Genomic DNA, 111987 nt, shown 5'->3' on the forward strand with positions numbered 1-111987 from the left:
CAACCCCAACCAAAAGGCCAGAATCAAGTCACGGTGACGGGGCAAAACAAACTAATTCGTCGACTATGACACACTGTTGAGTTCTCAAACATCAGAGTCACCCAAGCGCCTCCGGCTGAGCCGGACTTGTCTTGGAGACAACCTGCAAAAACTTACCCGTCTTGGTCCTGCCCGTCAAACTGGGCTGAACCGATCAGGTGTCGGACGCGGCTGTAGCCAACTTGTTTGGCCTCTCGGCCCGAAGTTCGGCGTTCGCTTGCGGCGACAGGTGAAACATTAGACCCAAGGTGGCGAGCGTGCCAACTCGGGGTGGCCAGTTCACTGTTTGCGCAGGTCAGCGGCCTGCGCGTGGTTTGCGCACGACCGCCGGCCGGTAGAGCGACACCGACCGCTCCCCCGCCAACCAGAACCGCCAGGGGACATTTGCGGCTTCTCGCAGGCCCACACGGGGTCCGCGAGAAATGTTTGCGAGATCGGGCGTGTCCCCCAGCTCGAGCCGGATCCGGCCCGTTGCGAGGTCGCTTCCGTAGTCGGCCAGGTCGATGGCCAGCGCCCGGCACAGGCGGGCCGGCCCCCGGGCGAGGTCGCGGTCGGCAGCTCCGGGGCGCCGTACACGTGCGGTCTCGATGCCCTCGACGACCTCGCCCGCGCGCAGCAGCACCCCCGACGGGGTGCCTTCGGGGCCGACGACCACGTTGGCGCAGTGGTGCATGCCGTAGGTGAAGTAGACGTACAGGTGGCCGGGCGGGCCGAACATCGCCGCGTTGCGCGGGGTCCGGCCGCGGAAGGAGTGCGAGCCCGGGTCGTCGGGGCCGGCATAGCCCTCGACCTCCGTGATCCGTACGGCGACGTCGTCGCTGCGCAGGATCGAGCCCAGCAGGGCCGGTGCCACCTCGAGCACCGGCCCCGCCAGGCGGGACGTCAGGTCAGCGGAGGCGCTCACGACGCGCGGTGACCACGGTCTTCAGCTCGGCGAGCTGCTCGCGCACCCGCTCGGGGGCCGTGCCCCCACGGCCGTTGCGGGACTCCACGGAGCCCTGAGCAGTGAGCACCAGCCGGAGGTGGGAGGTGAGGGCGGGCGAGATCGCCGCGAACTCCTCGTCGGTGAGCCCGTCGAGGTCGGTGCCCTTGGCCTCGGCCGCACGCACACAGGCGCCGGCGACCTCATGGGCGATCCGGAAGGGTGTCCCCTCCCGCACCAGCCACTCGGCGATGTCGGTGGCGAGCGAGAACCCCTGTGGGGCGAGCTCGGCCATCCGCTCGGTGTTGTAGACCAGCGTGGCCACCTGACCGGTGAAGGCGGGCAGCAGCACCTCGAGGGTGTCCAGGGAGTCGAAAACCGGCTCCTTGTCCTCCTGGAGGTCACGGTTGTAGGCGAGCGGCAGGGCCTTGAGCGTCGTGAGCAGGCCCGTCAGGTTGCCGACCAGGCGCCCCGACTTGCCGCGCGCGAGCTCGGCGATGTCGGGGTTCTTCTTCTGCGGCATGATGCTCGACCCGGTCGACCAGGAGTCGTGCAGCGTCACGAAGTCGAACTCCCGGGTCGCCCACAAGATGATCTCCTCGGCGAGCCGGGAGACGTCGATGCCGATCTGCGCACACACGAAGGCGAACTCCGAGACGAAGTCGCGCGAGGCGGTGCCGTCGATCGAGTTGGCCGTCGAGCCGGTGAAGCCCAGCTCGCTGGCGACCAGCTCCGGGTCGAGGCCCAGGCTCTGGCCGGCGAGCGCCCCCGAGCCGTACGGCGAGTCCGACCGCACCCGGTCCTGCCAGTCCCCCAGCCGGTCGACGTCGCGGAGCAGCGCCCAGGCGTGCGCCAGCAGGTGGTGCGAGAGCAGCACCGGCTGGGCGTGCTGGAGGTGCGTGCGCCCCGGCATGATCGCGCCGAGGTGGGTCTCGGCCTGGGCGGCCAGCGCCTCGACGAGCCCGAGGACGAGGTCGGCCACCACCCGGCCGTGGTCGAGCAGGTAGCACCGGAACAGGGTGGCGATCTGGTCGTTGCGCGAGCGCCCGGCGCGCAGCTTGCCGCCCACCTCGGGCCCGACCTCCTCGATCAGTAGCCGCTCGAGGGCGCCATGGACGTCCTCGTCGGAGGGCGACGGCTGCAGCCGGCCGGAGGTGAACGCCTCGGTGAGGACGTCGAGCCCGCGGTGCAGCTCGTTCTCCTCGTCGGCCGTCAGCAGCCCGGCCGCACCGAGCGCCTTGGCGTGGGCGTGCGAGCCGGCGATGTCGTAGAGCGCGAGCCGCCAGTCGAAGTGCGTCGACCTCGAGAGCGCCTCCAGCTCGGGCGACGGACCGCCCTCGAAGCGACCGCCCCAGAGCTTGCCCTCGTTGGTCGTGCTGAGCTCCCCCATCAGTCGGTCCCGAGCTCCATGGCGGCGCTGTCGAGGGCCTCGTCGTCGAGCTCGTCGCTGCCGTCTGCACGGGCGATGCGGTCGGCTCCCCCGGGCTCGATCTCGCCGAATAGGTTGCCGTTCTCGACGAGCACGTGGCCCTGGTCCTGCGGCTGGCTGGCGTAGAGCTCGAGTTTGGCGCGCGAGTCGGCGATGTCGAGGTTGCGCATCGTCAGCTGCCCGATGCGGTCGGTCGGACCGAAGACTGCGTTGTCGGTGCGTTCCATCGACAGCTTGTCGGGGTGGTACGAGAACGCCGGACCGTCGGTGGCGAGCACCGTGTAGTCCTCGCCGCGACGCAGCCGGATCGTCACCACGCCCGTGACGAGGGAGGCCACCCAGCGCTGGATCGCCTCGCGCATCATCAGCGCCTGCGGGTCGAGCCAGCGGCCCTCGTAGAGCAGGCGACCCAGGCGGCGGCCCTCGTAGTGGTAGTTGGCGATCGTGTCCTCGTTGTGCACGGCGTTGAGCAACCGCTCGTAGGCGATCCAGAGCAGGGCCATGCCCGGCGCCTCGTAGATGCCACGTGACTTGGCCTCGATGATCCGGTTCTCGATCTGGTCGGACATGCCGAGCCCGTGGCGGCCACCGATCTCGTTCGCCTTCAGGACCAGCTGCACGGCATCGGCGTACGACTGACCGTTGATCTCGACGGGGCGGCCCTGGTCGAAGCGGATCGTCACGTCCTCGGTCTCGATCGCGACGGAGGGGTCCCAGAACTTCACGCCCATGATCGGCTCGACGGTCTCCAGGGAGACGTCGAGGTGCTCGAGGGTCTTGGCCTCGTGGGTGGCGCCCCAGATGTTGGCGTCGGTGGAGTAGGCCTTCTCCTTGCTGTCGCGGTAGGGCAGGTCGCGCTCGGTGAGCCACTGGCTCATCTCGGTGCGACCGCCCAGCTCGTGCACGAAGTCGGCGTCGAGCCACGGCTTGTAGATGCGCAGCTCGGGGTTGGCCAGGAGCCCGTAGCGGTAGAAGCGCTCGATGTCGTTGCCCTTGAAGGTCGAGCCGTCGCCCCAGATGTCGACGCCGTCGTCGTGCATCGCACGCACCAGCATCATGCCGGTGACGGCCCGTCCGAGCGGGGTGGTGTTGAAGTAGGCGCGGCCACCCGAGCGGATGTGGAAGGCGCCGCACGCGAGGGCGGCCAGCCCCTCCTCGACGAGCGAGGCGCGGCAGTCGACGGCGCGAGCGATCTCGGCGCCGTACTGCTTGGCACGGCCGGGCACACCGGAGATGTCGGGCTCGTCGGCCTGGCCGATGTCGGCGGTGTAGGTGCACGGGACGGCACCCTTCTCGCGCATCCAGGCGACGGCCACGGAGGTGTCGAGGCCGCCCGAGAAGGCGATGCCGACGCGCTCGCCGAGGGGAAGGGAGGTGAGGACCTTGCTCACTTAGTGGTCATCCTTTGCAGTGTGGTGATTGGCGAATTCGAGGAACCGGCGCGCGAGGGCTTCGCCGCCGGATGGATCGCGACCGATGACCAGGACAGTGTCGTCCCCCGCGATCGTGCCGAGCACGTCGCCGAGGTCGGCCTTGTCGAAGGCACTGGCCAGGAACTGGGCCGCGCCGGGCGGCGTGCGCAGCACGACGAGGTTGGCGCTCGCGTCGGCGCTGACGAGCAGCTCCGCGCACAGGCGCGCGAGCCGCTCGCGGGCACCGGACGACTCGCGGCCGCCGGTCGGGCTGCGGTCGCCGCCCTCGGCGGGTACGGCGTAGACGAGCGCCCCCTCGGGACTGCGCACCTTGACCGCGTCGAGCTCGACCAGGTCACGACTGAGCGTGGCCTGGGTGACGTGCACGTCGTGCTGGGCGAGCAGCTCGGCCAGCTCGGTCTGGGAGCGCACGGCGTGGTTGGTGACCAGGTCGATGATTCGCTGGTGACGCGCGTTCTTGGTCATGGGGCTGACGGCGGAGGAGCTCATCGGTCGTCCTCCCCCTGCGCGAGCAGCCACGCGAGCACTGCCTTCTGCGCGTGCCGGCGGTTCTCGGCCTCATCCCACACGGCGCTCTGCGGGCCGTCGATCACCTCGGCGCTGATCTCCTTGCCGCGGTAGGCCGGCAGGCAGTGCAGCACCATGGCGTCGGGCTCGGCCTTCGCCAGCAGCTCGCTCGTGACGGCGTACGGCGCGAAGAGCCGCGCACGATCGGCGGCCTCCTCCTCGCGACCCATCGACACCCAGGTGTCGGTGACGACGACCTGCGCGCCGGCCACGGCAGCCACGGGGTCGTGGCTGATCTCGACGCTGCCACCTGTGTCGGCGGCGATCTTGCGGGCCCGCTCGACGACGTCGGCGGCCGGCTCGAAGCCGGCGGGCGAGGCGACGGTGACGTGAAGGCCGGCCGTGGCACCGGCGAGCACCCAGGAGTTGCCCATGTTGCAGGCGCCGTCGCCGACGAAGGCGACGCGGGTGCCGGCCAGGGTGCCGAGGCGCTCCTGCACGGTCATCAGGTCGGCGAGCAGCTGGCAGGGGTGGAAGTCGTCGGTCAGCGCGTTGACGACCGGGACCCGGCCGTAGGTGGCCATCGTCGCGAGGTCGGACTGGTGGGCGGTGCGCCAGACGATGGCGGACGCCTGGCGACCGAGCACGCGCGCGACGTCCTCGACCGACTCCCGCGAGCCCATCGCCGCGAGCCCGCCGTCGACCGTCATCGGGTTGCCGCCGAGCTCGGCGATGCCGGCCGTGAACGAGACCTGGGTGCGCAGCGTCGGACGGTCGAACACGAGCGCGACCGTCTTCGGGCCGGCCAACGGCTTGGGCCCGTAGGGGTCCTTCTTCATCTCGGCGGCGAGGGCGAGCACCTCGGCCTGCTCGGCCGGGGTCAGGTCGTCGTCGGCCAGGAGGTGGCGGGTCACGCGGACACCTCGCTCGCGTCGAGGATCGCCGCCCAGGCGTCGATCAGGCTGTGAGCGTCGTCGTCGGTCAGCACCAACGGCGGCACCAGTCGGATCGACGACGGCGTCGTCGCGTTGAGGATGAAACCGGCGGTCTGCGCGGACGCGACGACCGATGGCGCGTCCACGGTCAGCTCGAGGCCGATCATCAGGCCCTCACCGCGGATCTCGGAGACGCGTGGTTCCACGAGGCCGTCGCGCAGGGTCTTGCCGAGCGCGTTGACGTGGTCGAGGAGGCCGTCCTTCTCGATCGTGTCGAGGACGGCGAGCGCGGCCGCGCACGCGACCGGGTTTCCGCCGAACGTGGTGCCGTGGTTGCCGGGCTCGAGCAGCGCACCGGCACGGCCGAGGCCGATGGTCGCGCCGATCGGGATGCCGCCGCCGAGGCCCTTGGCCAGGGTGACGATGTCGGGGGTCACGCCCTGCGCGTCCGGCAGCTGGTGGGCGAACCACGCGCCGGTGCGGCCGACGCCGGTCTGGATCTCGTCGAGCCACAGCAGCGCGCCGTGCTCGTCGCAGGCCTGCCGGGCGGCTGCGAGGTAGCCGGCCGGCGGCACGCGCACGCCCGCCTCGCCCTGGATGGGTTCGAGCACAACGGCGGCCGTCTCGTCGGTCACGGCCGCTGCGAGGGCCGCTGCGTCGCCGTACGGGACGAAGGTGACGTCGCCGGGCAACGGCTCGAAGGGCTCGCGGTAGGCGGCCTTGGAGGTGAGCGCGAGCGCGCCCATCGTGCGCCCGTGGAACGCCCCCTCGGTGGCGACGATGTGGGTGCGGCCGGTGCGGCGGGTCAGCTTGAACGCCGCTTCGTTGGCCTCGGTGCCGGAGTTGGAGAAGAAGACGTGTCCCTGGGCGCCGAGCAGCGAGAGCAGGCGCTCCGCGAGGGCGAGCTGCGGCTCGGAGGCGAAGAAGTTGGACACGTGGCCCAGCGTCCCGAGCTGCGTGGTGACGGCCTCGACGACGGCGGGGTGGGCGTGGCCGAGGGAGTTGACGGCGATGCCGCCGAGGAAGTCGACGTACTCCCGACCGTCGGCGTCCCAGACGTGCGCGCCCTCGCCTCGGGTGAGCAGCAGCTTGGGCGTGCCGAAGGTGTTCATCAGCGCGGAGCGGTAGCGCTCCTGCCACGTCATGACGGGTCTCCTTGGGCTGACAGGGCCTTGCGCAGCTTGGTCGCGACACCGGGCAGCACCTGGGTGCCGACGCCCTCGTCGGTGAAGATCTCGAGGAGTACGGCGTGGGGCTCGCGCCCGTCGATGACGGTGGCGCGCGGCACGCCGTTGGTGACGGCCTGGTGGCAAGCGGTCATCTTCGGCACCATGCCGGCGTCGAGGGAGGGCAGCATCTCCCCCAGCGCCTCGGGGCTGATCTCCTGGATGACGTCGTCGGAGTTGCCGTAGTCGAGGTAGAGCCCCTCCACGTCGGTGAGGACGAGGAGCTTCTCGGCACCCAGCGCGATGGCGAGGGCCGCCGCGGCGGTGTCGGCGTTGACGTTGTGGACCAGGCCGTCGATGTCGGGAGCGACGCTGGAGATCACCGGGATCCGGCCGGCCGCGACGAGGTCCTCGACGGCCTCGGGACGAACGTGGGCGACCTCGCCCACGAGCCCGAGGTCGACCTCCTCGCCGTCGACGATGGTGTTGGTCGCGGTGGCTGTGAACAGACCGGCGTCCTCGCCGGACAGGCCGACGGCGAGGGGGCCGTGCTGGTTGATCAGGCCGACGAGCTCGCGCTGCACCTGCCCGACCAGCACCATGCGGACGACGTCCATCGCCTCGGGCGTGGTGACCCGCAGGCCGCCGCGGAACTCCGAGGTGATGTCGAGGCGCTTGAGCATGGCGGAGATCTGGGGGCCGCCGCCGTGCACGACGACGGGCTTGAAGCCGGCGAAGCGCAGGAACGCGATGTCCTCGGCGAACGCCTTCTTCAGCACGTCGTTGGTCATGGCGTTGCCGCCGTACTTCACCACGATCGTCTTGCCGTGGTACTGCTTCAGCCACGGCAGCGCCGCGGCCAGGGTCTTGGCGTCGGTCTTCATGAGCACTTCCCCGTCATGAGCTGTAGGCGCTGTTCTCGTGGACGTAGGCATGGGTCAGGTCGTTGGTCCACACCGTCGCCCGGGCGTCGCCGGCCTTCAGGTCGATGGTGACGGTGACCTCGCGCCCGGTCAGGTCGACGCCTGCGGGGTCCTCGGCCGGGGTCGATTTCCGGCAGACCCAGACGCCGTTCATCGCGACGTCGAGGTCGGCGGGGTCGAAGGCAGCCTGGGTGGTGCCGATGCTGGCGAGCACCCGGCCCCAGTTGGCGTCGTTGCCGAAGACGGCGGCCTTGAACAGGTTGCTGCGGGCGACGCTGCGACCCACCTCGACGGCGTCGTCCTCGGACGCGGCGTTGAGGGTGGTGATCGCGATCTCGTGGTCAGCGCCCTCGGCGTCCTTGAGCAGCTGCATCGCGAGGTCGGTGCAGACCTGGGTCAGGGCGGCGGTGAAGTCCTCCGGCGTCGGGGTGATGCCGCTGGCACCACTGGCGAGCACGGTCACCGTGTCGTTGGTCGACATGCAGCCGTCGGAGTCGAGGCGGTCGAAGCTGACCCGGGTCGCCGCGCGCAGGGCGGCGTCGAGGTCGGCCGCCGGCACCACGGCGTCGGTGGTGATCACCACGAGCATCGTGGCGAGCGCCGGGGCGAGCATGCCCGCGCCCTTCGCCATGCCGCCGATGGACCAGCCTGCGCCCTCGACGACGACGTTCTTGGCCACGGAGTCGGTGGTCATGATCGCCTCGGCGGCGGACGCTCCGCCGTCGGCCGACAGGGCGGCGTACGCACTCTCGACGCCGGCGAGGAGGTCGTCGCGGTCGTTGGCGAGACCGATCAGGCCGGTCGAGCAGACGACGACGTCGACGGCACCGATGCCGACGAGGTCGGCGACCTTCTCGGCGACCGCGTGGGTGGTCTGGAAGCCGTCGGCGCCGGTGTAGCAGTTGGCGCCGCCGGAGTTCAGGACCACGGCCTTGACCGTGCCGTCCTTGACGACCTCTTGGCTCCACAGGATCGGGTTGGCCTTGCAGCGGTTGGCGGTGAAGACGCTCGCGGAGTCGAAGGTGGGGCCGTGGTTGACGACGAGGGCGAGATCCTTCGCGCCGGTCGACTTGAGGCCGGCGGCGACGCCGGCGGCGGTGAATCCGGCGGGGTGGGTGATGGTCATTTCTTGGTCTTCGTCTTTCCCTGGGAACGAGGAGCCCTGGTGGGCTTGGCGGGGACGGCGGCGATCACGGTGTGACCTCGTCGTCGCCAGGCCTCGGTCGCCTTCTCCCCGTCGACGAGCCGGACCATGATCCAGTCGGTGTCGAAGGTGGACAGCGTGTAGACGGGGACCTCCGCCTCTGCGAGCGGGACGAGCAGGCCCGCCAGGATGCCGACCGCGTCGGGGTCGAGCGTTCCCTGCACCTGGAAGGCGGTCAGGGGGCCGATGTGCGGCGTCTTGGTCGGGATCGTCCGGGTCGCGCAGATGACGCTCGTCTCGGTGGCCGTGGCGGTCATCGAGAAGAGGCTCGCGCTCTCGGCCCACTTGGGCATCTCCGCGCCGGGGCCGAGCCGCACGATCGCGAGCTTCTCGGGGAACTGGAGCAGCGTCAGGGTGGGACCGCTGGTCTCGGGTGTGGTCTGCTCAGTCATGGTGCGAGTCCGATCGTGGAAAGGCCGGTGGTCTCGTCGAGGCCGAGGGCGAGGTTCATGCATTGCACAGCGGCACCGGCGGTGCCCTTGGTGAGATTGTCGATGGCGGCCACGGCGACCAGCCGACCGGCCGTCTCGTCGACAGCGACCTGGACGTGCACCGCGTTGGAGCCGACGACCGCCTTCGTCTGCGGCCACTGGCCCTCGGGCAGCAGGTGGATGAAGGGCTCGTGGTCGTACGCCGCGGCGTAGGCCGCCCGCGCCTGCTCCTGCGTCACGTCGCCGGCCAGCGGCGCGGAGACGGTCGCCAGGATGCCGCGCGACATCGGCACCAGCATCGGGGTGAAGCTGACCCGGACCTGCCCGTCGTGGACGAGCGAGAGGTTCTGCGTGATCTCGGGCGTGTGCCGGTGGACGCCGCCGACGCCGTAGGCGCTGGCGTTGCCCATCGACTCGCTGCCGAGCAGGTGGGGCTTGAGCGACTTGCCCGCTCCGCTCAGCCCGCTGGCGGCGACAACGGCCACGTCGGGCTCGACGAGACCGGCGCCGAGCGCGGGGGCGATCGCGAGCGTCGAGACGGTGGGATAGCACCCGGGCACGGCGATGCGGCGAGCGCCGGCGAGCCGGGTGCGCTGGTCGGCGAGCTCGGGCAGGCCGTAGGGCCACGACCCGGCGTGCTGGCCGCCGTAGAACTTCTCCCACTGCGCGGCGTCGGTCAGGCGGAAGTCGGCTCCGCAGTCGATGACCACGGTGTCGTCACCGAGCGCGGCGGCGATCTCGGCCGACTGGCCGTGCGGCAGGCCGAGGAAGACCACGTCGTGTCCCGACAGGGTCTCCAGCGTGGTGGGCTCGAGGACGCGGTCGGCCAGCGGCAGCAGGTGGGGCTGCAGGCTCCCCAGTCGTTGGCCGGCGTTGCTCCCGGCGCTCAGCGTGCCGATCCGAGCGTGGGGATGGCCGAGCAGCAGGCGCAGCACCTCGCCCCCGGCGTAGCCACTGGCGCCGGCGACGGCGATCGAGAAGGAATCAGGCATGTGCATGACTATACAACACCTCGTATGTTCATCCGCTACTAGGGTTCGGCCGTGCTCTCCTTCGCCCAGTATCTCGACTTGATCGCCCACGACACCATGCGCGTCGTCGGCGCCATGAGACGAACCGATCCGTCGGCGCCGGTCCCCGGCTGCCCCGACTGGCGGGCCGGGGAGCTCCTCACCCACCTGATCGAGATGAACGACATCTGGGGCTGGCTGGTCAGCCACCGTCCCCACGACTTCGGCGAGGGCTTCGAGGGCGTCTCGGTCCCGGCCGCCCACGCGGACCGCCTCGACCTCCTGGACGTCACGAACCACCAGCTGGTCGAGGCCCTGCGACAGGCCGGACCTGACGAGCCCGTCTGCTACTTCGGCGAGCAGGCGCCGGCCGTCCGGGTGGCCAGGCTGATGGCGCTCGAGACCGTCATGCACTCGCGTGACGCGGAAGAGTCCGCCGGGATGGCCGTGACGCCGATCCCCGCGGACGCCGCGGCCGACGGCATCGCCCAGCAGCTCGCCCACCTGGACGACGGCGACCAGGCGGCATGGCTGCCCAGCGGCGTGTCCTTGACCAGCACCGACACCGGGGACTCCTGGACGGTGCTCGTCGCCGAGTCCGACCTCGACGGCACGCTGCGCCTCACCGACCAGGCTCCGGTGGGAGCGCAGGTCTCGGCCCCAGCGTCGACCTTGCTGCCCTGGCTCTTCGCCCGGACCCACGACCCCTCGCTGGTCACCGAGTCCGGCGACCCGTCGCTCCTGCGGACGCTGCGACTCGCCCTCGGCCACGAGGTGGCACCGCTCGGCCGGCGGCGGTGGTGGGGGCGCTGAGGAGTGTCGCGGTGTCTCACGCCCTAGGTTGAAGTCATGACTCTCCTGAGCCCCGAGACCTACCTCGAACACATCCGCGTCGAGTCCGCCCGCTTCCGTTCGGTGCTCGCCGACTGCGACCCGGACGTGCGGGTGCCCACCTGCCCCGACTGGTCGGCGGCGGACCTGCTGTGGCACCTCACGACCGTCCAGTGGTTCTGGAGCACGGTCGTGGTGGATCGGCCCGCCGAGGTCGACGAGGCCCTCGAGCCCGAGCGGCCGGCGGCGTACGGCGATCTGCTGGCCGCCTTCGACCGCTGGAGCACCGCCCTGGCGGACGCGCTCGAGGGCGTGTCACCGAAGGACGAGGCGTGGACGTGGTCGGAGGACCACACCGTCGGCTTCATCCTGAGGAGGCAGGCCCACGAGGCGCTCATCCACCGCCTCGACGCCGAGCTCGCGGCCGGCACGACGTCCGAGCTGCCCGCCGAGCTGGCTGCCGACGGCGTGCACGAGGTGCTGTCGGAGATGTACGGCGGGTGCCCGCCCTGGGGATCGTGGGAGCCCCTCCCCCACTACGCACGCGTCGACTGCACCGACACCGGTGACGAGGTCTGGGTGCAGCTCGGGCTGTTTTCCGGCACCGCTCCCGACAGCGGGGACGAGATCGTCGACGAGGAGGACTTCCACGTCGTCGAGCCGCCCGAGGAGATCGAGCCTGACGTCGTCATCGACGGCCCGGCGGGCGCCCTCGACGCCTGGCTGTGGCACCGCGGCGACGAGAGCGAGCTGTCGGTCGTCGGTGACGCGGATGTCCGCCAGCGGTTCCTGTCGGTGGTCGAGCACCCCATCAACTGACTGCCGCCCGCATCCGTCATCCGAAGTCGCACCCATGGGTGCGGATCGGTATGACGGATCGCGGGCGGCAGTGGGTCAGCGCTGGACCGCGCCGGTCCGCTCCGCGGCGAGCGCGACGGCGGCGTCGCGGGCGGCGGATGCCTCGCCCTCCTTGAGGGTCCGGTCGGCGGCACGGAAGCGCAGGGCGTAGGCCAGCGACTTCTTGCCCTCGCCGACCTGGTCGCCGGTGAAGACGTCGAAGAGCCGGATCGACTCCAGCAGCTCGCCGGCTCCCTCACGCAGGGCCGCCTCGACCGCTGCGGACGGGACGGAGGCGTCGACGACCAGCGCCACGTCCTCCTTCGCGACCGGGTAGGACGAGAACCGCGGGCCCGACACGACGGTGGTCGCGTGCTCCAGCAGGGCGTCGAGGTCGATCTCCGCCACGGCCGAGCGGGCCGGGACGCCGTACGCCTTGCACACCTTCGGGTGCAGCTCGCCCGCGTGCCCGATGACGCGCTCGCCGATCCGCAGCTCCGCGCACCGGCCGGGGTGCCAGGGCTCGCGGGTGGTGGAGGCGACCTCGAGCTCGACGCCGAGCTCCGTGGCCAGGGTGCGGATGGTGCCGATGGCGTCGGACCAGGACGCGCTGCGGCCCTCGCCCCACCAGCCCGCCTCCTCGGCGTGGCCGGTCAGCGCGATCGCCAGGTGCATCGGCTGCCGGGGCACGGCCTTCTCGATGCTGGCCCACTCCTCGTCCGTCGGACGCCGGTCGACACCGAGGATCGGGGCCCGCTCGTCGCCGGTCGGTGCGAACACCAGGCTGGTCTCGAACAGCGCCACGTCGGTGTTGCCCCGCCCGACGTTGCGGGCCAGGGCCTTGAGCAGCCCCGGCAGCAGCGTCGTGGCGAGCAGCGGCTCCTCGTTGTTGAGCGGGTTGACGACGCGCAGTGCGGTACGGCGGTCGTCGTCCGCCGGCAGGTCGAGCCGGTCCCAGTCGGCCTCGCCGACGAAGGGATAGCTGATGGTCTCGACCAGTCCCTCCCCGGCGAGCGTGAGCCCGACCCGGCGGCGCAACCGCTGGGACTCGCTGCGACCGCGCCCGGCCGGGGCCGGCGGCAGCACGGAGGGGACCTGGTCGTAGCCGACGATCCGCACGACCTCCTCGACAAGGTCGTAGGGGTCGGTCACGTCGGGGCGCCACGAGGGCGCCACCGCGGTGAGCGTCTCGCCGTCGAGCGAGACGTCGCAGCCGACGGCGGCGAGGTGGGCGAGCGTGGTCTCGGCCGCGATGTCGATGCCGCTGATCCGGGCCGGCAGGTCGACCGGGATGGTGATCGAGACCGGCGCCGGAGCCGTGCCGACCACCGTCGTGCCCGCGTCGGCCGTGGCGCCACCGAGCTCGACGAGCAGCTCGACGACGCGGTCGGCAGCCGCCTGCGGCAGCAACGGGTCGACGCCGCGCTCGAAGCGCTTCGACGCCTCCGAGTGGAGCTTGTGGCGCTTGCCCGCACGGAAGACCGTGACCGGGTCGAAGTGGGCCGCCTCGACGACGATGTCGGTCGTGGTCTCGGAGAGCTCGGTGCTCTCCCCGCCCATCAGGCCGGCGATGCCGATCGCCCCGTTGTCGTCCGCGATCAGCAGGTCGGCCTCGGAGAGCTGGCGCACGACGCTGTCGAGCGTGGTGAGCTTCTCACCCGCCGTCGCGCGCCGAACTCGGATCGGGCCCGCCAGCCTGGCCTTGTCGTAGCAGTGGTTGGGCTGGCCGAGCTCGAGCATGACGTAGTTGGAGATGTCGACACCCAGGCTGATCGGACGCATGCCGCTCTGCTCGAGCCGGGTAGCCATCCACGCCGGTGTCAGGGCCGTCGGGTCGAAGCCGCTGACCGTGCGCGCCACGAAGACCGGGCAGCCCTCGGAGTCCTCGACCACGACGGGGTGGCCGGCGTCGTCCGCGGCGGGAGTCGAGCGCGCAGCCGGGTCGGTGAACGGCAGCTCGAAGCCGAGCGCGGCCTCGCGCGCGATCCCCCGCAGGGACAAGGCGTAGGCCCGGTCCGGGTTGATCTCGAACTCGATGACCGGGTCGTCCATGCCGAGCACGCCGAACGCGTCGTCCCCGGGGGCACCGGCGTCGGCCGGCAGCACGATGATGCCGTCGTGGTCCCCACCGAGACCGAGCTCGGCGGCCGAGCAGATCATCCCGGCGGAGAGGTGGCCGTAGGTCTTGCGCTCGCTGATCACGAAGTCACCGGGCAGCACAGCGCCGGGCAGGCAGACCACGACGAGGTCGCCCTCGACGAAGTTGTGCGCGCCGCAGATGATCCCTTGGGGCTCCCCCGTGCCGTTGGCGTCGCCCACGTCGACGCTGCACCAGTTGATGACCTTGCCGTTCTTCTGCGGCTCCTTCTCGATGGTGAGCACGCGGCCCACCACCAGCGGGCCGGTGATCGCATCGGCCGGGTTGGTGACGGCCTCGAGCTTGAGCCCGAGCATCGTCAGCCGCTCGGTTAGCTTGTCCAGCGTGACGTCGGCCGGCAGGTCGACGTACTCGCGAATCCAGGAAAGTGACGCCTTCATCTCAGATCTCCGTCCCGAACGCACTGGCGAAGCGGACGTCACCTTCGAAGACGTCGCGCAGGTCTGTCACGTTGTGGCGGAACATCAGCATCCGGTCGATGCCGAAGCCGAACGCGACGCCGGAGTAGACCTCCGGGTCGATGCCGCAGGCGGTCAGCACGCGCGGGTTGACCACGCCGCAGCCGCCGAGCTCGATCCAGCCCTCGCCGCGGCACGTGCGACAGGCATCGGAGTCGACCCCGCGGCACACGAAGCAGACCATGTCCATCTCGGCCGACGGCTCGGTGAAGGGGAAGTAGGACGGCCGGAAGCGGGTGGTGATGCCCTCGCCGAACAGCGCGGTCGTCATGTGGTCGAGCGTGCCCTTGAGGTGGGCCATGGTGATGCCCTTGTCGACGACGAGGCCCTCGATCTGGTGGAAGACCGGCGAGTGCGTCGCGTCGACCTCGTCGGTGCGGTAGACCCGGCCCGGGCACACGACGTAGATCGGCGGCTCCTGGGTCAGCATCGTGCGCGCCTGGACCGGCGAGGTGTGGGTGCGCAGCACCAGCGCGGCCTCGGCGGGCTCGAGCCAGAAGGTGTCTTGCATCGTGCGGGCGGGGTGGTCGGCACCCATGTTGAGGGCGTCGAAGTTGAGCCACTCGGCCTCGACCCAGGGCCCCTCGGCGACGTCCCAGCCCATGGCCAGGAAGATGTCGGCGAGCCGCTCCGAGAAGGTCGTGATCGGGTGTCGGGCACCACGGCTGCGACGGTCGGTGGGCAGCGTGACGTCGACGCTCTCCTCGACCAGCATCCGCGCCTCGTGCTCCTCCTCGAGCACAGCGCTGCGCTCGCCGAGCGCCTTGTTGATCGCGCCCCGGGCCTGGCCGACGCGGGCACCGGCCTCCTTGCGCGCCTGCGGGGGCAGCGCGCCGATCTCACGGTTGGCCAGCGCGATCGGCGAGCGGTCGCCGGCGTGGTCGAGCCGGACCTGCTTGAGCTCGTCGAGGTCGGCGGCAGCGGCGATGGCGACCAGCGCCTCGTCGCGCATCCGCTCGACCTCCTCGGCCTTGAGCGGGGTGACCTCGACAGGGTCGTAGTCAGTGTTGGGGCCGGACATGGCTCCCTTTCCTTGCGCCTCGGGTGGACGGCGCGATTCTAGAAGTGGGTCGGACGGGGTTTCTCCCCGGACCCGGCGACGTTCAGGAGCACTGCGAGACGCAGGTGTCGATCAGGCGGATCGACGGGCCCCCGGACACCGTGCGGGTCCGGGGCGCAGAAATCGCTGGCTGTGGTTCACGGCGCCAACTCTACCCCGCTGGGTCCGCGGTGTAGGCGTCCATGATCGGTCCGCAGGGGTCCCCCGCGGCGTCCGGTCGGGTCGCGTCGAGGTCCAGGCCGGCGAGCGCATCCTCGGCGCGCGCTCGCCCGAGGTTCCAGCCGAGGGCGTCGTCGTTCTCCGCGCTGCGCTGGTTGCCGGGCAGGTCTCGGAGCACGCAGGCCGCGACGTCGGCAGGCAGTCCCTCGGCGATGACCGGCGCCGCGTCGGCCGAGAGCCCCTGCAGGTAGACGAGGTCCACCTGACCCGTCGCCTCGTAGCGGTCGAGGTTGCGCCCGGCCACCCAGGCGTCCGGGTTGACTGCGGCGAGCCCGAGCACGGCCACGGCACCGGTGACGAGCGCGATCCGCGGTAGCCAGCGGCCGTGCCCCAGACCGCCGACGACCATGACGAGCAACACCACGACCCCGAGCCAGCCCTCGAACACGTCGACCGTCAGTCGCAGCGTGGTGAAGCCGTACGCCTCCTGGTAGAGGCTCATCCGGTGCAGCGCCGACCCGACGACGACGAGCGTCAGCACGCAGAGCAGCCCGAGGGAGGCCCGCATCCAGCGCCGGTCGGTCGGCGCGTCCCTCACCTTGCGCGCGGCCGCCCACACGACGAACAGCGTGAGCACGGTCGCGATGGTCAGCTGTCCGAAGCCCTGGTGCACGTAGTCGGCGTACGTCAGGCCGGTCGTCCGCTCGACGTAGTCGTGCCCGCCGAAGACGGCGGTGGCCTGGGCGACCAGGAACAGCACGAAGACGGCGTCGACCAGCAGCACCGGGACCAGCCACTCGAAGCGGTTGCCGAGGGCCTCGACGACACGGCGCGGGGGCTCGACGCGGGACGGGTTCAGCGCGAGGTAGGCCGCGGCGAGCGTGACGGCGAAGACCAGGCAGCCGACGAAGACGCGGGTGACGAGGTCGTTGAAGCTCAGGGTCGGCACCAACGCGTCGATCCAGGTCGCGAACAGCGCGTCGGCCGAGGCGAAGAGGGCGCCGAAGACGCCCAGCGCGAGCAGGGAGACCACGACCGTGCGCACGATCGCGGGTGTGCGGCCGCCGGTGCCGACGACGCGCAGTGCCCGACCGAACCACGGCAGTCCGCGCAAGGACGACAGCGGCCAGGAGATCCCGGAGAGCAGGAAACCGGCCGGGGTCCGCGCGTCCGTGACCCCGATGAGGAACACCCCGGCGGCGGCGAAGACGCCCAGCAGCGCGATCCCCTCGGCGTCGCGCAGCATCAGCGGCAGCACGAGCAGCGAGGCGAGCACCGTGCAGCCGATCGTGAACGCGTTGCGGCGGTGCCGTGCCGTGACGTACGTCGCCGTGCCGGCCGCCAACAGCACCAGCACCCACGAGAGGCCGGGCGCGGTGAAGGTCATCGTGGCACCCGCCAGGACCCCGACCAGGACGGACGCCACCACCACGCGCAGGCCGGCGAGACCGGGCCGCTCGGGCCAGAACGCCCCGAAGAAGGAGTCCATCCCGGGCGGCGGGGTCGGTGCCTCGACCGGCAGCGGCGTGTAGGTCGGCGGCACGGAGGGTGCCGGTGGTGTGGTCGGAGCAGTCATGGTCGCCTCCTCGGGCGGGCTCGACAGGTCGGGCAGCTCGAGCCGGAGCAACGCCCCGGACCGGCCCGGGGCAGGATCGGTGAATCGGAGGGTGCCGCCGTGCAGCTGCGCCACCCAGCGGGCGACCGCGAGGCCGAGCCCCGTGCCGCCACCGCTGGGGTCGGTGCCGAAGCGCTGGAACACCCGCTCCCGGTCGGACGGGTCGACCCCGGGGCCACGGTCGGCGACCGTGAGCCACCAGCCGGTCGGCGTACGACCGGCGTCGATCCGGACCGGGGAACCGTTGGGCGCGTGCCGCGCGGCGTTGTCGAGGACGTTGACGAGCAGCTGGCGCAGCCGCGCCTCGTCGGCACGCACGACCAGCTCCTCGGGTACGGCGACGTCGAACTCACCCGTGCGGCCGGCGGCGCTGACCTCACCGAGGCAGTCGGTCACGAGCGGGCGGACGGCGACGTCGGTGTCCTGCAACCGGGTCACGCCCGCCTCGAGCCGCGACAGCTCCAGCAGGTCGGCGACCAGGCGGCGCAGGCGCTCGGCCTGGGCGAGCGCGCCGTCGAGGTGGGCGGCATCGGCCGGGACCACACCGTCGGCGAGGTTCTCCAGGACGGCGATCATCGCGGCCAGCGGCGTGCGTAGCTCGTGGGAGACCGTGGCGATCAGGTCGCGCCGCTCGGCCTCGACCAGGGCGAGGTCGCCCGCCATCTGGTTGAAGACGGCGGCCAGCCGGCCGACCTCGTCGGTGGACGTCGTGTGGACGCGACCGGTGTAGTCACCGCGAGCCATCCGCTGCGCGACCTCGGTCATCGAGCGCAACGGCGCAACCATGCCGGCCGCGAGCAGCTGGGTCACCCCGAGCGTCAGCAGCACCGCGACCGGCAGCGTCAGCCACACGGGCACGCCCGCCGACGACCCGAGGGTGGCCAGCAGCGCAACCACGACAACCGAGACCGCCACCAGCGCACCGAGCTTGACCTTGATGCTGGTGACCGCGTCGAGCAGTGCCTTCACGCCGGCACCTCGAGGGCGTAGCCCACGCCGTGCACCGTGCGGATCCAGCCGGCGCCGAGCTTCTGCCGCAGCGCCTTGACGTGGCTGTCCACGGTGCGTGTCGCCACGCCGTTGAGCGTGGCCTCGCCCCAGTCCCAGACGTCGGCGAGCAGCCGTTCGCGGGTCAGCACCTGGCCGGGGCTGCTGACCAGGCAGACGAGCAGGTCGAACTCCGTCGGGGTGAGGTGCACCTCGGCGTCGCCGATGGTCGTACGTCGCGTGCCCGGGTCGACGCTGAGCGCGCCCTGGACCAGCGGCGAACGGTGAGCGGTGGTCGCCGCCAGCTCGGCCGCGCGCTCGACCCGGCGCAGCAGGGCCGCGACCCGGGCCACGACCTCGCGCATCCGGAACGGCTTGGTGAGGTAGTCGTCGGCGCCGACACCGAGCCCGACGAGGATGTCCGCCTCGTCGTCGCGGGCCGTCAGCATCAGCACCGGGACCGGGCGCTCGGCCTGGATCCGCCGGCACACCTCGTGTCCGTCGAACCCCGGCAGCATCACGTCGAGCAGCACCACGGCCGGCTCGGTCCCGGCTGCGAGCTCCACAGCGGACGGGCCGTCGAAGGCCTGGGTCACGAGGTAGCCCTCGGCGCGAAGCCGCTCGGTCACCTGGTCGTTGATGACCCGGTCGTCCTCGACCACCAGCACCCGTTGTCCGCTCATGTCCTGACCTTAGGAGTGCAGCTGCGCAGGAGACGGGGACGACTCGTGAAGGTTGTGTGCAGATACGGCCCCGGAATCGGATTCTCGTACGGCGCCCGCGGCCCTACCCTTGGCTGGTGCCCACCACCAGCCAGCTGCTCGCCTTCGCGCTCGCCTCGATCCTGTTCATCCAGGTGCCGGGGCCGAGCCTGCTGTTCACGATCGGGCGCGCCCTCACGGTGGGTCGTCGTGCGGCCCTCCTGTCGGTGCTCGGCAACGCGCTGGGGCTGCTCGCCCAGGTCGTCGCCGTGGCGCTCGGGCTCGGTGCCGTCGTGGCGGCCAGCGCAGCGGCGTACACCGTGCTCAAGGTCGTCGGCGCGGGCTGGGTCGTGTGGCTCGGCATCCAGGCCATCCGGCACCGCGGCGACGCCCGGCTGGCTCTCGAGCTCGGCGAGCGGCTGCCGGAGCGGACGAGCGCGGCGCTGCGCACCGGCTTCGTCGTGGGCGCCACCAACCCCAAGACCATCGTCTTCTTCGTGGCGTTCCTGCCGCAGTTCACCAACGCCGCGGCAGGTCACGTCGGTGCGCAGATCGCCTTCCTCGGCGCCCTGTTCGCGGTGATGGCCGTCGCCTCCGACTCGGTCTGGGCCCTGGCCGCGAGCCGGGCACGCGAGTGGTTCGCCCGCAAGCCTCAGCGGCTGGACGCGATGGGCACCGCCGGCGGCGTGATGATGATCGGCCTCGGGGCCACGCTCGCCACGACTGAGTGACCTCAGCCCGGACGCAGGTCCTCCGACGGCCAGTCGACCACCACGCGGGCGCCGACCCTGGGGGCCTCGGTCACGAAGACCGATCCGCCGTGGGCGCGGGTGAGCCCGCCGACGATGTACATCCCCAACCCGGACCCGCCGCTGGCGCCGTGCTTCCAGAACTTCGTGAAGATGCGGTTGCGCATCTCCTTGGCGATCCCCTCGCCCTCGTCGTCCACGCAGATGCGCACCCCCGTGAAGGGCGCGTCGGCGGGCAGGGCCGACAGCGACACCAGCACCAGCCCCTGGCCGTGGCGGACCGCGTTCTCCACCAGGTTGGTCACCACCTGGGTGAACTTGTCGGGGTCGGCGAAGATCTCCGGCAGTCCGTCGACCGCTGACAGCTCGATGGCCCGGCTGGTGCCGGCGCCGACCGAGTCGACGACCCGCTGGGCGAGCGCGACCGCGTCGGAACCGCGGGGATAGAGCGGCAGCCGGCCGGTGTCGATGCGAGCGACGTCGAGCAGCTCGGCGATCAGGCGCACGAGGCGGTCGGCATCGGCGTTGACGGTCTCCAGCATCAGCTTGCGCTGGTCGTCGTTGAGCTTGTCCCAGCGGTTGAGCAGTGCCTGCACGAAGCCCTTCACACCGGTCAGCGGCGAGCGGAGCTCGTGTGCCACGGTCGCGACGAGGTCGGAGCGCTCGCGGTCCAGACGGGCCCGACCGCGACCACTGCGGATGCCGATGGCGATGCCCACCACCGGCTCGCGCGGGGCTTCACGGACGAGCCGGGCGGTGGTCAGGACCTCTTCGCCGTCGGTGTTCAGCCACGACTGCTCGGGGATGGCCGTGCGTGTGGACAGGCTCCGCTCGGGCTGGTTGACCTGCCACCAGTTGCGGCCGTCCTGGTCCTGCAGCCTCAGCACGGCGTCGACGTGGGCGCCGGTCGCAGCGTCCACGTCGATCCCGAGCAGGCGGGCGGCGTGGTCGTTGATGAGGGTGATCTCCCCGTCGACGGTCGCTCCGACGATGCCGTCGGGATACAGGTCGACCAGCGACCGCAGCCGCGTGGGCCTCGAGTCGATGCGGGACACCGGCTCAGACTAGTCGGACACCGCGGCCTTGGGCCGCCGCAACCCGGCTCGGCGCAACCGCACCACGAGCTCGCGGGAGCTCACCGGCACTGCCCCGGCCGCCAGCACTGCGGCGTACGACTCGGACGGGACGTCGTAGTGATCGCGATCGAAGCCGCGGGCGGGGATGCCGATGGCGAGTGCGAAGGCGTGCAGCTCCTGGTAGGACTCGTCGCTCGCGAGGTGGGACCAGGTGCGGCCCCAGCGCTCGACGGCGGGCGGGTCGATCAGGATCATCGCTCGACCGTGGGGTGCTGCGCCCGGGCGCTGGCGTAGAGGCACACGGCCGCCGCGGTCGACAGGTTGAGGCTCTCGGCGCGGCCATGGATCGGGATCGAGACCCGGTGGTCGGCCAGGGCCGCCAGCTCGTCGGGGAGTCCCCACGCCTCGTTGCCGAACAGCCAGGCGGTGGGCCCGGTCAGGTCGGCCCCGAACAGGTCCACGTCACCGGCTCCGTCGGCGGCCAGGACGGTGAAGCCGGCCGCGCGCGCGGTCGCGACCGCCGCCGCCGCGTCGGGCTCGAGGGCGATCGGCAGGTGGAAGACGCTGCCCACGCTGGCGCGGACCGTCTTGGGGTTGTAGAGGTCGACCGAGTGACCGGCCAGCACGACGCCCGTCGCGCCCGCTGCGTCGGCGGTGCGGATGACCGTGCCGGCATTGCCGGGATCACGGACGTCCGCGCAGATGACGAGGAGCCTTGGTTTCGACTCGCTCGCTGGCGCTCGCTGCTCAAGCAGCGGCGAGCTGTCGCCGAGCACGGTGGAGACGGGTACGTCGAGGTGGCGGCACAGCGCCACGACGCCGGCCGGGCTGACGGCGTCGGACAACGACGCGAGCGCCCGGTCGTCGACCAGGGTCACCAGGCGTGCGGGCGCCAGCAGGTCGGCGTACGTCTCGGACGCCGCAGGCGTGGCGAAGACCTCGACCACGCAGTCGGGCACGGCGAGCGCACCCTCGACGGCCTTCGGGCCGTCAGCAAGGAAGAGCCGCCGCTCGGTTCGCACCGAGCGGCGGCTCAACTTGCGAGCCTCCTTGACGCGGGCGTTGCCCACCGTCAGGGGAATGCTCATGTTCAGGCGGAGACCTTGGGCGCGTTGACGTCCTCGGGCAGCGCAGCCTTGGCAGCCTCGACGAGCGCGGCGAAGGCCGGGGCGTCGTTGACGGCGAGCTCGGCGAGGATCTTGCGGTCCACCTCGATGCCGGCCAGGTTGAGGCCCTGGATGAAGCGGTTGTAGGTCAGACCCTGCTGGCGGGCAGCGGCGTTGATGCGCTGGATCCACAGCTTGCGGAAGTTGCCCTTGTTCTTGCGGCGGTCGTTGTAGCTGTAGACCAGCGAGTGGGTGACCTGCTCCTTGGCCTTGCGGTACAGGCGCGAACGCTGACCGCGGTAACCGGAGGCGCGCTCGAGGACAACCCGGCGCTTCTTCTGGGCGTTTACCGCCCGCTTGACGCGTGCCATTTCATAACTCCTAGATCAAAAACTTGTGGGGTGCGAGTGGGGAGAGTCGGGAGACTCAGAGACCCAGCATCTTCTTGGCACGCGGGACGTCGGCCTTGGCGACCTCGACGGTGCCCGACAGACGACGGGTGACCTTCGAGGGCTTCTTCTCGAGGTTGTGGCGCTTGCCAGCCTTCTCGCGAAGGATCTTGCCCGAGCCGGTCACGCGGAAGCGCTTCTTGGCACCGGAATGCGTCTTGTTCTTCGGCATCTCTGTCTCCTCTGATCTGTGATGTCTTGGTGCCGACGTGCGACGTGCGTGAGCCGTGACTCAGGCTTCGACGTCGTCGTCGAGGTTCTCGGAGCGACCGCGCTCCTTCTTGGCGGCCACCGGGCCGGCAGCGTGGGCTGCTTCGCGCTCGGCGTCCTCGGCGGCCACGAGCGCTGCGCGCTCGGCCATCTTCTCTTCCTTGGCAGCGGCGGCGTCGATCTTGGCGTCGGCCTTCTTCTTGTGCGGACCGAGCACCATGATCATGTTGCGGCCGTCCTGCTTGGGCGAGGACTCGATGAAGCCCAGCTCCTGGACGTCCTCGGCCAGCTTCTGCAGCAACCGGAACCCGAGCTCGGGACGGTGCTGCTCGCGACCGCGGAACATGATCGTGATCTTGACCTTGTCGCCGGCCTTCAGGAAGCGGACGACGTGGCCCTTCTTGGTCTCGTAGTCGTGCGCGTCGATCTTGGGACGAAGCTTCATCTCCTTGATGATGACGTTCGTCTGGTTCCGACGGGCCTCGCGAGCCTTCTGGGCGTTCTCGTACTTGAACTTGCCGTAGTCCATGAGCTTGCAGACAGGCGGCCGGCCCTGTGGCGCGATCTCGACCAGGTCGAGGTCTGCCTCTTGGGCAAGCTTCAACGCCTGATCGGTCGGCACGATGCCGACGGTCTCGCCATTGGGTCCGACAAGCCGGACCTCGGGAACGCGGATCCGCTCGTTGATTCGCAGCTCGGTGCTGATGTGTCCTCCAGTGATTTTGGGTGGTTGTACGACCCCCCGGGAGGCACTGCCCGCCTCGGACGTGGTCCGAAATGAAGAATGGCTCCCGCTTTGTCCAAGCGGAAGCCAGCGTCAGGTGCAGAAAATTCGGGTGGAATGATTCTGCGCCTGATCCGGACCGGAACCCGACGACCAGTGGTCGATGCGGGTGGGAGACGAACGTGCTGTCTCCGCTTGGAGGATCGGCCCCGCAAGCGGGACTGATCGGTCAACACCGAAGATTAGCCGATCATTCCGGTGCTGGGCCAATCCACGCCGCCTGCTCCCCCACCATCGCCAGCCGCCACCCCGCGGCGAGGGCGATCAGGTCGTCTCCCTCGACCACCACGGTGGTCGGCCCGGCGATGTCGAGCACCATCGCGGCCGCCTCCTCCTGCACCGCCGACTGCGCGGCCAGCTTCGCGACCACGGGCACCGGCCGGGCCTCGGGGTTCCAGCGGGCGAGCGCGTCGGTGGAGGTGAAGGCCAGCAGCGCCAACCGGCCGTCGCCCCCCTGCATCAGCACTGCTGCCATGTCACTGGTCTTGTCGTGGGCGAGCCCGCGCTCGTCGTACTCCACCTCCCCCAGCATCGCCACCACCGGAACAAGCAGGCGGGCGTCCTGGACTGCCAGCAGCACCTCGCCGTGGCTGGCGGTGCCACGCGCGTGTGCGGCCAGTGCGGCGGCCAGGGTCGCGTCGGCCGCGCCGGTGTCGCCCGCGAATCCGGGGTCAGGGATGAGTCGCTCCACGGGACCCATTGTCCACTGTGCCAGTCTGGACTCGTGGACGAGGCAACCTGGGCGGCGCTCGCCGCGACGCTGACCGTGCTGGGACTGGTGTGGACGTGGGTGTCCTACCGGCGCCGCGGGATCGCCGGCGGCATGCGAGCCCTCGGCTTCACGATGCTGCCCGTCGCCGCGTGGCTGACCGGCACGCTGGAGATGTTCACCGAGATCGCCGGCTCGGTCACCGACTGGGCGACCGGGCTGGTGCTCAACCCGATCACCTGGACCGGCATCGGCCTGGCCGGCTCGGGCATCGTCCTGATCGTCCTCGCCGGCTATCTCCGCGACCGCCAGCTCGCCCGCGGGCAGCAGGCGACGAGCACCCCCCGGACCGGCAGGACCCTGCCCGAGGCCACCTCGACGCGTGAGCCCGGCGGGTCGGTGGTGGACGACGACCTGGCCGACATCGAGGCCCTCTTGAAGCGGCGCGGGATCCAGTGACCGACTTCGTCGGGCGCAACCGCCTCTGGGCGCGCCTCAACACCGCGGTCGCCCACCACGCCGACCACCTCGCCACCCCCATCGCGGTCGTCGACCTCGATGCCTTCGACGCCAACGCGGCCGACCTGGCGCGCCGCGCGGCCGGCAAGCCGGTCCGGGTGGCGTCGAAGTCGCTGCGCGTCCCCGCCCTGATCGAGCGTGCCCTGGCCCACCCGGGCTTCGCCGGCGTCCTGGCCTACACCCTGCGCGAGGCGCTGGTGCTGCACGAACGCGGTGTCAGCGACGACATCGTGGTCGCCTACCCGACCGTGGATCGTGGCGCCCTGGTCGATCTCGTGCAGTCGCCCGCCGCGGCAGCCGCGGTGACCCTGATGGTCGACGACGTGGCACACCTCGACGTCGTCGACTCGGTGCGCTCGTCCAAGGCGGTGCAGGTCCGCATCGCCCTGGACGTCGACGCCGGGCTCCGCCTCGGCAACCAGCACGTCGGGCCGAAGCGCTCCCCCCTCTACGACGCCTCCGCCGTGGCCGAGCTCGCCCGGACGGTCGTGGCCCGCGACGGCTTCCGCCTGGTGGGGGTCATGACCTACGAGGGCCAGGTCGCCGGCGTACCCGACGACGTGCCGACGCAACGCGCCAGGTCACTGGTCGTGCGCCGGCTCAAGCAGGCCTCGGTCGCGCAGCTGGACGTACGCCGCCGCGCGATCGTCGAGGCGCTGCGGCCGGTCGCCGACCTGGAGTTCTTCAACGCCGGCGGCTCCGGATCGGTGGAGTCCACGGTCGCCGACCCGTCGGTCACCGAGGTGGCCGCCGGTTCGGGCCTGCTGGTCCCCGGCCTCTTCGACCACTACCAGTCGTTCGCACCCCGCCCGGCCGCCTTCTTCGGGCTGCGGGTGAGCCGCAAGCCGTCGCCGACGCTGGCCACCGTCCACGGTGGCGGGTTCGTCGCCTCGGGTGCGGCCGGCGACGACCGCCTGCCGCTGCCCTGGGCACCGCCCGGGCTGCACCTCACGGGGCTGGAGGGCGCGGGCGAGGTGCAGACCCCGCTCACCGGCCACCCGGCGGCGATGCTCGCCGTCGGCGACCTAGTCTGGTTCCGGCACGCGAAGTCCGGCGAGCTCTTCGAGCACGTCAACCGCGTCCACCTCGTCTCCGGCGAGGAGATCGTCGAGACCGTGCCGAGCTATCGCGGCCTCGGGCATGCCCACTGACCGGGCCGCCGAGGTCCTGGCCCATGCCCTCGACGCCGCACCCACGCTGGGCGCAGGCCGGCTGATCTGCATCGACGGCCCCGCCGGCGCGGGCAAGACGACGTTGGCGGCCTCGTTGGTCGGGCTGACCGGGGCGCAGGTCCTGCACGCCGACGAGCTGCTCGAGGGCTGGGGCGGGCTCCCCCGCCTGGGCGCGACGATCGAAGCGGTCCTCCGCCCGCTCGCTGCCGGTCAGCCGTCGCAGTGGCGGCGCTGGGACTGGCACGCCGACGGCTGGGCCGAGACGCACCCGATCACGCCCGCCCCCGTGCTGGTGATCGACGGTGTCGGGTCCGGCGCAGCGGCGTACGACGAGCTGATCACGACGCTGGTCTGGGTCGAGGCGCCCCTCGAGGTGCGGCGCGCCCGCGCACTCGCGCGCGACGGCGACGACTTCGCCCCGCACTGGGAGCAGTGGGCAGCCGACGAGGCCGCGCTGCACGCCCGCGAGCGCACCCGCGAGCGTGCGGACCTGGTCTACTCCACCAACGCGTAGCTGTCCTGGCGGTAGCGCACGGCGTAGCCCGCTCGCTCGTAGATGCCCAGGGCGCCGGTCGGGTTGGCCGTGTCGACGTCCAGGCTCGAGGTGTCGAAGCCCGCGGCCTTGCAGGCGTGCAACGTGTGGGCGAGCAGGTTGGTGGCGAGGCCCCGTCCGCGGTAGTCGGGCAGGGTGCCGACGTAGGCGACGTAGGCCTCGCGACCCTGCTCCCCCGACGGCGCGATGGCGTACTCGTGGGCGAAGACGTAGGCCGCCACCGCGTTGTCCCGCGCCGGGTCGCGCAGCACGAAGGACTGGTCGTTGCGCACGTGGGCGGGTGTGACCATGAAGTTGGCCCAGTTGATCGCATCGGTCTCGGTGTGGCCCGGGTAGCCGGCGAAGGCGCGGTTGTGGGCGGTCCGCAGCTCCTCCGCGTCGGCGGGATCGACGGTGCTCAGCACCAGCTCGTCCGGCAGCACCGCGGCGGGCAGCTCGTCCAGCGCCGAGAACATCAAGAAGTTGTGGCGGTCGAGCGTGAAGCCCTGGGAGCGCAGGAGGTCGGCCTGGTCGGCTCGCCCCTCGAGCGCGCGCGTGTTCACCCGCATGGACTCCTCGGGCGCGTCCCGCACATGGATCTCGCGCGCCGCGGCGACCGCGCGACCGAGCATGAGGGTGCCGATGCCGCGTCCCAGGTGGGCAGGGTCGACGTCGCCGAAGAACAGGAAGGGGTGCACCCCCTCGCTCGAGGTCCTCGGCAGGATGGTCGTGAAGGCGACGACCTCGTCGTCGAGCCAGCACCCCTCGAACACCAGGCCCGGATAGTCGCCGAGGATCTCGACGACCTCGCTGGCGGCGAGCTCGAAGCCGGTCGGGTGGTCGGCGGCGATCCGTCTCATCAACGCCGCCACGGCGTCGGCGTCCTCGGGAGTGACCGGTCGCGGCTGCAGCGTCATGCGCTGGATCCTAGGGTGGGCGCCATGGTGTTTCCCTCTGGCGAGCAGTTCGAGATCGCGGCGGGCGGCTATCGCGCCGTGGTCACCGAGAGCGGCGCCGCGCTGCGCACGTTGTCGTACGCCGATCGCCCCCTCGTCGACGGCTTCGCGGCCGACGAGATGTCACCGGGAGGGCGCGGCCAGCTGTTGATGCCCTGGCCCAACCGGGTCCGCGACGGCAAGTTCTCCTTCGGCGGGCGCGACCTCCAGCTGGCGCTCACCGAGCCGAAGCGCTCGAACGCCTCCCACGGGCTCGCGCGCTGGGCGGCGTGGACGCTGGAGGAGCACACCCCCAACTCGGTGTCGCTCGTGCTCCGGGTCATGGCCCAGACCGGCTATCCGTGGGCCGTGGACCTGCACGTGCTCTACGACCTGTCCGCCGACGGGCTGACCGTGACGCAGACCGCCACCAACCTCAGTGGCGAGGCGGCGCCGTACGCCTGCGGAGCGCACCCCTACCTGAGCGTCGGCGCTGCGAGGAACGGCGCGATCGACGACCTCGAGCTGACGTTGCCCGCCGGCACCCGCGTCCTCACCGACGACCGGCTGATCCCGACCGAGACCGTCCCGGTCGACGAGGAGCACGACTTCCGGACGGGCCGCGCGATCGGTGCGGTGCAGCTCAACGAGGCCTACGGCGACCTGGTGCGCGTCGACGGCATCGCGACCACCACCCTGCGCGATCCGCGCGACGGGCACGGGGTGGCGCTGTGGGTCGACGACAAGATCCCGTGGCTGCTGCTCTACAGCGCCGACGACGTGCCGGGCAAGGAGCGCCGCTCGCTCGCAGTCGAGCCGATGACCGCCCCGGCCGACGCGTTCAACTCCGGCGTGGACCTGGTCACGCTCGCGCCCGCCGGCTCCCCCGGCGACGAGCTGTCCGTCACCTGGGGGATCCGGGCGCTCCCCGCCGAGTGGCTCAGCGTCCCGGCAGCAGCCGGCGGTCCACCTTCAGCGGCTCGGCCAGGGTGATCTCGACGTACTCGTTCTGGTCGGGCTCCGTGCTGGACCGGCCCCCGACCGCCGGGAAGTTGTTGTCGTTCATCACCGCGATGGTGCGCGCGTCGAGGATCTCGACGTCCTCGATGGTGAAGAACGGGAAGGTGAACGGGTCGCCGTACGGCGAGAGGCCAGCCGGGTTCGCGACGTCCATCAGGTCGACGAGCAGCCACTTCTCGACGTAGCCGTCCTCGTCGGTGTCGCGCAGGTCGACCAGGTAGATCCGCTTGAACACGGCCTTCGCACCCGCGCCGTTGTCGCGCTCGATGACCAGCGCCTCGTGGTTGTTGACCTGGATGAAGTCGCCGAGCGCGTGGGCGGGGCTCTCCATCTCGTAGCGCAGGAACTCGTCAGAGTAGGCGCCGTTGCGGACGGTGTAGATCCGCAGGTCATGGTCGAGTCCCGCCGCCTTGTCCTCGGCCGTGGCCCCTTCGAGCATCGGCCGCAGGGTGGTGCCGTTGGGGCTGATTGCCAGTCCCTCGAAGCCCTTGGAGCTCGCGAGATTGGGCACCGCGTCCCCGAGGGTCGGGTGGGAGGGACTCATGACGCCCGGGGTCGGGATCGGCGGCTCGATCAGCTCGCCGGTGGCGTCGAGGTGGAGCAGGAAGGGCCCGAACTCCTCGCCGACCCAGAAGGTGCCGTCGTCGGCGACCTGGAGCGACTCCGGGTCGAAGTCCCAGCCCGTCAGCACCCGGTCGGCGTCCGTGCAGGCGTAGCCAGCCGGCAGGTCCTCGGCGTCCGCGCAGGCTCCGTCGCGCCAGATCGGCCACGGGATGTGGTGGTGCGGGTCGCTGAAGGTGAAGAGCGTCTCGTCGTACGTCGTCTCGCCGTCACCGTCCGCCGCGTCGGTCTCGGGGGTGATCCGGTGCAGCGAGAGCAGGAAGTCGGCGCTGTTGGCCTTGGCACCGAAGCCGTTGTCGCTGAGCACCAGGAAGGAGCCGTCGCCCGGCGCGTGGGTGCCGGAGAAGCCCTGGACCGGCTGAGCGGCGTACGGCGCGGGGACGCCGGCGTTGCCCGACGTCCAGTGGCCGCTCGGCTCACTGTCCGCGACGTACGTCGCCGCGGGCAGCACCGACCAGGCCGACAGCGTGGCCTCGTCCGGTGCGACCGGCGAGCCCTCGGGGGCAGCGTGCGCCGGCAGGGCCGCGGCGGCGAGGGCGAGCGAGGAGAGCGCGAGGGCGCGAAGTCCGAGTGTCATGCGCGCACACCATCACCTCACGGTGACGCGGCGGTGACGGCGACGCGAAGTTCAGCGATCGATCAGCGCACGCAGTGTGCGGACCGCAGATCGCGCCCGGTCGCCGTCGGAGCCCTGGATCGCGAGCAGGGACGTCGTGCTGCCGTCGGCGAGGTCGATCGTCGCCCAGGGTGCGCCGACGGGCAGGTGGATCGAGATGATCTCGGCCCACTCGTAGTCGCGCCGCTTGTAGCCGTTGACCACCACCACGCCCGCCTCGGACGCCACGACCCGCGACCGGGCCAGGGCATAGCCGGCAACGGCGTAGAGCAGGCCGATGAACACGATCGTCGAGCGCTGGAACAGCGTGAACTTCGCCCGGATCTCCGGGTCGAAGCCGATCCACGCGAAGACGCACATCAGCACCAGCATCGCGCCGAAGAAGATCACCGCGATGCGCGCGCCGAAGGGGCGCCACGTGTGCGGCAGTGAGAGGGCGTCGGGCGCGGTCATGTGGGCGACGACGTCAGAGCCGGCAGGCGTGGATGTCGGTCAGCAGGATGGCGCGGGCGCCGAGGCCGTAGAGCTCGTCCATCAGCCGCTGAGAGCCGGCGCGCGGCACCATGACCCGCACGGCGACCCAGCCGGCCTTGCCGAGCGGCGAGATCGTCGGGCCCTCGAGCCCGGGCGCCAGTGCCGCGGCGCGGTCGAGGTTGGACTGCTCGATGTCGTAGTCCATCATCACGTAGCTGCGGGCGACCATGACGCCCTCGACCCGGCGTCGGAAGATCTCGAACTCAGCGTTCTGGGCGCCCTGGCGCGCGATCAGGACGGCCTCCGACTCGAGGATGATCTCCCCGAAGGTGGCCAGGCCGGCGGCCCGCAGCGTCGAGCCGGTCTCCACGACGTCGGCGATGACGTCGGCGACACCGAGCTGGATGCTGGTCTCGACGGCGCCGTCGAGCCGGGTCACCGTGGCGTCGATGCCGCGCTCGGCGAGGAACGCCTCGACCACGCCGACGTAGGACGTGGCGATGCGCTTGCCGGCGAGCTGGTCGAGCGAGTCGTAGTGCCCGGCCGGACCGGCGAAGTGGAACTTCGAGCGACCGAAGCCGAGCGCCATCGACTCGGTGGCGTGGGCGCCCGAGTCGAGCAGCAGGTCGCGGCCGGTGATGCCGACGTCGAGCGTGCCCTCACCGACGTACAACGCGATGTCGCGGGGACGGAGGTAGAAGAACTCGACACCGTTGTCGGCGTCGATGAGCGCGAGCTCCTTGGAGTCGGTGCGCTGGCGGTAGCCGGCTTCACGCAGGATCTCGCTGGCGGCCTGGGACAGGGCGCCCTTGTTGGGTACGGCGATGCGGAGAGTCATCTCGGGAGGTACCGGCTTCTCAGAGGTGGGCGTAGACGTCGTCGAGGGTGAGTCCGCTGGCAAGCATCAGCACCTGTGCGTGGTAGAGCAACTGGCTGATCTCGAGCGCCGTGGCGTCCTTGCCCTCGTGCTCGGCGGCCATCCAGGACTCGGCGGCCTCCTCGATCAGCTTCTTGCCGATCGCATGGATGCCGGCATCGAGCTGCTGGACGGTGCCCGAACCCTCGGGTCGGGTCGCGGCCTTCTCACTCAGCTCGGCCCAGAGCTCCTCGAACGTCTTCACGAGCAGCAAGCCTAGGCGCACACGCGCCCGCGCCCTGCCCCGGTCCGAGGACCGGCACCGCTCACCCCACGGGTTCGGGCTGGGTGCGCGCGTCGAGTGCGCCCAGCGCAGGATCCTTGCGGTTGCTCCACAAGAAGACGAGGAACCACGCGAAGAAGGCGAGCGCGAGCAGGACGACCACCGCTGCGGCCACCTGCGCGCCGTCTGCGGTGACCATGATCGAGCGACCCAGGGCAGACGACAGCAGGGCGGTCAGCGTCACCGCCAGGCCGATCCACCGCAGCAGGTTGGCGGTGCGCTGCACGTCCGACCGGTCCACGACCGCGCTGATGCCGGTGCACGTGCCGAATACGAGGACCCCGATGACCAGGCTCTCCGCCGCGACGAGCCCCCGTCCCGCCTCGACGACGAGCAGGGGGATGCCCAGCACGACCCCGAACGACGCGGCGACCGCCGCCGCGGTGAACCCGGGACTACGCCCGGCCAGCTTGGCGAGGCCGCCCAGCACGATGCCCCACCCGATCAGGTCCGGGATGAGGTCGAGCCCGTTGAACCGGAAGTCGTTGACGACCAGCAGCAAGCCCGCCACGACCATCCCGAGGGGCGTCATGCGCGTAGGTCCGCCAGGATCCGGGCTGTCTCGAGCACCGCGGACGTCGCCTCCCAGCCCTTGTCTTCCTTCGAGCCCTCCAGGCCGGCTCGATCCAGCGCCTGCTGGTCGTCGTCGCACGTGAGCACGCCGAAGCCGATCGGCACCCCGGTGTCGAGTGCGACCCGGTTGAGCCCGTCGGTGGCGGCGGTGCAGACGTAGTCGAAGTGGGGGGTGCCGCCGCGGATCACGACGCCGAGCGCGACGACAGCGTCGTAGCCCTGCTTCGCGAGGGCGAGCGCCACGACGGGCAGCTCGAACGTGCCGGGCACCCGCACGATCGTCGCGTCGGCGACCTGGTGGGCGGCGAGGGCACGCTCGGTGCCGGCCAGCAGGCCGTCCATCACCTCGGTGTGCCAGCTCGCGGCGACGACGGCGACCTTCAGGCCGGACGCGTCGAACACTGTCTCCTTGGGGGCTCCATGTCCACTCACTGGTGCAGCTCCTCAGTCATGACTTCCGGCAGGTCGGGCAGCAGGTGGCCCATCCGGTCGCGCTTGGTGCGCAGGTAGTCGATGTTGTCGTGGGTCGGGTGGATCGCCAGCGGCACGGTCTCGGGGACCTTGATCCCGAACTCCTCGAGGCTGGTGGTCTTGTCCGGGTTGTTGGTGAGCAGTCGCACCGACTCGATGCCGAGGTCGCGCAGGACCTGCGTGGCGGTGCCGTAGTGCCGGCCGTCCGCGGGCAGCCCGAGGTCGAGGTTGGCGTCGACGGTGTCGCGCCCGGCGTCCTGCAGCGCATAGGCCTGGAGCTTGGCGACGAGGCCGATGCCACGGCCCTCGTGGCCACGGAGGTAGACCACCACTCCCCTGCCCTCGGCGACGATCTGCTTCATCGCCTCGTTGAGCTGCGGGCCGCAGTCGCACCGGTGGCTGCCGAAGACGTCGCCGGTGAGGCACTCGGAGTGCACGCGGGTCAGGACGGGCTCGGGGCCCGAGACGTCGCCGTACACCAGCGCGACGTGCTCGCTGTCGTCGATGGTGATGCGGTAGCCGTAGGCCGTGAACTCACCGTGGGCAGTGGGCAGGCGGGTCTCGGCGACACGCAGGACGTGCAGCTCATGGCGGCGGCGGTAGCGGACGAGGCCCTCGATCGAGATCATCGCGAGCCCGTGCTCGTCGGCGAAGGCCCGCAGCTCCGGGGCGCGCTTCATCGTGCCGTCGTCGTTGACGACCTCGACCAGGACGCCGGCAGGCGTCAGGCCGGCCAGCTTGGCCAGGTCGACGGCTGCCTCGGTGTGCCCGCGGCGTACGAGGACCCCACCCTCGCGGTAGCGCAGGGGGAAGACGTGGCCGGGACGGGTGAGCTCCCACGGCTCGGTGGCCGAGTCGGCCAGCACCTTCGCGGTGTGGGCGCGGTCCGCGGCGCTGATGCCGGTGCTGACGCCGTCGCGGGCGTCGACCGAGATCGTGTAGGCGGTGCGCAGCTTGTCCTTGTTGTGCGGCGTCATCAGCGGGATCTCGAGGCGCTCGAGCATGTCGCCGGGCATCGGCACGCAGATCACGCCGCTGGAGTGGCGGATGGTGAAGGCCATCAGCTCCGGGGTCGCCTTGGCCGCGGCGAAGATGATGTCGCCCTCGTTCTCGCGGTCCTCGTCGTCGACGACGATGACGGCCTTGCCGGCGGCGATGTCCGCGATGGCGCGCTCGACGCTGTCGAGCCGGATGGGTCCTGGGGTGGGTTCGGCGTTCATGCCTGGTCCTTCTCGTGGTTCGTGCTGAATCGGTCGAGGTAACCGCCGACGAGGAGCTTCTCGACGTGCTTGGCGATCACGTCGAACTCGAGGTTGACGCGGTCACCGGGCTGGCGGGTGCCGAGGGTGGTGCGGGCGAGGGTCTCGGGGATCAGGCTCACGGTGAAGCTCGCGTCCTTCGCCTCGACGACGGTGAGGCTCACGCCGTCGACGGTGACCGAGCCCTTGTCGACGAGGTAGCGGCCGAAGTCGCCGGGGATCGAGATCTCCACGACCTCCCAGTGCTCGCTGGGTGTACGTCGCAGCACCTCCCCGACGCCGTCGACGTGGCCTTGCACGATGTGGCCGCCGAGGCGCCTCTCCACCGTCACGGCGCGCTCGAGGTTGACCGGGTCGCCCACCGTGACGCCGTGCAGGCTGGTCTTGTCGAGGGTCTCCTGCATGACGTCGGCGGTCCAGGTGCCGGCGTCGCTGGTCACGACGGTGAGGCAGCAGCCGTTGACGGCGATCGAGTCGCCCAGGCCGGTGCCCTCGAGGACGGTGGCGGCCCGGACGGTCAGGCGGATCGCGTCGCCCTGCTCCTCGACGGCCTCGATGGTGCCGAGCTCTTCGACGATGCCGGTGAACATCAGATCCCTTCCTTCGACGGGTGGAGGGTGAGGCGGACAGTCGCGTCGGCGCCCGTGCCGATGACGGACGCTCGCTTGAGGTGCCAGCGGAGCTGGTCGGTGACGGTGGTGATGCCGAGGTCGCCGACGGCGTTGAGGCCGGCCCCGAGGAAGGTCGGCGCGACATAGGCGTAGATCTCGTCGACGAGCCCGGCCTTGAGGAAGGCCGCGGCCAGCGTGGGGCCGCCTTCGAGCCACACGTGGACCCGGCCCTGGTCGCGGAGCTGGCGCAGCGCGTTCGCCGGGTCGCGGGTGACGAGGTGCTTGGCCTCGCCCGGGGCGTCAAAGATCCGGCTGTCGGCGGGGACGTCGCGCTCGCCCATGACGACGCGCAGCGGCTGGTGCTCGACGGGCTCGTCGACCTCGTCACGGACAGTGAGCTGCGGGTCGTCGATGAGGACCGTGCCGGTGCCGACGAGGAGGACGTCGCACTCCGCACGCAGGGTGTGGGTGTCGCGGCGGGCGTCGGCACCGCTGATCCAGCGGCTGGTGCCGTCGGCGGCGGCGCTGCGGCCGTCGAGGGTGGTCGCGAACTTCCAGGTCACGAACGGGCGCTCGTTCTCCACGGCGAAGGTCCAGGCGCGGTTGATCCCACGGGCGACCGGCTCCATCACCCCGGCCTCGACCTCGATGCCGGCCGCGGTGAGCGCCGCTGCTCCCCCGGCGGCCTCCGGGTTGGGGTCGCGCTGGGCGAAGACGACGCGGCGCACGCCCGCCGCGATCAGCGCCTCGACGCAGGGACCGGTGCGGCCGGTGTGGTTGCAGGGCTCGAGCGTGACGACGGCCGTCGCCCCGCGGGCCGCCTCGCCGGCCTCGGTCAACGCTGCGACCTCGGCGTGCGGCGTACCGGCACCGCGGTGGAAGCCCTCCGCGATCTCCACACCCTCGGCGTCGAGCAGCACGCAGCCGACCCGGGGGTTGGGCCCGAGCGGCACGCCCGGCGTCGCCGCGAGCGTCAGCGCGCGGCGCATCGCAGCCTGCTCGGCTGGTGTCGTGGTCATCGCTACCCCTCATGTCCGAAAAATGGACTCCGGGGTGCGGGCGCGAGCGTCGTGACGACGTCCACGCTGCGTGATCTTCTCATCCGGACTTTGACCGTCGGTCCAGGAATTGCACCTGGTCAACCGGCCACTGGCTGTGGCCGGGTCGCGGACTTTCACCGCCGGTGCGGATTTTCACCGCCCCCAGAGCACGCTCTTGCTGGGTCGAACTCTGCCACAACGCCCGACATTCCCGCGCGGGTGTCCGGGTGTGACGTCGGCGACGCCGGTGACCGGGGGTGAGAACCCCGGCTGATCTGCCAACTGAAGGCAGTTCGCCGGCGCCACCACCGAGGTGAGCGTGGACCCGGCGCTGGCCGAGGCCAACTGCATGCGTTACGAGCTGTCCAGGTCGTGCTCGCGCAGCCAGGTCTGCCCACGCCGGGCGGAAGCCTGGGCCAGCCACGCGTCCTGGACGAGCTCGACGATCTCGTCGCGGGACACCTCGCCGACCCGGGAGGCCCGGAGCAGGACGGACGGGTGGCCGTCGAAGTGCGGGGTCGTGAAGAAGGGCGTCGTCTCGTCCTGCACGAGGGCGAGCTTGTCCCCCTCGGACCCGACCCAGAAGACGATCACGTCGCCGTAGCGCTCCCCCGTCGCCGGGTCGAATGCGTCGGGCCGCGGGGTCCGGAAGAACACGAACGACTTGGAGCCCACTTGGTAGACGGGCCGTGGGCCCGGCTTGGCGACGGTGACGTGCGGCATCCCCAGCGCTGTGGCGTGGATGTCGTCGACCGTGGCCCGTTTGCTCACGTCAGCGCGGCCTCGGCCTTCGCCTTCAGCTCGCGCACCATCGCGTCGGGGTCGGCGGCGGAGTAGACGGCGCTGCCCGCCACGAACACGTCGGCGCCTGCCTCAGCACAGCGCTCGATCGTCTCCAGGCTGACGCCGCCGTCGACCTGGAGCCAGGTCTCGACGCCGTGCTTGCGCATCAGCGCCCGCGCCGTACGGATCTTGGGCAGGCACAGGTCGAGGAACTTCTGGCCGCCGAAACCGGGCTCCACGGTCATGATCAGCACCATGTCGAGCTCGGGCAGCAGGGCTTCGTAGGGCTCGATCGGCGTGGCGGGCTTGAGGGCCATGCTCGCGCGTGCGCCCTGGTTGCGGAGCTCGCGGGCCAGCCGGATCGGGGCCTTCGTCGACTCGACGTGGAAGGTGACACTGCTGGCCCCGGCCTCGGCGTAGAGCGGCGCCTGGGTGTCGCAGTCCTCGATCATCAGGTGCGCGTCGAGCGGGATGTCGGTGGACCTGCTGAGCGCCTCGATCATCGACGGCCCGAAGGTCAGGTTGGGCACGAAGTGGTTGTCCATGATGTCGACGTGCACCCAGTCGGCACTGCCGATCCTGCCGATCTCCTCCCCCAGCTTGGCGAAGTCGGCGTTGAGGATGGACGGCGTGATCTGGATTCCCACGGGCGTCAGCCTAGGGGCCGGCGGTTTCGGGGTCGGCGGGCGGCTCGGCACCCGCGGCCTCGTCCCGCTCGGCCCACTCCAGCAGCGGTGCGATGTCGAAGACCTCGTTGTCGATCCCGCCGTGCAGGTCGCCGATCTCGGCGAAGCGGGCGGGCATGGTGAAGATCGTGAAGTCGTCGGGCTCGCAGGCGTCGATCTCGTCCCACCGCACCGGCGCGGAGACGCGGGCGTTGGCGACGCCACGGACGGAGTAGGCGGCGGCGATCGTGTGGTCGCGGGCGTTCTGGTTGTAGTCCACGAACAGCTGGTCGGGCGAGCGGTCCTTGCGCCACCAGGCGGTGGTCACCTCCCCGCCGGCGCGGCGCTCGACCTCGCGGGCGAAGGCGAGGGCGCCGCGGCGTACGTCCTGGAAGCCGTGGTCGGGCTTGATCCGGACGTAGACGTGCAGCCCGGAGCCGCCGCTGGTCTTCGGGAAGCCGACGGCACCGAGGTCGTCGAGGACCTCGTGGGAGATGTGCGCGACCCGCTGGACGGTCTCCCAGTCGCACTCGGGTCCCGGGTCGAGGTCGATGCGCCACTCGTCCGGCGACTCGGTGTCGGCGCGGCGGCTGTTCCAGGGGTGGAACTCGACCGTCGACATCTGCACCGCCCAGATGACGCTGGCCAGCTCGGTGACGCAGAGCTCGTCGGCGGTGCGGTTCCAGCGCGGGAAGTGCAGGCGGACGGTCTCCACCCACGGCGGCGCGCCGGCGGGGATCCGCTTCTGGTGCACCTTGTCGCCGGCGAGCCCCTTCGGGAACCGGTGCAGCATGCAGGGCCGGTCGCGCAGCGCGTTGACGATCCCGTCGCCGACGGCGAGGTAGTAGTCCACCAGGTCGAGCTTGGTGGCGCCGGACTCCGGGAAGTAGACGCGGTCGGGGTTGCTCACCCGGACTACGCGGTCGTCAACCTCGATCTCGGTGCTGGGTGAGGTCGCCATGACCGAACCCTAGCCAGCGGTGGCGGCCGTCGGGCTCTGCTCGGGGGCGGGGGTGGGTGCCTGCGACGGCGGCTCGCTCGGAGCAGGCGTGACGGTCACCAGCACGACGTCGCTGGTGCCCGCGTCGGCGTACTCGCTCTCGGGACGCAGCCAGCGGAGCTCCTGCGTCTCGGTCACGGTGACGGTGGCGCGCGACGAGCCGTCGGGGCCCATGTAGGTCAGTGGCGACACGTCGGTCCACTCGGCTGCCCCGGGCGCGCGCGCCTGGAGGACCAGCGGGTCACCGGTGACCCGGCCGCTGCCGTCGGTCACCGAGCCGGCCACGGTGAGCTGCTCCCCGGCCGCCAGTCCCGGCGCGGACGTGGTGATCGAGGTCGCGAGCGTGAGCCCCTCGAAGTCCCACACGCGGCCGTTGCCGCGGATCGCGTCGACGTTGAAGCTGTTGCCGTCGCAGCCGAAGCCGGTCACGACATAGCCGGCGCCGTCGCCGTGCCGTGCCACGAACTCGGCGGGCGTGGCGCTCTCCACGGCCGTGGCCATGCCTGTCGTGAGGTCGACCAGGTGCCACTCGTGGGTCAGGCTCGCGGTGTCGACGTGCTGCCAGGTCGCGGGCGGGACCGCCAGCGGGGCCCGGCCACGCCAGGCGTGCCCGGCCGGCGCGTCGAGGGACGTGACCCAGATGTAGGAGGCGCCCGTGGTGCCGCTCTCGGAGCGGACGTCGACGGCCGCGCCGAGGGCCGCCATCGAGAGGAACGAGATCGTCGGACCGGCAGCGGTGCCGGGTCCCGCCGGCACGAGACCGAAGCTGCGGCGCCCGAGCGGCGCCGCGTCGGGGCCGCGGTTGATCCGCGTCGAAGGCGCGGTGGCCGGGCCACCGATGGCGTCGCAGCCGACGTAGGTGAGGTGCATCCCGTCGAGCGGTGAGCCTGGTCCCGTCAGGGTCTGGACGGCGGAGTCGTCTGCGTGTGCAGGCGTGACGGCCAGTGCTGAGAGCAGGGCCGCAGCGATGACTGCGACTCGTCGACGATGTTGCACCGATTGACTCGATCCCCTATGTGCCGATCACCTCGATCGGTCCCCCGCAGCCCATCATCCACACGAATCGCCCGGGAGGGAACAGGTGACCCCTCAATGTAGGTACGGAGAACACTCAGAGGCGGGTTCAGAGGCGGCGGATGGTGGCGATGAACATCGCATCGGTGCCGTCGCGGTGCGGCCACAGCTGCCGCGTGCTCTCGAGCTGCGCGTCGCTGCGCCCGGTCAGGACGGCTTGCACCACACCTGTCGTCTCGGCGAGCACCGGCGAGCAGGTCGCGTAGACGACCACGCCGCCCGGGCGTGCGGAGGCGATCGCGTTCGCCAGCAGCGCTCGCTGCAGGGGCACGAGCACGTCCAGGTCCTGGGGGGTACGGCGCCATCGCGACTCCGGCCTCCGGCGCAGCGCGCCCAGCCCGGAGCACGGAGCGTCCACCAGCACCCGGTCGAAGGTGTCCGCGCGCCACGGCGGGCGGGTGCCGTCACCGGTGACGACGCCGCTCAGCCCGACCGACGCCGCGCGGGTGCCCCGGGCGACCAGGCGTGCGCGGTGCTGCTGGAGCTCGTTGGCGAGCACGCGGGCCCCGCGTTGTCCGGCGAGCGCGGCGAGCAGGGCGGCCTTGCCACCCGGCCCGGAGCACACGTCCAGCCAGCGCTCGTCGCGTCCCTCGAGCCCGGCATCGGCCAGTGCCAGCGCCACCAGCTGGGAGCCCTCGTCCTGCACGCCCGCGCGACCCTCGGCCACCGCGGGGACGGCCGACGGGTCGCCGCCGGCCAGCTCGACGGCGTACGGCGACAAGGTGCCGCGCACCCCGCCAGCCGCGACCAGCTCGTCGACGGTCGAGAGACCCGGACGGGCCACGAGCATCACCTTCGGGGCGGCGTTGTCGGCCGCCAGCAGGGCGGGCAGCTCGTCGGCCGAGCCCAGCGCCTCGCCCAGCGCCTCGACGACCCAGCGCGGGTGGGAGTGTGCGATGGAGGCAAAGCCGACCGGGTCCCGTGCAGGGTCGGGCGCCACCTGCTGGATCCAGGCCTCGAGGTCGTGGGCGCTCACCTTGCGGAGCACCGCATTGGTGAAGCCGGCCGGCCCGACGCCGATCCGGGCGCGGACCAGGTCGACGCTGGTGCTGATCGCGGCATGGTCCGGCACGCGCATCGAGAGGAGCTGGTGCACCCCGAGACGCAACGCGTCGCGCACCTTGGCCTCGAGCTTCGGCTTGGTCAGGCAGGCGTCGATGATCGCGTCGTAGGTCCCCTGCCAGCGGATCGTGCCGGACACCAGCTCGGTCGTGAAGGCGGCGTCACGCCCGACCAGCTTGTGCTCGGCCAGCACCTGCGGGAGCGCGAGGTTGGCGTAGGCGTCGTCGAGTCGCACGGCCTTGAGCACGTCGTAGGCGGCGAGTCGTGAGGGATCAACCCGGTTGTCCTTAGCCATCGGCGAGGAACTCCTTGACCAGTCGTCGGGGTGCGACCGCCAGCCACGCCTCGTGGATCACCTCGGTGAGCTCGTCGAGGGTCAGCTCCCCGAGGCGCGACTGCTGGACGAGCACCGCTGAGGTGTTGCGGAAGTGGTCGATGGTGAAGAACGGCGTCGAGCCGTCCTCCACGAGGGCCGCCTTGTCGGCCGGGCCGGCCGTACGGATGACCAGCAGGTCGTCGTACAGCTCCCCTGTGGATGGATCGACGGCGCTCTTGTGGGGGTGGCGGTAGAGCACGAACCCCCGGCCCTTCTCACCGCGCGGGACCTTCCACGTGGGCACGTCACCCCACGTGGTGCCGAGCTCCGTGCCCGGCAGCGCGGCACAGATCGCGTCCACGTCGTCGGGTCGGGCGGGCCTGGTCACGAGACGCGAGCCTAGACCCGGCTCGGCGGCGGCTTCAGCAGGCCTTGTTGTAGACGCCTGGGCGGGTGGGCGGCGCGTCGACGGGCTGCAGGTTGGGGGCCTCGAGGCTCCAGTGCCGCACCCAGTCCATCTGCATGCGGCTGATGTTCATGGTGCGCTCGCCCTTGGCCTGCATCGTGAACCGCACCGTCAGCGGGACACCGGAGAGCAGGTCGTCACGTCGCTCGGTGAAGACCACGTGCGCGTCGATGAACCAGGAGATCCGCTCGCGCGTCACCTCGACGGCGTAGGTGTGCCACCGGTCGCGGCCGAGGTCCATGGGGTGGCTGCCCTTGTAGGCGACGTTGGGCAGGGTGCGGGCGTAGACGTGGGCCGCCTTGCCGTGGGGGGTGTAGCTCGTGAGCGCGATGTTGCGGCCGCCGCAGTTCTCCTCGGCGCCCCCGGCCGGGACGAGCTCGGCGAGCACGCGGTAGCGGGCGTCGCCACGGCCGTACTGCCGGCTCCGCAGCCGCGTCTCCCAGCGACCCACCTCCGCGCCGGCGCCGGCCAGCGTCGCGCGGACGGTGCCCTTGCTGGTGGCGTTGAGCGTCAGCATGCCGTTCTGGTGCCACACCTGGCCGGGGCCGTCGGCGACCCACTGCGGGCCCATCTGACCGGTGTACGGCGCCTCGAACTCCTCGCGCCACACGATGCCGCGGTTCCACCAGCCGAAGGTGCTGGCGGCGTTGATCGGGCCCGGCTCGGCACCGGCGTGGTCGGCCTGGGCGGGCGCACCCGTCAGCACGGGGCTGAGCAGGGAGGCGAGCACGGCGCCGGCCAGGGCAGCAGCAGCGCGACGGGGTCGGACACGTGACAGCGGGGAGGTCATGGGCACCGACCGTACGCGGTGGGGCCGGGCTCGACGCAAGTTCACGCAACCAGCTTCAGCGCTGTGGTGAGGGTCTGGAAGACGCCGTACGCCAACAAGATGCCGACCACGGACCAGGCCAGCACCAGGCGGACCGTGCTGGCGTCGGTCGACAACGTCGCATCGGCGGCCTCGCTCGCGGCCTCGTCGGCCTCCCGGGCGGGAGCGTGGCGCGTCATGTCCTCGTGGAACTTCGCCGCCACCGGGCGGACCAGCAGGTTGGCGACGAAGCCGACCGTCAGCACGCCGACCATCGTGAACAACGCGGGCCGGTAGGCGTCGGCGTCGAGTGTCCCGGCGCCGCCGGCACTGTCGAGGAACCGGTTGATGATGAGCGGCCCGGCCACGCCGGCGGCCGACCAGGCGGTGAGGAGCCGGCCGTGGATGGCACCGACCTGGAAGACCCCGAACAGGTCGCGGAGGTAGGCCGGCACCGTGGAGAACCCGCCGCCGTAGAAGGAGATGATCATCGCCGCCAGGAGCACGAACACGGCCGTCGAGGACGAGCCGGTGAGGGCGAGCAGGACGTAGAGCACGATGCCGAGGCCGAGGTAGAGCATGTAGATGGGCTTGCGACCGATCACGTCGGAGGTGCTGGACCACACGAAGCGACCTGCCATGTTGAACAGCGACAGCACGCCGACGAACCCGCCGGCCGCGGCGACGCTGACGCTGGAGGTCTCGCCGTCGCGGAAGAAGTCCTGGATCATCGGGCTGGCCTGCTCGAGGATGCCGATGCCGGCGGTCACGTTGCAGAACAGCACGGTCCACAGCAGCCAGAACTGCGGTGTGCGGATCGCGTTGGCGGCCGAGACGTCCTCGGTGGTGACGAGCGCCTTCGTCTTCACCGTCGACGGGTCGAACCCGGCCGGCTTCCAGCCCGGTGCCGGCACCCGGATGTTGGCGACGCCGATCATCATGATGGCGAAGTAGGCCAGGCCCAGCGTCACGAAGAGCAGGGTGAGCGCGTGCCCGCCGGCCAGCGAGGCAGGGTCGGCCGCGTCATAGGACGGGTCGTAGAACGAGAGCAGCTGGCGCGAGGCCGGAGATGCGACCATCGCGCCGCCGCCGAAGCCCATGATCGCCATCCCCGTGGCCAGCCCGGGACGGTCGGGGAACCACTTGATCAGCGTGGAGACGGGCGAGATGTAGCCGATGCCCAGGCCGATGCCGCCGATCACGCCGTATCCGAGGTAGAGCAGCCACAGCTGCGAGGTGGCGATGCCGGCGGCGCCCACCAGGAAGCCGGTGGCCCAGCAGCAGGCGGCGGTGAACATCGCCATCCGCGGACCCACCCGGTCGACCCAGGTGCCGAAGAGCGCGGCGCTCAGGCCGAGCATCACGATCGCGATCGAGAGGACGATGCCGATCGCGGTCTGCGAGGCATCGAAGTGCTCGATCAGCGAGTTCTTGTAGACGCTGGTGGCGTAGGCCTGGCCGATGCACAGGTGCACGGCGAGAGCGGCCGGCGGGATGAGCCAGCGGTTGTAGGAATGGGATGCCACGGTGTGGCGCCTGTCCAGGATTTCGAGCGTTGCCACCTGAGACCTCCGAGATCGTGGGCGTCCGGGGAGGTTAACGCGCAGGTGGTTGAAGCGTGACGCAGTTCACCCCAGGGGGTGAGGGGTCAACCGTGCTCCCGGCGGCACCGTGACGCCGCGCGCCCAGTCGGCGGCCCGCATCTGCTTCTTGCCGAAGGCCTTGACCTCGCCCAGCTCGACGGGATGCGTGGCGGTGCCGACGAAGACGGCGTTCTTGGTGACGTCGAGGACACCGGGGTCGAGGCGCTCGCGGTCGGACGCGACGCTGACGGCGCCGATCTTGAAGCGCTCGCCCTCCCACGTGCTCCAGGCACCGGGGCCGGGCGTGCAGGCGCGGACCTGGCGGTCGATGCGCTCGGCGGTGTCGGTCCAGTCGATCTCGGCGTGCTCGACCAGGATCTTCGGCGCGAAGGTGACGCCCTCGGCGGGCTGGTCGCGGGCCTCGAGCGACCCGTCGGCGATGCCGTCGAGGGTGCGGACGAGCAGCTCGGCGCCGCCCTCGGCCAGTCGGCCGAGCAGGTCTCCGGCGGTGTCGGTCGGGCGGATCCGCTCGGTCATCACGCCGAACGTCGGACCCGCGTCGAGCTCCTTCACGATCCGGAACGTCGTCGCGCCGGTCAGGTCGTCACCGGCCCAGATCGAGTGCTGCACGGGCGCGGCACCACGCCAGGCCGGCAGGATCGAGAAGTGCAGGTTGATCCAGCCGTGCTCGGGGATGTCCAAGGCGGACTGCGGCAACAGGGCGCCGTACGCCACGACCGGGCAGACGTCGGGCTGGAGCTCCTTGAGCGCTGCCTGGAACTCGGGGTCGCGCGGGTGCACCGGCTTGAGCACGGGCACGCCGAGCTCCTCGCCGCGCAGCCCCACGGGACTCGCGACCAGCTTGCGGCCGCGACCCGACGGGGCGTCGGGACGGGTGACCACGCCGACGACCTCGTGGCCGGAGGCGACCAGGGCGTCCAGGGCGGGTACGGCGACGTCGGGCGTGCCTGCGAAGACGACGCGCATCACAGGCCGAACCCGAGGGTGCTGTGCGGGCTGACCTTGACGGTCGGTCGCTCGAGGCCGAACCAGTCGGACTCGCGGATCTCCTTCATGGCGGCCTTGCGGGCGGCCGTGTCGAGCTTGTCGATGAACAGGATCCCGTCGAGGTGGTCGGTCTCGTGCTGGATCGCGCGGGCGAGCAGGTCGGATCCCTCGATGCGGAGCGGTTCGCCGTACATGTCGAAGCCGGAGGCGACGACCGACAGCGCGCGCAGGCACTCGTAGGTGAGCTCGGGCAGGCTCAGGCAGCCCTCGGCGCCTTCCTGCGTCTCGTCGCTCAGCGAGAGCTCCGGGTTGATGAGGTGGCCGAGCTGGCCCTCGACGTTCCAGGTGAACACACGCAGGCCGACACCGATCTGCGGCGCCGCGAGGCCCGCACCGGGAGCCGCGAGCATCGTGTCGGTCAGGTCCTGCACGAGCGTGCGGATCTCCTTGTCGAACGCGTCGACCTCGATCGCGCGCTTGCGCAGGATCGGGTCGCCGAACAATCGGATGGGCTGGACGGCCACGTGGTGCTTCTCCTCGGTCGGAAGGCACCAATGCTAGAGGCGCCCACCCATCGCTCGCGCATCAGCGGCCCACTCGATCACGCGCGCTCAGATCACCAGCGGGTCGACCTGGATCCGGACGGCGTCGAGCTTGCGGGCGCTGCGCACGCGCTGGAGCTCCCCCAGCGCAGCCGTCAACGCGGGTCCGGAGGCGAGCGGCACCCGGATCACGGCGCGCTGCTCGCCCTTGGCGTTGCCCACCGGCACCGGTCCCAGCAGGTCGGCCACCTCCGGCAGGTCGAGCAGAGTCAGCGCATCGTCGAGCGAACCCGGCTCCCCCGTGATCGTCGCAAGCCGGGCAGCAGGCGGCAGGTGGGTCTGGGACCGGTCGGCCAGCTCGCGCTCGGCGAAGCCTGCGGGGTCCCAGCGCACCAGGGCCTGCAGGACCGGCAGGGCCGGGTCGCCGACGACGACCACCCGTCCCCCGGGCCGGACCAGGCCGGCAGCGCCGAGCCAGCGGCGCAGGGCCTCCTCGTTGGCACGCAGGTCCTCGCGGGCCACGGTCAGCCAGGTGTCGAGGATGACGACGGCGGCGTAGCCACCGTCGGCGGGCGGCTCGGCCCCCACCGTCGCGACGACGATGTCGGGGCGGCTCGAGACGCCGGCGAGCACCCGGTCGCTGCTCGAGCTGCGGATCGTGGTGCCGGCGAAGGAGCGGCCCAGCTCCTCGGCCGTGCGCGCCTCACCCCGCACCGGAGCCCGGAGCCCGCGGTGCCGGCACTCACGGCACGCCCACGCCGGGTCGGCCGTCCCGCACCACCGACAGGTCGGAGGTGTGGTCGGCCCGGCCAGCACGAGCGGCCCGGCACAGGCCGCGCAGCGGGCGGGGGTGCGGCAGCGCTCGCACGCGAGCGAGGGGGCATAGCCGGCCCGCGGGGTCTGCACCAGGACGGGCCCGCTCGTCAGGCCATCACGGATGACCTCGTAGGCCGCCCGTGGCACCCGCGAGCCGACCGCCCGGTCCTCGGCCGGCACCACGTCGACCCGGGCCCGCGCACGGACGACGGCCCGGTCGGATGCGAGCTCGTGGGCCCAGCCGCTGCGGAGCAGCAGCAGGCTCTCACAGGTGCGGGCGAACCCCGCGACGAGCATCGCTGTCCCCTGCTGGGCAGCGCGCATCGCGAGCACCTCCCGGACGTGGGGGTACGGCGCCCGCGGCTCTGCGTGCAGGTCGTCCCCGTCGTCCCAGATCACCACCAGGCCCAGGTCGTGCACCGGCGCGAGCGCCGCCGAGCGGGTCCCGACCACGACCCTGCGTGCGCCCCTCGAGACCGCCAGGAACTCCCGGTAGCGCTTCGCAGGACCTGCCTCGGCGGTCAGCACGACGTGCTGGTCGGGGCCGAGGACCGCGTCGAGCGCCGACGAGACCCGCTCGGCGTCACGCTGGTCGGGAACGCAGATCAGCGACCCCCGGTCGCTGGCGAGCGTGGCGGCGACGGCGTGCGCCAGCATCGCCGGCCAGTCCTCGCCGGGAGCGGCGTTCCACACCGCGCGGGGCACTCCCCCCGCGCCGAGGTGGGCGAGGAACGTCGCTCCGTGCACGACGTGCTGCCACGTCTGCGGGTCGGGCGTGGCGGTCGTGGTCGGGCTCGGCGGCGTCGGCTCCTTCTCCGTGGCGGCGTGACGCGGTGGCACGGCCAGCCGCAGGACGTCGGCTCGCGCACCGGCGTACCGCTCCGCGATGCCGGCCGTCAGCGCAGCCACCTCGGGATGCAGGACCGGCTCCGCGCTGACGACGCGTCGCAGGGGCTGAAGGCGAGCGTGGTGGTCGCTGGTGGCCGCGCGCTCGAGCACGAACCCGTCCACGTCCTGACCGGCGAAGCGCACCTTGACCCGTGCTCCGGGCACGGCCGTGGCTGCGTCCTTGGCGGGCACGGCATAGTCGAACGGACGGTCGAGGTGGGCGAGCGGGACGTCGACCAGCACCCGCGCCACGGGATCGAACTCGGCGGGCTCGAACTCCGCGGCCTTGCGCGCCCGCGTCGCCGCGGCCTTGGCCTTCGCGTCGGTCACGGACGCACGCAGGCCGGGCAGCATGTCCGCTGTCCCGGCCTCGTGGTTGGTCATGGGGCGCATTCAATCAGCGGCCACCGACAATGCCCGGAGCGGCCAACTGGTTGGCCAACTCTTGCGCCTCTTGGCCGTTGCAACGGCCTGTCTGTGCGGGAGTCCCCGCCTAAGCGGGGACTCCTGCATCAAAGAACCTCTCAGGCGCCGGCGGCAGCCTTGAGCTTCTCGGCGCGGTCGGTGGTCTCCCACGTGAACTCGGGCAGCTCGCGACCGAAGTGTCCGTACGCCGCGGTCTTGGCGTAGATCGGGCGGAGCAGGTCGAGGTCGCGGATGATCGCGGCGGGTCGCAGGTCGAAGACCTCGAGGACGGCCTGCTGGATGGCCTCGTCGGGGACGATGCCGGTGCCGAAGGTCTCGATGAAGACACCCACGGGGGCGGCCTTGCCGATGGCGTAGGCGACCTGGGCCTCGCAGCGACGGGCGAGCCCGGCGGCCACGACGTTCTTGGCGACCCAGCGCATGGCGTAGGCGGCCGAGCGGTCGACCTTCGAGGGGTCCTTGCCGGAGAACGCGCCGCCACCGTGGCGAGCCATGCCGCCGTAGGTGTCGACGATGATCTTGCGACCGGTCAGGCCGGCGTCACCCATCGGGCCACCGACGACGAACTTGCCGGTCGGGTTGACGAGCATGCGGTAGCCCTCGGAGGGGATGTCGAACGTCGCGAGCACGGGGTCGATCACGTGCTTCTTGATGTCGGCCTCGAGGGTGGCGTGCTCGACGTCCTCGGCGTGCTGGGTCGAGAGCACGACGGTGTCGATGCGGACGGGACGGTCGTCCTCGTCGTAGGCGATCGTCACCTGGGTCTTGCCGTCGGGACGGAGGTAGGCGAGCGTGCCGTTCTTGCGGACCTCGGTCAGCGTCTGGGCGAGGCGCTGGGCGATCATGATCGGCAGCGGCATCAGCTCGGGGGTGTCGTCGCAGGCGTAGCCGAACATCAGGCCCTGGTCGCCGGCACCGCGCTTGTCGAGGTCGTCCTCGGACGAGCCGACGCGCGCCTCGTGGCCCTGGTCGACGCCGGCGGCGATGTCGGCCGACTGGGCGCCGATGGCGACCTGGACGCCACAGGTGGTGCCGTCGAAGCCCTTGTCGGAGGAGTCGTAGCCGATCTCGAGGATCTTCTTGCGGACCAGGTCGGCGACCGGGGCGTAGGCGTTGGTGCGCACCTCGCCCGCCACGACGACGAGGCCGGTGGTCAGGAGGGTCTCGACCGCGACGCGCAGGTTTTCCTTGTCGGCGTCGTTCTCCATCAGGTAGTCCAGGACGGTGTCGCTGATCTGGTCAGCGATCTTGTCCGGGTGACCCTCGGTCACAGACTCCGAGGTGAAGAGGCGTCCAGCCACAGCGGTGCTCCTGTCAGGGTTATTCAGGGTTTCTCAAGGGTGCGGTGCGACCGACGCGGTTGGCGCGCAGGCATGGGTCCACGATAGCGATCGCCCACTATGCGGGACGGCCGTCTCAGGGGTCGAATCGACGCGCGACCTCGTCCCAGATGACCTGGGCGAGCGCACGCTTGGTGCCGTGGGGGACCTCGACGGTGCCGCCGTCGGCACCCAGGATGACGGCCTCGTTGTCCGGGCTGCCGAAGACCGCTCCCCCGCTGACGTCGTTGACCACGAGCAGGTCGCAGCCCTTGCGGGCCAGCTTGGCGCGGCCGAGCTCGAGCACCGTCCCGGTGGCGTCACCGGTCTCGGCGGCGAACCCGACGATCACCGAGCCCTCGCGGAGACGGTGCTGCGAGATCTCCTTGAGGATGTCGGGGTTCTGCTCGAGCTCGATCGTCGGCGAGGAACCATCCTCGGCCTTCTTGATCTTGTCCTCGCTGACCGACGTCGGCCGGAAGTCGGCCGGTGCCGCGGCCATCACGACCGCGTCCGCGGAGGAGGCTGCGGAGACGACGGCGTCGTGGAGCTGCGCGGTCGTCTCGACCGGCACGACCTTGACCCCGGCGGGGTCGGGCAGCGCGACGTTGGCCGCGACGAGGGTGACCTCGGCTCCCCGGGCGGCCGCGGCGCGGGCGAGGGCATAGCCCTGCAGGCCGGACGAGCGGTTGCCGAGGAAGCGCACCGGGTCGAGGTACTCGCGGGTGCCTCCGGCGCTCACGACGACGTGGCGACCGGCCAGGTCGGGCTCCACGACTCCGCGATCGAGCACGTCGAGGGCGATGTCGAAGATCTCGAGCGGGTCGGGCAGCCGGCCCTTGCCGGTGTCCTTGCCGGTGAGGCGGCCCTCGGCGGGCTCGATCACGATCGCACCGCGGGCGCGCAGCGTGGAGACGTTGGCCACCGTGGCGGGGTGCTCCCACATCTCGGTGTGCATCGCGGGCGCGAACACGAGCGGGCAGCGGGCGGTGAGCAGGGTGTTGGTGAGCAGGTCGTCGGCCAGGCCGTGCGCGGCCTTCGCCATCAGGTCTGCGGTTGCCGGCGCCACCACGACGAGGTCGGCGCCCTGGCCGATGTGGACGTGGGGCACGGCGTGGACGTCGGTCCAGACCTCGCTCGAGACGGGCTTGCCGGACAGCGCGGCCCAGGTCGGCGCGCCGACGAACTCCAGGGCGGCCGCCGTGGGCACCACGGTCACGTCGTGCCCGGACTCGGTGAAGCGGCGCAGCAGCTCGCAGGCCTTGTAGGCGGCGATGCCTCCGCTGACCCCGAGGACGACCCGAGCAGAACGAGCGCGAGGCCGCGCCCCCTCAGGGGACACGGCCTCGTCAGACTCAGTGGTCACACGTCACTCGGCAGCGTTGAACTGCGCCTGCGCCTCGGCGCGGGCAGCCGCAGCAGCGGCCTCCTCGGCGGCGAGCTCGGCGGGGTCGACGTCCTCGCAGGTGAGCAGGTCGTCGTTGATCTCGCGCAGCGCGATCGACAACGGCTTCTCCTGAACGTGGGTGTCCACGAGCGGGCCGACGTACTCGAGCAGGCCCTCGCCCAGCTGGGAGTAGTAGGCGTTGATCTGACGAGCACGCTTGGCGCTGTAGAGGACCAGCTTGTACTTGCTGTCGGTCTTGGTGAGCAGGTCGTCGATCGAGGGGTTGGTCACGCCCTCGGCGGCGATGTTGGGGGCTGACACAGCTAGAGCCTCACAGAGTCGAAGAGATGGTCGGTCGAGGCTCAAGAATGATCAGAGGACTGATCCGGAGCGTCGACCCTCATCAAGGCTACCAACTCCTCGGCAGCAGCGTGAACTTCGTGGTTCACCACGGTGACGTCGAACTCGCTCTCGGCGGCCAGCTCGACCCTCGCGGTCTCGAGGCGGCGCTCGCGCTCGGCCGCCGTCTCGGTGCCGCGGCCGACCAGTCGACGCTCGAGCTCCTCCCACGACGGGGGCGCCAGGAAGACGAACAGCGCCTCCGGCATCGTCGTGCGGACCTGACGGGCGCCCTGCAGGTCGATCTCCAGCATCGCGGGGTGACCGCTGGCGAGCGCGAGCTCGACCGGCCCCCGCGGCGTGCCGTAGCGGTGCATGCCGTGCACGACCGCCCACTCGAGCAGGTCACCGCGCTCGGCCATGGCGTCGAAGTCCTCGTCGGAGACGAACCAGTAGTGGACGCCGTTCTCCTCGCCCGGTCGCGGCGTGCGCGTGGTGGCGGAGACCGAGATCCAGACCTCGGGGTGGTGGCGGCGGACCTCCGCGGCCACGGTGCCCTTGCCGACGGCGGTCGGGCCGGCGAGCACGATCAGGCGCGAGGGCTGGGATGCGGGATGGGTGGTCAAGACGGCTCTTGCGGGCCGAACTCGCGCTCCAGCGCAGCGACCTGCTTGATGCCGAGGCCCCGGACCCGCCTGCTCTCGGCGATGCTGAGGCGCTCCATGACCTGCTTGGCGCGGACCTTGCCGAGGCCTGGCATCGACTGCAGCAGCTCGACGACACGCATCTTGCCGATGACCTCGTTCTCCCGGCCTTCACGCAGGACGTCGACGATCGACGCTCCGGAGTTCTTGAGGCGGTTCTTCACCTCGGCACGCTCCCGGCGAGAGGCCGCGGCCTTGTCGAGGGCGGCCTGGCGTTGCGCGGGCGTGAGTGGGGGCAAGGCCACGAATCGGTTCCTCTGTCGGGCGGGCTGGGCGTCGGCGTCAATCTAGTCAGAGTGCGACTCGGCAAGCAATCGGCCGCGGGTCCGTCTCACGGGCCCCGACGGGCTACTGGCTCAGCGGCGCCTTGCACACATCGAGGGCCTGCTGCTCGATTCCGGCCATCGCCGCGACCACCCGCTCGTCGCCCAGATCCCGCGCCGCGCCTTGGATTGCGGAGCGTTCCTCGGCCGGCAACGACTTCAGCGTGGTCTTCGGGTCGTACGTCGACGGGTCGACGCCGGCAGCGTCGAGAGCGGCCTCCAAGGCCTCGAGACGGCCGATCACCTGGCTCCATTCGTCGCGAAGATCACGTGGCGAGGCGTCGCGCAGGTCCCGATATGCGTCGAGGACCCCGAAGATCGCGCCGGGTTCGGTGCTGGCCGCGATGTCGCTGAGTTCGACCTGGTGCTCCTTGACGGTCTCGCAGTAGTCACTCGTGGCGTCGCCGCCGCAGCCGCTCAGCAGGGCAGCGGCCACGACCAGCGCGAGCGGGCTCCTCATGCGTCGCCCAGGGCCGCGACGGCGTCGTTGCCGCGCAGGGCGGCGTCGCGCAGGGCGGTCCGGTCGGGGCCGGCCGAGAGCACCTCGCGCGAGGAGCTCGGCAGCACGTTGCGGGCGTTGGCCCCGAAGATCCGCTGCAGGTCGGCGACGGTTCCGCCCTGGGCGCCGAAGCCGGGTGCGAGCACCGGGCCGTTGAAGTCGAGCCGCTCGTCGGTGCTGCCGATGGTGGCGCCGATGACGGCACCGAAGTCGCCCAGCGGCGTCGCGTCGGCGTTGAGGTGGGCCAGGTGGGCGAGCACCGTGCCGGCGACGGTGGCGTCCCCGCTGCGAGCATGCTGGACCTCCGGGCCCTCCTTGTTGGAGGTCAGGGCCAGCACGAAGACGCCGGCGTCGTGCCGGCGAGCGGTCTCGATCATCGGGTCGATCGAGCCGACGCCGAGGAAGGGGCTCGCGGTGATCGCGTCGCTGGCCAGTGGTGAGGCGGGGTCGAGGTAGGCGTCTGCGTAGGCCTGGCTGGTCGACCCGATGTCGCCGCGCTTGACGTCGAGCAGGACCAGCGCACCGGCGGCGCGGGACTCGGCGATCACGCGCTCCAGCACGGCGACCCCGCGCGAGCCGAACCGCTCGTAGAACGCGCTCTGCGGCTTCACGACGCTCACGTGCGGCGCCACCGCCTCGACCACGGTGAGGGCGAACCGCTCCAGGCCGGCGACGTCGTCGTCGAGGCCCCACTCGTGCAGCAGCGAGGAGTGGGGGTCGATGCCGACGCACAGCCTCCCGCGGGTGGTCATGGCGTGGTGCAGGCGGGCGCCGAACCTCATGGAGCGTCCTCTTCTCGGGTCAGGGCGGCGCGGACCCGCGCCACCGTTGTCGGATCATGCAACAGGGCGGTGCCGATCTGCACGGCACGCGCCCCGAGGTCGAGGAAGCGGCGGGCGTCGTCGACGCTGCTGATGCCGCCACCGCCGATCACCGCCACGTCGGGGAGCTCCGCCGTCACCGCGGCCACGCAGCGCAGCGCGATCGGGCCGATGGCGGGCCCGCTGAGTCCCCCCGGCCGCCCGTCGGGCATGGCCGCGGGCACCGCGTTGCCGATGACGACGGCGGTGGCACCGGCGTCGGTCACCCCACGGGCCCCCTCGACGATCCGCGACAGGTCCGGGCGCAGCTTGGCCAGCACCGGCAGGTCGCCCGGGAACTCCCGCCGGACGGCGGCCACGACGCTGGCTGCGTGGTAGGGCTCGCGCACGTCGAACAGGTCCTCGCCGACCTGGTCGGGGGCGCCGATGTTGATCTCGAGTCCCGCGACGCCGGGCGCGCGGCTGAGGCGACGAGCCAGGTCGGCGTACTCCCCCATCGACGAGCCCGCGATCGAGACGAAGACGCGCACGCCCGCACGCACCAGCCAGGGCAGCTCGGTGGCCAGGAAGTGCTCCAGCCCGGGGTTCTGCAGGCCGATCGCGTTGACGAGCCCGCTGGGCGTCTCGACGATGCGGGGCGACGGCCCGCCGGAACGGGGGTCGAGGGTGATCGAACGGGTCACGAGGTCGAGGCCGACGAGATCGGCGTAGGCGGCCAGCTCGCGACCGGTGCCTCCGCACCCGCTCGCGACCATCACGGGGCCGGGAAACGTGCTCATCCGAGTGCCTCCCAGTCGAGCCGGTCGCCGCGGAAGACGGGACCGTCGACGCAGCCGCGGACCATCCGGGACGCACCGTCCTCGGCGATCACGGGGACCGGGCAGCCCTGGCACAGTCCGGTGCCGCACGGCATCGGTGTCTCCAGCGCCACCTGGCTCCAGGCACCGCGGGCCTCCGCCGCGCCCGCGACGGCACGCAGCACGTCCCGGGGCCCGACGGCATAGACGACGTCGGCGTCCGCGCGCTCGAGGATCTCCGCGATCTGGGAGGGTACGGCGCCGCGCACACCGACGGAGCCGTCGCCGGTGATCACGGTGACGGCCCGGGCCGAACGCCGCGCCTCCAGCGCCGAGAGGAGGTGGGCCTCGTCCGGCGCAGCGACGACGAGGTTGACCGCACAGCCACGCTCGCGCAGCCGCTCGGCCAGTGGGAACAGCGGAGCAGCGCCGTGGGCGACGCCGACCAGCACGCAGGCGACCGGCTCGCGCGGCAGGGCGAAGGGACGACCGAGCGGTCCGGTGATCGCGAGCCTGGCGCCCACCGGGCGGTCCGCCAGCCACGTCGTCCCGGGGCCGGTGGCGTCGACGACCACGTCGAGGGTCGGGCCGAACGCGCCGGACTCCTTGACGCGGTGGATCCACAGCGCCCGCCGGGCGAGGCGGCCCTCGCCGGCGTCCACGGCCACGAAGTTGCCGGCCCGGAACCGCTGCGGGATCCCGGGAGCCGTGATCGTGAGGTGCCGGTAGGCACCCGCCTTCTTCGTCGCCAGCACCTCGCCGGTGACGTGAAGGGGGCCCTGCCCGGGCCGGGGCGCCTCAGCCAAGGGCGCTCACGATGGTCCGCGGCCACCAGGGACCCTCGTAGATGAAGGCGGTGTAGCCCTGCAGCAGCGTGGCACCGGCCGCGAGTCGTTCCCGGGCGTCGTCGGGCGTGGTGATGCCACCGACGCCGATCAGGGTCAGGTCGTCGCCCACGCGCGCCCGCAGGGCGCGCATCACGTCGTTGGCGCGTGCGGTCAGCGGTCGGCCGGACAGCCCGCCGGCACCGATCGCGGCGACGGCGTCGGGGTCGCTCCTCAGCCCGTCGCGGCTGATCGTGGTGTTGGTGGCGATGACCCCGTCGAGCCCGAGGGCGACGGCGAGGTCGGCAACGGCGAGCACGTCGTCGTCACTGAGGTCGGGTGCGATCTTGACCAGCAGCGGCACCCGGTCGGCCGTGTGGCGATCGGCCTCCTCCCGCACCGCGATCAGCAGGGGCTCGAGCTTCTCCACGGCCTGCAGGTCGCGCAGTCCCGGCGTGTTGGGCGAGCTGACGTTGACGACGAGGTAGTCGGCGTGCGGCGCGAGCAGGCGGGTGCTCTTCTCGTAGTCGGCGACCGCGTCCTCCTCGGGCACGACCTTGGTCTTGCCGATGTTCACCCCGAGGACCGGACCGGGTCGCCGCCCGCGCGCCTCGAGGCGCGCGGCCACGACCTCGGCGCCGTCGTTGTTGAAGCCCATCCGGTTGATGACCGCACCGTCGGCGGGCAGCCGGAACAGCCGCTTGGGCGGGTTGCCGGACTGCGGCTCCCCCGTGACGGTGCCGATCTCGACGTGGCCGAAGCCGAGGCCGCCGAGCGCGTCGATGCCCACGGCGTTCTTGTCGAAGCCGGCGGCCAGCCCCAGCGGGTGGGCGAACCCAAGCCCCATCGCCGTGACCGGTCGGTTGCTGCGCTGCGGCAGCCGTGTCGTCACCGGCGCAGCCGCCCGGATCGCCGCGAACGCGGCGTGATGGGCGCGCTCCGGATCGGTCCGGGTCAGCACATGGTCGAACAGCAGTCGGTAGGGCCGGCCCATCAGCGCCGTCACGCCTCGATCTTTCCGGCCTTGTTCCAGTCCTGGAGGCTGCGTACGCCGATCTCGCCGGCCGCGAGCGCCTCGATGCCCTGCACCGCGGCGCCCAGGCCCTGGATCGTCGTGATGCACGGGATGTTGGCGCCCACCGCGGCCGTGCGGATCTCGTAGCCGTCGAGGCGGGCCGAGCCGCCGGTGGAGTAGGGCGTGTTGATGACGAGGTCGATGTCGCCGTCGCGGATCAGCTGGACGGTCGTCTTCTCCCCATGGGGGCCCTCGCCCTCGTGGTACTTGCGGACGGTGGTGACCTTGACGCCGTTGCGACGCAGCACCCCGGCGGTGCCGGCGGTGGCGAGGATCTCGAAGCCGCGCTCGGCCAGCACCTTGATCGGGAAGATCATGTTGCGCTTGTCGCGGTTGGCGACCGAGACGAAGACCCGGCCACTGGTGGGCAGCGAGCCGTAGGAGGCCGTCTGGGCCTTGGCGAAGGCGGTGCCGAAGTCGGCGTCGAAGCCCATCACCTCGCCGGTCGACTTCATCTCCGGGCCGAGCACGGTGTCGACGTTGCGGCCGTCGGGGGTCTTGAACCGGTTGAACGGCATCACGGCCTCCTTCACCGCGATCGGCGCACCTTCGGGGAGGTCGCCGCCGTCGCGCTCGGGCAGCAGGCCCACGGCGCGCAGGTCGGCGATCGACTCACCGAGCATCACCCGCGCCGCCGCCTTGGCCAGCGGGGTGCCGGTGGCCTTGGAGACGAACGGAACGGTCCGCGACGCCCGCGGGTTGGCCTCGAGGACGTAGAGCACGTCGGAGCCGAGCGCGAACTGGATGTTGAGCAGACCCCGGACCCCGACGCCCCGGGCGATCGCCTCGGTCGCCTGGCGGATCCGCTGGATCTCGGAGGAGCCCAAGGTGATCGGCGGCAGCGCGCACGACGAGTCGCCGGAGTGGATGCCGGCCTCCTCGATGTGCTCCATCACGCCGCCGAGGAAGAGCTCCTCGCCGTCGAAGATCGCGTCGACGTCGATCTCGATCGCGTCGTCGATGAACCGGTCGACGAGGACCGGCCGCTCGGGGCTGATCTCGGTGGCGCTGTCGATGTAGGAGCGCAGGCGGTCGTCGTCGTAGACGATCTCCATGCCGCGTCCACCCAGGACGTAGGATGGGCGGACCAGCACGGGGTAGCCGATGCTGTCGGTGATGCGCTTCGCGTCGGCGTACGACGTCGCCATGCCGTGCTTGGGGGCGGGCAGCCCGGCCTCGACGAGCACGCGGCCGAAGGCACCGCGCTCCTCCGCGAGGTCGATCGCCTCGGGCTGGGTGCCGACGATCTTGACGCCGGCGTCAGCCAGGCCCTGCGCCAGCCCCAGCGGGGTCTGGCCACCGAGCTGGCAGATGACGCCCGCGATCGGGCCGGCCTGCTGCTCGGCGTGGACGATCTCGAGCACGTCCTCCAGGGTGAGCGGCTCGAAGTAGAGCCGGTCGGAGGTGTCGTAGTCGGTCGAGACGGTCTCGGGGTTGCAGTTGACCATGATCGTCTCGTAGCCGGCCTCGCTCAGCGCCATGCTGGCGTGGACGCAGGAGTAGTCGAACTCGATCCCCTGGCCGATCCGGTTGGGCCCGCTGCCCAGGATGATGACGGCTTCCTTGCCCTCGGCCCGCGGCTGGACCTCGGTCTCCTCGTCGTAGGACGAGTAGTGGTAGGGCGTCTGCGCCGCGAACTCGGCGGCGCAGGTGTCGACCGTCTTGTAGACCGGGCGCAGGCCGAGCGCCTGGCGCACCCCGCGCACGACGTCCTCGCGCAGGCCGCGGATGGCCGCGATCTGCGCGTCGGAGAAGCCGTGGCGCTTGGCGGTGCGCAGCGTCTCGTGGTCGAGCTCGACGGCGGCCGCGAGGTCGTCGGCGACCTCCTTGATCAAGAACAGCTGGTCGACGAACCACGGGTCGATCTTGGTGGCCTCGAAGACCTCCTCGGCCGTGGCGCCGGCGCGGATGGAGTCCATCACGGTGCGCAGGCGTCCATCGGTCGGGATCTTGGACTTCTCCAGCAGCTCGGCCTTGTCGCCCACGGGCGAGGCGAAGTCGAAGATCGCGCCCTTGCTCTCGAGGGAGCGCAGCGCCTTCTGCAGCGACTCGGTGAAGTTGCGGCCGATGGCCATCGCCTCGCCGACGCTCTTCATGTGGGTGGTCAGGGTGGTGTCGGCGCCCACGAACTTCTCGAACGCGAAGCGCGGGACCTTGACCACGACGTAGTCGAGCGAGGGCTCGAAGGAGGCCGGGGTCTCCTGGGTGATGTCGTTGCGGATCTCGTCGAGGGTGTAGCCGATCGCGACCTTGGCCGCGATCTTGGCGATCGGGAAGCCGGTCGCCTTGGAGGCCAGCGCGCTCGAGCGGGAGACACGCGGGTTCATCTCGATGACGATCAGGCGACCGTCCTCGGGGTTCACGGCGTACTGGATGTTGCAGCCGCCGGTGTCGACGCCGACGCTGCGGATGATCCCGATGGCCATGTCGCGCATCGCCTGGTATTCGCGGTCGGTGAGCGTCATCGCCGGCGCGACCGTGATCGAGTCGCCGGTGTGCACGCCCATCGGGTCGAGGTTCTCGATCGAGCAGATGATCACCACGTTGTCCGCGGTGTCGCGCATGACCTCGAGCTCGTACTCCTTCCAGCCGATGATCGACTCCTCGAGGAGCACCTCGCTGGTCGGGGAGGCCGCGAGGCCGCCGCCACCGATGCGGCGCAGGTCCTCCTCGTTGTAGGCCATGCCGGAGCCGGTGCCGCCCATCGTGAAGGAGGGGCGCACCACCATCGGGTAGCCGAGCTCGTCGACAGCCGCGAGCAGGTCGTCCATCGAGTGGCAGACCACGCTGCGCGCGCTCTCGCCGCCGAGCTCGTCGACGATCTTCTTGAAGATCTCGCGGTTCTCCCCGCGGTCGATGGCCTCGATGCTGGCGCCGATCAGCTCGACGCCGTACTTCTCCAGGACGCCGGCCTTGTCGAGGTCGATCGCGCAGTTGAGCGCGGTCTGGCCGCCGAGGGTCGCCAGCAGCGCGTCGGGGCGCTCCTTGGCGATGACCTTCTCGACGTACTCCGCCGTGATCGGCTCGATGTAGGTCGCGTCCGCGAACTCGGGGTCGGTCATGATCGTGGCCGGGTTGGAGTTGACCAGGATGACCCGGATCCCCTCGGCCATCAGCACCCGGCACGCCTGGGTGCCGGAGTAGTCGAACTCGCAGGCCTGCCCGATGATGATCGGCCCGGAGCCGATGACCAGGACGGACTTGATGTCGTCGCGCTTCGGCATGTCAGGCCGTCCCTTCCATGAGGGTGATGAACCGGTCGAAGAGGTAGGCCGCATCGTGCGGGCCGGCTGCTGCCTCGGGGTGGTACTGCACCGAGAAGCTCTTCAGCTTCCCCTGCTCGTCGCGGAGCTCGAGTCCCTCGACCACGTCGTCGTTGAGGCAGACGTGGCTCACGGTCGCTTCGCCGTACGGCGTCGTCGTCGATCCCTCGAGGGGAGCGTCGACCGCGAAGCCGTGGTTGTGGGCGGTGACCTCGACCTTGCCGGTGGTGCGGTCCATGACGGGCTGGTTGATCCCGCGGTGGCCGTACTTGAGCTTGAAGGTGCCGAAGCCCAGCGCGCGGCCGAACAGCTGGTTGCCGAAGCAGATGCCGAAGTAGGGGACGTCGCGCTCGAGGGCGGACTTGAGCAGCTCGACCTGACCGGTCGTGGCCGCCGGGTCGCCGGGACCGTTGGAGAAGAAGAGCCCGTCGGGGCTGACGGCGAGGACGTCCTCGATCGTGGAGGTCGCGGGCAGCACGTGCACCTCGATGCCGCGCTCGGCCATCATCCGCGGGGTGTTGGCCTTGATGCCCAGGTCGACCGCGGCGACGGTGAAGCGCTTCTCACCGACCGCGGGCACGACGTAGGCCTCCTTCGTCGACACCGCCTCGCTGAGGTTGGCGCCCGCCATCTCGCCGGACTCGAGCACGCGCGCCAGCAGCTTGCGGGCGTCGGTCTCGGTGCTGGAGATGCCGACGCGCATGGCGCCGCGCTCACGCAGGTGACGAGTCAGCGCGCGGGTGTCGACGTCGCAGATGCCGACCACACCCTGCTCACGCAGGTCGTCGTCCAGGGTGCGCTGCGAGCGCCAGTTGGACGGCACGCGGGCGGGATCGCGGACGACGTAGCCGGCGACCCAGATCTTGTGGGACTCCGGGTCTTCGTCGTTCATCCCGGTGTTGCCGACATGCGGGGCCGTCATCACGACGACCTGCCGGTGGTAGCTGGGATCGGTGAGGGTCTCCTGGTAGCCGGTCATGCCGGTGGAGAAGACTGCTTCGCCGAAGGTCTCCCCCTCGGCGCCAAAGGCATATCCGGTGAAAGACCGACCGTCCTCGAGGACGAGCAGTGCGGGCGCGCGAGAAGGCAACGCCGTACCTCCTTCTCCGCCTCACAGGACGGATCGTTAAAGGATGTTCGAGCGATGCCGACCCTATCAGCGTGGTGGGAGACTGCACGCCAGCACGAGTGTGTCCGAGACCACGTCGACAGGAAGCGGGGAACGGCCCGAGAAGGGTGCAGGGTGGTGGGATACCGGCAGTACGTCGGTGCCACCTGACGGAGGTCCTCATGCCCCGCACTCTCGCTCGCATCGCGGCTGCCCTTGTCGCGCCCGCCGCCCTCCTGCTCGCTCCGGTGTCGGCCGACGCAGCCCTCCCGACTCGCGTCAGCTGCATCAGCGACGAGGTCGTGCTGACCGCGGACAACACGCACTACGAGCTCATCGGCGCCTGCGGCATCGTCTTCGTCGAGGCCGACAACGCGACGGTGACCATGTCGACCGCGACTCGCCTCGTCGTCAGCGGCGAGAACACGACGGTCACTGCCAAGACGCAGATCCTGGTCGAGATCACCGGGAGCAGCAGCGCCGTGGCGATGACGTCCGCGAAGGCACTGTCCATGACCGGCACCGGATCCTCGGCCGCCGTCACGGGGCTCGTCGAGGGCGTCACCGCTCGGGCCGACGGCACGTCCCTGACCGCAGACCGCACTCACGTCCTCGTCGTCGCCGGCACCGACAATGTCGTGGACGTGCGCCGCGGCTTCCGGACCCGCGTCATCGGCGACGAGAACGCGGTGACCCACCGCCGGCTCGACCGGCTGCGGGTCCGTGGTGACGCCAACACGGTCACCGTGGCCGCTGGGCGCACCGCCACCAAGGTCGTCGGCGCCCACAACCACGTCAGCGTGCAGAAGCGTCGCTGACGGACTCCAGCCGCAGTCGGCGCGAGTCAGGTCCGCCGTGGAGGCACATCTTTTTCGGTCCGGACCAGCTCGAGATTGAGCCAGGTCGCCAGCGCAGTGAGCTCGTCGCGGACGCCCTCGGTCCGCTCCGCCGAGAACGGCTCGTCCTCATGGACGGCGTTGACCACGAACACTCCGCCCTGGCGGTCGGCCGTCGCGTCGACCTTCCCGACGAGGCGGTCGCCGTCGAGGATCGGCAGGGTCCAGTAGCCCCAGCGGCGCTTGGCCTTGGGCTTGTACATCTCGAGCTGGTAGTCGAACTCGAAGATCTCCGCCATCCGCTTGCGGTCGAAGATCAGCCGGTCGAGGGGCGAGAGCAGTGCGACGCGCGGCACCAGCTCGACGTCGAGGTAGGTCGGGTCCACGCGCCACGCCCCGCGCACGCCCTCGATCACCGCTGGCTCCCCCACCTCGCCGACGTCGTTCGGCTCGTTCGGTGCCACCGCGGCCCTGCCCCGTGCGATGCCGAGTGAGCGCAGCCGCCGGCGGGCCCGGATCTCCATCGCCTCCGCGAGGGGCACGACCGGCTCGTCCGGATAGACCCGCTCGGCCAGGTCCCACAGCTTGTCGCGACCGTCGTGGCCGACCGGGGCGATCTCGCCGCGCTCCACCATCCGGTCCAGGAGCATCCGCACGTTGCGGTCGTTGTTCCAGCCGCTCGACTCCCACGGCACGAGCGTGGTGTCCGGGAACGACTTCGCGGTGAGCGGTCCCTCGTCCTCGAGCTTGTCGAGGATGTCGCGGCGGGTGTCGTCGTTGGCCTCGACCCAGTCGCGTACGTCGACCTGCCACTCCTTCAGGTCCCCCTGCCCGGGCCAGGCGGCCATCTCGGCGCGGTAGAGCCTCAGGTCGGAGGCCGGGCGGAGCATGGAGTGCAGCTCGATCAGCGAGCCGTCGGCGACGGCCTCGTCGACGTCGTGCGGCCGGCTTCGCTGACCGAGCCGCGTCCAGGTGACGACCTGCGCGCTGGGCGCGACCGCCGCCGTCGGCTCCGCCTGCAGCAGCGTCAGGTGGGCGACCATGTCGTCGAAGTCGGTCGGTCTCTCCCCCGACAGCAGCTGGGCCACGACCGAGATGCGCCGTGCGTCGGCCCGGGTGAGGTGGTGGGTCATGCGACGAAGATGCAGAAACGCGGGACCGCCATCAGTAGAGGCCCTTCGCGTAGTTCTCCGGCCGGTAGTAGTCGTCGAGCTCAGCGAGCGTCTTGTCGGGCTGCGGCTCGAGCTCCTGGGCGATGACAGCCCGCCGCGGCACGAGCGCCTCGGGGGCCCAGGTCTCCGGGTCCCAGAGCTGGGAGCGCAGGAACGCCTTGCCGCAGTGGAAGAAGATCGTCTCGATCTCGACGACGAGGGCCAGGATCGGGCGGCGTGCGCGCACCGCGAGCTCGTCGAAGAACGGGGCGTCGGTGACCAGCCGGGCCCGGCCGTTGATGCGCAGGGTGTCGGCGCGTCCGGGGATCACGAAGTTGAGCCCGACGTAGGGGTTGACGATGACGTTGCGGTAGCCGTCCACCCGCCTGTTGCCGGGCCGCTCGGCCAGCGCGATGGTCTGCTCGTCGAGGACGTGCACGAGCTGGCCCGCGGGGTCGCCCTTCGGGCTGGCGTCGCAGCGGCCCTCCGCGTCCGCGGTGGCGAGCATGCAGAACGGTGACGCCGCCAGCCAGGCACGATCGATCTCGGTGAGCGCGCTGCGCTCCTTGCCGGCGGCCCGCTCCCCCGGTGTGCCCACCACGGCTTCCAGCTCCGCGACGGTCGTGATCTCGGCCCACTCGGTCATGAGGTCACGCTAGACCCGCCGGGCCGGAACGGGCAGAGGGCATCGGTCTCAGGGCAGGAGGCCGTCGCGCACGGTGAACCGCCCGCCGTACACCGTGTGCACCACTCGGGAGGTCAGCGACCGGCCGTGCCAGGGGTTGTTGCGCGACAGCGACACCGAGTCGGCCCGGTCGACGACCACCGAGGCAGCCGGGTCGACGAGCACGAGGTGCGCCGGCGTGCCGACGTCCAGCGAGCCGTGGTCCGACAGACCGGCGATGCGCGCGGGGTTGGTCGACATCACCCTGGCGACGTCCGCCCAGGCCAGGTCGGGCAGCGCCGTGCGGACGACGGCGAGGGCCGTCTCCAGGCCGAGCATCCCGAAGGCCGCGTCGACGAACGCGTGCTCCTTGTCGTGGCGGGCGTGCGGGGCGTGGTCGGTCGCGACGGCGTCGATCGTGCCGTCGGCGAGCGCGACCCGGAGGGCCTCGACGTCCTCGGCCGGGCGCAGCGGCGGGTTGACCTTGTAGGTCGGGTCGTAGCCCTCGAGGAGATCGGTGGTGAGGATCAGGTGGTGCGGGGTGACCTCGGCGGTCACGTCGATGCCCTGGGCCTTCGCCCAGCGCAGCACCTCGACCGAGCCGGCCGTCGACACGTGCGCGACGTGCACGCGCGAACCCGTGTGCCGGGCCAGCATCACGTCGCGGGCGACGATGACCTCCTCGGCGATGCCCGGCCAGCCGGGCAGGCCGAGCCGTCCGGAGATCTCGCCCTCGTGGCAGCACGCGGCCGGTCCGGCCAGCGTCGGGTCCTGGGCGTGCTGGGAGACGACGCCGCCGAATGCCTTGACGTATTCCAGCGCCCGGCGCATCACCCGCGCGTCGTGCACGCACTTGCCGTCGTCGGAGAAGACCCGCACCCGCGCCCGCGAGCGCGCCATCAGCCCGAGCTCGGCGAGCTCCTCGCCAGCCAGGCCCTTGGTGACGGCACCGACGGGTTGTACGTCGACCAGGCCGGCCTCGCGACCGAGGTCGAACACCCGCAGGGCCGCCTCGGCAGTGTCGGTCACCGGTGACGTGTTGGCCATGGCCAGCACCGCGGTGAAGCCACCCATCGCCGCGGCCCGCGACCCGGTGAGGATCGTCTCGGCGTCCTCCCGGCCCGGCTCGCGCAGGTGGGTGTGCAGGTCGACCAGCCCCGGCAGGGCGACGAGACCTGACGCGTCGACCGTCTCGGCACCCGTGGGCGCCTCGGCGACGAAGCGACCCGCGTCGTCGACGTACAGATCCTGGGTCTTCTCGCCCAGCACCGATGCGCCGGTGATGATCAGGGCCATCAGGACTCCTCTCCAGCAAGCAGGTGGTAGAGCACGGCCATCCGCACCGCGAGGCCGCTCGAGACCTGCTCGAGCACGGCCGACTGGGCGGCGTCGGCGGCGTCGGCGGCGATCTCGAGGCCGCGGTTCATCGGGCCGGGGTGGCAGATCGGGGCATCGGGCTTGAGCAGCCGGAGGCGGTCGCGGGTGAGGCCGTAGCCGACGGTGTACTCCCGCGCGGACGGGAAGTAGCCGCCCGACATCCGCTCCTTCTGGACGCGCAGCATCATCACCGCGTCGGCGTCGGGCAGCACGTCGTCGATGTCGTAGGACGTCGCGAAGCCGGCCTCCTTGGACCACGGGCCGATGCCGCTCGGCATCAGCGTGGGCGGGGCCACGACGGTGACGTGGGCGCCCAGCTTGGTCAGGCACAAGACGTTGGAGCGGAACACCCGGCTGTGGGTGAGGTCGCCGATGATCGCGACGTGCTTGCCCTCGAGCGTGCCGAGGCGCCGCTGCAGGGTGTAGGCGTCAAGCAGTGCCTGGGTCGGGTGCTCGTGCATGCCGTCGCCGGCGTTGATGACGACGGCGTCGACCCACTCCGAGACCTGCTGGGCCGCTCCGGAGGCGGGGTGGCGGATCACGAGGCCGTCGACGCCCATCGCGCAGACGGTGAGCACGGTGTCGCGCAGCGACTCGCCCTTGGAGGCGGACGACCCCTTGGCGGAGATGTTGATGACGTCGGCCGAGAGCCACTTGCCGGCGATCTCGAACGACGAGCGGGTGCGCGTCGAGTCCTCGAAGAACATGTTGATGACCGTGCGACCGCGCAGCGCCGGGAGCTTCTTGACCTCGCGCTTCTGCACGTCGTGCATGTCGGCGGCGGTCTCGAAGATCTCCTGGATCTGGGCCGGGGAGACGTCGTTGATCGAGAGCAGGTGCTTCACGAGATGGTCACCTCGTCGAGCTCGTCGGACTCGGACAGCCGGACGCTCACGCGCTCGGAGCGGGCACTGGGCAGGTTCTTGCCGACGTGGTCGGCGCGGATCGGCAGCTCGCGGTGGCCGCGGTCCACGAGCACCGCGAGGCGTACGGCGCTGGGCCGGCCCAGGTCGGCCAGCGCGTCGAGCGCGGCGCGGATCGTGCGGCCGGAGAACAGCACGTCGTCGACCAGCACGACGACCTTGTCGTCGATGCCGCCGGCCGGGAGCACGGTCTTGTGGGCCCGGCGGGTGGGCTGCTTGCGCAGGTCGTCGCGATACATCGTGACGTCGAGCTCGCCGACGGCGACCGCGGCACCTTCGACGGACTGGATGCGATCGGCGATCCGGTGGGCGAGCGGGACGCCGCGGGTGTGCAGGCCGAGGAGGACGAGGTCGTCGGCGCCCTTGTTGCGCTCGAGGATCTCGTGGGCGATGCGGGTGAGCGCCCGGGCGATGTCACCGGGGTCGAGCACGATGCGAGGGTCGGGCAGGTGGGTCACCATGGCCGTTGACCTCCTTCTCCGCCTCACGGGACGGCTCATTAAAGGATGTCGATCGCGCCGACCCTATCAACGGCTGGACCTCGTGGGCGAGTCGGAACGTTCTGGGGTGTTGCAACACACGAGAACGTTCGGTTCCCCCGCAGATGCGGGGGAACCGAACGTTCGAGAGGTTTTCCGGCCGTCAGCGCTCGAGGATCGCGACGACGCCCTGGCCGCCGGCGGCGCAGATCGAGATCAGGGCGCGGCCCTTGCCCTTCTGGTCCAGCAGCTTGGCGGCGACGGGGACGATGCGCCCACCGGTCGCGGCGAACGGGTGGGCCGCGGCGAGCGAGGAGCCGTTGACGTTGAGCTTGGTGCGGTCGATCTCACCCAGCGGGGCGTCGAGGCCGAGGCGCTCCTTGCAGAACACCGGGTCGGCCCAGGCCTTGAGGGTCGAGAGCACGACCGAGGCGAACGCCTCGTGGATCTCGTAGTAGTCGAAGTCCTGGAGCGTCAGGCCCTCGCGCTGCAGCATCTCCGCCACCGCGTAGGCCGGCGCCATCAGCAGGCCCTCGTTGCCGGTGACGTAGTCGACGGCGGCGTACTGGTAGGCCGAGACGTAGGCCAGCACGGGCAGGCCGCGCTCCTTGGCCCACTCCTCCGAGGCGAGCAGCACCGTGGAGGCGCCGTCGCTCAGCGGGGTGGAGTTGCCGGCGGTCATGGTGGCCGCCTCGCCCTTGCCGAAGACCGGCTTGAGCTTGGCGAGCTTCTCGACGGTGGAGTCGGGACGCATGTTGGCGTCGCGCTCGACACCGCGGAACGGCGTCACGAGGTCGTCGTGGAAGCCCTCGTCCCACGACCGGCCGAGGTTCTGGTGGGAGGCGGCCGCGAGCTCGTCCTGCGCCTCGCGGGTGATGCCCCACTCGAGGGTGGTGAGGGCCTGGTGCTCGCCCATCGACAGGCCGGTGCGAGGCTCGTTGTTGCTGGGCGGGAGCACGCCGATGTCGCCGGGACGCACCGAGGACAGGACCTTGAGCTTGCCCTTGGTGTCCTTCTGCTGGTTGACCTTGATCAGCTTCTTGCGCAACCGCTCGCTGATGGCGATCGGGGCGTCCGAGGTGGTGTCGGAACCGCCGGCGATGCCGACCTCGATCTGGCCGAGGGCGATCAGGTTGGCGATGTGGGTGACGGCGGCGAGGCCGGTGCCACAGGCGATCTGCATGTCGATGGCCGGGGTCAGCGGGCTGAGCTTGGAGCCCAGGACGACCTCGCGGGTCAGGTTGAAGTCGCGGCTGTGCTTGATCACCGCACCCGCGGCCACCATGCCGAGCTGCTCGCCCTGCAGCCCGAAGCGCTCGACCAGGCCGTCGAGGGCGGCGGTCAGCATCTCCTGGTTGGAGGCGTCGCCGTAGACGGTGTTGGACCGGGCGAACGGGATCCGGTTGCCGCCGATGATGGCGACGCGGCGGGTCTTGGCCTGCATGTGTGCTCCTGTGTGTGAAGACCGGTGCGGGAGGTGAGAAATCGCTGCTGCGCGGCAGATGGTGCCAGTGCGCGCTCCTATCCTTGCTCGTAACACCCCTGCAGGGAATGCAATGAGCGCCACATCACGAAATGTGGACACCGAGTTACACCAATTGTTACAACTTCTCTGCACCCCGTCTCTTCGTCACTTGACTCCCCGGAGGATCAGTACCCCATGAGCGACCGTTACCAGGGCTTCGTCTCCTCTCCCATCGGCAAGCTGCTGGTGAAGAACCTCGGCCTCCCGAGCCCCACGCGCCTCGAGCGGTACGCCGCTGGCGAGCCGCTCGTCCAGGGCACCGTCGTCCTCGGTGGCGCCGGCCGGCTGAGCGCCCAGCTGCCCACCCTGCTCGATGGGCTCGGCATCGCCTCGACCTCGACCACGGCGGAGGGCGAGACCTACAAGGGGCTCGTCTTCGACGCCACCGGCATCACCGACGCCGCGGGCCTGATCGCCCTCCAGGAGTTCTTCACCCCGCTGCTGCGTCGCCTCGACACCTGCCCGCGGGTCGTCGTCCTCGGCACCACGCCCGAGTCGGTCACGGGCTCCGAGCGGATCGCCCAGCGCGCCCTCGAGGGCTTCACCCGCTCGCTCGGCAAGGAGCTGGGCAAGGGCGGCACCGTCCAGCTCGTCTACGTCACCGAGGGTGCGGACGACGCCGTCGCCTCGACGCTCGGCTTCTTCCTCTCCCCCAAGTCGGCCTACGTCTCCGGCCAGGTCGTGCGCATCGGCGCCCACCAGGAGAAGAAGGCCGAGCCGGTCGCCGACTGGACCCGCCCGCTCGAGGGCAAGATCGCCCTCGTGACCGGCGCGAGCCGCGGCATCGGCGAGCAGATCGCCCGGGTGCTGCACCGCGACGGTGCGAAGGTCGTCGGCGTCGACGTACCCCAGGCCGCCAGCGAGCTGCAGGCCCTGATGCGCGAGCTCGACGGTGACTTCCTCACCCTCGACATCACCGCCAAGGACGCGCCGCAGCGCATCGCGCACCACCTCTCGACCGAGCACGGCGGCGTCGACATCGTCGTGCACAACGCCGGCATCACCCGCGACAAGAAGCTCGCCAACATGGCCGAGGACCGCTGGTCCAGCGTCATCGGCGTCAACCTCACCGCGCCGGAGAAGATCACCCGCGTCCTGCTGGACGAGAAGGTCGTCAACGACAACGGCCGCATCATCGGCGTCGCCTCGATCGCCGGCATCGCCGGCAACGTCGGCCAGACCAACTACGCCGCGTCCAAGGCCGGTGTCATCGGCTTCGTCGACTCGCTCGCCGACGACCTCGGCCGTGGCATCACGATCAACGCCGTGGCGCCGGGCTTCATCATCACCGCCATGACCGCGGCAGTGCCGTTCGCGACGCGCGAGGTCGGTCAGCGCCTCAACGCGCTCAGCCAGGGCGGCCTGCCGGTCGACGTGGCCGAGGCGATCGCGTGGTTCGCCTCCCCCGGCTCGACGGCCGTCAACGGCAACGTCGTGCGCGTCTGCGGCCAGATGATGCTGGGCGCCTGATGGAGACCAAGCACCTCTCCGGCCAGCCCGGCGGGCTCAGCACCCTGCTGCGGGCAGCCCTGCCTGTCGTGCCGGGCGTCAACCAGCTGCCCGGGGTCAAGAAGGCGTCCGCCCAGGGCTTCGCCGGCCTGTCCTACGACCGCACGGGCGTCGAGGCCAGCCGAACGGACGTCGATGCGTACGCCGCCGTGTGCGGCTTCCCGCGCAAGGACACCGTCCCCCTCCCATACCCGCACATGCTGGCCTTCCCGCTGCACATGGCGATCATGAGCGACCCGGCGTTCCCCTACCCCGCGATCGGGATGGTGCACCTGGAGAACTCCATCACCGCCCGGCGGGCGATCGCGGTCGGTGAGGTCCTCGACCTGACCACGAGCGTGGCGGCGCCGCGGGCGCACGCCAAGGGTGCGCTGCTCGACTTCGTGACCACCGTGACCAGCGGCGGCGAGGTCGTGTGGGAATCCACGTCGACCTACCTCCGCCGCGGCGGCAAGCCCGAGGGCGAGCCCGATGCCGGTCTGGTGATCGCGGACGCGCCCACCGGCGGGCTGCAGTGGCGGCTGCCGGCCGACCTGGGCCGGTCCTACGCGAGCGTGTCGGGTGACCACAACCCGATCCACCTCTACCCGCTGACCGCCAAGGCGCTGGGCTTCCCGCGCCAGATCGCCCACGGCATGTGGACCAAGGCCCGCAGCATCGCCGCGATCGAGAACCGGTTGCCGGAGGCCGTGACCGTCGAGGTGGCGTTCAAGAAGCCGGTGTTCCTGCCGGGCACGGTGGCGTTCGCCGAGCGCTCGCACGACGGGGAACACACCTTCGCGCTAACCAACCCGAAGGACGGCTCGCCGCACCTCGTCGGGCGAGCCACTCCCGCCTGAGACCGGCGGCCTGCCCCGGGGTCAGCCCCGGGGCAGGCCGAAGCGGACCGTGGTCACCTGCGACCTCGAGGCGACGGGAGCGGCTGAGAAGTCCACGCGCGCCTGGGTGAAGGTCGCGGTGGCGGGCGTCCACACGCCGATGTCGGTGACCCCGTCGCCGTCCCAGTCCCCCGCCACCGGCAGGTCCCCGGGCGCGCCGAGCGGCAGCTGGCTGATGAGCACCTGCCCGCCCGCGTCCACGCGCCGCAGCGTGAACGTGGCGCTCGTCTTGTCGAAGACACCGAGGTCCGTCACTCCGTCGCCGTCCCAGTCGCCGGTGACCGGCAGGTCGTCGGCGTCGCCGAGGAGCACCGTGGCCGTCGTGCCGTCGTCGAGGCGCTGGTGGAACGCGCCTGCGGACGCACGGTGGACGCCGACCTGGTCGGTGCCGTTGCCGTCCCAGTCGCCGGCGATCGCACGGTCGGTGGCGAGGCCGTACTTCACCTTCGTGACCCCGGCCGGCGTCTGGAGGAGGAACTTCCTCCGCTTCTGGCGCCACAGGCCCAGGTTGACGGCGCCGTCGCCGTCCCAGTCGCCGACGACAGGCTCGTCGGTGGCCTTGCCGAACAACAGCACCCGGGCGCCGGCCGGGTCGTTGACCACGAACGACGACCGCTTGCCGCGGCGGAAGACCGCGACCTCGGCGATCGCGTCACCCGTGAAGTCGGCCGCGATCGGCACATCTACGCAGTTGTAGGACGTGAGGTCGCCGTAGACGTAGGGCACGCCGGCGAACGATGCCGCGATCACGGACTTCGCGGACCGCTCCTCGAAGTGCAGGTGGGCGCCGCGCGAGTTGCCGGTGTTGCCGACGGTGCCGATGACGGCCCCCTGGTCGACGTACTGCCCCAGCGCGACCGTCACTGCCTGCAGGTGGCCGTAGACGGAGCTCTCGCCGTTCTGGTGGTCGATGACGACGTGGTGGCCGTAGCCCCGGGTGCCCGTCGCGTCTGCCTTCGTGACGATGCCGGCCGCCGAGGCGACGACGGTGTCGCCCTCGTCCGCCGACCGGTTCCAGTCGATCGAGCGCACGGACGGCGAGTGGCTGCTGCGCGTGGAGCCGGTCCAGGTCTCGCCGCACGGGAACGGCATCTGGTGTGGCGTGAGTGGTACGGCGTGGGCGACCGAGCTCGTGAACAGGGTGAGCGTCAGGCCGGCCAGGGCGGCGGCGGACACGCCGGGCAGGCGTCGAGCAAGGGTCTTCACGGCGCGGTCGGGTCTCTCTGCTCATCGCGGACAGGGATGTGGGACCGCACCGGGGAAGGAGTCACAGACGCCACACAAGTGCTCACACGTAACCACGCCGAGGGCGTGTCTGTCTGCGAAATGCCGCGATTTCCCGGCAGGTGCTGCTACAAGTCCGCGACTATCCGCGCTCGGCCGGGTCGACGACCCGGATCAGCCCCTCCTGGGCCACCGTGGCCACGAGCGTGCCGTCCTGGGTGAACACCCGGGCCGTGGCCAGCCCACGCCCGCCGCGTGCCATCGGCGAGACCTGGTCGTAGAGCCACCACTCGTCGGCGCGGAAGGGCTGGTGGAACCAGATGGCGTGGTCCAGCGATGCCGCCTGCATGCGCGAGGAGTTGATGTGGATGCCGTGGGGGGTGAGGGCGGCGCCCAGCAGCGTCAGGTCGGTGGCATAGGTGAAGGCGCCCAGGTGCAGCACCGGGTCGTCGTCGAGCCGGCCGGCCGTGCGCAGCCACAGCTGGGCCCGCGCCGGGTGGTCGGGGTCGTGCGGCAGGCCCATCGCGCTGGTGCCGACGTAGCGGACGTCGAGCGCAGCCCACTCGCGCTCCCACTCCTCGACCGACTCGGGGCTGTGCTTCCGCGCGATGTCGGTCATCGAGACGCCCATCTCGGGCGGGGGCACGTCAGGCATCCGGTCCTGGTGCTCGAGCCCGTCCTCGGGGACCTGGAAGTTGGCGGTCATGAAGTAGATCGGCCGCCCGTGCTGGCGCGCCATCACCCGCCGGGTCACGAAGGAGCGACCGTCGCGGATGCGCTCCACGTCGTAGATGATCGGGACGGCCGTGTCGCCCGGCCGCAGGAAGTAGGAGTGCATGGAGTGCATGACCATGCGGTCCTCGACCGAGCGGGTCGCGGCAGCGACGGCCTGGGCCGCCACCTGGCCACCGAAGACGCGCTGTCGCGACGTATCCGCCTGACGCCCGCGGAAGAGGTCGACGTCGAGGTCCTCGAGCTGGAGCAGGTCGACGAGCTCGGTCACCGAGCCCGGCATCAGCTCTCCTGCCCGTCGTCGTCGCGCTTGTCAAGGCCCGCGAGGAACTGCTCGAACTGCCGGCCGAGGTCCTCGCCGGTCGGCATCGGCTCGTCGGCGGCCAGCAGCGACGACCCGGCTGCCTCGGCGTCGCGGAACGCGTCGTACTGCTGCTCGAGGCCGTGCACGACGTTGCCCACCTCGTCGTGGCTCTCGAGGTAGTTCGCGATCTCGGCCTCGGTGGTCTCGGCGGCGGCACGCACCTCCGTGAGGTCGATGGTGAGCCGCCCGCCGATCTCGAGGTGCTCCAGGAGCACGACGGCGGCCTGCGGGTATTCCATCTGCGCGAGGTAGTGGGGAATGTGGGCGACGTAGCCCATCGCGGCGTGCCCCCACTCGCCGAGCCGGATCTCCAGCAGCGCCTGGGCGCTCGCCGGCACCCGCAGCTCGCCGCTCCACGGGCTCGGCCCGGTGACGAGCTCCGGCTGGTTGGCGTGCGGCGTGATCGCGATCGGGCGCGTGTGGGGCACGGCCATCGGGACGGCGCCGAGGCTCACCACGCGGCGTACGTCGAAGCGCTCGACGACCTCCCGCACCGCCCGCGCGAAGGCCTCCCACCTGATGTCCGGCTCGGGGCCTCGCAGCAGCAGGAAGGGGGTGCCACCGGTGTCGCGCAGCGCCCGGACGACCAGCCGGGGCGCCTCGTAGTCGGCGTAGTGGTCGCGCACGAAGGACACGGGCGGACGCCGGGCGCGGTAGTCGTGCAGGGAGTCGACGTCGAAGGTGGCGACGACGCGTCCCTCCCCCAGCGCCTCGAGGTGCTGGGCCGCCAGCTCGGCGGACTTGCCGGCGTCGAGGAAGCCGGACAGCACGACCACGAGGGTGAGCTCGGAGGCGTCATCGAGGACATGACCGGAGTCGTCGACGATGTGCACCAGGCGCGTGGGTTCTGACATGGGCCCAGCCTAGTGAGGGGCCCCGCGTGACCGGTCACACAGGCGGTGGGCTGACGAACGTTGTTACTCAAGGGTAACCTTCCTGCGTCCCCTCGTCCTCCCCGTCGTTCCACTCAGGAGATCACGTGTCCCGTCAGTTGCGAGAGGTCGTCTTCGTAGACGGCGTGCGCACCCCATTCGGCAAGGCCAAGGGCCAGTACGCCGAGACCCGCGCCGACGACCTCGTCATCAAGTGCATCAGCGAGCTCATCCGCCGCAACCCGTCGCTCCCGCCCGAGCGGATCGACGAGGTCGCCATCGCCGCCACCACGCAGATCGGCGACCAGGGCCTGACCATCGGCCGCACGGCGGGCATGCTCGCCGGCCTGCCGATCAGCGTCCCCGGCTTCGCCATCGACCGCATGTGCGCCGGCGCGCTCACGGCCGTGACGACCACCGCCGGCGGCATCGCCTTCGGTTCCTACGACGTCGTCATCGCCGGCGGTGTCGAGCACATGGGCCGTCACCCGATGGGTGAGGGCGTCGACCCCAACCCGCGCATCATCTCCGAGAAGATCGTGGACCCCGAGGCGCTCGCCATGGGCAACACCGCGGAGAACCTCCACGACCGCTACCCGGCGATCACCAAGGAGCGCGCTGACGCCTACGCCGTCGCCTCGCAGGCCAAGGCCGCCGCGGCGTACGCCGCCGGGCTGATCCAGCCGGACCTCGTCCCCGTCGCCACCCGTTCCGCCGACGAGGGCTGGGGCCTCGCCACCACCGACGAGCCGATGCGCCCGCAGACGACCATGGAGTCGCTGGCGACCCTGAAGACCCCGTTCCGCTCGCACGGTCGCGTGACCGCGGGCAACGCGGCCGGCATCAACGACGGCGCCACCGCCTGCATCCTGGCAGCGGAGGACGTCGCCACCGAGCTCGGACTCGAGCCCAAGATGCGACTGGTCTCCTACTCCTTCGTCGGAGTCGAGGCCGAGTTCATGGGTGCCGGCCCGATCCCGGCGACCGAGAAGGCGCTGCGCCTGGCCGGTCTGGGCATCGACGACATCGACGGCTTCGAGATCAACGAGGCCTTCGCGGTCCAGGTGCTCTCCCTCCTCGATCACTACGGCATCGCCGACGACGACGCGCGCGTCAACCCGTTCGGCGGCGCCATCGCCTTCGGCCACCCGCTGGCCTCGTCCGGCGTGCGACTGATGCTGCAGCTGTCTCGCCAGTTCGAGCAGGACCCGAGCAAGCGCTACGGCATCACGACCATGTGCGTCGGGCTCGGCATGGGCGGCACCATCGTCTGGGAGAACCCGAACTGGAACGGCAACACCGAAGGGAAGACCAAGTGAGCGACGTCATCACGCGCGCCGAGGCGCTCGTCACCGAGGCCGAGGTCATCACCCAGGCCAAGCTCCGCAAGGTCACCCTGCCGGGTGCCGCGGGGGTCATGGGCCTGATCACGCTCGACAACGGCCACGACCACACGAAGCCGAACACGTTCGGCCCGGGATCCCTGGTCGAGCTCGACAAGGCGATCGACGCGGCCCTCGCCGACGACGAGATCACGTCGCTGGGCGTCACCGGCAAGCCGTTCATCCTCGCCGCCGGCGCCGACCTGACCGCGCTGCGCTCGGCCGGTTCGCCGGACGCGATCCGCACGATCGCCGAGCTCGGGCACTTCGTCTTCGGCAAGCTCGCGGACGGCGGCAAGCCGTCGTTCGGCTTCATCAACGGGCTCGCCCTCGGCGGTGGCTTCGAGGTCGCCCTCAACTGCACCTACCGCACGGTGCTCGAGTCCATCCCGGCCGCCGGGCTCCCCGAGGTCATGCTCGGGCTGGTCCCCGGCTGGGGCGGCGCCTGGCTCGTCCCCAACCTCGTCGGAGCCGGCACGGCCGTCAAGGTCGCCCTGGAGAACCCGCTCAACCAGGGCAAGGTGCTCAAGGGCCAGGAGGTCTTCGACCTCGGCCTCGCCGACGCGATCTTCGGTGGCGCCGACTACCTCGAGCAGTCGCTGCTCTGGGCGTCGCGCGTGCTCACCGGTGACGTCACGGTCGAGCGCACCGAGGTCGACCGCGGCCAGGCCTGGGACGACGCCGTCGCCTGGGGTCGTGCCGTCGCCGAGGGCAAGACCGGTGGCAAGTCCGTCGCCGCGACCCGCCTGCTCGACCTGATCGCTGCCGCGAAGACCAACACCAAGGCCGAGGGCTTCGCGCTCGAGGACCAGGCGCTGGTCGACCTGGCCGCGTCGCCGGAGCTCGACGCGAGCCTGTACTCGTTCGACCTGACCCAGAAGCGCGCCAAGCGTCCGGCCGGTGCACCCGACCGCAGCCTGGCCCGCAAGGTCACCAAGGTCGGCATCATCGGCGCCGGTCTGATGGCCTCGCAGTTCGCACTGCTCTTCGTCCGTCGCCTCAAGGTGCCCGTGGTCCTCACCGACCTCGACCAGGAGCGTGCGGACAAGGGCGTCGCCTACGTCCACGGCGAGATCGACAAGCTCGTCGCCAAGGGCCGCCTGACCACGGATGGCGCCAACCGCCTCAAGGCGCTCGTCACCGCCGAGGTCGACTACGCCCAGGCCTTCTCGGACGCCGACTTCATCATCGAGGCCGTGTTCGAGGAGATGGGCGTCAAGAAGACCGTCTTCGCCAACGCGGAGAAGGTCGCCCCCGAGCACGCTGTCTTCGCGACCAACACCTCCTCGCTCTCCATCACCGAGATGGCCTCCGACCTGGAGCACCCGGAGCGAGTGGTGGGCTTCCACTTCTTCAACCCGGTCGCGATCATGCCCCTGGTCGAGATCGTCAAGGGCGAGACCACCTCCGACGAGGCGCTCGCGACCGCGTTCGCCACGTCCAAGGGCCTGGGCAAGACCTCGATCCTCGTGAAGGACTCGCCGTCCTTCATCGTGAACCGCCTGCTGGGCCGCTTCATGGGCGAGGTCGCCAGGATCGCCGACGAGGGCACCCCGGTGCCCGAGGTCGACAAGGCCTTCGCCGGTCTGTCGCCGATGCCGCCGTTCGTGCTGCTCGGCCTGGTCGGTCCGGCCATCGCGCTGCACAACAACGAGACGCTCAACCGGGCGTTCCCCGACCGCATGTACGTCTCGGAGAACCTGCAGAAGGTCGTCGAGGCCAAGATCGGTTCGTGGTACGCCGCCGACGGGACCGTGGCCCCGGAGGTCGAGGCGCTCGTCGTCCCGGCCGCCAACCCGGTGGTCAGGTCCGTCGACGAGATCCGCACCGCGGTCCTCGAGGCACTGGCCGACGAGATCCGCCGGATGCTCGACGAGGGCGTCGCGCTGGCGCCCGAGGACATCGACCTCGCGATGATCATGGGCGCGGGGTTCCAGTTCTGGAACGGTGGCATCACCAAGCTGCTCGACCGCGAGGGAGTCTCGGAGAAGGTCAACGGCAAGCGCTTCCACTGATCGCTGACCCGCCAGTCCCCGGTCCAGACCGCTTCCAGCGGCGGGCCGGGGACTGGCCATTTCTGACCATGCCCGGCTGACCGCTCGGGGGTGCCGCGCGGACGCGACTTCTCCTAGCCTCGAAGAGGTCGAGGCCACCGTGGTCCCTCTCGGACGACTCCCCGGGAGAAGATCATGGCCCTATCGCTCCACAGCCGACTGCTCATCACCGCCGCCCTCGTCACTGTCGCGGCCACGTCCGGCGGGGCGGCCTACGCCGACCAGGTCGCCAACAACCTCGACGGCTCGGTGGACGCCGCCGCCGAGGTGATGCCGCTCAACGTCGGCGCCGACGGCAGCACCGTGCTGCGGGTCCTGACCGCCAACGGGGACGGCAAGAACGGGTGCAACCTCACCGGGGCGACGATCGCCACGTTCAGCGTGCAGTCCTCCGCGACCGACGTGGCGACGGTGACGCCCGGCACGGTGACGTTCGACTCCTGCGAGCGGACAGTGGTGCTCACCGTCACCGCGCACAGCGTCGGCTCGAGCGCCATCACGCTCACCCAGACGGCCAACACCACGAGCGGCAGCTTCGAGGTGGACCCCGCCTCCTTCACCGTCAACGTCGCCCCGCCGGCCAACACCGCGCCGGGCGTCGAGGTCACCGGCATCGACCGGTCGTCCTACGAGCTGGGCCTCGACACGCTGCCGACGCCCGGTTGCGCGGCCACCGACGCGGAGGACGGTCCCAGCTCCCCCGAGCCGACGGTCCTGGACACCCGTGACGCGCTCGGCCTCGGCACGGTCAGCGTGAGCTGCGCCTACACCGACGAGGGAGGGCTCTCCGCCGTCTCCTCACAGTCGTACACCGTTGTCGACACCATCGCGCCGGTGATCGAGCTCGTCTCCGTCACCCCGGCGGCCGGTGCCCATGGCTGGCACGGCTCCCCCGTCACCGCGACCTGGAGCTGCTCCGACGCCGGCTCCGGCGTCGAGGCGGCCGAGGTCTCGGCCACGACCGTGGGCGAGGGCGGCGACCTGGAGCTCACCGACACCTGCACCGACCGCGCGGGACACTCCACCAGCGACACCGTCGAGGACCTCCGTGTCGACCTGACCGATCCGGTCATCACGATCGGGCGCAGTCCCGCTGCCAACGCCGCCGGTTGGAACAACGTCGACGTCACCGTCGCCTGGGCCTGCGCCGACACGCTCTCGGGAACCACCGACCCGGGAGGCTCCGCCGTCCTCGGTGAGGGTGCCGATCAGTCCGTCACCGCCACTTGCACCGACCTGGCCGGCAACAGCGCCACCGACGAGGTCACCGACGTCGACGTCGACCAGACCGCGCCCGAGGTCTCGTGGACCAGCCCGATCGCGGACGGTTCGTCGTACTACTTCGGCAGCGTCCCGGACTCACCGACCTGCTCGGCCACCGACCTCCTGTCGGGCCTCGACGGAGCCTGCGCCGTCGGTGGCCACGCCACCACGGTGGGGACCCACACGGTGACGGCCCGCGCCAGCGACGTCGCCGGCAACACGTCGCAACTGTCGAGCAGCTACACGGTCATGGCGTGGACGCTGAACGGCTACGACAAGCCGGTCGACGGGGTCGGTGTCTGGAACACCGTGAAGAACGGTTCCACCGTGCCGCTCAAGTTCGAGGCCCTCATGGGCAGCGCCGAGATCACCGACGTGACCACGCTCGGTGCGCAGTTCACGGTCAAGGGGGTCGCGTGCCCGGGCGCCGGAGCAGTGACCGAGGACGTGGAGCTGACGACCACCGGCGGCACGACCTTCCGCTACGACTGGTCGGGTGGGCAGTTCGTCCAGAACTGGCAGACCCCGAAGAAGGCCGGGGCCTGCTACCAGGTGATCACCACGACCGCCGACGGCTCCAGCCTCTCGGCCCTGTTCAAGCTGAAGTAGGGCTCGCATCCGTGGGGGCAGCGGGGGTGCAGGGGCGTGCGGCCGAAGGGTCGGACGCCCCTGTCGCACATCGCCTGCCTCTCCGGGTCGGCTGCCCGCGCCCGTCTCTGGCATGCTGAATGCCCCGTCGTCGGCAGGAGGCACCATGAGCGCAACCATCGAACACTCCGAGGAGCACCGGGGGGCGTTCAGCTCCCGCAAGGTGTTCATCCTCGCCGCGATCGGCTCAGCCGTCGGGCTCGGCAACATCTGGCGCTTTCCCTACGTCGCCTACGAGAACGGTGGCGGGGCGTTCATCATCCCCTACCTCGTCGCCCTGCTCACTGCAGGTCTGCCGTTCCTGCTGCTCGACTACGGCCTCGGTCATCGCTACCGCGGCTCCGCACCCCTCGCCTTCCGCCGAGCCCATCGCTCGGCCGAGGGCCTCGGCTGGTGGCAGGTCGCGATCTGCTTCGTCATCGCCGTCTACTACGCGGCGGTCATCGCCTGGGCCGCTCGCTACGCATTCTTCTCGATCGACAAGGCCTGGGGCGACGACCCGGAGGGGTTCCTCTTCGGCTCCTACCTCCAGGCGGGCGACCCCGGGATCGGGTTCGACTTCGTCAGCGGAGTGACAGTGCCGCTGGTGCTCGTCTGGGTGGCGGTCCTCGCCATCATGGCGCTCGGAGTGCAGAAGGGCATCGGCGCCACCTCGGTGGTGTTCATCCCGGTGCTGTTCATCGCCTTCATCGCCCTCGTGGTGGTGGCCCTGACGCTCGAAGGTGCCTCGACCGGCCTCGACGCGCTGTTCACGCCCGACTGGGGAGCCCTGGGTGAGACGAGCGTGTGGATCGCGGCCTTCGGCCAGATCTTCTTCTCGCTCTCCGTCGGTTTCGGCATCATGATCACCTACGCGTCCTACGTCGGACGTCGCAGCGACATGACCGGGTCCGGTCTGGTGGTGGGCTTCGCCAACTCGGGCTTCGAGCTGCTCGCCGGCATCGGCGTCTTCGCTGCGCTCGGCTTCATGGCCACCGCGGCCGGCACCACCGTCGACCAGGTGGCGACCGACGGCCTCGGACTCGCCTTCATCGCGTTCCCGGCGATCATCAACGAGGCGCCCGCAGGAGCGCTGATCGGCGTCCTGTTCTTCGGGTCCCTGGTCGTGGCCGGGGTGACCTCGCTGGTGAGCGTGATCGAGGTCGTGATCTCCGCGGTGCGTGACAAGTTCGAGATGTCGCGGGTCGGCGCCTCCATGGCCGTCGGCATTCCGGCGGCGCTGATCAGCATCACGCTGCTGGGCACCACCACCGGCGTCTACGTCCTCGACATCGTCGACCACTTCATCAACCGCTTCGGCATCCTGGTGGTCGCGGTGGCGAGCATGATCGCGCTGTCGTGGGTGTTCAAGAAGACCGGCCTCCTGCGCGAGCACCTCAACCGCGACGGATCGGTGCGGGTCGGCACGTGGTGGCAGTGGCTGATCGGGCTCATCGCTCCGGCCGCGCTGACCTTCATCCTGGTGAACGAGTTCATCAACAACCTCCAGAAGCCCTATGGGGACTACCCGACCTGGATGCTCAACACACTCGGATGGGGGCTGGCTGTCGCGGTGGTGATCTTCGGCTTCCTGGCCGCACGCATGCCGTGGCGCGACACCACCTTCCTCGGTGATCCCGAGATCCAGGCACGAGAAGACGAGAGGAGCTCCTGATGTCCGCTTCCGCCATCATCATGATGCTGGTCGCGATGACCATCCTGTGGGGAGGTCTCGCTGTCGCGATCTGGAACATCAACCGCCACCCCGGCGAGGAACCCGAGGTCGTCCACCGCGACCTCTGAACCGGCCGGCTGCACGAGCGAACCTTTCGAGTGGCCGGGATCGTCATGTCGGGTGAGAGCAACACCCACACGTCACGACGAACCAGGAGCAGCACCATGGCACGACGCGATCCGGCGGACTTCGCCGAGTTCGTCGCTGCGCGGTCGTCGGCCCTGCACCGCGCGGCATACCTCATGGTGGGCGAGCGCCAGCTCGCCCAGGACCTCCTCCAGGAGGCCCTGACCAAGACGTATGTCGCGTGGCCGCGGCTGCGCGATCCCAGCAAGGCCGAGGCCTACACCCGCAGGGTCATCACCACGACCGCCATCACGTGGTACCGGCGCAAGTCCTGGCAGGGCGAGCGCCCGACCGAGACGCTGCCGGAGACGATCGCGGGCGGGCACGACGACGCCGTCACCCAGCGGGAGTGGCTCTGGGCAGCCCTCCAGGAGCTGCCTCCCCGCCAGCGCGCAGCGATCGTGCTGCGCTTCTACGAAGACCTCACCGAGGCCCAGACCGCCGCTGCGATGGACTGCGCCGTCGGCACCGTGAAGAGCCAGGTGTCCGCTGGCCTCACCAAGCTGCGCGCCCAGCTCGGCGACCGGTTCGGCGAGCACGCCACGGACCTCCTCCCCGCCAACCTGATGACGGTGACCCCATGACAGAGCTGCTGAAGGACATGATGAACGAGCGTGCCGACGCCCTCGGCGCCCCGGACCTCGACGTGCTGGGCATGGTGCGCGAGGGCAACCGGCGCGTGGCGCGCCGGCGCACCGCGGTGCTCGGTGCCGGTGCAGCTGCGGCCGTCGTCGCGGCGATCGCCGTACCCACCCTGCTGCCGGAGGCCGAACAGCGCGCGCAGGAGCCGTCCTTCGCGTCCGTCTTCACCGCCGGCGAGCCGTCCTACGCCGTCGGCTCGCAGGTGTACGTCGACGGCCGCACCTTCGACGTCGGCCGCCCGGTGCATGCCTACGTGCAGACCACGGTCGGGGTCGTCTTCAGCGACCGGTCCGGCACCGTGTGGGCCAGCGACGGCACCGAGACCGTCGAGATCGGCACGACCGACGCGAAGCGCGCACACCTCGAGGCCGACGACTCACGCGCCGCGTGGACCGAGTACGTCGACGGCACCGCGCCGCAGTACACCGTCTACGACCAGGCGAGCGGCGAGGTCGAGCGCAGCGTGTTCCAGACCGGCAACGACGGTCCCACGGAGTACGACGACGCCCTGCTCGCCGTCGACGGCGACGACGTCTACGTCCGCGACAGCCGCGGCATCGTCCGCTGGAACGTCGAGACCGGCGACCAGACGTCGCTCGGTCGGCCCCTCGGAGCGCAGGTCGAGGACGTGAAGTCGGGCGTGATCGCCTATGCGATCCCGAACACCGACGACGCGGTCGGCGGCACAGTCATCCACTTCGGTCGGGCCTTCGACACGGCCGTCGCGAGCGGGCTGCGCGACACCGAGGTGCTCGCGCTCTCCCCCGACGGCAGCACCGCGGTCGGCGAGCCCACGCCCGACACCCCGGCGCTGGCCGACACGGCCACCGGCGAGGTGACGGCGATCGAGAACCCCGGCTACGAGTACTTCACCGGCTTCGGCTGGGTCGACGACGACACCTATGTCGGGATCGGGCTCGGCAACCCGTGGGTGAGCACCCCGGCCGACCTGCTCGAGTGCGAGGTCGGTGGCGCGTGCAGTGTCACCGGCTCGGCGATCGGGACGCTCGACGCCGGCCTGGTCGTCCCCCTCGGCGTGCCGATGCAGGACTGAGCCGCACCAGCCAGGCGTCAGCCGTACGTCGCCAGGATCCGTTTGGCCGCCTCGCGGGCCAGCTGCCCCGACCCCATCTGCAACGTCTGCTGCAGCTCGTCGGCCTGGTCGGTGGGGCTGGCCGCGGCGAGCTCGTCGAGCAGGCGCCACAGCATCGCCTCGCCGTACATCTCGACGATCGCCTCGCAGGCCCACCAGGAGAGGCCGTAGTGGGCGGCCTGGTCCTCGTCGTTGTAGTCGAGGTCGGCGGGCAGGTCCTCGACCCCGGCCGCGGCCGCGTCGATGGCGGCCTGGCTGATCAGGCGCTGGTCCTCGGGCAGGGGCTGGACCGACACCCACTCGGCGATGCCTTCGCCCAGCCAGGTCGGGACGTCGTCGTCGAGGCTGCCGAGCGCGACGTGGGTGAGCTCGTGGCGGATCAGCCGCGCGAGCTGCTGGGCGTTGCTGTCGAGCATCCGCGGGTGCAGCAGGAAGCGGGTGCCCGCCAGGGGGTCGCCGTCCTCCCCGTCGAGCCGGACCGGCACCGGGAACGAGACGGCGTCGAGCGCGTCCGGGTCCTGCGCCGGGAGGTTGTCGAGGCCGGCCAGCAGGTCGGTGTCGGACAGCGCGTAGACCACGACGTGGCCGTCCCAGTCGTAGGGCACGACCTGGGACACCTGCCCGATCCCCACCTCGACGGCGTTGATGACGTCGCGGGCCCGGACGACGCTCCGGGCATCGAAGATCCCCAGCACCCCGCCGCCGGAGACGACCGAGATGGCGCGGCTGTCCCAGGGCTGGACGTCGACGCCGTTGCGTTGCTCCCAGGAGCGGTCGCGGTCGCTGGCGATGCGCAGCCCGTCGTCCTCGGGGTCGAGGGTGAAGTGGAACCGTGCGGGACGCACGACCGGCAGCGCGTCATAGCCCTCGAGCTGGAGCTCCATCTCGACCACGGCGTCGAAGCCACCGGCCGTGCGCACCATCGAACTCTCGTCGACGCTGTAGGTCAGCTGGGCGATGGGAAGCTGGGCGAGGTTGTCGAAGTAGACCCGCTCCCGATCGACGAACTTCACCTGGGAGCGGTCGATGGTCGCCAGGAAGGCCCGCAGGTTTCGCTTCTTCAGGGCCCGGGCGCGCTGGCGCAGGACCTGCTCCATGAGGGGCACGACGTCGGCGGTGGTCTGCCCCTCGGCCGATGACTCCGGTGACAGGTCCTCGGTGCAGCCGCTCAACGCAGGAGCGAGCAGGAGCACCAGCGCGACCAGCGAGGCTGCGCGCCGGACCCACGCGTCAGGCCGGGTGGTCGACATCGTGCAGGGCCCGACCGTCGGCGACGGCTGTGACGTCCTCGACGATCTCGCGCGCGATGGTCTGCGCGTCGAGGCCGACGCGGCTCAAGATGACGTCGCGCTTGGCGTGGTCGAGGAACTCCTGGGGAATCCCGTGCAGGCGGAACGGCGTGGTGACACGGGCATCGTTGAGGGTCTGCAGCAGCACAGCTCCGCAGCCGCCGACCCGGCCGTTGTCCTCGATGCTCACGACGAGGGCGTGCTGGCGGGCCAGGTCGACGATCGCGGGGTCGACCGGCTTGACCCAGCGCGGGTCGAGCACCGTCACGCCGATGCCCTGGGCAGTGAGTCGCTCCGCCACGTCGAGCGCGACGGTGCACATCGAGCCCACCGCGACGATCAGCACGTCCTGCTCGCCGCTGCGCACCAGCACGTCGGCCGCGCCCGCCTTGGCGATGGCCGGGATGTCGGCCGGCGGCGGGCCCTTGGGGAAGCGCACCACGGTCGGGGCGTCGTCGACCTCGACCGCCTCGTCGAGGAGCTCGCCGAGGCGGGTCACGTCGCGGGGAGCGGCCAGCCGCAGGCTCGGCACGACCTGCAGGATCGACATGTCCCACATGCCGTTGTGGCTGGCGCCGTCGTCGCCGGTCACGCCGGAGCGGTCGAGGACGAAGGTGACGCCGCACTTGTGCAGCGCGACGTCCATCAGCACCTGGTCGAAGGCGCGGTTGAGGAAGGTCGCATAGACGGCGAAGACCGGGTGCAGCCCGCCCATCGCAAGCCCGGCGGCCGACGTCGTGGCGTGCTGCTCGGCGATCCCGACGTCGAAGGTGCGCTCGGGGAACTTCACCGCGAAGGTGTCGAGGCCGACCGGGTGCATCATCGCGGCGGTGATCGCCACGACGTCCTCACGTCGCTCGCCGATCTCGACGATCTTGTCGGAGAAGTGGTCGGTCCAGATGCGGCCCTTCGGCTTCTCCGCGCCCGTCTGGACGTCGAAGGGACCGGGCCCGTGGAACTGGTCGGCCTCGTGCCGCTCGGCCGGGTCGTAGCCGTAGCCCTTGCGGGTGATCGCGTGCACGATGACCGGTCCGCCGAAGCGCTTGGCGTGCGTGAGCGCCTGCTCCATCGCGTCCCGGTCGTGCCCGTCGACGGGCCCGACGTACTTCAGCCCGAGGTCCTCGAAGAGACCCTGCGGGGCGAGCGCGTCCTTCATGCCCTTCTTGACCGCGTGGAGGGCGTCGTACGCCGCGTGGCCGACGCCCGGAACGGCGTTGAGGCGCTTCTTCACGAGGTCGAGGACCTGCTCGTAGCGAGGGTTGGTGCGCAGCGTGGTGAGCGCAGTCGCGAGGCCCCCGATGGTCGGGGTGTAGGAGCGCTCGTTGTCGTTGACGACGATGACGAGCTTCGAGTCGCGGGCGATCGCGATGTTGTTCAGGGCCTCCCAGGCCATGCCGCCGGTCAGCGCGCCGTCGCCGATCACGGCCACGACGTGCCTGTTCTCGCCCCTGACGCGGTAGGCCTTCGCCAGCCCGTCGGCGTACGACAGAGAGGTCGAGGCGTGGGAGTTCTCCACGATGTCGTGCTCGGACTCGGCCTGGCACGGGTAGCCGCTGACGCCGCCCTCCTGGCGGAGCTTCTCGAAGCCGGCCTTGCGGCCGGTGAGCAGCTTGTGGACATAGGCCTGGTGACCGGTGTCGAACACGACGCGGTCACGTGGGGAGTCGAAGACCCGGTGGATGGCCATCGTCAGCTCGACGACGCCGAGGTTGGGCCCTAGGTGGCCGCCGGTGCGCGCAACGGTCGAGATGAGGAAGTCGCGGATCTCACCGGCCAGCGCGTCCAGCTCGGCGGCCGAGAGGGAGCGCAGGTCCTGCGGCGACGTGATCGACTCGAGATGACCCATGTCGCGGAGTCTATTTCATGGCAGGTCGAGGACCGCCACCGCAGGCTCGTGCAGGCTGCCCATCCAGACGCGCCCGGCGTGCTCGCGCACCCCGGTGACCATGTGGAAGCCCTGGTCCGACAGGTCGATGTCGTGGACGAGGGTCCCGGCGTCGTCGAACGCCTGCACCCGGATCGTGCGCTTCGGCTTGGGCTGGAGCTTCTCGGGGATCCGGGTAACGAGCTTGCGCAGCGCCATCGGCGCCGTCTGCAGCCGCTCGACCAGCGGGTCCTTCGGCGAGGCGATGGTGACCCAGATCAGGCCGTCGCTCCCCCGCGCGATGTTGTCGGGGTAGCCGGGCAGGTCGCGCACCAGGAAGTCGCGCTCGCCGGCGCGCGGACCGGCGATCCACCAGCGGACGACGGTGCGCGCGCCTGTCTCGGCGACGGCGACGAACTGCTCGTCGCGGCTCAGCGCAACCCCGTTGGCGAACGCGAGGTCGTCGATCAGCACGGTGACCGTGCCGTCGAGGTCGCGCCGGCACAGTCGGCCGGTGCGGGTGTGCTGGACGAAGTCGTCCTTCCACTCGTGGATGCCGTAGTGCAGGGACGAGTCGCTGAACCAGATGGTGCCGTCGGCGGCGATCGCTGCGTTGTTGCAGAAGCGCATCCGCTTGCCGTCGATGTCGCTCAGCAGCGTCTCGATCGAGCCGTCGGCGACGTGCACGACGAGCAGCCCGGCGTCGGCGTCGCAGACGAGCAGGTCGCCGTCGGCGAAGAGCTCGAGCCCGAGGGGGCGACCGCCGGTGTGGGCGACCTTGTCGATGCGGCGGCCGTCCGCGCTGAGGCGCCAGATCAGGCCGTCCTCCGTGCCGGTGTAGACGCTGCCCTCGGGGGCGACGACCACGTCCTCCGCGCCGTGTCCCGGAACCTGGTGGACGGTGAAGGTCATGGGTGCGCTCCTACGAGTCGGCGGTAGTGGTCGGAATCCAGGAAGGCCGGGACGATGACAGCGGCCGCGGAGCTCAGGTCGAGGCCCCGGGCCCGGGTGGGTTCGACGAAGACGATCTGGCGTCCTTCGTTGCACTCGATGCCGGCGTCGGTGAGGTCGGTGGCCGCGACGAAGACCTGCATCCGGTCCCACGTGCCGTAGGCGTCGCGGTGGTCGACCATGAACTCGCCGAAGACCTCGAGCTCCCCCGGCGCCAACCGCACGCCGGTCTCCTCCGCGAGCTCGCGGTGTGCACCGGTCTCGAAGCCCTCGCCCGGGTCGAGGTGGCCGCCGGCGAGTCCCCACTTCTCCGGGTCGATGCGTGGGTGCTCGTCGCGCTCCTGCAACAGGATCCAGCCGCGGGCGTCCACCAGGATCACGCCGGCGAAGCAGCGCAGCGGCTCGGTGTCCGCGCCCCGCCAGGCATCCACCTGCCGCAGCTGCATGCGAGCAGCCGGGATGAGGTCGAGGTCGCCGAACGTCGCCGGATCGACGAAGACCATCTGCCGCCCCTCACCACACACGACGTCGGCGTCGGTCACGTCGAGCGCCACGGCGAAGAGCTCGAAATCGTCCTCAGCCCCACACGAGTTGCTGAAGAAGCGGGTGACGCCCAGGCTGGTGAGCTCGTCCGGCCCGACCTCCAGGCCCGTCTCCTCGGCGAGCTCGCGCACCGCGGCCGTGAGGTGGTCCTCGCCGGCCTCGAGCCCTCCGCCCGGCAGGCACCAGAGGTCGGGATCGACCGGCGCGTGCTCGTCGCGCTCCTGGAGGAGGATCCAGCCGCGGGCATCGACGACGGCGACGGACGCGAAGGTGTGCACCCGCTGGACACTAGCGACCCGCTCACAGCCGCGCGGTGTAGCGCCGCCCGCGCAGCGCGTCCTCGACCAGCCCGACCGCACGCCGGGTCGCGAGCAGCCGCGCCTCGTCGAGCTGGAAGGTGATGACGGCAGCCTCCACCACCTCGAGCGTGGCGAAGTCCTTGAGGTCGGACCGGATCTGGCTCAGCCCGCGACGACACGCGGCCTGCTGCGCCTCGACGTGGAGTACGGCGAAGCGCGCGAGCACCACGACATGGCGCCGCAGCCCGGCGTAGCGGCGGTACTCGGCCGGGCACAGGTCGAGCAACCAGCTGGCGGCCGTGGCCTCCCAGTCGGGCGCGTCCGGCGGCCGGACCTCGCGAGGCCATCCGGGTGGTGCGACAGGCCTCATCCGCCCAGTGTGCGTCGAACACATGTTCGAGTCAATTGGCCGATCAGTCAGCCCGTCGCGGACCTCACTGCCCGTCGGCCAGCGCCTGCTCGATCCGCTCGACCTTCGCGGTCAGCTGGTCGGCGTACCCCGGCCGGATGTCGGCCTTGAGCACGAGTCCGACGCGTGGCGACACCTCGGCGACGACGTCGACGGCACGCTTGACGACGGCCATCACCTCGTCCCACTCCCCCTCGATCGTGGTGAACATCGAGGTGGTCTCGTGGGGCAGGCCCGACTCGCGCACGACCCGGACGGCGGCCGCGACGGCCTCCGTGACCGAGCCGGTCGGGTCGCTGGTGGTCGGGGAGAGCGAGAAGGCGGCAAGCATGCAGCCACGGTAGCGACCTCGACTTCCTGCAGCGCTGACGCGCCCGAGCCTGCGGCGTACGGCGCCGGGTCAGACGCCGACGCCGGGCGCGGGCGCTGCCCCGGTCGGGTCGGGCGTGCCCCCGTGGCACGTGACCCCGGTCTCCGGCGCGGTGTGCCCGTCGCCGTACTCCGTCAAGAAGAGCTCGAGCCGCTCGTCGTGGGCACCGTCGAGGGCAAGCTGCGCACCCCACACCGTGAGCACCACCGGCGACGCCAGGTCCGCACGCGGCGACATGATCGCGTTGTCGGGCAGGGCTGCGGCCAGCCGTTCGAGGTCGCGCGCGGGCAGCGACGGGTCGTGGGTGAGCCAGACCGTGCCGTGCTCGAGGTCGTGCACGGCGTTCTCCTCGCGCACGGGCACCTCGTAGACCCCGCACTCGAGCCAGACCGGCGCGTGGTCGCCACCCACGGGCGGGTTCTGCGGGTAGGTCAGGTCCGCGTCGCTGTGGGCGCGAGCGGTGATGTCGTAGGTCGCGACCTCCGACAGGTCGGCCGGGGCACGCTCGTAGCCCGCCAGGCGGGCGATGAGCGGCGCGCCGAGGGCGCCGCCGAGCACGACCACCGACACCGCCGATGACAAGACCAGGGTCAACCGGGACGGCCGCGCCGCCTCTTCCGTGTCGCTCACCGCGTCAGGTTACGGGTCCGTGGGACACCCGCCACGGGCGCCTCTCGATCGCTACGCTCTCGCCACCGACCACCAAGGAGATCAGCGAGCATGAACACCGAGCTCTCACGGCTTGCGGAGCGGCTGGGGGTCACCACAGGCCGTCTGCAGCCCCTTCAGGCCCTCGCCAAGCGCGACGTCCAGCAACTCGACGACCTCGTGTCCTCGACGATGACCAGCGGCGCGGAGGCCTTCGACAAGGGCATCGAGGAGGCGTTGCGCTTCGTGCCTCGCCCCCTGCGCGGTACGGCGCGCTCCCTGCTGTTCCCCGGAGGCGACCGTGGCTGACCTGCAGACGGCCGTCGAGCTGACCAAGCTGGCGCGCGAGCTGGACGTGCCCGACTCCGACCTGGCGTTCCTGGCCCCCATCGGCGCCGACGCGCTCCGGGACCTGCGAGCCGACATCTCCGAGGCGATCTTCGCCGCCCACGCGCCCCAGCTGCACCGGATCGCCGCCCTCACCACGTTGCTGCCGATCACGCTGACCACCAAGATCGCCGAGCTGGCGATGGGACCGGTGCTCTGCGCCAAGATCGCGGCGGTCCTCGAGCCGGCGAACGCGGTCAAGCTGGCCAAGCAGTTCAAGCCCGCCTTCCTCACCGAGGTCAGCCTCAACCTCGAGCCCTCGCGCGCGGCGGCGATCATCTCGGAGCTTCCCGACGCCCTCGTGATCGACGTCGGCACGCGGCTGCTCACGATGGGCGAGCTGATCACGCTCGGCCGCTTCGTGTCCTTCGTCGACGTCGACGTCGCCCTCGGCGTGGTCGAGTCCGCGAGCCCGGCCGACCTCCTCCGGGTCGCGGTGTTCACCGAGGACAAGTCGGCCCTTGAGGCGATCGTCAGCGCGCTGCCGGACGAGACGCTCGCGGAGGTGGTGCGGGTCGCCGGCGAGACAGGTCAGTACGACGACGCGGTGACCCTGCTCGAGGCGCTCTCCGCCGAGAGCACCGCACGGCTGCTGGGCCTGGTCGCCGGCATCAGCACCGACCTGATCTCCGGCTTCGTCAGCGCCGTCGACGGCCACGACGCCTGGCCGGCCGTCATCGCCGGGATCGGCGGCCTGGACTCCGAGCAGCTGGCCATGCTGGCCAACCTGCCGGAGATCGCGGATCCCGCGCTCATCGACCGCGTCGTCCGGCACGCCCACCGTGCGGATGCCGCGCCCTCGTTGGTCAAGGCCGTCCTCGTCCTCGACGAGCAGCACCTCGAGGTCGTGTCACAGGCCCCTGCGCTCGCGGAGCCGAAGATCAAGAAGTGGCTGATCGCCACCACCGGGGTGTCCCCCCGACTGGTGAAGGCGGTGCTGAGCGAGCTCGGCGTCTGACCCGGACACCCACCAAGCACGTCGACCCGGCACGAAAGTGCCGGGTCGACGTGTTTCTCAGCCTGTGTCAGGCCTGGGTCAGGCCTTGAGCAGGTTGCGCAGGACGTACTGCATGATCCCGCCGTTGCGGTAGTAGTTGGCCTCGCCCGGGGTGTCGATGCGGACGACCGCGTCGAACGTGACGTCGCCCGCGGTGACCTTGACGGTCTTCGGGGTGGCGCCGTCGTTGAGGGCGGTGATCCCGGAGAACGAGAACTCCTCCTCACCGGTGAGACCCAGCGACTCGGCCGTCTGGCCCTGCGGGAACTGCAGCGGGATGACGCCCATGCCGATCAGGTTGGAGCGGTGGATGCGCTCGTAGGACTCCGCGATGACGGCCTTGACGCCGAGCAGCGAGGTGCCCTTGGCCGCCCAGTCGCGCGACGAGCCGGAGCCGTACTCCTTGCCCGCGAGCACGACCAGCGGGATGCCCGCGGCGATGTAGTGCTCCGAGGCCTCGAACACGCTGGTGACCTCGCCACCGGCGGTGAAGTCACGGGTGACGCCGCCCTCGGTGCCGGGCGCCAGCTGGTTGCGCAGGCGGATGTTGGCGAACGTGCCCCGGATCATGACCTCGTGGTTGCCGCGGCGCGAGCCGTAGGAGTTGAAGTCACGCTGCTCGACACCGTGCTCGGCGAGGTAGCGACCGGCCGGGCTGTCCTTCTTGATCGCACCAGCAGGGCTGATGTGGTCGGTGGTGACCGAGTCGCCGAGCTTGAGCAGCACGCGAGCACCCGCGATGTCCTCGACCGGGGTCGGCTCGTCGGGCATGCCGTCGAAGTACGGCGCCCGGCGGACGTAGGTGGAGTTCTCGTCCCACTCGAAGGTGTTGCCCTCGGGCGTGGGCAGCGACTGCCAGCGCTCGTCACCGGCGAAGACGTCCTTGTAGGAGTCGCCGAACATCTCGGAGTTGATCGCCATCGCGATCGTCTCCTCGATCTCGGTCGGCGTCGGCCAGATGTCCTTGAGGAAGACGTCGTTGCCGTCCTGGTCCTGGCCGAGCGGGTCGCCGAACAGGTCGAGGTCCATCGAACCGGCCAGCGCGTAGGCCACCACGAGCGGCGGCGACGCGAGGTAGTTCATCTTGATGTCGGGGTTGATCCGACCCTCGAAGTTGCGGTTGCCAGACAGCACGCTGGTCACGGCCAGGTCTGCCTCGTTGACCGCGGCCGACACCTCGGGGATGAGCGGGCCCGAGTTGCCGATGCAGGTCGTGCAGCCGTAGCCGACCAGGTTGAAGCCCAGCTTGTCGAGGTAGGGCGTGAGGCCCGACTTCTCGTAGTAGTCGCTGACGACCTTGGAGCCGGGGGCGAGCGTGGTCTTGACCCACGGCTTGCGCTGCAGGCCCTTCTCGACCGCCTTCTTGGCCAGCAGCGCCGCACCGATCATCACGCTCGGGTTGGAGGTGTTGGTGCAGCTGGTGATCGCGGCGATCGTGACCGCGCCGTGCCCGATCTCGTAGTCCTGTCCGTCGAGGGTGACGGTGGCCTTCGCGTCGGGGTTCTCGGTGTAGTCGGCGAGGGCGGTGCGGAAGCTCTCCTGCGCCTTCGTGACCTCGACCCGGTCCTGCGGACGCTTGGGTCCGGCGAGGCTCGGGACGACGGTGGAGACGTCGAGCTCGAGTTTCTCGCTGTAGCGCGGCTCGGCGCTCGGGTCGTGCCAGAGACCCTGCTCCTTGGCGTAGGTCTCGACCAGCGCGAGCTGCTCCTCGGACCGGCCGGTCAGGCGGAGGTAGTCGACGGTCTGCTGGTCGATCGGGAAGACCGCGATCGTGGAGCCGAACTCGGGGCTCATGTTGCCGATCGTGGCGCGGTTGGCCAGCGGCAGTGCGGAGACGCCGGGGCCGTAGAACTCGACGAACTTGCCGACGACGCCGTGCTTGCGCAGCATCTCGGTGATCGTGAGCACGAGGTCGGTGGCGGTCGCACCCTCGGGCAGGTCGCCGTTGAGCTTGAAGCCGACGACGCGCGGGATCAGCATGCTGACCGGCTGGCCGAGCATGGCGGCCTCGGCCTCGATGCCGCCGACGCCCCAGCCGACGACGCCGATGCCGTTGACCATGGTGGTGTGGGAGTCGGTGCCGACGCAGGTGTCGGGGTAGGCCTGGAGCTCACCGTCGATCTCACGCGTGAACACGGTGCGGGCGAGGTGCTCGATGTTGACCTGGTGCACGATGCCGGTGCCGGGCGGGACGACCTTGAAGTCGTCGAACGCACCCTGGCCCCAGCGCAGGAACTGGTAGCGCTCGCGGTTGCGCTCGTACTCGATCTCGACGTTGCGCTCGAAGGCCTCAGGCGTGCCGAAGACGTCGGCGATGACCGAGTGGTCGATGACCATCTCGGCGGGCGCGAGCGGGTTGATCTTGGTGGCGTCGCCGCCGAGCTCGGCCATGGCCTCACGCATCGTGGCGAGGTCGACGACACAGGGCACACCGGTGAAGTCCTGCATGATCACGCGCGCCGGCGTGAACTGGATCTCCTTGTCGGGCTCGGCCGACTCGTCCCACCCGGCGAGCGCCTTGATGTCGTCGGCGGTGATGTCCGCGCCGTCCTCCGTGCGGAGGAGGTTCTCGAGGAGCACCTTGAGGCTGAACGGCAGCGAGTCGACGTCGAGTCCGTCACCCTTCACCGCGTCCAGGCGGAAGATCTCGTAGGACTTGCCGTCCACGTCGAGGGTGCTCTTGGCACCGAAGCTGTCCTGACTGGCCATCCGCCACATCTCCTGAGTTGTCTTCGTGGATCACTGAGCCGTGTGCCGCCCATCTTGCCGCCGCACAGTGAAGGCGGGGAAGCAAGGCGACCCTAAGTTCGGGTCCGGGGCCTACGGCGTTTTTGTCTTGACATCAAGATACATGACGCCGAGAGAGGTGTCACGCGATGCCCGCCCGCGCGTCGAGCCGCTGGAGCAGGTCGTGGGCCGCCAGCTCGACCGCCTTGTGCCGCCACTCCGCCGCCCGGTAGACGCAGGCGATCAGTCCGCTGCGATGGACACGGCGCAGGTCGCCGTACACGAACGCGTAGCGCGCCTTGGTCTCGTCGTTCGCCCCCTCGGTCAGGCCCAGGTGCCAGGCGGCGTAGTCCTGCCACGGGTGGGAGTCCAGATAGGCGTTCTCAGCACCGGCGCCGGGCTGGATCTCGCCCCAGTCACTGTCGAGGGCGTACTGGCGAGCGGTGATGAGGGTGCGGGCGTGCTCGACCGCGTCAGGGTTGACGGTGTAGGTCGCCATGCACGTCGACGCTACTCACGTCTGGGCATTCGCACGAGGGCGAAGTCACCCGGCCTGCGGTTGCGGGACTTCTTCGTGTCCGCCAGCGCCCATGCGGGGATCCTCACCCGCGAGCGGCGAGACGGTCGCCAGCCCTCCCGCGCCTCGGCGACCAGCTCCCGCCACGTCGGGTGGTCGTCGCGATCGGCCAAGGAGGGCGGCCGGACGAACGGCCACCACCTGCTGTAGCGCACCCGCGGCAGCTCCAGCTCAGCCGATCGGCCGAGGATCTCGTTGTACCAAGGGGTCGTCTCCGACCCCTCCGGCGCCCACCAACCCTCCGCCCACACGAACGCGTGCGCCGGATAGCGCCGGTCGCCCGCGTCCCTCGCAGCGTCGCGGCGCATGGGCTTCACGCGCTCACCGTCGCCGTTCACCGCGGCCAGGCCCAGCTTCGCGAGCTCCAGGATGCGCACCAGCATCCGAGCCGTGGGTGAGGTCCGACCGGTCTCCCACTTGGCGACCGCCGACTGCGACACCCCCAGCTGGTGCGCCAGCTCTCGCTGCGACCACCTCGCCAAGCGGCGTACGCGTCGAATCAGCCCCGGGACGTCCTGGTCGTCCGCACCCGACTCGACGGACCGTGTCTCCTGCTCCTGGCTCTCCATCCATCTCCCCCGATGGTCGCTCGATCTGTCCTGGAGCCATGACAGCAGGAGCCACCGACACCGGCCCTACGACCTGAGTCCGGTGAAGACTCAGGTCAAAGGGCCGGGCAGGGAAGGCAGCGGCAGGGTGGCGGCCGGGCGGGCAGCCCCGACCGAACCCGGTGTTCAGCGCGTGAGCAGCGCGACGCACTCGACGTGGTGGGTCATCGGGAAGAGGTCGAAGGCCCGGAGCCGCTCGAGGCGATAGCCGTGCTCGGCGAAGATCGCGACGTCGCGAGCCAGGGCAGCCGGGTCACAGGCGACGTAGGCGACGGCGCGGGGTGCGCGGTCGACGACCTGCTCGACGACGACCCGTTTGGCTCCCTCGCGGGGCGGGTCGAGGACGACGAGGTCGATGGGTTCGTCGTACGCCGCCGCGAGCACCTTCTCCACGGGGCCGCACTCGACGACGGCGCCCTGGTGGGAGGCGAGGTTCTCCTTCGAGTGCCGAGAAGCAGCCCGGTCAGCCTCGACGGCGATCACCCGGGTGCCGTCGCCGACGGCATCGGCCAGGAATCGGGCGAAGAGGCCCACCCCGGCGTAGAGGTCGAGGACCCGCTCCCCCGGCTGGGGATCGAGCATGGTGAGCACCGAGGACACCAGCGTGGAGGGGGCACCAGGGTGGACCTGCCAGAAGCCATCAGCCTCCACCAGGAAGTGGCGATCCAGCACGGACTCGGTCAGCGTTAGCCCGGGTGTCGGTTCACGGGCATCGACGGTCGCGATCAGGCAGTCGTCGACCGGCACGACCCGACGCGACCGGTGGGCCCGCAGCCCGCGCTGGCCGTCGGGGGTGTGCGCCCACTGCATGCGGGTCCGCCAGCGCAGGCCCTGCTCGTCCCTGGGGACCGGCTCGACCGTGACGTCGAGGTCGAGGCCGGCGAGGCGTCGCAGCTGCTCGGACACCACGGCTCCCTTGAGCGCGCGCTGGGCGGGCAGGGAGACGTGCTGGAAGTCGCAGCCCCCGCACAACCCCGGCCCGGCGACGGGGCAGGGCGCCTGCACCCGGTCGGGTGAGGGGTCGAGGACGCTGATCGCGTCACCGCGCCAGAAGCGGTCGCCGTCCGTGCCCTCAGTGATCTCCAGGACGACCTGCTCACCCGGCAGGCAGTGCCGCGTGAACACCACCCGTGACTCGGGCTCCGGGAGCCGGACGATGCAGTGGCCACCGTGGGCGACCGGGCCCACGACCGCCTCGAAGCGCTCGCCGACCCGCGAGCGACCGCGCTCCTTTCGGGGACGGGCGTGCCGGCTCACGGATCGATCCGGCGGTCGTGGTCGACGTCGCCCGTGTCGCGCATGACGCGACCCCGGCGCAGGTCGCCGGCCTGGACGCGCTTGTCCTCGCGGGACCCACGCTCCTGCGCGATCAGCGAGGACCGCAGCTGGTAGGGCACCGAGATGACCATGACACCGGGGGTGAACAGTAACCGGCCCTTGAGCCGCAGGGCGGTCTGGTTGTGCAGGATCTGCTCCCACCAGCGGCCCACGACGTACTCGGGGATGTAGACGGCGACGACCCCGCGCGGGTTGGACCGGCGGATCTCCTGGGCGTACTCGACGATCGGGCGCACGATCTCGCGGTACGGCGAGTGCAGCACCTTGAGCGGGGTGCCCAGGTTGCGCTCGTCCCAGTCCTCCAGCAGCTTGTTCGTCGCTGCGGCGTCGATCGAGACGTAGACACCCTCGAGCAGGTTGGGTCGGGTCGCCTTGGCGAACGCCAGAGCCCGCAGGGTCGGCTTGTGCAGCTTGGAGACGAGGACGATGGCGTGCACGCGCGTCGGCAGCAGCTTGTCCTGCTCGTCGGCGGCGAGCTCGGTCTCGACCATCGCGTAGTGGTTGCTGATGCCCTTCATGACGAGGAAGAACACGACCATCGCGATGATCGTGATCCAGGCACCCGACAGGAACTTGGTGACCAGGACGATCACCAGCACCACCGCGGTCATGCAGAGGCCGAACGTGTTGATCGCCCGCGACCGCATCATCCGCCGCCGCTCCACGGGGTCGTGGGTGAGCTTCAGGTGACGGGTCCAGTGCCGGATCATCCCGAGCTGGCTCAGGTTGAAGGAGACGAAGACACCCACGATGTAGAGCTGGATCAGCTTGGTCGTCTCGGCCTCGAAGACCACGATCAGCACGATCGACATGGCAGCGAGGAACACGATGCCGTTGCTGTAGGCGAGCCGGTCGCCTCGCGAGCCGAGCGAGCGCGGCGCCAGTCCGTCCTGGGCGAGGATCGAGCCGAGCACCGGGAAGCCGTTGAAGGCCGTGTTGGCCGCGAGGACCAAGATGATGCCGGTGACGGTGACGACGAAGTAGAACCCCGGCGGGAAGCCCTGGAAGACGCCGTTGGCGATCTGGGAGATGACCGGGTGCTGCTCGTAGTCGCCGGGCAGGGCACCGCCGGCGGCGGTCCGCAGCCGTTCGATCTCGTGCGGGTCGACGTACCGGATGCTCATCTGCTTGGCCAGGACGATGACGCTCATCATCATCGAGACGGCGATCAGCCCCAGGAGCAGCAGCGTGGTCGCGGCGTTCTTGCTCTTGGGCCGCTTGAAGGCGGGCACCCCGTTGGAGATCGCCTCGACCCCGGTCAGGGCGGCACACCCCGACGAGAAGGCGCGGGCCAGCAGGAACACCATCGCAACCTGCGTCAGCGGGCCGTCCCAGCCCTCCGCGGGTTCGATCTTGAGGTCGGCACTCTCTGCCATCGGCAGGTCGCCCAGCAGCAGCTGCACGAGGCCGTAGGCGCACATGCCGAGGATGGAGACCATGAAGAGATAGGTCGGTACGGCGAAGAAGGAACCGGACTCGCGCACGCCACGCAGGTTGAGCGCCGTCAGCACCACCACTGCCCCACTGGCCACCAGCGCCTCGTGCCCGATCAGCAGGGGAATCGCACCAGCGGCGTACTGCGACGCCGACGAGATGGACACCGCGACGGTGAGGACGTAGTCGACGAGCAGGGCGCTCGCGACCGTGATCCCCGCGTTGCGCCCCAGGTTGACGGTGGCGACCTCGTAGTCACCGCCACCGGAGGGATAGGCATGCACGGTCTGGCGATAGGACGTCACCACGGTCAGCATCACCAGGGCCACGACCAGGCCGATCTTCCAGCTCCAGGTGTAGGCCGACACGCCCACGACGCTGAGCATGATGAAGATTTCGTCGGGCGCGTAGGCGACCGAGGAGAGAGCGTCGCTGGCGAAGACCGGTAGCGCGATGCGCTTCGGCAACAGCGTCTCGCCGAGCTGGCTGCTGCGGAGCTTGCGCCCCAGCAGGATGCGCTTTGATACGTCGCCGACACTCACGAGGGGACAGCGTAGTCATCTGCGTTACGGTTCCCTCGTGCATGTCGTCATCATGGGCTGTGGCCGGGTCGGTTCGACCCTCGCCCGAAGCCTCGAGGATCGCAACCACACGGTGTCCGTCATCGACAGCGACCCCGATGCGTTCCGCCGGTTGGGTCCGTCGTTCAACGGGGACAAGATCACCGGTTACGGCTTCGACCAGGAGGTCCTGGAGAAGGCCGGCATCCGTCGCGCCGACGCCTTCGCGGCGGTGTCGAGCGGTGACAACTCCAACATCATCGCGGCCCGCGTGGCGCGCGAGACCTTCGGCATCCAGCAGGTCGTCGCGCGCATCTACGACCCCGGCCGCGCCGAGGTCTACCAGCGCCTCGGCATCACCACGGTGGCCACGGTGAAGTGGACGGCCGACCAGGTGTTGCGGCGGGTGCTGCCCGCTGGCGCCGAGCCCGACTTCCGCGACCCGTCCGGCACGATCCGCGTCGACCACATCCAGGTGCCGGAGAAGTGGATCGGTGAACGGACCATCCACTTCCAGGAGCAGTCCCGCACCCGCATCGCGTGGATCGACCGCCTCGGCGAGGGCATGATCCCAACCCGCGAGACCGTCATCCAGGAAGGCGACATGCTGCACCTCGTGATGCGTGAAGAGATCGCCGCGCACGCCTATGCAGTGCTCGAGCGCGGACCCGAGGAGCACCGATGAGAGTCGCCATCGCCGGAGCAGGTGCCGTCGGCCGTTCGATCGCCCGTGAGCTGATCGACAACGGTCACCAGGTGCTGCTGATCGACAAGTCCCCCAACGCCATCCGGCCCGAGCGCGTGCCCAACGCCGAGTGGCTGCTGGCCGACTCGTGCGAGCTCTCCTCGCTGGAGGAGGCCCACTTCGACCGCTGCGACGTGGTCATCGCCGCGACCGGCGACGACAAGGTCAACCTGGTGACGTCCCTCCTCGCCAAGACCGAGTTCGGCGTGCCGCGCACCGTGGGGCGGGTCAACCACCCCAACAACGAGTGGCTCTTCACCGAGGCCTGGGGGGTCGACGTCAACGTGTCGACGCCGCGCATCATGTCCGCTCTCGTCGAGGAGGCCGTCAGCGTCGGCGACCTCGTGCGGCTCTTCACGTTCCGCCAGGGCAACGCCAACCTCGTCGAGATGACGCTGCCCCCGGACTCCCCCTACGTCGGGACGCCGAGCGGTCTGGTGCCGTTCCCCGACAACTGCGCGCTCGTCACGATCCTGCGCGACGGTCAGGTCTACACCCCGAGCGGGGACCAGCCCCTGGAGTCCGGCGACGAGCTGCTGTTCGTCGTCCCCTCCGACGTCGAGGAAGAGCTCGAGCGGCTGCTTTCCCCCCGCACCCACGGCGGCTGAACCCCCGGCAGCAGGTCAGTCGGCAGCCGGACCCGTCGACGTCTGCTGGGTCGAGGACGCCGAGGACGTCGCGGTCTCCGTCATCGGGGTGTGGTTGCGCGCCAGCACCCACACCATCGCGCCGAGCGCAGCGAGCTGCAGCGGCCAGCCGAGCCCGATCTTGGCGACGCCCAGGATCGCGACGGCGGTGTCGGGGTCCATCGATCCCGAGTTGCCGGCCAGCCAGATGGGCGCCTGCACGACGACGCGCAGCATGCACGGCAGCACCAGCAACCACGTCAGCCGCGTGCACAGCTTCACGATCTGCTTGTCCTGGTGCCACGCGGTGGGGTCGCCGGTCACGCTGCCGACCATGAACCCGACGATCGGCCAGCCGATCAGGCAGGTGAGGGCCAGCACCACGGTGTAGCCCGAGTTGTAGAGGATCCCGGGCAGGAAGTAGGCCAGCGCCTGCTCCTGCTCGCTGCCGCCGCTCGCCGCGGACCTCGCCACGAACAGCCAGCCGATGCCGATGCCGACGAGGGCGTTGACGACGAACTGCACCGACGAACGCTGGACGAGGCGCACCACCAGCAGCAGCACCGCCGCCGAGACGCTGAGCGCCAGCGCCAGCGTGAGCTCCCCCGTGGTCAGCCACAGGACGGTGAAGGCGATGGTCGGGACGGCAGCCTCGATCATGCCGCGTCGACCGCCCAGGGCCTGGGAGAGCTGCCGGCGGACGACGGCCTCCACGGTCTCGACGGAGGCTGGAGCTGCGGACTTCACGGGATCGGTCACCGGGCCGGTCACGGAATCAGCTCGTAGCGCGGGTTGAACAGCACGCGGTGACCGGTCGCGGAGCCGATGCGACCCTCGACGCGCATGGCGCGCCCGGGGCCGATGCCGGCGATGCGCCGACGGCCGAGCCAGACGATCGTGATGACGCCGCTGCCGTCCTCGAGCTCGGCCTCGAGTGCTGGTGCGCCGCCGCGCGGGCGCAGCGTCACCGTCTTGATCGTGCCGCGGAGGCTGACGCGCTCGCGGTCCGGCGCCTCGGCGATGGAGACGTCACCGGCGACCGAGTGGGTCGCACGCAGGTCACGGGCGTGTGCCTCGCCGCTGTCGGCCCAGCGCGAGAGGCTGCGCCGCAACCGGCTCCTCTTGTCGGCGGAGTCGGCGTCGGATGTCGTGTCGCCCATGACGGCGTTCACTGCACCCGTCGAGCCTGGTCGGGCAGGATCGCCGGGAGCGGCTCGCCGACCGGCATGGCGACCGCACCGCGGCGTACGACGACCTGGCCCAGCGCGTCCTCCCAGTCCTGCGCCGAGTCCGGCTGGAGGGCGGGGCGTCCCAGGAGTGATGCGCGCAGCATCCAGCGGTCGCCGTTGATGCCGATGATCCGCGACGGCTGGAGGCCCACGGAGCCGTCGGGCTTCTTCACCGGGACCTGGCACATCAGCTCGGTGCCGAAGCGACCCTCGCGCTCCTCGGCCTGGCCGCCCCTGCCGGCGATGTCGGCCTGGATCTGCGGACGCACGGTGCCCCAGAGGTCACCGTTGCGGGGGGCGGCGAACGCTTGGATCTCCAGCGCACCGTCCTGCCCGGCGAGCATGACTGCCTGCACCGTGCCGCTGGCCTCGTCGACCTGCAGCCGGAGCTCACGACCCTCGCTGGGTGCGATCAGCAGCGACCCGAGGTCGACACGCTGCACCCCGTCGCCGGCGACCTGGGACTCGTCGAAGGGACCGTCGGTGCGCGGCTCCGCCGGCTCGGACGCAGCCGAGGTCGCCTCGACTGCGGGCTCGCTCGGCTCCGTGCCCACCTCGGGGGTGGGCTCCGACTTGCGACGGAACTTCACGTCAGTCACTCCATTCGTCGTGATGCAAGAATTTCGGGCGGCTCATGTGCGCGCGAAGCCACCAGTAGAACCGTAGCCCCCCGCGCCGCGAACGGAGTCCGGCAGTGCGTCGACCTCGACGAAACGCGCGCGCTCGAAGCGCTGGATGACGAGCTGGGCGATGCGGTCACCGCGCTGCAGGCTCACCGGCGACACCCGGTCGTGGTTGACCAGCAGCACCTTGATCTCGCCGCGGTAGCCCGCGTCGACGGTGCCGGGGGTGTTGACGATGGACAGCCCGTGGCGCGCGGCCAGCCCGGACCGCGGGTGGATCAGGGCGACGAAGCCCTCCGGCAGCGCGATCGAGATGCCGGTCGGCACGAGCGCTCGCTCCCCCGGCGCCAACGTCACGTCGACCGCGGTCTGCAGGTCGGCACCGGCGTCGCCCGGGTGGGCGTAGGCGGGCATGGGCAGGTCGCGGTCGAGGCGGACGATCGCGACGTCGAGGTCGGTCACCGGCAGGTCGATCTGTTGGTCGGACACGGGCGGAGAATCTACCCGGCAACGTGACCTCAGCACCGCCCCCATAGGCTCTCCCGCGTGGAGTTCGCGGAACGGCTGAGCGTGCCGCTGCGCTGGTGGGTGCAGGGGACGATGCTGGTCGCCACCTTGTGGCTGGCCCTGGTGGTCGCCGTACCCCTCGCCGTCGCCTGGACGGTGACCGGTGTGGCCCTTGCTCTCATGGTCGCCCTGTTCGTGTCGTACGGCGCTGCGCGGGTCACCGTCGACCGCGACGTGCTCCGGGCCGGGGCCGCCCACATCTCCACCGACCACGTCGGCGCGGTGACCGCCCTCGACGCCGAGGCGATGCGGCTCCAGGCCGGCCGGGACGCCGACGTGCGTGCCTTCCTGCTGCTGCGGCCCTACCTCAAGCGCGGGGTGCGGGTCGACCTGACCGACCCGAGCGACCCGGCGCCCTACTGGCTGATCAGCTCGCGTCGCCCCGACGAGCTGGCGGCCGCGCTCACGACTGCGACCCGCTGACACCTGCAGCACTGGGTAGGGTGGTTCGTATGGCATCTGACAGCAGCAAGGCATGGTCTGCCTTCTCGCTCGTCGCCGCCCTCGGGGCAGCAGCGGTCGCGAAGAAGGGCCTCAACACGACGTGGCGGGCAGCGACGGGCAAAAACCCGCCGGCCAACCCCGCCGACCCCGACGTCGACATCCTGGAGGCCGTCGCGTGGGCCGCTGCGAGCGGCACGTTCGTCGCGCTGGCCCGAATGTTCGCCACCCGCCGGGCGGCGAACTACTACGCGAGGTCGACCGGGCACCTGCCCAAGCCCCTCCAGAAGGACAACCAGGACGCCGACGCCGCTGCGGCACCGACGACCTGACCTCCTGCACAGAGCACTCGAGGCCGCGTCCCCCTGGGGGGACGCGGCCTCGTTCGTGTTCTGGGTGACCAGGCCCGAATCATCGGGCCCGCATCAGCTCACACGCAGTCGCGGCAGATCAGCTTCTTCTCGTCCGCGAGCTGCGAGCGGTGGTGCACCAGGAAGCAGCTCATGCAGGTGAACTCGTCCTCCTGGCGGGGCATCACCTCGACAGCGAGCTCCTCGTGCGACAGGTCGGCGCCGGGCAGCTCGAAGGATTCGGCAGCCTCGGTCTCGTCCTCGTCGACCTTGCCGGAGTTCTTGTCGTGGCGACGAGCCTTGAGCTCTTCAATGCTCTCTTCGCTCTGGTCTTCCTCGGTCTTGCGCGGCGCGTCGTAGTCAGTAGCCATCTTCGTCCCTCTCACCCTCAGCACGAGTCCCCTGGGTGTGGGGCCTCGTCATGCTCGTCGGCGCCAGATTGTGCACCATGTAGGTCCGGTCCGCCACGGCGGACCCGATCAGTGCGGTGAACAGGTGATGAAGCCCTCGTATTCCCGAGCTCGTCAGGCCAGGAATCCGGCCCGGCCCAGCGCGGCCACGAACGTGTCCCAGCCGTCCGCCGGCGCCCCCACCACCAGGGCCTCGACGGCCGCCTCGGGGACGATCTCGCGCAGCCGTCCGGGCAGCAGCCCGAACCGCCCACCGGCCTCGGTCAGCACCAGTCCACCGGCGCTGTGGTCCCACGGGTTGGGGCCCTCCTCGACGTAGGCGTCGCCGCTGCCGTCCGCGATGTGGCACAGGTCCAGGGCGCACGACCCCATGCGCCGGATGTCGCGCACGTGCGGGAGCAGCGCGGCCACGCAGGCGGCCTGGTGGGCGCGCACGTCGCTGCGATAGCCGAAGCCCGTCAGCACGAGCCGTTCGGCGAGCGGCGGGCTGGGGCGTACGGCGATGGGCCGGCCGTCGCACGTCGCGCCGGCGCCCCGCGCGGCGGCGTACTCCGCCCCCGAGGAGCCGTTGACCACGACGCCTGCGACGACCGCGCCGTCGACCTCGGCGGCGATGGACACGGCCCAGTCGGGCAGGCCATAGAGGTAGTTGACCGTCCCGTCGATGGGGTCGACGATCCAGCGCACGCCGCTGGTGCCGGGGTGGTCCTCACCCTCCTCCCCCATGATCGCGTCGTCGGGTCGCGCGGCCAGGATGCGCGAGCGGATGAGCTCCTCGCACGCGCGGTCGGCCGCGGTGACGACGTCGACCACGCTCGACTTGGTGTCGGCGACGGCGATCCCGCCGTCGCGCATCCGCCGCGCCAGGGCGACGGCGTCGCGCGCGACGAGGAGCGCGAGGTCGCGCAGGTCGGTGGCGACGTCAGTGCCCGCGTCCGGGTTCACGAGTCGAGCCCGCACAGTGCGGGCCGCTCGCCACGCGGATTGGGACAGCAGCCGACTGCGCAGACCTCGGGCCACGCCGACAGGTCGCCGACCGCCGCACGCTCGACGGGCTCGCCGCGCTCGGCCGCGGCCCGCTCGACGAGCAGGTCGCGCACCATCGCGACGAACCGCGGGTCGACGCCGGGCGTGGCGGCACGCACGGCCTCCAGCCCGAGCTTCTCGGCGGTGGCCAGTGCCTCGGTGTCGAGGTCGTAGATGACCTCCATGTGGTCCGACACGAAGCCCACCGGCACCAGCACCACGGCCCGCGCGCCACGCTCGGAGATGGTCGCGAGGTGGTCGTTGACGTCGGGTTCGAGCCAGGGCGTGCGGGGCGAGCCGGAGCGCGAGCAGTAGACGAGGGTGTGGTCGTGGTGGCGCCCCGTCTCCTGGCGCACCCTCGAGGTGACCTCGGCGGCGACGCTGAGGTGCTGGCGGACGTAGGCGTCCCCGTCGGGTCCGCTCGTCTCGGCCATGTCGGTGGGGATGGAGTGGGTGACGAAGACGAGCTCGGCGCGCTCCCGGACGCTGTCGGGCAGCTCGGCGAGGCCGGCCAGGGTCGCGTCGACCACGGGCTCGACGAAGCCCGGGTGGTTGAAGTACTGGCGCAGCCGGTCCAGGCGCGGCCCTCCCTCGACCGTGGCCGCCGCGTCGGCGAGGTTCTCGCGGTACTGCCGGCACGAGGAGTAGGACGAGTAGGCGGAGGTGGTCAGGACCGCGGCCCGGGTGATCCCGTCGTCGCGCATCGTGGCCAGCGTGTCGGCGAGGTAGGGGTCCCAGTTGCGGTTGCCCCAGTAGACCGGCAGGTCGATGCCGCTGCCGGCCAGGTCCTCGCGGACGGCCGCGAGCAGCGTGCGGTTCTGGTCGTTGATCGGGCTACGACCGCCGAAGAGGAAGTAGTGCTCGCCGACCTCCTCGAGCCGCTCCCGCGGGATCCCCCGGCCCCGGGTGACGTTCTCCAGGAACGGCACGACGTCGTCCGGCTTCTCCGGCCCGCCGAACGACAGGAGCAGGAGCGCGTCGTAGGGCGAGACATCTGGACCGGTGGCGGAAAACATGGCCTCAGCCTAGTGATGCCACCCTCGTCACTACTCTCGTCCCATGGCTCCCTGGACGAACTGGGCAGGCACCGAGGCTGCTGATCCGCGCCACGTCGTGACCCCCACCACGACCGAGCAGGTCGTGCAGGAGGTCGAGCGTGCGATCGCGCAGCGGACCACGGTGAAGATGGCCGGCACCGGGCACAGCTTCACCGGCATCTCCGCACCCGTCGACACCATGCTGCGACCCGACCGCCTCGCCGGCATCGTCTCGGTCGACCGCGACGCCATGACCGTGACCGCGCTGGCCGGCACTCCCCTCCACGTGCTCAACGCCCAGCTCGGGCGGCTGGGGCTGTCCCTGCACAACATGGGTGACATCGAGGAGCAGACACTGGCCGGGGCCACCTCCACCGGCACCCACGGCACCGGCGGCACCGTCGCCTCGCTCTCGGCGCAGATCGCGGCGTTCTCCATGGTCACCGGGCGCGGCGAGGAGGTCCACGCCTCGCCGTCGTCCCACCCCACCCTGTTCGAGGCCGGCCGGATCGGGCTCGGGGCCCTGGGCGTCCTGACGGAGATCACGCTCCACGTCGAGCCGCTGTTCGCCCTCCAGGCGCACGAACGGCCGATGTCGTGGGACACCGCGCTGTCGACGTACGACGAGATGACCCGCGAGCACCACCACGTCGACGTCTACTGGTTCCCGCACACCGACCGGGTGATGACCAAGGTCAACGACCGCCTGGCCGAGCTGGACGACCTCCGCCCGCTGAGCCGCTGGCGGCACTGGCTCGACGACGAGCTCCTGTCCAACACGGTGTTCGGGATGATCACGTCCCTCGGCACCCGCGCCCCCGCCACGATCCCCCGGCTCAACCAGGTGTCGGGCCGTGCCCTGTCCGAGCGCTCCTACAGCGACATCGCCCACCGGGTCTTCACGTCACCGCGACGCGTCCGGTTCAAGGAGATGGAGTACGCCCTGCCGCGCGAGGCCGGCCTCGAGGCGCTGCGGGAGGTGCGCCGGGTCATCGACGCGTCCTCGTGTCGGATCGGCTTCCCGGTCGAGATCCGCTCGACGCCGGCCGACGACATCGCCCTGTCGACCTCGTCGGGCCGCGCGTCGATGTACCTCGCCTTCCACGTGCCCGTGCGGGCCGACCACACCGGCTACTTCGCCGGCGTCGAGGACGTGCTGCGGGCCTTCGACGGCCGCCCTCACTGGGGCAAGATGCACACCCTCGCGGCCGACGACCTGGCCAAGCTCTATCCGCGGTACGACGAGTTCCTCGCGCTGCGCGACGAGCTGGACCCGGACCGGGTGTTCACCAACCCCTACCTCCGACGGGTCCTGGGCGACTGATCGCGCGGCCGCGGGAGCCGGCTCAGACGTTGGACGGCCCGCGCGGCAACGGGGCGCGGATGTCGAGGACGATCGAGAGCAGGCGCAGCACGAGGCAGACCCCGAAGCCGGCCGAGGCCACGAGCCCGAACGGCTGGCCGGCGAGGTCCAGGGCCACCGCAATGCCCGCTCCGGCCAGGGCCGGCGTGGCGTAGAGGTTGCTGTTGAAGATCTCGGGCGGTCGACCGGCCAGCAGGTCGCGGACCATGCCGCCGCCGATCCCCGTCACCATGCCCATCAGTGCCGCGGGCACCGGACCGAGGCCGTACTCCACGGCCTTCAGGGCCCCCGTCACGCAGAAGAGCGACAGCCCGAACGCGTCGAAGACGTCGACCACGCGCTCCAGCCGGCCCACGGTCGGGTGGAACGCGAAGGTGACCAGGCCGGCGGCGACCGGCACGATCAGGTAGCGCCAGTCGGCGAGCGCGGCCGGGGGCGTCGCGTCGATCAGCACGTCGCGCAGGAACCCGCCGCCGAGGCCTGTCGTGCCGGCGAGCACCAGCACCCCGAACACGTCGAAGCCCTTGCGCACCGCCACCAGGGCTCCGGAGGTGGCGAATACGAAGATGCCGAGCAGGTCGAGCACCACCAGGGCGGCGGCCGAGTCCGGGAGGGCGATCACCGGAGCACGCTATCCGTAGGCACGCCGCTCCGGTAGCCGGGCTCCACGCCCGCGCTGGCGTAGGCTCGTGGGGACCGGACACAGGCGTGTCGACCACCACCTGCAGGAGTGCAGCATCCATGGCCCACCTCACGCTCGCGGGACTGAGCGACGACGGGAAGCGCCTGCTGCTGGTGGATGACAACGGAGCCGAGTTCACCCTCGACATCGACGCCCCCCTCCGTGCCACCCTCCGTGGCGAACACGCCCGCATCGGCCAGTTGGAGATTCAGATGGACAGCGCCCTTCGCCCCCGCGACATCCAGACCCGCATCCGTGGCGGCGAGACGGCCGAGTCGGTGGCGCAGGCGGCCCAGACCACGATCGAGAGGATCATGGTCTTCGCCGCGCCCGTGCTCGCCGAGCGCGCCCACGTCGCGCAGCGCGCCCAGGCCTCCTCGCTGCGGCGCAAGGCCGGCGACACCGGTGCCCGCACGCTCGGTGAGGCCGTCAGCGCCCACCTCCACACCTTCAACATCGATCCCGCTGTCGTCGAGTGGGACGCCTGGCGCCGTGAGGACGGCCGCTGGACCCTCACCGGCGCGTTCCGCACAGCGCAGCGCAAGGGCACGGCCACCTTCGCCTTCGACATGCGCGGCAACTTCGTGACCTCCGAGGACGAGGACGCCCGCTGGCTCGTCGGTGAGGCCGTCGGCCGCCCTGCCGCGGCCGCCGCCCCCCGTGCCCGTGACGAGCAGCCGCCGACGCGGGTGCGCCGGCTCAACGCCGTACCCGCCGAGGAGCTGCCGCTCGGCGAGGACGCGATCGAGCTCGTCGCCGACGAACCGGACGACGCCAGCCCGGCCGAGACCACGATCGACCTCACCGAGGCCGGCCTGGGCACAGAGCAGCCCGTCGAGGCCTACCTCGCCGAGGACGCCGAGGAGGGCGCGGACTCCTCCGACGACGATTCCGAGCAGGACACTCCGCCGAGCGAGCCCGCCGCCGAGGACGACCGCAGCCCCGCTGCCGACGAGCCGCCGTCGCGCCGCCCCGCCCGCAAGGCCCGTGGCCGCGCGTCGGTGCCGAGCTGGGACGAGATCATGTTCGGCGGGCCCGGCGAGAAGTAGATCTTCGTCCTCGTCAGCGAAGCAGTCCTTCACTAGTCTCCGGTCATGTCCTACTTCGTCACCGGCGCCACGGGCTTCATCGGCCGTCACCTCGTCGAGGAGCTCCTCGACCACCGCGAGGGCGACGTCTTCGTCCTCGTCCGACCCGGCTCGCGCGGTCGCATCGACGCCCTGATCCGACGCTGGGGCACCGACCGGGTGATCCCGGTGGAGGGCGACCTCGCCACGCCCGGGCTCGGTGTGGATCCGGCGTGGACCGCGGCCAACACGGGGAAGATCGACCACTTCTTCCACCTCGCGGCGATCTACGACATGACGGCCGACGACGCCACCAACGACGCGATGAACGTGGACGGCACCCGCCACGCGCTGGCCCTCGCCGAGGAGATCGGCGCCGGTTGCTTCCACCAGGTCTCCAGCGTGGCCGCGGCCGGGGACCACCGCGGGACCTTCGACGAGACGATGTTCGCGGAGGGGCAGCACCTGCCGTCGCCCTACCACCGCACGAAGTACGAGTCCGAGGCGATCGTCCGTGACGAGTCCACCGTGCCGTGGCGGGTCTACCGCCCGGCGATCGTGGTCGGGCACTCCGAGACGGGCGCGATGGACAAGGTCGACGGTCCCTACTACTTCTTCCCCGTCCTCAAGCTGCTGCGCGACAACCTCCCGGCGTGGCTGCCGCTGGTCGGCGTCGACCTCGGTGACACCAACCTCGTGCCCGTCGACTACGTCGCCAAGGCCATGGACCACCTGGCGCACGCCCCTGGCCACGACGGCGAGGCCTTCCACCTCGTCAACCCCGAGCCACAGCCGGTCGTGGAGACGATCGGACTCTTCTGCGCGGCCGCCGGTGCGCCGCGCTTCGCCACCCCGATCGACCGACGGATCACGGCCTCCAAGCTGGTGCCGCGGCCCCTGCGGCCCTCGACGATGGTGGGAGCACTGGTCCGATCGGGGCCGATCCAGCTCCTGCTCGACCAGACGATCGGGCGTGCCGGCATCCCGGCCGAGGTCGTCGGCCACACCAGCTTCACGGCGGTCTTCGACTCTCGCCGTACGGAGGAAGCACTCGCCGGCTCGGGCATCGCGGTGCCCGACCTGGAGTCCTACGCCCGCACGCTGTGGGGCTACTGGGAGGACAACCTCGACGAGACGACGGGGCGCAGCTCGACCAACCGCGCGGCTCTCGAGGGCAAGCACGTCGTCATCACCGGCGCCTCGTCCGGCATCGGCCTGGTGACCGCGCTCAAGGTCGCGCAGTGCGGCGGCATCCCGGTGCTGGTCGCCCGCGGCAAGGACAAGCTCGAGGAGACCCGGGCGCTGATCGAGCAGCGCGGTGGGCAGGCCCACGTCTACCCGTGCGACCTGTCCGACCTAGAGGCGATCGACGCGCTGTGCACGCAGATGAGCGCGGAGCTGCCGTCGATCGACTTCGTCATCAACAACGCCGGCCGCTCGATCCGCCGCTCGCTGCGGCTCTCCTACGACCGCTTCCACGACTTCGAGCGCACGATGCAGCTCAACTACTTCGGCGCGATCCGGCTGATCATGGGGCTGATGCCCGCGATGCAGAGGCAGAAGTCTGGCCACATCGTCAACGTCAGCTCCATCGGAGTCCAGACCAATCCCCCGCGTTTTGCCGCGTACGTCGCCTCGAAGGCCGCCCTCGACTCGTGGTCCAACGTCGTGGCCAGCGAGGTCGTCGGCAACGGCGTCACGTTCACCAACATCCACATGCCCCTCGTACGGACGCCGATGATCGCGCCGACCAAGCTCTACGACAAGTTCCCCACGATATCGCCGGCCCAGGCCGCCGACATCCTCATCAGGGCCATGGTCGACCGGCCGCACGAGATCAACACCGCGCTGGGCAACGTCGGTGCGATCGCGCACACGGTGGCGCCGAAGGCGGCGTTCAGGTTGCTGAACATGGCCTATCACGTGTTCCCCGACTCGGCGGCCGCCAAGGGAGAGACGCCCGACGGTGGCACCCGCGAGTCCGAGCAGATCATGTTGGCGAAGGTCTTCAAGGGCATCCACTGGTGAGACTCACTGCGCTCAACATCCACCCCGTCAAGAGCATGGCGATCCGGCCCGTGGCCTCGGCGGACGTGCTCTTCGGCGGGCTCGCGACCGACCGGTCGTGGGGAGTCGTCGATGCCGACGGCGTGGTGCTCACCGCCCGGGAGGAGCACGGACTGTTCGCGGTCACGGCCGATACCCCGGCGACCGATGCCTCGCTGAGCACCGCCCTCCGGCTGCGTGCGGCCGACCTGCCCGACCTCCTGCTCGACGAACCGACCGGGGATCGCGTGCGCACCAAGGTCTTCTCCCGGGAGCTCGAGGGCATCCCCGCCGGCGCCGAGGCAGACGCGTGGCTGCGCAAGGCCGTCGGCCGCGACGACCTCCGGCTGGTCTGGTGCGACGATCCGACCCGACGCACGCTCAACCCCGCCCACTCACGACCCGAGGACTTCACGGCGTACGCCGACGGCTATCCCGTCACGATCGCGACCGAGGCCTCGCTGCGCCAGCTCAACGACTGGATCACCGAAGGCGCCCTCGAGCGCGGCGAGGTCCCGCCCGCTCCCCTGCCGATGGAGCGGTTCCGGCCCAACCTCGTCGCCGACGGGGAGATCCCGTTCGCCGAGGACGGCTGGACCACGGTCGTCATCGGCGACGTGCGGTTCCGCGTCGCCAAGCAGACCGACCGGTGCGTGATGACGACGATCGACCCCGCGACGCTGGAGACCGGCAAGGAGCCGATCCGCACGCTGGCCCGGCACCGGCTCTTCGACCACAAGACGATGTTCGCGATCCACCTGGTCCCCGAGTCGACCGGCCGGATCAGCGTGGGCGACGCGGTCGAGGTCTCCTGACCCCTAGCTGCGCTCGACGGGGCGGCTCTCGTCCGATGCCCAGCCCGACCAGCTGCCCGGATAGAGCGCCGCGTCCACCCCGGCGACGGCGAGCGCGAGCAGGTCGTGGGTCGCGGTGACGCCCGAGCCGCAGTAGGCGGCGACGTCGGCGCCGGGTACGGCACCGACCGCGGCATAGATCTCGCGCAGCTCGGCCGGCGAGCGGAACGTCCCGTCCTCGGTCACGTTGCGCGACGTGTCGACGTTGGCCGCGCCGGGGATGTGGCCGGCGACCGGGTCGATCGGCTCGATCTCCCCGCGGTAGCGCTCCGGTGCGCGGGCATCGATGAGGACGTCGACGTCGCACACGTCCGACGCGTCCACGACCCGCATCGACCCGGGCGTGCCCTCGAAGTCACCCGGCTCCGGTGCGACCGACTCCGTGCTGACCGCGCCACCCGCCGCGACCCAGGCGGGCCAGCCGCCGTCGAGCACCCGCACGTCGGGGTGCCCGTGGTCGCGCAACAGCCACCACGCGCGCCCGGCCGCGCGGCCCTGCCAGTCGTCGTGGACGACCACCGGCCGGTCGCCGCTCACCCCGGCACGCCGCATGGCCGCGACGAACACCTCCGGGTCCGGCAGGGGGTGTCTCCCCCGCTCGTCCACCGGGTCTGCGGGTGCGCTCGCGAGCTCGGTGTCGAGGTCGACGTACGCCGCTGTGGGGATGTGCCCCGACGCGTGTTCCTCGAAGCCGGTCGGCCCGCCCATCCGGTAGCGCACGTCGAGGACGGTGACCCCCGCGAGGATCGAGGACAGCTCGGCGGCCGAGATCAGGGGAGAGCTCACGCAGCCAACCGTAGTGCCGCCGCGCTCGACCGGATGTGACAGGATCTCGCGTCGTGGCTGAACTGCATTTCTTCACCGGGACGATGGACAGTGGCAAGTCGACCCTGGCGCTGCAGACCAACCACAACCACGCTGCGCGCGGCCGGGTCGGGAGGATCTTCACCAGCCACGACCGCGCCGGGCAGGCCGTGCTGTCCAGTCGCCTCGGACTGACCCACGACGCGCTCGAGGTCGCCCCCGACTTCGACTTCTGGCGCTATGTCGTGACGTCGCTGACCGCCGGCGGGCGCATCGACTACCTCGTCTGCGACGAGGCCCAGTTCTACACCCCCGACCAGATCGACCAGCTGGCGAAGGTCGTCGACGAGCTCCAGATCGACGTCTTCGCGTTCGGGATCCTCACCGACTTCCGCACCCAGCTGTTCCCCGGCAGCCGCCGGCTCGTCGAGATCGCCGACCGGATGAACGTGCTGCAGGTCGAGGCGCTGTGCTGGTGCGGCAAGCGCGCCACCCACAACGCCCGCACGGTGGACGGCAACATGGTCACCGAGGGTGACGTCGTGGTCGTCGGTGACGTCGAGGCCGCCGACGAGCCCCCGGCAGACGTGGCCTACGAGGTGCTCTGCCGCCAGCACCACCGGCGGCGCCTGACGGCGGCCCGCGCCAAGGCCGTCTCGCTCGCCCCCGAACCGCTGCCCTTCGGCTGACGCCGGCTCGGCAGGGTCAGCTGACGAGGATCGGGATCAGCATCTCGGCCGGGGTCAGTGAGCCGTGCATGCCGATCAGCTTCTTCTCGTAGGGGAAGTCGGTGGTCGAGACGATCGCCGCGTCGCCGCGGCAGGCGACCATGACGTCGCCGACGCGCGGGAGCACACCGGGCGAGACGTCCCCGAACCAGCCGCGCGCGATGGCGTCGTCGCGCGTCAGGACCAGCGCCCGCTCCCCCAGCACCTCGCGCCAGGTCGCCACGACCGAGTCCACGGAGCCGCGCGAGCAGTAGAGGTGGCGGAACCGGGCCTCGCCACCGAGCAGGTCCACGCCGTCGCGCAGCTCCAGCACCTCGTCCACGTCGACGCGCGACGCCTCGTCGGAGTCGACCATCCCGTGGTCGGCCACGACGACGAGTCGCACCGAGTGCGGCAGCGCCTCGCGCATCTGCTCGGCCTCGGCGTCGACCATCGCGAGCTGCTGGAGCCACTGCGTCGACGCGACGCCGAACTTGTGGCCGGTCCAGTCGAGGTCGGAGTCGTAGACATAGGTCAGCGACGGCGAGTACGCCGCCGCGGCGACCATCGCCGCGATCCGCTCGCCAACGCGGTCGGCGCCGACGTAGGTCGCGCCGCGGTGGGCGGCGACAGTCAGCCCGGAGCCGCCGAACTCGCGCTTGTTGACGACCGCGACGTGCACGCCGGCCGCGGTGAGGCGGGCGAAGGCCGTCGGGTGGGGCTGCCAGTCGAGCGGGTCGACCTGGTTGTCCCACGAGAGGTGGTTGATCAGCCGGTTGGTTCCGGGGATGCGCGCGGTGAAGCCGATCAGCCCGTGGGCGCCGGGGACCAGGCCGGTGCCGAGCGACGTCAGGCTGGTCGCCGTCGTCGACGGCACGCCCGCGGTGCCCACGGCCCCACCCTGGACCAGCGAGGAGAGGAACGGCGCGGCGTGCGAGTAGCGCCGGAGCAGCTCCGAGCCCAGGCCGTCGATCAGGAAGACGACGTACGCCGCTGCGTCGGGCAGCAACAGCCCGGTCGGTGCGGCACCGGCGACCGAGGGGTCGATCCCCAGCGCGCGGGCGACCGCGGGCACGACGTCACCCAGCGAGCGCTCGCCGTAGGCCGGCAGCTGGAAGTAGCTCACGCGCGTACTCGCTTCGCTCCGTGCGCGCGCGAGGCACGGTCGCGCTGTGCTGATCTGTTCACTCGCTGCGCTCGCTCACCTGGTCAGGGACGAGAGGGACTCGGCGAAGCCCAGCAACCTGCCCACGGCCTCGCCGCCGTCGGCCGCGGCCGAGACGCGCAGCGAGAAGTCGTCGCCGGCAATGACGCCGGTGTAGCCGTGGTCGGCGTCGCACTCGGGGTCGGCGCAACCGGCCGGCTCGAGGTCGATGCGACCGACACCGCCCCAGCCGATCGTCATGACGGCCTCCGCGGGCGAGGACGGGCCCGAGGTCGGGTTGGCGATCATCCGCGTGACCACGACCGAGCGGACCGCGGACAGCGAGACCGCCTCGGTGGAGGTCGAGGTGTAGGGATCGGGCAGCAGGTCGTCACCGGGGTGCTCGTCGGTGTGCGCCAGGATCAGCCGCGTCGGTGTCAGCACGGCGACGGTCAGGTGACGGCGCACCTCGTCGCGGTCGAAGGTGGGCTCGTGGTGCAGGTAGAACGCCAGCATCTCCTCGCCGCCCACCGCGGAGAAGACTCCGTCGGAGACCACCTCGGGGTAGTAGCCGGTGTGGTCGATGGCTCGTCGAAGTTCTCCCGCTGGCCCGTTGTCGGACGTCTTGCTGCGCATGGCCGCAGTCTGTCACGCAGGCTGCGGGTTCAGTCGGGCAGCGTGTCCCCCGGCGGCGTGGACAGCCGCCGGACGAACCAGTCGGAGCGGGGGTCGATGACCGGCTCGATCCTGATGGCACCGCCGAGCACCGCTGCCCCGTTGGCGCCCGCCAGGATCAGCGGCAGCTCGAGCGCCCGGACCTGGGGCAGGTCGTTCTGGATCTGCGCCACCCGGCGCACCAGTCGCTCGATCTCCGTCACGTCGACGATCTCGCTGCCGCGGTAGCCGAACAGGATCGGCGAGGCCTTGATCTCGCGGACCATGTCCTGCGCGTCGTGCTCGGCCAGCGGCGGGATCCGGAAGGA

The 111987-nt window shown here is 70.9% G+C and carries 115 protein-coding genes and 1 riboswitch (1 of these 116 only partly in view); of the genes, 28 read left to right on the forward strand and 87 right to left on the reverse strand.

From position 1 onward, the window contains the following. Positions 1 to 334: 334 nt before the first annotated feature. The 10 genes from C9J87_RS15070 to argC are packed head-to-tail and all read right to left on the reverse strand — an operon-like array spanning position 335 to position 9987. On the reverse strand, positions 335 to 943 hold the full coding sequence (locus C9J87_RS15070; protein ID WP_036491494.1) for a DNA-3-methyladenine glycosylase: 609 nt from the start codon (positions 941 to 943) through the stop codon (positions 335 to 337). Continuing rightward, positions 927 to 2351 carry an argininosuccinate lyase gene (gene argH / locus C9J87_RS15075; protein ID WP_010834711.1) on the reverse strand — a complete coding sequence of 475 codons (1425 nt, stop codon included), beginning with the start codon at positions 2349 to 2351 and terminating at the stop codon, positions 927 to 929. Before argH ends, C9J87_RS15070 begins: the two co-directional genes overlap by 17 nt. Further along, on the reverse strand, positions 2351 to 3781 hold the full coding sequence (argG, locus tag C9J87_RS15080) for an argininosuccinate synthase (protein WP_107705944.1): 1431 nt from the start codon (positions 3779 to 3781) through the stop codon (positions 2351 to 2353). Before argG ends, argH begins: the two co-directional genes overlap by 1 nt. After that, positions 3782 to 4312, reverse strand: coding sequence for an arginine repressor (locus C9J87_RS15085; RefSeq protein ID WP_010834709.1), 531 nt, complete (start codon positions 4310 to 4312; stop codon positions 3782 to 3784). Further along, positions 4309 to 5244, reverse strand: coding sequence for an ornithine carbamoyltransferase (gene argF, locus C9J87_RS15090; RefSeq protein WP_010834708.1), 936 nt, complete (start codon positions 5242 to 5244; stop codon positions 4309 to 4311). The genes C9J87_RS15085 and argF overlap by 4 nt, the downstream gene beginning before the upstream one ends. Then, on the reverse strand, positions 5241 to 6410 hold the full coding sequence (locus C9J87_RS15095; protein ID WP_010834707.1) for an acetylornithine transaminase: 1170 nt from the start codon (positions 6408 to 6410) through the stop codon (positions 5241 to 5243). The genes argF and C9J87_RS15095 overlap by 4 nt, the downstream gene beginning before the upstream one ends. Further along, the gene (gene argB, locus C9J87_RS15100; protein WP_010834706.1) at positions 6407 to 7315 is read right to left on the reverse strand and encodes an acetylglutamate kinase; all 909 of its coding nucleotides are present in this window, start codon (positions 7313 to 7315) and stop codon (positions 6407 to 6409) included. The genes C9J87_RS15095 and argB overlap by 4 nt, the downstream gene beginning before the upstream one ends. A 13-nt stretch (positions 7316 to 7328) precedes the next feature. Continuing rightward, positions 7329 to 8480, reverse strand: coding sequence for a bifunctional glutamate N-acetyltransferase/amino-acid acetyltransferase ArgJ (gene argJ / locus C9J87_RS15105; RefSeq protein WP_107705945.1), 1152 nt, complete (start codon positions 8478 to 8480; stop codon positions 7329 to 7331). After that, positions 8477 to 8950: an ACT domain-containing protein gene (locus tag C9J87_RS15110; RefSeq protein WP_010834704.1), complete on the reverse strand. Its 474-nt coding sequence runs from the start codon at positions 8948 to 8950 to the stop codon at positions 8477 to 8479. Before C9J87_RS15110 ends, argJ begins: the two co-directional genes overlap by 4 nt. Next, positions 8947 to 9987, reverse strand: coding sequence for an N-acetyl-gamma-glutamyl-phosphate reductase (gene argC / locus C9J87_RS15115; RefSeq protein WP_010834703.1), 1041 nt, complete (start codon positions 9985 to 9987; stop codon positions 8947 to 8949). The genes C9J87_RS15110 and argC overlap by 4 nt, the downstream gene beginning before the upstream one ends. 45 nt (positions 9988 to 10032) lie before the next feature. Here argC and C9J87_RS15120 point away from each other — a divergent pair, with 45 nt between their 5' ends. Beyond that, positions 10033 to 10812, forward strand: a complete 780-nt coding sequence (locus C9J87_RS15120) for a maleylpyruvate isomerase N-terminal domain-containing protein (RefSeq protein ID WP_010834702.1) — start codon at positions 10033 to 10035, stop codon at positions 10810 to 10812. 36 nt (positions 10813 to 10848) lie between these two features. Further along, on the forward strand, positions 10849 to 11649 hold the full coding sequence (locus C9J87_RS15125) for a maleylpyruvate isomerase family mycothiol-dependent enzyme (RefSeq protein ID WP_010834701.1): 801 nt from the start codon (positions 10849 to 10851) through the stop codon (positions 11647 to 11649). 75 nt (positions 11650 to 11724) lie between these two features. Here C9J87_RS15125 and pheT read toward each other — a convergent pair whose 3' ends face one another. The 4 genes from pheT to C9J87_RS15145 all read right to left on the reverse strand — a co-directional run bounded on the left by pheT (position 11725) and on the right by C9J87_RS15145 (position 18787). Next, the gene (gene pheT / locus C9J87_RS15130) at positions 11725 to 14205 is read right to left on the reverse strand and encodes a phenylalanine--tRNA ligase subunit beta (protein ID WP_107705946.1); all 2481 of its coding nucleotides are present in this window, start codon (positions 14203 to 14205) and stop codon (positions 11725 to 11727) included. Between the two features lies 1 nt (position 14206). Beyond that, positions 14207 to 15304 carry a phenylalanine--tRNA ligase subunit alpha gene (gene pheS, locus C9J87_RS15135; RefSeq protein ID WP_010834698.1) on the reverse strand — a complete coding sequence of 366 codons (1098 nt, stop codon included), beginning with the start codon at positions 15302 to 15304 and terminating at the stop codon, positions 14207 to 14209. 190 nt (positions 15305 to 15494) lie between these two features. Beyond that, on the reverse strand, positions 15495 to 18086 hold the full coding sequence (locus tag C9J87_RS15140; RefSeq protein WP_157953223.1) for a DUF4153 domain-containing protein: 2592 nt from the start codon (positions 18084 to 18086) through the stop codon (positions 15495 to 15497). Beyond that, positions 18083 to 18787 carry a response regulator transcription factor gene (locus C9J87_RS15145; RefSeq protein WP_010834696.1) on the reverse strand — a complete coding sequence of 235 codons (705 nt, stop codon included), beginning with the start codon at positions 18785 to 18787 and terminating at the stop codon, positions 18083 to 18085. The genes C9J87_RS15140 and C9J87_RS15145 overlap by 4 nt, the downstream gene beginning before the upstream one ends. Before the next feature lie 116 nt (positions 18788 to 18903). Between C9J87_RS15145 and C9J87_RS15150 the strand changes: the two genes are divergently transcribed. Further along, positions 18904 to 19536, forward strand: coding sequence for a LysE family translocator (locus C9J87_RS15150; RefSeq protein WP_010834695.1), 633 nt, complete (start codon positions 18904 to 18906; stop codon positions 19534 to 19536). Between the two features lie 2 nt (positions 19537 to 19538). On the opposite strand, the gene C9J87_RS15155 is transcribed toward C9J87_RS15150, so the two are convergent. The 7 genes from C9J87_RS15155 to C9J87_RS15185 all read right to left on the reverse strand — a co-directional run bounded on the left by C9J87_RS15155 (position 19539) and on the right by C9J87_RS15185 (position 23879). Next, on the reverse strand, positions 19539 to 20609 hold the full coding sequence (locus C9J87_RS15155; protein ID WP_010834694.1) for a sensor histidine kinase: 1071 nt from the start codon (positions 20607 to 20609) through the stop codon (positions 19539 to 19541). A 9-nt stretch (positions 20610 to 20618) separates the two neighbouring features. Continuing rightward, a complete protein-coding gene (locus tag C9J87_RS15160) occupies positions 20619 to 20885 on the reverse strand; it encodes a DUF4031 domain-containing protein (protein ID WP_010834693.1) in 267 nt (88 codons plus the stop codon). Beyond that, positions 20882 to 21718 (reverse strand): TrmH family RNA methyltransferase, encoded by an 837-nt coding sequence (locus C9J87_RS15165; RefSeq protein WP_107705948.1) that lies wholly within the window; start codon positions 21716 to 21718, stop codon positions 20882 to 20884. The genes C9J87_RS15160 and C9J87_RS15165 overlap by 4 nt, the downstream gene beginning before the upstream one ends. Before the next feature lie 2 nt (positions 21719 to 21720). Next, positions 21721 to 22107, reverse strand: coding sequence for a 50S ribosomal protein L20 (gene rplT, locus C9J87_RS15170; RefSeq protein ID WP_010834691.1), 387 nt, complete (start codon positions 22105 to 22107; stop codon positions 21721 to 21723). A 55-nt stretch (positions 22108 to 22162) separates the two neighbouring features. Then, on the reverse strand, positions 22163 to 22357 hold the full coding sequence (gene rpmI, locus C9J87_RS15175; RefSeq protein ID WP_010834690.1) for a 50S ribosomal protein L35: 195 nt from the start codon (positions 22355 to 22357) through the stop codon (positions 22163 to 22165). A gap of 60 nt (positions 22358 to 22417) precedes the next feature. After that, positions 22418 to 23116: a translation initiation factor IF-3 gene (infC, locus tag C9J87_RS15180; RefSeq protein WP_084622943.1), complete on the reverse strand. Its 699-nt coding sequence runs from the start codon at positions 23114 to 23116 to the stop codon at positions 22418 to 22420. 253 nt (positions 23117 to 23369) lie between these two features. Continuing rightward, complete coding sequence (locus C9J87_RS15185) at positions 23370 to 23879, reverse strand: SseB family protein (protein ID WP_036491482.1); 510 nt, start codon at positions 23877 to 23879, stop codon at positions 23370 to 23372. 24 nt (positions 23880 to 23903) lie between these two features. Between C9J87_RS15185 and C9J87_RS15190 the strand changes: the two genes are divergently transcribed. Genes C9J87_RS15190 through C9J87_RS15200 form a run of 3 tightly spaced genes read left to right on the forward strand, consistent with a single transcriptional unit; the run spans position 23904 to position 26093 of the window. Further along, positions 23904 to 24347, forward strand: a complete 444-nt coding sequence (locus C9J87_RS15190) for a hypothetical protein (RefSeq protein WP_010834687.1) — start codon at positions 23904 to 23906, stop codon at positions 24345 to 24347. Then, a complete protein-coding gene (locus tag C9J87_RS15195; protein ID WP_107705949.1) occupies positions 24344 to 25558 on the forward strand; it encodes an amino acid deaminase/aldolase in 1215 nt (404 codons plus the stop codon). Before C9J87_RS15190 ends, C9J87_RS15195 begins: the two co-directional genes overlap by 4 nt. Beyond that, a complete protein-coding gene (locus C9J87_RS15200) occupies positions 25548 to 26093 on the forward strand; it encodes a nucleoside/nucleotide kinase family protein (RefSeq protein ID WP_107705950.1) in 546 nt (181 codons plus the stop codon). Before C9J87_RS15195 ends, C9J87_RS15200 begins: the two co-directional genes overlap by 11 nt. Here the strand turns inward: C9J87_RS15200 and C9J87_RS15205 are convergent. Beyond that, entirely contained in the window at positions 26075 to 27028 is a 954-nt protein-coding gene (locus tag C9J87_RS15205; protein ID WP_107705951.1) for a GNAT family N-acetyltransferase, read from the reverse strand. The genes C9J87_RS15200 and C9J87_RS15205 overlap by 19 nt on opposite strands. 24 nt (positions 27029 to 27052) lie before the next feature. On the opposite strand from C9J87_RS15205, the gene C9J87_RS15210 reads away from it, so the two are divergent. Further along, positions 27053 to 28039, forward strand: coding sequence for an aldose 1-epimerase family protein (locus C9J87_RS15210; protein WP_107705952.1), 987 nt, complete (start codon positions 27053 to 27055; stop codon positions 28037 to 28039). Here the strand turns inward: C9J87_RS15210 and C9J87_RS15215 are convergent. The 32 genes from C9J87_RS15215 to carA all read right to left on the reverse strand — a co-directional run bounded on the left by C9J87_RS15215 (position 27987) and on the right by carA (position 58808). After that, the gene (locus C9J87_RS15215) at positions 27987 to 29264 is read right to left on the reverse strand and encodes an esterase-like activity of phytase family protein (protein ID WP_107705953.1); all 1278 of its coding nucleotides are present in this window, start codon (positions 29262 to 29264) and stop codon (positions 27987 to 27989) included. The two genes, C9J87_RS15210 and C9J87_RS15215, sit on opposite strands and share 53 nt — an antisense overlap. 51 nt (positions 29265 to 29315) lie before the next feature. Next, positions 29316 to 29756, reverse strand: coding sequence for a PH domain-containing protein (locus tag C9J87_RS15220; RefSeq protein WP_010833161.1), 441 nt, complete (start codon positions 29754 to 29756; stop codon positions 29316 to 29318). A 13-nt stretch (positions 29757 to 29769) separates the two neighbouring features. Further along, positions 29770 to 30615: an ATP phosphoribosyltransferase gene (hisG, locus tag C9J87_RS15225; RefSeq protein WP_010833162.1), complete on the reverse strand. Its 846-nt coding sequence runs from the start codon at positions 30613 to 30615 to the stop codon at positions 29770 to 29772. A 19-nt stretch (positions 30616 to 30634) separates the two neighbouring features. Then, positions 30635 to 30898: a phosphoribosyl-ATP diphosphatase gene (locus C9J87_RS15230; protein WP_036492870.1), complete on the reverse strand. Its 264-nt coding sequence runs from the start codon at positions 30896 to 30898 to the stop codon at positions 30635 to 30637. Positions 30899 to 30959: 61 nt separating this feature from the next. Then, complete coding sequence (locus C9J87_RS15235) at positions 30960 to 31508, reverse strand: hypothetical protein (protein ID WP_157953224.1); 549 nt, start codon at positions 31506 to 31508, stop codon at positions 30960 to 30962. Next, the gene (gene ribH, locus C9J87_RS15240; protein ID WP_107705955.1) at positions 31505 to 31981 is read right to left on the reverse strand and encodes a 6,7-dimethyl-8-ribityllumazine synthase; all 477 of its coding nucleotides are present in this window, start codon (positions 31979 to 31981) and stop codon (positions 31505 to 31507) included. The genes C9J87_RS15235 and ribH overlap by 4 nt, the downstream gene beginning before the upstream one ends. After that, complete coding sequence (locus C9J87_RS15245; RefSeq protein ID WP_010833166.1) at positions 31978 to 33240, reverse strand: bifunctional 3,4-dihydroxy-2-butanone-4-phosphate synthase/GTP cyclohydrolase II; 1263 nt, start codon at positions 33238 to 33240, stop codon at positions 31978 to 31980. Before C9J87_RS15245 ends, ribH begins: the two co-directional genes overlap by 4 nt. Beyond that, complete coding sequence (locus C9J87_RS15250; protein WP_010833167.1) at positions 33237 to 33869, reverse strand: riboflavin synthase; 633 nt, start codon at positions 33867 to 33869, stop codon at positions 33237 to 33239. The genes C9J87_RS15245 and C9J87_RS15250 overlap by 4 nt, the downstream gene beginning before the upstream one ends. Next, on the reverse strand, positions 33869 to 34909 hold the full coding sequence (gene ribD, locus C9J87_RS15255) for a bifunctional diaminohydroxyphosphoribosylaminopyrimidine deaminase/5-amino-6-(5-phosphoribosylamino)uracil reductase RibD (RefSeq protein WP_232820073.1): 1041 nt from the start codon (positions 34907 to 34909) through the stop codon (positions 33869 to 33871). Before ribD ends, C9J87_RS15250 begins: the two co-directional genes overlap by 1 nt. Positions 34910 to 34975: 66 nt before the next feature. Further along, a riboswitch (FMN riboswitch) is annotated at positions 34976 to 35105 on the reverse strand. Between the two features lie 179 nt (positions 35106 to 35284). Then, entirely contained in the window at positions 35285 to 35701 is a 417-nt protein-coding gene (locus C9J87_RS15260) for an MmcQ/YjbR family DNA-binding protein (protein WP_232820074.1), read from the reverse strand. Further along, complete coding sequence (rpe, locus tag C9J87_RS15265; protein WP_010833170.1) at positions 35698 to 36360, reverse strand: ribulose-phosphate 3-epimerase; 663 nt, start codon at positions 36358 to 36360, stop codon at positions 35698 to 35700. Before rpe ends, C9J87_RS15260 begins: the two co-directional genes overlap by 4 nt. Positions 36361 to 36370: 10 nt before the next feature. Continuing rightward, a complete protein-coding gene (gene ligD / locus C9J87_RS15270; RefSeq protein WP_010833171.1) occupies positions 36371 to 37339 on the reverse strand; it encodes a non-homologous end-joining DNA ligase in 969 nt (322 codons plus the stop codon). A 9-nt stretch (positions 37340 to 37348) separates the two neighbouring features. Beyond that, a complete protein-coding gene (locus tag C9J87_RS15275; RefSeq protein ID WP_010833172.1) occupies positions 37349 to 38374 on the reverse strand; it encodes a hypothetical protein in 1026 nt (341 codons plus the stop codon). Between the two features lie 127 nt (positions 38375 to 38501). Further along, the gene (locus C9J87_RS15280; RefSeq protein ID WP_010833173.1) at positions 38502 to 39809 is read right to left on the reverse strand and encodes an RsmB/NOP family class I SAM-dependent RNA methyltransferase; all 1308 of its coding nucleotides are present in this window, start codon (positions 39807 to 39809) and stop codon (positions 38502 to 38504) included. Further along, positions 39802 to 40218: an MmcQ/YjbR family DNA-binding protein gene (locus tag C9J87_RS15285; RefSeq protein WP_036490754.1), complete on the reverse strand. Its 417-nt coding sequence runs from the start codon at positions 40216 to 40218 to the stop codon at positions 39802 to 39804. The genes C9J87_RS15280 and C9J87_RS15285 overlap by 8 nt, the downstream gene beginning before the upstream one ends. A 34-nt stretch (positions 40219 to 40252) precedes the next feature. Continuing rightward, the gene (locus C9J87_RS15290) at positions 40253 to 41086 is read right to left on the reverse strand and encodes a LamG domain-containing protein (RefSeq protein ID WP_107705957.1); all 834 of its coding nucleotides are present in this window, start codon (positions 41084 to 41086) and stop codon (positions 40253 to 40255) included. A gap of 41 nt (positions 41087 to 41127) precedes the next feature. Beyond that, positions 41128 to 42630, reverse strand: a complete 1503-nt coding sequence (locus tag C9J87_RS15295) for an OFA family MFS transporter (protein WP_232820075.1) — start codon at positions 42628 to 42630, stop codon at positions 41128 to 41130. 102 nt (positions 42631 to 42732) lie between these two features. Next, the gene (gene fmt / locus C9J87_RS15300) at positions 42733 to 43674 is read right to left on the reverse strand and encodes a methionyl-tRNA formyltransferase (RefSeq protein ID WP_107705959.1); all 942 of its coding nucleotides are present in this window, start codon (positions 43672 to 43674) and stop codon (positions 42733 to 42735) included. After that, entirely contained in the window at positions 43674 to 44219 is a 546-nt protein-coding gene (gene def, locus C9J87_RS15305; RefSeq protein ID WP_036490758.1) for a peptide deformylase, read from the reverse strand. Before def ends, fmt begins: the two co-directional genes overlap by 1 nt. An 87-nt stretch (positions 44220 to 44306) precedes the next feature. Continuing rightward, positions 44307 to 46325 (reverse strand): primosomal protein N', encoded by a 2019-nt coding sequence (locus C9J87_RS15310; RefSeq protein WP_157953225.1) that lies wholly within the window; start codon positions 46323 to 46325, stop codon positions 44307 to 44309. A 140-nt stretch (positions 46326 to 46465) separates the two neighbouring features. Further along, on the reverse strand, positions 46466 to 47668 hold the full coding sequence (gene metK, locus C9J87_RS15315; protein ID WP_107705960.1) for a methionine adenosyltransferase: 1203 nt from the start codon (positions 47666 to 47668) through the stop codon (positions 46466 to 46468). 115 nt (positions 47669 to 47783) lie between these two features. Then, positions 47784 to 49028 (reverse strand): bifunctional phosphopantothenoylcysteine decarboxylase/phosphopantothenate--cysteine ligase CoaBC, encoded by a 1245-nt coding sequence (coaBC, locus tag C9J87_RS15320; RefSeq protein WP_036492879.1) that lies wholly within the window; start codon positions 49026 to 49028, stop codon positions 47784 to 47786. Positions 49029 to 49055: 27 nt separating this feature from the next. Next, the gene (gene rpoZ / locus C9J87_RS15325; RefSeq protein WP_010833183.1) at positions 49056 to 49394 is read right to left on the reverse strand and encodes a DNA-directed RNA polymerase subunit omega; all 339 of its coding nucleotides are present in this window, start codon (positions 49392 to 49394) and stop codon (positions 49056 to 49058) included. A gap of 41 nt (positions 49395 to 49435) precedes the next feature. Continuing rightward, the gene (gene gmk, locus C9J87_RS15330; RefSeq protein ID WP_010833184.1) at positions 49436 to 50038 is read right to left on the reverse strand and encodes a guanylate kinase; all 603 of its coding nucleotides are present in this window, start codon (positions 50036 to 50038) and stop codon (positions 49436 to 49438) included. Beyond that, positions 50035 to 50361, reverse strand: a complete 327-nt coding sequence (gene mihF, locus C9J87_RS15335; protein ID WP_036490764.1) for an integration host factor, actinobacterial type — start codon at positions 50359 to 50361, stop codon at positions 50035 to 50037. Before mihF ends, gmk begins: the two co-directional genes overlap by 4 nt. A gap of 103 nt (positions 50362 to 50464) precedes the next feature. Next, on the reverse strand, positions 50465 to 50899 hold the full coding sequence (locus C9J87_RS15340) for a hypothetical protein (RefSeq protein WP_010833186.1): 435 nt from the start codon (positions 50897 to 50899) through the stop codon (positions 50465 to 50467). After that, positions 50896 to 51720 carry an orotidine-5'-phosphate decarboxylase gene (gene pyrF, locus C9J87_RS15345; RefSeq protein WP_010833187.1) on the reverse strand — a complete coding sequence of 275 codons (825 nt, stop codon included), beginning with the start codon at positions 51718 to 51720 and terminating at the stop codon, positions 50896 to 50898. Before pyrF ends, C9J87_RS15340 begins: the two co-directional genes overlap by 4 nt. Next, complete coding sequence (locus tag C9J87_RS15350) at positions 51717 to 52538, reverse strand: tRNA-dihydrouridine synthase (RefSeq protein ID WP_084622851.1); 822 nt, start codon at positions 52536 to 52538, stop codon at positions 51717 to 51719. Before C9J87_RS15350 ends, pyrF begins: the two co-directional genes overlap by 4 nt. Next, positions 52535 to 53362, reverse strand: a complete 828-nt coding sequence (locus C9J87_RS15355) for an iron-sulfur cluster-binding protein (protein WP_036492885.1) — start codon at positions 53360 to 53362, stop codon at positions 52535 to 52537. The genes C9J87_RS15350 and C9J87_RS15355 overlap by 4 nt, the downstream gene beginning before the upstream one ends. Beyond that, positions 53355 to 54386, reverse strand: coding sequence for a quinone-dependent dihydroorotate dehydrogenase (locus C9J87_RS15360; protein ID WP_232820076.1), 1032 nt, complete (start codon positions 54384 to 54386; stop codon positions 53355 to 53357). The genes C9J87_RS15355 and C9J87_RS15360 overlap by 8 nt, the downstream gene beginning before the upstream one ends. Continuing rightward, complete coding sequence (carB, locus tag C9J87_RS15365; protein WP_010833191.1) at positions 54383 to 57679, reverse strand: carbamoyl-phosphate synthase large subunit; 3297 nt, start codon at positions 57677 to 57679, stop codon at positions 54383 to 54385. The genes C9J87_RS15360 and carB overlap by 4 nt, the downstream gene beginning before the upstream one ends. Before the next feature lies 1 nt (position 57680). Further along, positions 57681 to 58808, reverse strand: coding sequence for a glutamine-hydrolyzing carbamoyl-phosphate synthase small subunit (gene carA, locus C9J87_RS15370; protein WP_010833192.1), 1128 nt, complete (start codon positions 58806 to 58808; stop codon positions 57681 to 57683). A gap of 200 nt (positions 58809 to 59008) precedes the next feature. On the opposite strand from carA, the gene C9J87_RS15375 reads away from it, so the two are divergent. Then, positions 59009 to 59644 carry a DUF3060 domain-containing protein gene (locus C9J87_RS15375; protein WP_010833193.1) on the forward strand — a complete coding sequence of 212 codons (636 nt, stop codon included), beginning with the start codon at positions 59009 to 59011 and terminating at the stop codon, positions 59642 to 59644. Positions 59645 to 59670: 26 nt separating this feature from the next. Here C9J87_RS15375 and C9J87_RS15380 read toward each other — a convergent pair whose 3' ends face one another. The 6 genes from C9J87_RS15380 to C9J87_RS15405 form a co-directional block, all read right to left on the reverse strand. Beyond that, on the reverse strand, positions 59671 to 60795 hold the full coding sequence (locus tag C9J87_RS15380; protein ID WP_010833194.1) for a DNA glycosylase AlkZ-like family protein: 1125 nt from the start codon (positions 60793 to 60795) through the stop codon (positions 59671 to 59673). Between the two features lie 31 nt (positions 60796 to 60826). Then, positions 60827 to 61459, reverse strand: a complete 633-nt coding sequence (locus C9J87_RS15385) for a pyridoxamine 5'-phosphate oxidase family protein (RefSeq protein WP_010833195.1) — start codon at positions 61457 to 61459, stop codon at positions 60827 to 60829. 48 nt (positions 61460 to 61507) lie between these two features. Further along, positions 61508 to 62773, reverse strand: a complete 1266-nt coding sequence (locus tag C9J87_RS15390; protein ID WP_010833196.1) for a dihydroorotase — start codon at positions 62771 to 62773, stop codon at positions 61508 to 61510. Beyond that, a complete protein-coding gene (locus C9J87_RS15395) occupies positions 62773 to 63699 on the reverse strand; it encodes an aspartate carbamoyltransferase catalytic subunit (protein ID WP_010833197.1) in 927 nt (308 codons plus the stop codon). Before C9J87_RS15395 ends, C9J87_RS15390 begins: the two co-directional genes overlap by 1 nt. Beyond that, positions 63696 to 64238, reverse strand: coding sequence for a bifunctional pyr operon transcriptional regulator/uracil phosphoribosyltransferase PyrR (gene pyrR / locus C9J87_RS15400; protein WP_010833198.1), 543 nt, complete (start codon positions 64236 to 64238; stop codon positions 63696 to 63698). Before pyrR ends, C9J87_RS15395 begins: the two co-directional genes overlap by 4 nt. 181 nt (positions 64239 to 64419) lie before the next feature. Further along, positions 64420 to 65700, reverse strand: a complete 1281-nt coding sequence (locus tag C9J87_RS15405; protein WP_010833199.1) for an acetyl-CoA C-acetyltransferase — start codon at positions 65698 to 65700, stop codon at positions 64420 to 64422. A gap of 216 nt (positions 65701 to 65916) precedes the next feature. On the opposite strand from C9J87_RS15405, the gene C9J87_RS15410 reads away from it, so the two are divergent. Beyond that, positions 65917 to 67251: a 3-oxoacyl-ACP reductase gene (locus C9J87_RS15410; RefSeq protein WP_107705961.1), complete on the forward strand. Its 1335-nt coding sequence runs from the start codon at positions 65917 to 65919 to the stop codon at positions 67249 to 67251. Then, a complete protein-coding gene (locus tag C9J87_RS15415; protein ID WP_107705962.1) occupies positions 67251 to 68129 on the forward strand; it encodes a MaoC family dehydratase in 879 nt (292 codons plus the stop codon). Before C9J87_RS15410 ends, C9J87_RS15415 begins: the two co-directional genes overlap by 1 nt. Positions 68130 to 68150: 21 nt before the next feature. On the opposite strand, the gene C9J87_RS15420 is transcribed toward C9J87_RS15415, so the two are convergent. The 3 genes from C9J87_RS15420 to C9J87_RS15430 form a co-directional block, all read right to left on the reverse strand. Continuing rightward, positions 68151 to 69374 (reverse strand): peptidoglycan DD-metalloendopeptidase family protein, encoded by a 1224-nt coding sequence (locus C9J87_RS15420; protein ID WP_107705963.1) that lies wholly within the window; start codon positions 69372 to 69374, stop codon positions 68151 to 68153. Positions 69375 to 69534: 160 nt separating this feature from the next. Beyond that, positions 69535 to 70407, reverse strand: a complete 873-nt coding sequence (locus tag C9J87_RS15425) for an acyl-CoA thioesterase (protein WP_010833203.1) — start codon at positions 70405 to 70407, stop codon at positions 69535 to 69537. After that, positions 70407 to 71342 (reverse strand): PAC2 family protein, encoded by a 936-nt coding sequence (locus tag C9J87_RS15430; protein WP_010833204.1) that lies wholly within the window; start codon positions 71340 to 71342, stop codon positions 70407 to 70409. The genes C9J87_RS15425 and C9J87_RS15430 overlap by 1 nt, the downstream gene beginning before the upstream one ends. Before the next feature lie 125 nt (positions 71343 to 71467). On the opposite strand from C9J87_RS15430, the gene C9J87_RS15435 reads away from it, so the two are divergent. The 7 genes from C9J87_RS15435 to C9J87_RS15465 all read left to right on the forward strand — a co-directional run bounded on the left by C9J87_RS15435 (position 71468) and on the right by C9J87_RS15465 (position 80243). Next, complete coding sequence (locus C9J87_RS15435; RefSeq protein ID WP_036490767.1) at positions 71468 to 72679, forward strand: thiolase family protein; 1212 nt, start codon at positions 71468 to 71470, stop codon at positions 72677 to 72679. Then, positions 72676 to 74757 (forward strand): 3-hydroxyacyl-CoA dehydrogenase NAD-binding domain-containing protein, encoded by a 2082-nt coding sequence (locus C9J87_RS15440; protein ID WP_010833206.1) that lies wholly within the window; start codon positions 72676 to 72678, stop codon positions 74755 to 74757. The genes C9J87_RS15435 and C9J87_RS15440 overlap by 4 nt, the downstream gene beginning before the upstream one ends. Positions 74758 to 74931: 174 nt before the next feature. Then, positions 74932 to 76668 (forward strand): PxKF domain-containing protein, encoded by a 1737-nt coding sequence (locus tag C9J87_RS15445; protein WP_010833207.1) that lies wholly within the window; start codon positions 74932 to 74934, stop codon positions 76666 to 76668. A 145-nt stretch (positions 76669 to 76813) separates the two neighbouring features. Continuing rightward, positions 76814 to 78361, forward strand: a complete 1548-nt coding sequence (locus C9J87_RS15450) for a sodium-dependent transporter (RefSeq protein ID WP_036490769.1) — start codon at positions 76814 to 76816, stop codon at positions 78359 to 78361. After that, complete coding sequence (locus C9J87_RS15455; protein WP_084622852.1) at positions 78361 to 78489, forward strand: methionine/alanine import family NSS transporter small subunit; 129 nt, start codon at positions 78361 to 78363, stop codon at positions 78487 to 78489. The genes C9J87_RS15450 and C9J87_RS15455 overlap by 1 nt, the downstream gene beginning before the upstream one ends. A 96-nt stretch (positions 78490 to 78585) precedes the next feature. Beyond that, positions 78586 to 79131 (forward strand): SigE family RNA polymerase sigma factor, encoded by a 546-nt coding sequence (locus C9J87_RS15460; RefSeq protein ID WP_107705990.1) that lies wholly within the window; start codon positions 78586 to 78588, stop codon positions 79129 to 79131. Continuing rightward, positions 79128 to 80243 (forward strand): hypothetical protein, encoded by a 1116-nt coding sequence (locus C9J87_RS15465; protein ID WP_107705964.1) that lies wholly within the window; start codon positions 79128 to 79130, stop codon positions 80241 to 80243. The genes C9J87_RS15460 and C9J87_RS15465 overlap by 4 nt, the downstream gene beginning before the upstream one ends. Positions 80244 to 80260: 17 nt before the next feature. Here the strand turns inward: C9J87_RS15465 and C9J87_RS15470 are convergent, their stop codons facing one another. The 7 genes from C9J87_RS15470 to C9J87_RS15500 form a co-directional block, all read right to left on the reverse strand. After that, a complete protein-coding gene (locus C9J87_RS15470; protein ID WP_107705965.1) occupies positions 80261 to 81532 on the reverse strand; it encodes a gluzincin family metallopeptidase in 1272 nt (423 codons plus the stop codon). Next, positions 81513 to 83417, reverse strand: a complete 1905-nt coding sequence (gene dxs, locus C9J87_RS15475; protein WP_010833212.1) for a 1-deoxy-D-xylulose-5-phosphate synthase — start codon at positions 83415 to 83417, stop codon at positions 81513 to 81515. The genes C9J87_RS15470 and dxs overlap by 20 nt, the downstream gene beginning before the upstream one ends. A 15-nt stretch (positions 83418 to 83432) precedes the next feature. Beyond that, entirely contained in the window at positions 83433 to 84347 is a 915-nt protein-coding gene (locus C9J87_RS15480) for an SMP-30/gluconolactonase/LRE family protein (protein ID WP_010833213.1), read from the reverse strand. After that, a complete protein-coding gene (locus C9J87_RS20305) occupies positions 84344 to 85207 on the reverse strand; it encodes an NUDIX domain-containing protein (protein ID WP_010833214.1) in 864 nt (287 codons plus the stop codon). The genes C9J87_RS15480 and C9J87_RS20305 overlap by 4 nt, the downstream gene beginning before the upstream one ends. Positions 85208 to 85229: 22 nt before the next feature. After that, on the reverse strand, positions 85230 to 85598 hold the full coding sequence (locus tag C9J87_RS15490; RefSeq protein ID WP_036490771.1) for a hypothetical protein: 369 nt from the start codon (positions 85596 to 85598) through the stop codon (positions 85230 to 85232). 64 nt (positions 85599 to 85662) lie between these two features. Further along, a complete protein-coding gene (locus C9J87_RS15495) occupies positions 85663 to 85968 on the reverse strand; it encodes a thiamine-binding protein (protein WP_107705966.1) in 306 nt (101 codons plus the stop codon). Between the two features lie 69 nt (positions 85969 to 86037). After that, entirely contained in the window at positions 86038 to 86637 is a 600-nt protein-coding gene (locus tag C9J87_RS15500; protein WP_010833217.1) for a DUF3105 domain-containing protein, read from the reverse strand. A 90-nt stretch (positions 86638 to 86727) separates the two neighbouring features. Here C9J87_RS15500 and C9J87_RS15505 point away from each other — a divergent pair, with 90 nt between their 5' ends. Next, complete coding sequence (locus tag C9J87_RS15505; protein ID WP_010833218.1) at positions 86728 to 86964, forward strand: hypothetical protein; 237 nt, start codon at positions 86728 to 86730, stop codon at positions 86962 to 86964. Beyond that, on the forward strand, positions 86957 to 88000 hold the full coding sequence (locus C9J87_RS15510) for a hypothetical protein (protein ID WP_107705967.1): 1044 nt from the start codon (positions 86957 to 86959) through the stop codon (positions 87998 to 88000). The genes C9J87_RS15505 and C9J87_RS15510 overlap by 8 nt, the downstream gene beginning before the upstream one ends. Before the next feature lie 78 nt (positions 88001 to 88078). Here C9J87_RS15510 and acnA read toward each other — a convergent pair whose 3' ends face one another. The 5 genes from acnA to C9J87_RS15535 all read right to left on the reverse strand — a co-directional run bounded on the left by acnA (position 88079) and on the right by C9J87_RS15535 (position 95265). After that, on the reverse strand, positions 88079 to 90748 hold the full coding sequence (gene acnA, locus C9J87_RS15515; protein ID WP_036490773.1) for an aconitate hydratase AcnA: 2670 nt from the start codon (positions 90746 to 90748) through the stop codon (positions 88079 to 88081). A 160-nt stretch (positions 90749 to 90908) separates the two neighbouring features. Beyond that, complete coding sequence (locus C9J87_RS15520; RefSeq protein WP_010833221.1) at positions 90909 to 91265, reverse strand: hypothetical protein; 357 nt, start codon at positions 91263 to 91265, stop codon at positions 90909 to 90911. 11 nt (positions 91266 to 91276) lie between these two features. Continuing rightward, on the reverse strand, positions 91277 to 91912 hold the full coding sequence (locus C9J87_RS15525) for a helix-turn-helix domain-containing protein (RefSeq protein WP_010833222.1): 636 nt from the start codon (positions 91910 to 91912) through the stop codon (positions 91277 to 91279). Between the two features lie 165 nt (positions 91913 to 92077). Further along, positions 92078 to 93208: a class I SAM-dependent RNA methyltransferase gene (locus tag C9J87_RS15530; RefSeq protein ID WP_107705968.1), complete on the reverse strand. Its 1131-nt coding sequence runs from the start codon at positions 93206 to 93208 to the stop codon at positions 92078 to 92080. Then, positions 93205 to 95265: an APC family permease gene (locus C9J87_RS15535; RefSeq protein WP_010833279.1), complete on the reverse strand. Its 2061-nt coding sequence runs from the start codon at positions 95263 to 95265 to the stop codon at positions 93205 to 93207. The genes C9J87_RS15530 and C9J87_RS15535 overlap by 4 nt, the downstream gene beginning before the upstream one ends. A gap of 19 nt (positions 95266 to 95284) precedes the next feature. Here C9J87_RS15535 and C9J87_RS15540 point away from each other — a divergent pair, with 19 nt between their 5' ends. Further along, complete coding sequence (locus tag C9J87_RS15540) at positions 95285 to 95968, forward strand: potassium channel family protein (protein ID WP_408635562.1); 684 nt, start codon at positions 95285 to 95287, stop codon at positions 95966 to 95968. Next, the gene (locus C9J87_RS15545) at positions 95965 to 96636 is read left to right on the forward strand and encodes a potassium channel family protein (protein ID WP_010833281.1); all 672 of its coding nucleotides are present in this window, start codon (positions 95965 to 95967) and stop codon (positions 96634 to 96636) included. The genes C9J87_RS15540 and C9J87_RS15545 overlap by 4 nt, the downstream gene beginning before the upstream one ends. Before the next feature lie 15 nt (positions 96637 to 96651). On the opposite strand, the gene C9J87_RS15550 is transcribed toward C9J87_RS15545, so the two are convergent. The 4 genes from C9J87_RS15550 to dut are packed head-to-tail and all read right to left on the reverse strand — an operon-like array spanning position 96652 to position 98968. After that, entirely contained in the window at positions 96652 to 97425 is a 774-nt protein-coding gene (locus C9J87_RS15550) for a DUF3159 domain-containing protein (protein WP_010833282.1), read from the reverse strand. Beyond that, positions 97422 to 97814, reverse strand: a complete 393-nt coding sequence (locus C9J87_RS15555) for an OB-fold nucleic acid binding domain-containing protein (RefSeq protein ID WP_051204459.1) — start codon at positions 97812 to 97814, stop codon at positions 97422 to 97424. Before C9J87_RS15555 ends, C9J87_RS15550 begins: the two co-directional genes overlap by 4 nt. 8 nt (positions 97815 to 97822) lie before the next feature. Continuing rightward, the gene (locus C9J87_RS15560) at positions 97823 to 98482 is read right to left on the reverse strand and encodes a DUF3710 domain-containing protein (RefSeq protein ID WP_010833284.1); all 660 of its coding nucleotides are present in this window, start codon (positions 98480 to 98482) and stop codon (positions 97823 to 97825) included. 33 nt (positions 98483 to 98515) lie between these two features. Further along, entirely contained in the window at positions 98516 to 98968 is a 453-nt protein-coding gene (gene dut / locus C9J87_RS15565; protein WP_036492948.1) for a dUTP diphosphatase, read from the reverse strand. Positions 98969 to 99052: 84 nt separating this feature from the next. Here dut and C9J87_RS15570 point away from each other — a divergent pair, with 84 nt between their 5' ends. Next, positions 99053 to 99496, forward strand: a complete 444-nt coding sequence (locus C9J87_RS15570; protein ID WP_010833286.1) for a DUF3093 domain-containing protein — start codon at positions 99053 to 99055, stop codon at positions 99494 to 99496. A 29-nt stretch (positions 99497 to 99525) separates the two neighbouring features. Beyond that, positions 99526 to 99846: a DUF4235 domain-containing protein gene (locus C9J87_RS15575; protein WP_010833287.1), complete on the forward strand. Its 321-nt coding sequence runs from the start codon at positions 99526 to 99528 to the stop codon at positions 99844 to 99846. A gap of 98 nt (positions 99847 to 99944) precedes the next feature. On the opposite strand, the gene C9J87_RS15580 is transcribed toward C9J87_RS15575, so the two are convergent. From C9J87_RS15580 to C9J87_RS15590, 3 genes are all read right to left on the reverse strand, one after another. Beyond that, complete coding sequence (locus tag C9J87_RS15580; protein WP_010833288.1) at positions 99945 to 100235, reverse strand: DUF4193 domain-containing protein; 291 nt, start codon at positions 100233 to 100235, stop codon at positions 99945 to 99947. A 153-nt stretch (positions 100236 to 100388) separates the two neighbouring features. Then, positions 100389 to 101219: an inositol monophosphatase family protein gene (locus C9J87_RS15585; protein ID WP_010833289.1), complete on the reverse strand. Its 831-nt coding sequence runs from the start codon at positions 101217 to 101219 to the stop codon at positions 100389 to 100391. Further along, complete coding sequence (locus C9J87_RS15590; protein WP_010833290.1) at positions 101216 to 102316, reverse strand: ferrochelatase; 1101 nt, start codon at positions 102314 to 102316, stop codon at positions 101216 to 101218. The genes C9J87_RS15585 and C9J87_RS15590 overlap by 4 nt, the downstream gene beginning before the upstream one ends. 43 nt (positions 102317 to 102359) lie before the next feature. On the opposite strand from C9J87_RS15590, the gene C9J87_RS15595 reads away from it, so the two are divergent. Continuing rightward, positions 102360 to 103661, forward strand: a complete 1302-nt coding sequence (locus tag C9J87_RS15595; protein ID WP_107705969.1) for a D-arabinono-1,4-lactone oxidase — start codon at positions 102360 to 102362, stop codon at positions 103659 to 103661. A gap of 22 nt (positions 103662 to 103683) precedes the next feature. Here C9J87_RS15595 and C9J87_RS15600 read toward each other — a convergent pair whose 3' ends face one another. Next, positions 103684 to 104322, reverse strand: coding sequence for a trimeric intracellular cation channel family protein (locus C9J87_RS15600; RefSeq protein WP_232820077.1), 639 nt, complete (start codon positions 104320 to 104322; stop codon positions 103684 to 103686). Positions 104323 to 104441: 119 nt separating this feature from the next. Here C9J87_RS15600 and sepH point away from each other — a divergent pair, with 119 nt between their 5' ends. From sepH to C9J87_RS15615, 3 genes are read left to right on the forward strand one after another with little or no spacing between them, the layout of a single operon-like run. After that, entirely contained in the window at positions 104442 to 105431 is a 990-nt protein-coding gene (sepH, locus tag C9J87_RS15605) for a septation protein SepH (RefSeq protein ID WP_107705970.1), read from the forward strand. A 45-nt stretch (positions 105432 to 105476) separates the two neighbouring features. After that, the gene (locus C9J87_RS15610; protein WP_010833295.1) at positions 105477 to 107477 is read left to right on the forward strand and encodes an SDR family oxidoreductase; all 2001 of its coding nucleotides are present in this window, start codon (positions 105477 to 105479) and stop codon (positions 107475 to 107477) included. Beyond that, positions 107474 to 108310, forward strand: a complete 837-nt coding sequence (locus tag C9J87_RS15615; RefSeq protein ID WP_010833296.1) for an MOSC domain-containing protein — start codon at positions 107474 to 107476, stop codon at positions 108308 to 108310. Before C9J87_RS15610 ends, C9J87_RS15615 begins: the two co-directional genes overlap by 4 nt. 3 nt (positions 108311 to 108313) lie before the next feature. On the opposite strand, the gene C9J87_RS15620 is transcribed toward C9J87_RS15615, so the two are convergent. After that, the gene (locus C9J87_RS15620) at positions 108314 to 109135 is read right to left on the reverse strand and encodes a sulfurtransferase (RefSeq protein WP_010833297.1); all 822 of its coding nucleotides are present in this window, start codon (positions 109133 to 109135) and stop codon (positions 108314 to 108316) included. A 53-nt stretch (positions 109136 to 109188) separates the two neighbouring features. Between C9J87_RS15620 and C9J87_RS15625 the strand changes: the two genes are divergently transcribed. Continuing rightward, the gene (locus C9J87_RS15625; RefSeq protein ID WP_010833298.1) at positions 109189 to 109842 is read left to right on the forward strand and encodes a thymidine kinase; all 654 of its coding nucleotides are present in this window, start codon (positions 109189 to 109191) and stop codon (positions 109840 to 109842) included. A gap of 16 nt (positions 109843 to 109858) precedes the next feature. On the opposite strand, the gene C9J87_RS15630 is transcribed toward C9J87_RS15625, so the two are convergent. The 3 genes from C9J87_RS15630 to C9J87_RS15640 all read right to left on the reverse strand — a co-directional run. Next, on the reverse strand, positions 109859 to 110986 hold the full coding sequence (locus C9J87_RS15630) for an alkaline phosphatase family protein (RefSeq protein ID WP_010833299.1): 1128 nt from the start codon (positions 110984 to 110986) through the stop codon (positions 109859 to 109861). 75 nt (positions 110987 to 111061) lie between these two features. After that, positions 111062 to 111640 carry a DUF5998 family protein gene (locus C9J87_RS15635; RefSeq protein ID WP_010833300.1) on the reverse strand — a complete coding sequence of 193 codons (579 nt, stop codon included), beginning with the start codon at positions 111638 to 111640 and terminating at the stop codon, positions 111062 to 111064. Between the two features lie 29 nt (positions 111641 to 111669). Beyond that, positions 111670 to 111987 carry the 3' portion of a bifunctional acetate--CoA ligase family protein/GNAT family N-acetyltransferase gene (locus C9J87_RS15640; protein WP_010833301.1) on the reverse strand. The gene runs 2388 nt beyond the window's last position, so only the last 318 of its 2706 coding nucleotides appear in the window; the start codon falls outside the window, past its right edge; its stop codon occupies positions 111670 to 111672.

The organism is Nocardioides allogilvus (assembly GCF_003047285.1).
Taxonomy (GTDB): domain Bacteria; phylum Actinomycetota; class Actinomycetes; order Propionibacteriales; family Nocardioidaceae; genus Nocardioides; species Nocardioides allogilvus.

Excerpts from the sequence above, each read along its gene's own strand:
- argH (WP_010834711.1), bottom strand. The coding sequence starts at position 2,351 with ATGGGGGAGCTCAGCACGACCAACGAGGGCAAGCTCTGGGGCGGTCGC.
- C9J87_RS15085 (WP_010834709.1), bottom strand. The coding sequence starts at position 4,312 with ATGAGCTCCTCCGCCGTCAGCCCCATGACCAAGAACGCGCGTCACCAG.
- C9J87_RS15095 (WP_010834707.1), bottom strand. The coding sequence starts at position 6,410 with ATGACGTGGCAGGAGCGCTACCGCTCCGCGCTGATGAACACCTTCGGC.
- argB (WP_010834706.1), bottom strand. The coding sequence starts at position 7,315 with ATGAAGACCGACGCCAAGACCCTGGCCGCGGCGCTGCCGTGGCTGAAG.
- argJ (WP_107705945.1), bottom strand. The coding sequence starts at position 8,480 with ATGACCATCACCCACCCCGCCGGATTCACCGCCGCCGGCGTCGCCGCC.
- C9J87_RS15110 (WP_010834704.1), bottom strand. The coding sequence starts at position 8,950 with ATGACTGAGCAGACCACACCCGAGACCAGCGGTCCCACCCTGACGCTG.
- argC (WP_010834703.1), bottom strand. The coding sequence starts at position 9,987 with ATGCACATGCCTGATTCCTTCTCGATCGCCGTCGCCGGCGCCAGTGGC.
- C9J87_RS15125 (WP_010834701.1), top strand. The coding sequence starts at position 10,849 with ATGACTCTCCTGAGCCCCGAGACCTACCTCGAACACATCCGCGTCGAG.
- pheT (WP_107705946.1), bottom strand. The coding sequence starts at position 14,205 with ATGAAGGCGTCACTTTCCTGGATTCGCGAGTACGTCGACCTGCCGGCC.
- pheS (WP_010834698.1), bottom strand. The coding sequence starts at position 15,304 with ATGTCCGGCCCCAACACTGACTACGACCCTGTCGAGGTCACCCCGCTC.
- C9J87_RS15145 (WP_010834696.1), bottom strand. The coding sequence starts at position 18,787 with ATGAGCGGACAACGGGTGCTGGTGGTCGAGGACGACCGGGTCATCAAC.
- C9J87_RS15160 (WP_010834693.1), bottom strand. The coding sequence starts at position 20,885 with ATGATCCTGATCGACCCGCCCGCCGTCGAGCGCTGGGGCCGCACCTGG.
- C9J87_RS15165 (WP_107705948.1), bottom strand. The coding sequence starts at position 21,718 with ATGAGCATTCCCCTGACGGTGGGCAACGCCCGCGTCAAGGAGGCTCGC.
- rplT (WP_010834691.1), bottom strand. The coding sequence starts at position 22,107 with ATGGCACGCGTCAAGCGGGCGGTAAACGCCCAGAAGAAGCGCCGGGTT.
- rpmI (WP_010834690.1), bottom strand. The coding sequence starts at position 22,357 with ATGCCGAAGAACAAGACGCATTCCGGTGCCAAGAAGCGCTTCCGCGTG.
- C9J87_RS15185 (WP_036491482.1), bottom strand. The coding sequence starts at position 23,879 with ATGGGTCCCGTGGAGCGACTCATCCCTGACCCCGGATTCGCGGGCGAC.
- C9J87_RS15200 (WP_107705950.1), top strand. The coding sequence starts at position 25,548 with ATGCCCACTGACCGGGCCGCCGAGGTCCTGGCCCATGCCCTCGACGCC.
- C9J87_RS15205 (WP_107705951.1), bottom strand. The coding sequence starts at position 27,028 with ATGACGCTGCAGCCGCGACCGGTCACTCCCGAGGACGCCGACGCCGTG.
- C9J87_RS15210 (WP_107705952.1), top strand. The coding sequence starts at position 27,053 with ATGGTGTTTCCCTCTGGCGAGCAGTTCGAGATCGCGGCGGGCGGCTAT.
- C9J87_RS15215 (WP_107705953.1), bottom strand. The coding sequence starts at position 29,264 with ATGACACTCGGACTTCGCGCCCTCGCGCTCTCCTCGCTCGCCCTCGCC.
- C9J87_RS15220 (WP_010833161.1), bottom strand. The coding sequence starts at position 29,756 with ATGACCGCGCCCGACGCCCTCTCACTGCCGCACACGTGGCGCCCCTTC.
- hisG (WP_010833162.1), bottom strand. The coding sequence starts at position 30,615 with ATGACTCTCCGCATCGCCGTACCCAACAAGGGCGCCCTGTCCCAGGCC.
- C9J87_RS15235 (WP_157953224.1), bottom strand. The coding sequence starts at position 31,508 with ATGACGCCCCTCGGGATGGTCGTGGCGGGCTTGCTGCTGGTCGTCAAC.
- C9J87_RS15245 (WP_010833166.1), bottom strand. The coding sequence starts at position 33,240 with ATGAACGCCGAACCCACCCCAGGACCCATCCGGCTCGACAGCGTCGAG.
- C9J87_RS15250 (WP_010833167.1), bottom strand. The coding sequence starts at position 33,869 with ATGTTCACCGGCATCGTCGAAGAGCTCGGCACCATCGAGGCCGTCGAG.
- ribD (WP_232820073.1), bottom strand. The coding sequence starts at position 34,909 with ATGACCACGACACCAGCCGAGCAGGCTGCGATGCGCCGCGCGCTGACG.
- ligD (WP_010833171.1), bottom strand. The coding sequence starts at position 37,339 with ATGGCGACCTCACCCAGCACCGAGATCGAGGTTGACGACCGCGTAGTC.
- C9J87_RS15280 (WP_010833173.1), bottom strand. The coding sequence starts at position 39,809 with ATGGCTAAGGACAACCGGGTTGATCCCTCACGACTCGCCGCCTACGAC.
- C9J87_RS15290 (WP_107705957.1), bottom strand. The coding sequence starts at position 41,086 with ATGACCTCCCCGCTGTCACGTGTCCGACCCCGTCGCGCTGCTGCTGCC.
- fmt (WP_107705959.1), bottom strand. The coding sequence starts at position 43,674 with ATGCGCGTCGTCTTCGCAGGCACGCCCGACGTCGCCGTACCCGCCCTG.
- C9J87_RS15310 (WP_157953225.1), bottom strand. The coding sequence starts at position 46,325 with ATGACCAACCACGAGGCCGGGACAGCGGACATGCTGCCCGGCCTGCGT.
- C9J87_RS15340 (WP_010833186.1), bottom strand. The coding sequence starts at position 50,899 with ATGAGGAGCCCGCTCGCGCTGGTCGTGGCCGCTGCCCTGCTGAGCGGC.
- pyrF (WP_010833187.1), bottom strand. The coding sequence starts at position 51,720 with ATGAGGTTCGGCGCCCGCCTGCACCACGCCATGACCACCCGCGGGAGG.
- C9J87_RS15350 (WP_084622851.1), bottom strand. The coding sequence starts at position 52,538 with ATGAGCACGTTTCCCGGCCCCGTGATGGTCGCGAGCGGGTGCGGAGGC.
- carB (WP_010833191.1), bottom strand. The coding sequence starts at position 57,679 with ATGCCGAAGCGCGACGACATCAAGTCCGTCCTGGTCATCGGCTCCGGG.
- C9J87_RS15375 (WP_010833193.1), top strand. The coding sequence starts at position 59,009 with ATGCCCCGCACTCTCGCTCGCATCGCGGCTGCCCTTGTCGCGCCCGCC.
- C9J87_RS15380 (WP_010833194.1), bottom strand. The coding sequence starts at position 60,795 with ATGACCCACCACCTCACCCGGGCCGACGCACGGCGCATCTCGGTCGTG.
- C9J87_RS15385 (WP_010833195.1), bottom strand. The coding sequence starts at position 61,459 with ATGACCGAGTGGGCCGAGATCACGACCGTCGCGGAGCTGGAAGCCGTG.
- C9J87_RS15390 (WP_010833196.1), bottom strand. The coding sequence starts at position 62,773 with ATGGCCCTGATCATCACCGGCGCATCGGTGCTGGGCGAGAAGACCCAG.
- pyrR (WP_010833198.1), bottom strand. The coding sequence starts at position 64,238 with ATGGTGACCCACCTGCCCGACCCTCGCATCGTGCTCGACCCCGGTGAC.
- C9J87_RS15405 (WP_010833199.1), bottom strand. The coding sequence starts at position 65,700 with ATGCAGGCCAAGACCCGCCGCGTCGCCATCATCGGCGGCAACCGGATC.
- C9J87_RS15410 (WP_107705961.1), top strand. The coding sequence starts at position 65,917 with ATGAGCGACCGTTACCAGGGCTTCGTCTCCTCTCCCATCGGCAAGCTG.
- C9J87_RS15415 (WP_107705962.1), top strand. The coding sequence starts at position 67,251 with ATGGAGACCAAGCACCTCTCCGGCCAGCCCGGCGGGCTCAGCACCCTG.
- C9J87_RS15425 (WP_010833203.1), bottom strand. The coding sequence starts at position 70,407 with ATGCCGGGCTCGGTGACCGAGCTCGTCGACCTGCTCCAGCTCGAGGAC.
- C9J87_RS15430 (WP_010833204.1), bottom strand. The coding sequence starts at position 71,342 with ATGTCAGAACCCACGCGCCTGGTGCACATCGTCGACGACTCCGGTCAT.
- C9J87_RS15445 (WP_010833207.1), top strand. The coding sequence starts at position 74,932 with ATGGCCCTATCGCTCCACAGCCGACTGCTCATCACCGCCGCCCTCGTC.
- C9J87_RS15450 (WP_036490769.1), top strand. The coding sequence starts at position 76,814 with ATGAGCGCAACCATCGAACACTCCGAGGAGCACCGGGGGGCGTTCAGC.
- C9J87_RS15455 (WP_084622852.1), top strand. The coding sequence starts at position 78,361 with ATGTCCGCTTCCGCCATCATCATGATGCTGGTCGCGATGACCATCCTG.
- C9J87_RS15460 (WP_107705990.1), top strand. The coding sequence starts at position 78,586 with ATGGCACGACGCGATCCGGCGGACTTCGCCGAGTTCGTCGCTGCGCGG.
- C9J87_RS15465 (WP_107705964.1), top strand. The coding sequence starts at position 79,128 with ATGACAGAGCTGCTGAAGGACATGATGAACGAGCGTGCCGACGCCCTC.
- C9J87_RS15470 (WP_107705965.1), bottom strand. The coding sequence starts at position 81,532 with ATGTCGACCACCCGGCCTGACGCGTGGGTCCGGCGCGCAGCCTCGCTG.
- dxs (WP_010833212.1), bottom strand. The coding sequence starts at position 83,417 with ATGGGTCATCTCGAGTCGATCACGTCGCCGCAGGACCTGCGCTCCCTC.
- C9J87_RS15480 (WP_010833213.1), bottom strand. The coding sequence starts at position 84,347 with ATGACCTTCACCGTCCACCAGGTTCCGGGACACGGCGCGGAGGACGTG.
- C9J87_RS15490 (WP_036490771.1), bottom strand. The coding sequence starts at position 85,598 with ATGAGGCCTGTCGCACCACCCGGATGGCCTCGCGAGGTCCGGCCGCCG.
- C9J87_RS15495 (WP_107705966.1), bottom strand. The coding sequence starts at position 85,968 with ATGCTTGCCGCCTTCTCGCTCTCCCCGACCACCAGCGACCCGACCGGC.
- C9J87_RS15505 (WP_010833218.1), top strand. The coding sequence starts at position 86,728 with ATGAACACCGAGCTCTCACGGCTTGCGGAGCGGCTGGGGGTCACCACA.
- acnA (WP_036490773.1), bottom strand. The coding sequence starts at position 90,748 with ATGGCCAGTCAGGACAGCTTCGGTGCCAAGAGCACCCTCGACGTGGAC.
- C9J87_RS15520 (WP_010833221.1), bottom strand. The coding sequence starts at position 91,265 with ATGGCGACCTACACCGTCAACCCTGACGCGGTCGAGCACGCCCGCACC.
- C9J87_RS15525 (WP_010833222.1), bottom strand. The coding sequence starts at position 91,912 with ATGGAGAGCCAGGAGCAGGAGACACGGTCCGTCGAGTCGGGTGCGGAC.
- C9J87_RS15545 (WP_010833281.1), top strand. The coding sequence starts at position 95,965 with ATGAGAGTCGCCATCGCCGGAGCAGGTGCCGTCGGCCGTTCGATCGCC.
- C9J87_RS15555 (WP_051204459.1), bottom strand. The coding sequence starts at position 97,814 with ATGGGCGACACGACATCCGACGCCGACTCCGCCGACAAGAGGAGCCGG.
- C9J87_RS15575 (WP_010833287.1), top strand. The coding sequence starts at position 99,526 with ATGGCATCTGACAGCAGCAAGGCATGGTCTGCCTTCTCGCTCGTCGCC.
- C9J87_RS15580 (WP_010833288.1), bottom strand. The coding sequence starts at position 100,235 with ATGGCTACTGACTACGACGCGCCGCGCAAGACCGAGGAAGACCAGAGC.
- C9J87_RS15590 (WP_010833290.1), bottom strand. The coding sequence starts at position 102,316 with ATGTTTTCCGCCACCGGTCCAGATGTCTCGCCCTACGACGCGCTCCTG.
- C9J87_RS15595 (WP_107705969.1), top strand. The coding sequence starts at position 102,360 with ATGGCTCCCTGGACGAACTGGGCAGGCACCGAGGCTGCTGATCCGCGC.
- sepH (WP_107705970.1), top strand. The coding sequence starts at position 104,442 with ATGGCCCACCTCACGCTCGCGGGACTGAGCGACGACGGGAAGCGCCTG.
- C9J87_RS15610 (WP_010833295.1), top strand. The coding sequence starts at position 105,477 with ATGTCCTACTTCGTCACCGGCGCCACGGGCTTCATCGGCCGTCACCTC.
- C9J87_RS15635 (WP_010833300.1), bottom strand. The coding sequence starts at position 111,640 with ATGCGCAGCAAGACGTCCGACAACGGGCCAGCGGGAGAACTTCGACGA.